Below are 115,343 nucleotides of genomic sequence, written 5' to 3'. Positions count from 1 at the left end.
GTCCATCAGGCGAATTGGTTGAATCAATACAGAAAATTAAATTAGAAAAAACAGAATAATAGATTCTTTTAATGCCTCTTTGCTAAACTACCAACAACTTAAGTCTGTATCCCCATGGACTGTTGCATACAACACCATGGGCTTTTCTACATAACACCATGGACTTTGCGCTAAAACACCACGGGCTTTAAGTTGTAAGTCCACGGACTTAATGAAACTCAATAAATGTATTTAGTTGCATCACTATTGTGCCTTCGTATGAAAACCTGACTTCATAATTTTTAACTGCTTAAATAGAACTACAAAGCTCCTTATTGATATTAAGTCTAAATAGGGATTGGGCTATAAATCTAGATATATGGATATTTTGCTGTATATTTAGTTACAATATCTCAAATATTCTATGCGATGGGGAAAACTAGGAGAGATTTTATAAGAATTACAGCATTAGGATCCGCAGGTGCTTTTGTGGGATCGCGATTTTTAATGGCCAATAAAGCGGTAGTAATAAGTGAGCAACCCAAAGGCCCATGGAAAATGGCGGAAGAGCTAGAGCGAACACCAACTTATTGTGAGGTGTGTTTTTGGAAGTGTGCTGGCTGGACTTATAAAAATGAAGCAGGTAAAATCAAAAAGATATTAGGTAACGATGATGACCCAAATAGCAATGGTCGGTTTTGCCCACGGGGTACCGGAGGTATTGGCATGTACTATGATGAGGATCGATTGAAGGAACCCTTAATTAGAGTGCAGGCTAAAGATGGAACTCAAAGATTTAAAAAGGCTACATGGGATGAGGCACTAGATTATGTAGCCATTAAGCTGAACACAGTAATAAAAGAGCACAGTCCTGAATGTATTGCTTTATTTACGCACGGAAGTGGCGGAACCTATTTCGGAAATTTATTAAAAGCCCTGGGGTCTCAGAATATTACAGCCCCTTCTTATGCACAGTGTCGCGGGCCACGCGAGGTTGGTTTTATAGCCACATTTGGTAATGGTTTGAGTTCGCCTGAGCCTACAGATATTAGAGATACCAGATGTTTGGTTTTAATAGGTTCTCACATTGGTGAGAATATGCACAATGGGCATGTACAAGAAATGTCGGATGCCATTGACAAGGGGGCTACCATTATTACAGTTGACCCTCGATTTTCAACAGCAGCAGGTAAATCTAAATTTTGGTTGCCCATTAAGCCAAGTACCGATTTAGCACTTCTTATGGCTTGGATACATGTGATTATATACGAAGAGCGTTATGATAAAAAGTACGTTGAGCAATATTGCTACGGTTTTGATGAACTTAAGGCACATGTTGCTAATATGACTCCGGAGTGGGCTTACGGAATCACAACTATTAAACCACAAGTAATAAGAGATACTGCCCGTGAAATGGGCAATGCGTCCCCCGCAACAATTATTCATCCCGGAAGGCATGTTACTTGGTATGGCGACGATACACAAAGATTAAGAGCGGTAGCCATACTGAATGCATTGTTAGGCTCATGGGGACGTCGTGGTGGTTTTTATAATCCTGAGAAAGCCAAAGTACCAGGCGTTCCGCACCCGCCATATCCACAACCAAAACGTACTTGGCGTGATGCTATGGGAGGTAAATATGAGTTGGCCGATTTAGCTTTAGCCAATGGTGTTTGCGATGCAACCATACCTAGTGCAACCATGGATTGTAACATAAAGGCATGGATTGTGAACGGAACAAACTTAATAGAAACATTACCCAACCGGCAAAAAACGCTGGATGCCATAAATAACCTTGATTTAATGGTGGTGGTTGATACTATGCCAATGGAAATTACGGGCTATGCCGATGTAATTTTACCTGAGTGTACCTATCTCGAACGTTACGATTCCTTAAGAGTAACGCAACATCGCGAGCCTACTATTTCGCTGCGTATGCCAGCCACTAAACCTTTATACAACTCAAAACCTGCTTGGTGGATGGCCAAAAAATTGGCCATAAAAATGGGTAAAGGAGATTACTTCCCATTTAATTCTATTGAAGAGGAGTTAGATTATCAGTTAAAAGAAGTCGGACTTTCATTGGAAGAAATGCAGCGCATTGGTGTTAAAAAGATGCCGCGAGCTTATGATGATCTTTACTTTCAGGATGGTGAGGAAATTGAGTTTAATACAAATACCGGTAAAATTGAATTGTATTCCACATCTTTTGAGGAGTATGGCTTTGATCCGATGCCTAAGTATACAGCACATCCCGAGCCTCCTCAAGGTTACTACAGGTTGATATATGGTAGAGCACCAATGCATACCTTCTCGCGTACCGCAAATAATCCTAACCTAACGGATTTAATGGATGAAAATACCGTTTGGGTAAACCCTAAAGTAGCCAAAGAGTGGGGGCTTGAAAATGGGAAGGAAGTTTATTTACAGAATCAAGATAATGTGGTTTCTACATTTCCGATAAAAGTAAGAGTAACCGAACGTATCAGATGGGACTCAGTTTATATGGTTCATGGATTTGGTCATTCTAAAAAGCAATTGAGCAGAGCTTTTGGAAAAGGAGCAAGCGATACCCAGTTAATAACAAATGTGATGATGGACCCAATAATGGGTGGTACAGGGATGAGAGGCAATTTTGTGACGTTTAACTTTGATAAAGCATAAGGAGGATAGCTATGAGATATGCAATGGCCGTAGATACTAAAAAATGTGTGGGTTGCAGCGACTGTGTTGTGGCTTGCCAAACAGAGAATGATGTGCCAATTGGCTATTGTAGAGATTGGATTGTTGAAATTACTGATGGTACCTATCCGCAATTAGAATTGGAGCACCGATCAGAGCGTTGTAACCATTGTGAAAATTCTCCTTGTGTTCGATGCTGCCCAACTGGTGCCAGTCATTATAGTGATGGCGGAGTGGTAATGGTTACAAAAAATAAGTGCATTGGTTGTGGTGCTTGTATTGCATCTTGCCCATATGATGCGCGCTATACGCACCCGGATGGATATGTTGATAAATGTACCTTTTGCGAGCATAGAGTAAAAGATGGACAGCAACCAGCATGTGTAGCTGTTTGTCCAACAAAGTGCATGTATTTTGGAGATTTAGATCAAGCGAATTCTGATGTAAGTAAGGTTTTGAGAAAGCGCAAATACAAAACTTTGATTCCAGAGGCAGGTACAAAACCTCAATTATACTTTCTGATTTAATAAGCTTTAAAAACTGAAAAAAATGAGAGAAGAATTAATTGTTAGCGGAAGGATGAATCCTCATATAGATCCACAATTGCAAATTTGGGAGTGGCACATTCCTGCCTACTTATTTTTAGGCGGTTTAGCAGCTGGTATATTGTTTTTCGCGGCTTACTTTTTTCTTAAAGGAAAGGAAGAGGAGTATCCAACAGCAGTAAAATTGGCCCCTATTTTTGTACCAATATTGCTGGTGTTAGGTTTGTTTTTCTTATTCCTCGACCTAAAGCATAAACTATATTTTTGGCGCTTATATACAGCTATAAAGTTAGAGTCACCCATGAGTTGGGGAGCATGGACTTTAATGCTTATTAGTCCCTTATCCATCACTTGGGCAGCCCTTTATATTAAAACCCTTTTCCCTAGTTGGGATTGGAAGTTTGAGATTGTGAAAGACGCTATTCGTAGTATAGAAAAATATAAAGCATATCTAGCTTGGGGTATGATGATATTAGCAGTAATACTCGGTATTTATACAGGAATTTTATTATCGGCATTTAATGCGCGTCCCTTGTGGAATACTTCCATTTTAGGGCCTTTGTTTTTAGTTTCAGGTTTATCAACAGGCGCAGCTGCTATTATCATCTTATCTAAATCAGCAATTGAACGGCATACTTTTGCACGTATTGATTTATTATTGATTGCTATCGAATTATTTTTGATAGTGCACATGTTCATGGGGTTTAGGGCAAGTACTCAGGTACAAATTGATGCATCTGCCATGTTTTTAGGAGGGCAGTTTACCGCACCGTTTTGGGTTTTTGTTGTAGGATTTGGCTTAATTATTCCCGCTGCTTTAGAAATATTAGAACTGAGGAAAAAGAAAATTCCATATATGGTAGCACCTGCTTTGGTTTTGTTTGGAGGTTTGATTTTTCGTTTCATTATGGCTTATGCCGGACAAATGAGCAGATGGCTTTATTAAAAAAATAGAGATTAATAGGATTTGTTACTGACTGTTGGTCGATAATAATCAGTTAAAAAATAGAAATATGAGCGATGATAAAAGTAAAAAATACATGAATCCATACCTGGGTGGTGTTTTGCTTGGCTTTGTTTTATTAACTGCTTTTTTCTTTTCAGGAAGAGGTTTGGGAGCAAGTGGAGCTGTGAAAAGTGTGGTGGTAAAATCGGTTGAAACAGTAAGTCCCACCCACATTGAGAGTGTTGATTTTTATAAGTCGTACAAAGAAACCCATTCTGGTGGCCCCTTAAAAGATTGGTTAGTGTGGGAAATGTTAGGGGTTTTAGTTGGTGGTTTTCTTTCGGGAGCTATAGCAGGGCGCCTAAAGTTTAAAGTAGAGCATAGTCCTAAAATAACCAGTAAAGTACGAATCTTATTTGCCGTAATTGGAGGAATATTCTTTGGTTTTGGCTCTCAATTAGGTCGCGGATGTACAAGTGGATCTGCACTCAGCGGAATGGCAGTACTGTCGTTAGGCGGCTTTATAACCATGGCCTTTATCTTCGGAACTGCCTTTGCTTTAGCTTATGTTGCACGTAAATTATGGATTTAAAATAAATTAGATATGGGACCATTAGTTATATACGAATATATTTCGGCCAACACTAACCTTATGATGGCATTCATAATAGGAATAGGGTTTGGTTTTGTTTTAGAGAGAAGTGGGTTTTCATCATCAAGAAAACTTGCAGGAATGTTTTATGGCTATGATACAACCGTTTTAAAAGTATTTTTTACAGCAGCAATAGTAGCCATGTTGGGGCTTCTGTTTTTTAGTTTATTCGGATGGATCGATTTGAGCTTAGTTTATATCAACCCTACTTTTTTATGGTCGGCCATGGTTGGTGGTGCAATAATGGGTGTAGGTTTTATACTGGGTGGATTTTGTCCAGGAACTGCTTTCTGTGCCCTATCAATTGGCAAAATAGATGCCTTGGCTTTTGTGGGCGGATTAGTAATAGGGGTACTTATTTTTACAGAGGGATTTCCTTTGTGGGAAAGTTTATTTTATGCCGAGAATATGGGTACGCCTACTATTAATGAGTTATTAGGAGTTTCGCGCGGTGTTTTTGGATTATTATTGATACTAGCGGCTTTAGGTATGTTTTTTATTGGTGAGTGGGCAGAGCGTAAGTTTCCGCGCCAAGAGTATTAATATTTAAAATTTGTGATTATGAATATGCGAATAAAGTTAGCCATGGCAATTATTCCTTTAGGTATTATAATTGCTGCTGTGCCCGAAAATACCATGCGTCCCTATAAATTAACAGCCAATCAATTATTAGAGGAAGTAAAAGAGGGGAGTCAATTTGTTTTACCCGACCAGGTTGCTGAAATGTTGATTCAGAAAGACCCATCTTTACGTTTGATTGATGTAAGAGATAAGGATAGCTACGATAAATACCACTTACCAGGAGCAATACATATTTCGTTAGCAGATATTTTGTCTCCACAGAATGAGGTTTATTTAAATCAGGATGTGACCATGAATGTGTTTTATTCAAATGGTTCAACCAAGGCTAATGAAGCATGGATGATCACACGCCAATTGGGATACATAAATAATTATGTGATGCAAGGCGGCTTAAATTATTATGCCGAAACTATAATGAATCCGCAAAAACCAAATGCCACAAGTCCGGATGATGAATTTGCGCGTTACGATTTTAGAAAAGGTGCAAGTGCTGCGCTAGGAGGTGGTACCTTAAATACTATTTCAGAGGATGCGCCTAAAGCGCCTAAACCTCCTATTAAAAAGAGAACCAAGAAAAAGCGTGTTGCTGGCGGATGCTAAAATTGGATTATTGTACCGAGATAAAATAAATAAAAAACTCACATTTTCAGAATTAAGAAAATGTGAGTTTTAAATTAGTAATAATCTGTTTAGTTAGTTGCTTTTTACTAGTTCGTAGGTATGTATCCAATCCACATACATTGTATTTATTGAATCATTTGATAAATCTTTTTTATCAGCAATTCCACCAGTCCAAGAATCTTTACTCGTCCATAAATCCCAAATGATATTCTGTTCGCGCGTAAAGGTCTGTTTCGATTCTACTTTGCCAGCTTTCTCGCCATTAATGTAAAACTGAACATGGTGTTCGTCTATCCACCAACAACCAAGTACTTGATATCCTTCATTCCACTTGCGTCCTTTGGCAGGATTGTCATCCGATAAGTTTCTATTATCAAAATTACCATGATGCCTTTCCGTTTCGTCATCCTTAACAATAAAATATTGCGAATACATGGTATATGGTCGGTCTACCTGATTGGTAAATGAAGGCTTCGAGTTATGCTCACAAATGTCAATTTCATCTCTATTTGCACTATTCCCATTATTAAGCCAGTAAGTAGAAAAGGCAGATAGGTGAGAGGTTCTCATTCTACATTCTGTATACATCGGAAACTTAACTTTCATTTTCGACATCACCCTTGAGGTTTCAAACCAACGCCCATCTTCTTTTTTCGCTTCTTTTTTATCCAAAGATGCTTTAATCCAAAGCTTACCATCACTTACCCCCGAATTTTTAGCCATCATTTTAACGGGTACTCCGTAGTTCCACAATGACTTTGTCCATTTGGTATTGTCCCATTCATCAAACTCATCACATAATTGAGGAATTTCTTTCCATTCCATGCCTTCCGGAGCCTTAGGCTGAGCCTTAATTCCATTGCTGTTGATCAATCCGAATATTACCAATAGTAGTAATAACGAATATTCTTTTCTTTGAAGTAGTAAAATCATAATCATATTGTTTAACCACAAACTAAGTGAGTACTGAGCTAAAGTATGGGTGGTATTTATCACAATAAAGATGTGTAAAAAGTTAATCTAATACAGGTGTTCTTTTAACATCCATGCGCTCCATAGCATTTACCTCGTAAACACGTTTAAGTTGCCAAAGCGGACGCTCTAATTCACCTTCCCACTCCCATAATACTTTAAATAACTCTTTTACTTTTTCAGGATGTTTATAAGCAAGGTTATTACTTTCGGTAACATCTTTGGCTAAATTATAAAGCTCAGCAGGTCTATCTGGGTATCGCAATAATTTCCAATCTCCTTGGCGAACTACACCTCTATTTTCTTTCTTCCAAAATAATACTTCATGCGGACGAGCCTTGTTTTGTTTGGTAACATACGGCATTAAATCAACGCCATCAATATTTGTTATAGCATCGGCATTACCACCTGCTGCATTTACAAACGTTGGTAACATATCGAGCATACTTACAGGATAATCGTAAGTAGAACCTGCTTTAATTACATTAGGGAATTTCATAACCATGGGTACTCTAATTCCTCCTTCAAGGTGATTTGATTTGCATCCACTTAAGGGGTAGTTGCAGGTCATAGATCCATCAGGACCACCATTGTCATTTGAAAAAACAATTAAAGTATTCTCCTCAAGTCCTAATTCTCTAAGCTTATCCATAATTTTACCACAAGCTCTATCCATTGCAATGTTCATGGCAGCTAGCTTTTTGCGTTTTCCACTTAAGCCTTTTACTTTGGCCAAATCTTCAGGCAAAGCTTCAAGAGGAGTATGTACCGCATTAAATGAAGCATACACAAAAAAGGGTTTGTTTTTATGACGCTCAATAAAATCACAAGCTTCATCACCTATAGCATCAGTGGTATATCTGTCGGGCTCTTCAAAGTTGGCATAACCTCTTTCCCAACGGTCTTCTTTTCTATCAAAAGCTAATTTTTGGGTTAATGGGAAGAAGCTTCGCGCCCCACCTCTAAAACCGTAAAACTCATCGAAACCTCGTGCTATCGGATGGTACTTATCGGCATTACCTAAGTGCCATTTGCCTAAAATAATTGATTTGTAACCCAAAGGGCCAAGGTAATCAGCAATTGTTTTTTCATCTAAAGGTAAGCCCATTTCATCGGCTAAAAGCTTAGATGAATGACTCATATATCCAGGTACGTTGTTTTCTTCAATCCCAAAGCGCTGTTGGTATCTTCCGGTTAGTAACCCTGCTCTTGATGGGCCACAAACAGCTGCGGTAGTATAGGCTTGCTTGAATACCATACCTTCTTTAGCCAATTTATCAAGATTAGGGCTTTCGAAAGTTTTGCTACCCTGAAAACCAAAATCATGGTATCCTGCGTCATCCGCAAATAGGAATACAATATTTGTTTTTTTAGCACTAATAGAGTTAACACAAAAGGTAAATAGACAAACCGTTAAAATGCCTAAGAATTTAGTTTGTTTCATAGTGAATTATAATAATGGAATTAATAATATTTAGCTACAAGGTACGGGATAGAGATAAAATTAACGGGTGGTAAAATTACATTTCGCGAAAATGTAGATGAAATCAGCAAATGTTAGTTTTTGTCTATATGGAGAGTTTCATCTACACCCTATTTATTGTTGTTTTTAGGTGTAGTAATAGTATTGTAAAAGTTCAATCGGGATAATTATTGTACTTTTATTGAGGCCTATTGTAATTAATTAGCAAACAATTACACATATTGTTGGTTAAATTAGTACCATATAATAATCTAAATTCTAATGCTATGAAGATCATTTTTATATCCATATTGTTTTTTGCATTTAATATTGTTACTGCTCAAGTAGCCTATCAGTTTGATAGTATTTCTAACTCAAAACCAGCAACTAATACGGTCCAAAAAAAGCCATTTAAGGATAAGTTGTACACAGGGGGTAATATTGGGTTATCTGGTAATTTTAGTGATTATTTATCCATCAGAGTAAGTCCTCTTTTGGGTGCTAAACTCACACCAAAGTTTTACGCAGGTTTGGGTATTGAATATATTTATACAATGGATGATCGCTACGATATGAACGTTAATGCACACGATTATGGGGCTCGTTTATTTGGACAGTATGATCTAATCAAGAAAATATTTGCCCATGCCGAATTGGCAGGTTATAACTACGATAGTTATTATACCATTAGCTCAAGCGATAGAATATTTGTTCCGTATATATGGCTTGGTGGCGGTTATAGAACCATGATTAGTAAGCGTTCGTTTTTTTCGGTTAGAGTTTTATTTGATGTTCTGCAAGATGATAATAGTCCTTATAAGTCAGGCGAACCGCAAATTAGTGTAGGCTTCGGAGTAGGCTTATAATGTTGCTTGTATATGAAAAGAAATATCTTTCACTTTTTACTATTCTTCGCATTCGTAATTAGCCATAACCTAGCAAGCCAACACTCTAAAGGAATACATAGTAGTAATTATTTTCCCTTACAGAACTTGGCAAACAATGTTGCAGATTTGGTTTTGGATTCTAATAAAATGCACATAAATGCGGTATCAGCGCATATTTATTTACAGAATCAAATGTTAGAAAATGAATCAGACGCCGCCCAATTGATAAAAAAGATTGGGTTTTCAACAATGAATTCTTTAATGACAAGTATTGAAAGCGATACCTATGTACATGGGCGAATTTTGTTACCATCGGTATCATATAAACTAAATGAGAAGAATGCCTTTGCTTTGAGTACTTCAATAAGAGCTTTAGGTTACTTTGCAGCTTCACATAAAGATGTAACTAAACTTTTCTCGGAGGCAAACTATGATCAAAAGATGAATGGTTTAGCTGATGAATCGTTAAATGGAGTAGTATTAACCTGGACTGAGCTCAATGTTAGCTATTCACGTTTATTGATAAAAAATGACCAATATTCTATTAGTGGAGGTATAACCTTAAAACTAATACAGAGTGGAGGTAATGGTTATGTTAGTTTAAATGGAATAAACTTAGATTATAACGATGATAAGATTAATAATTTTGATGTAGATGTTAATTATGCATTGAATGATTTAATTTACGAAATAGGTGAAGATGGTAAAATAAAGTTTGACGGTGACTATGCCATGGGAGCTGATATTGCTTTTAGTTTTGTAAAGAAAGACGATAGAAAAACTACCCCTTACCATTATAAGCTGGGTGTTGCAATAAACGACATTGGTGGTTTAGAAAATAGGAGTAGTGCAATGCGATCGCAATATCATGTATCAATTAAAGATATGCCTTATGAGCGTTTTAATGGTATTACAACAGTAGATCAATTGGTGGATAGTTTAAATAAATCAGTAGAGATTTACAAAAATGAAAAAGAGGGCTTTAGTCTTGATATACCTACTAGATTTAACTTTTATGGCGATTACTGTTTTACTTCTAAATTATATATAAATGCAAGTTTGTCACTTAGCAGAAATCCTTACAAAACACTCTTAAATGTAAAGTATAGTAACTTGTTTGATAGTAGTATTACACCGAGGTATGAAACAGATACTTGGGGATTCTTTTTGCCATTAGGTTTTCATAATATAACAGGCTTTACTTCTGGTATTGCATTAAAATGGCGATACTTCTATATCGGATCAACCCGTTTAATTAGTAATTTATTTAACTATGATCCAAATAAAATGGAGGCTTACCTTGGCGTTAATATCCCAATTAACTGAGTTAATAAATTTTAAAAACCACCTAATCCTACCACTATTAGTTAATTGTGGTATGTGGTTTGTATATTCTCATTAATAATTAGTTACAAACAGTATGAGTATGCTAGAACACCAAAAAAAGATCCTTTTAGGATTGCAAAACAACCAAGAGTTATTTCAAAAAGAACTGTTTAAATCTATCAAGTGGTTATCTCCCAAAGAGGTTGGAGAATTGTTAGAATGGGTAAAAGAAAATTTTCAGGTTCTCTATAATTCTACCGTCAAAGATTTTTTAAGTGAAGACCAGTATCCAATTTACTAGTTAATATCACAACAAGTTTACTTATCTATATTTCGAATTTTTATACTTTTACTGAAAATTCGAAATATGGATGAGTCTTCGCAACTAAATAAACTATCTCAATTAAATACCTTATTAAAAGGAGAGGCTTCTTTCTCCAACTCTGATAGAGCCCAGTTCTCAACAGATGCTTCTGCTTACAGAGAAAAACCACTAGGTATTGTTTGGCCCCGCGATTACTCCGATATTAATCTGCTGATTGATTTTGCCCATCAACATAAAATTCCTTTAATACCCCGTGGTGCGGGAACTTCACTGGCCGGACAAGTTGTGGGTAATGGTTTGGTGGTAAACACCAGTAGGTATATGAATTCCATTATTGAGGTTAATCAAGATGAGAATTGGGTTACTGTTGAGCCAGGCGTAGTGCTTGATGAACTGAATATTGAACTCGCAAAATATGGTTTATTCTTTGGCCCAGAAACTTCAACATCAAATAGGTGTACCATTGGAGGTATGGTTGGTAATAACTCTTGTGGCTCGCGCTCTTTAGTATATGGTAGCACCCGCGATCATACTTTAGAGGTAAGTGGCTTTTTAGCAAATGGCGAAGAGGTAACGTTTAAAGAAATTTCTAATTGGGAGTTTGATAAAAAATGCCAGCAGAAGAATCTTGAAGGCGATATTTACAGAGAAATTAATAAATTATTAGCTTCAGAAGACAATAGAGAGGAGATTCACAAGCACTTTCCACATCCTGATATCAAGCGAAGAAATACTGGTTATGCAGTTGATTTGTTAGCCAATATGCAACCTTTTGTTGAGGAGGGAGGTTCCTTTAATATGGCAAAACTAATTGCCGGATCAGAGGGAACTTTAATGTTAATAACAAGCATTAAACTGCATTTAAATAATGTTCCGCCCAAACATAAAGCATTGGTTTGCGCCCATTTTAATTCATTAAACGAAACCTTCGAAGCCAACCTAGTAGCTTTAAAGCATCAGCCCAGAGCTGTTGAATTAATTGATGATAAAATTGTAGAGTTATCCGGACAGAGTAAATCGCAAGAGCACAATCGTTTCTTTTTAGAGGGCGATCCAGCAGGGCTTTTAGTGGTAGAATTTGCTGAGCATTCAGAGAAGGCACTGCAAGAAAGAACGGCTGCATTAATAGCAGACTTTAAAAAGAATAACTTGGGTTACTCATTTCCGGTTATAACCGGAGGCGATATTAAAAAGGTTTGGGATTTTAGAAAAGCCGGTTTGGGTGTTTTATCTAACATGAAAGGCGACCATAAACCTGTTGCTGTAATTGAAGATACCGCCATCCGCCCAATTGATTTGCCAAACTTTGCAGTAGATATACAAACCATGCTTAAGAAATACGATAAAGAATGTGTTTTTTATGCGCACGTAGGAACGGGAGAATTGCACCTTCGTCCTATTTTAAATTTAAAAAGTTCGCAAGATGTTATCATTTTTCGAAAAATAGCAAAGGATACAGCTGATATAGTTAAAAAGTACCGAGGTTCGCTTAGTGGAGAACATGGCGATGGTAGGTTGCGTGGTGAGTTTATTCCATTTATGGTGGGCGATTCAAACTATAAATTACTACTACGCGTTAAAAAGGTATTTGATAAGGACAACATCCTTAATCCGGAAAAGATAATTGATACCCCGCAAATGAATACATCATTGCGTTATAGGGTAGAGAACCAAGAAAAGGTATTTGAAACAACCATGCGTTGGGATAAAACCGACGGTATGATTAGGGCCATTGACAAATGCTCGGGTTCGGGCGATTGTTTAAAATCGGAAATTATTGGGGGTACAATGTGCCCGAGTTACATGGCCACTCGCGACGAAAAAAATAGTACACGCGGAAGAGCTAATATATTGCGTGAATATTTTGCTGGTAAGCTCGATCAGGATAACCTTTACCTTGAAGATGTGAACCAAGTATTACAACTTTGTTTATCGTGTAAAGCTTGTAAATCAGAATGTCCATCGGGGGTTGATATAGCCAAGCTAAAGGCCGAGTTTTTACAATATTACTATCAGCAAACAGGTGTGCCAAGCAAAGCGTGGTTAGTGGGTAATTATCCAAAAATAAACCAACTAATGTCGCTTACTCCATGGTTGTATAATGGGGTATTAAAAGTACCAACCTTGCGTAAACTAATAGCATCCACCATAGGGTTTTCAACAGAAAGAGATTTGCCAAGCATGTCGCCTAAAACCTTAAAGGTGTGGAGTAAGTGGCGAAAGAAAGCTAAGGCAATTCATAAAACAGTTTATTTGTTTGCCGATGAGTTTACCAATTACCTCGAAAGTGATATAGGTATTAAAACCATTCTGTTGTTAGAAACTTTAGGCTATAGGGTAATTGTTCCGCAGCATACCAATAGCGGACGTACATACCTATCAAAAGGATTGGTAAAGAAAGCCAAGAAGCTGGCGAATAAGAATATTGAATATTTGGCTCCTATGGTTTCAGCCCAGAGTCCTTTAATTGGTATTGAACCCAGTGCTATTTTAACTTTTAGAGACGAGTATCCCGATTTGGTAAGCAGTGCCTTACATCAGCAAGCCATTGCGGTTGCTAAAAACACATATACCATTGAGGAGTTTTTGGCTAAGGAAATAGACGGCGGTCGTATTCAGCAAAATTCGTTTACCGAAGCATCAAAAAAGGTAAAGTTTCACGGGCACTGTTATCAAAAGGCACTATCAAATACCAGTTATACGCAAAAAGTCTTATCGTTCCCTAAAAACTACGAAGCCGAGGAAATTAAGTCGGGTTGTTGTGGTATGGCAGGTTCATTCGGATACGAAAAAAGCACCTATAGCTTATCTAAAAAGGTAGGCGAATTGGTATTGTTACCAGCAATTCGTGCTACACAAGAAAGCACCTTAATATCTGCAGCCGGAACATCCTGTCGTCATCAAATTAAAGACGGTACTGAGCGCCAAGCCCAGCATCCGGTTGAAATATTATATGAGGCATTAAGAAAGTAGATTGTTAGATTTTAGATAATAGACATAGTTCTTTTACTGTCACTTTTGACGTTAATCTTTATAAAAAGTGCTGTTGTTTTACTTAGAAACTGTTTAAAATTTATCTTTCGTTTATTTAGGTGTCTTTTCAACATAGTCAAGTTCAAAATACACTCAAAAAACAAAATTTAAACAGTTTCTTAGAGTTTATGAGTAGAAGTTAAACTTTCTACAAATCAGTCTAAAGTCTATTCTCTAAAATCTAATTGTCTATTAATTATTAACATCTTTTAGCGCTCTAAAAGTTTCATCATTTTAATAAAGACTTTACTTTTACGTACATAATAAAAATAAGTAGTTTGTTAAGTTTTAGTATTTGTTAGAGCTAAGTATATTCAACGGTATTTTGTTGTAATACTAGTATTGTAGTTTATAGTTCACTACTGACTTCTAACTGAAAACTAGCGAGCTATTGCAAAAAGTCTACACGACTATATTGTTATTGTTGATAGTAGGAATTGTTTCACACCTTGAAGCCCAAAGTCACCAACTTTGTTCAATCGTTCCATACCAGGAGATACAATATAGGGAAAGGTCTCGTTAGTTTGTTAGCAAGCAAATATTTACACAATGAGATTGATTAAACAAAGCAAGTATTACAAATCCATCCTAACATTAGGACTCCCAGTTGTATTGGCACAATTAGGGCAAATCACCGTTGGTATAGCCGATAATATGATGATTGGCCACATACCAGGCAATAGTACCGATCCCCTTGCTGCGGCCTCCTTTGCCAATACCTTATTTACCCTAACCATCCTTTTCGGAACTGGCTTTTCGTATATAATAACGCCTTTAATTGGCAATGCATTCGGACAAAACAAACCACAAAAAATACCCAACTTATTCGCCAATGGCTTGGCATCAAATGCAATTGTTGGCGTAGCATTAACCATCCTATTATTCATCCTATCTAAATTTATGGGTAGCATGGGGCAGCCGCCACAAATAATTGATATGGCCCGCCAATATATGTTTGTATTAATGGCCTCAATACTACCTATGATGGGCTTTTTCGCCTTTAAGCAATACGCTGAGGGTATCGGAAACACCAAGGTAAGTATGCTAATCACCATTGCAGCCAACCTAATAAATGTTGCAGTTAATTACCTGTTGATATACGGTAAATTAGGTTTCCCCGAACTAGGCCTTCTTGGCGCCGGAATAGGAACCCTCATTTCGCGTATCTTTATGTTATTAGCCGCCATGTGGTGGTTTTATCGCACGCCAAGTTTAAAAAAGCACCTACCAAGCATAGCACAAGTCAACATTACCTTAGAAGGTATGAAACCCTTCTTCAGAATGGGACTCGCCTCAGGCGGACAAATTGTAATGGAATCCTCAGCCTTTGCGCTAAGCACCGTAATGATGGGGTGGTTGGGCGCACAAGGCCTAGCCGCGCACCAAATCGGAATTAGCATATCAACGCTCGGTTTTATGGTATATCAAGGTATAGGCGCCGCAACAACCATTCGCATAAGTCAGTTAAAAGGAGGGCGAAACATCAACGGTATGCGCAATACCATGGCAGCCTCAGTGCACATTTTACTACTAATGGTAATATGCATGGGCAGTTTCTTTTTTCTGAGCCGCCATTGGCTACCATCGTTATTCACCACCAATACCGAAGTAATAAACCTCGCATCGCAATTTCTAATCGTATTGGCCATATATCAGCTACCCGATGCCCTCATGCTCATCTACGGCTTTGCCCTACGCGGCCTTGCCGATGTATTAGTACCCGCCTTAATCACCCTAGTTTCATTATTCGCCATAAGTTTATCGGTAAGTTATCTAAGCGCCTTTGTTTGGGGCTATAACGAAATCGGAATATGGTTTGGTTTCCCACTAGGACTCAGTGCCGGAGCCATTTTACTCATATGGCGATTCACCCGAAAGCTAAAACGATACCAAAAAGCATGGGCTATAAAATAAATTAGGGGCTTCCCTCCAAAAAAAAACTATAAACCATAAACCACTATAATAGTCGGTCGGGCTATGCGCTATATCTTTGTTTCGCCAAAACGAAGGCTCACAAAGGATGCCGCTTCTATCCCTAAGCCAAAATTACAATACAAAAAAAGCAATTTCAAAACACTGATTCTGTTAAATACAAAGCATCATTTTTAATCACAAGCGGCGCATAAATGATTAAGCTCACGAGGTTTTTTATTTTGCAACAGGAGTATTTTCAAAAACCAACAGGAGCATTTTTAAAAATGCACCTGACGAAAAACAAAAATGCACTTGACGAAAATTAAAAAACATCCGACATTTTTTAGTTTTTAATACAATGATTTTGAAAGTATGTGCATTGTGTTAATTAATAATATGTTACAAGGATTGTGTCCTGGGCTGAAATATTTGAAAAAATGAGCCATTAAACCATAGCATTATCTGCAATGCAGCACATTGTTTGGCACCTCACTTGGGTAAATATGCAGAAACCTGTATTTAACAATAAGGCTTGTTTTAGCAACACGTACAAGCACAAGAAAAACAGATTAGCAGAGTAATCTGGTTCTTGTTATTTTCGATGCACTTTCAATAGCATACTTAATGTAATCAGTAAAAACGGCTAACTATTTTTCGCTAATAATCCTCCCAAAAGGCGTTAAAGCCAAGCCTGCCAATTTAAAATGTTGTTTTCCGAATGGAATACCAATAATGGTGATAGAAAAGAGTAAGGCCATTAACAAGTGTGATAGGCATATGCCAAAACCGCCTGTAATAAGCCAAAGAATATTCATAAAAAACGATAAGCATCCACTATTATTAGGACTATCAGTTATGCGTTTGCCAAAGGGCCATAGTGCTACTCCAGCTAATTTTAGTGTTTGCAGACCAAAGGGAATACCAATTATAGATATAAACAATGGGATACTCGCTAAAATGTACTCAATGGCGATGAATATCCCACCAAAAACAAACCAAATAATATTTCCCAATGTTCGCATATCCTAATTTTTAGGCAAATATACAAAATGCCCCTTAAGTACGATGTTCTAAATTAAAACATCTCCCCAAGAGGCATAACAATAATACGGATTCTTATTTATTCACTGGAGCATCATGCTCCTTGTCGTGTAAATCAAAACGAGGTAATATCTCTTCTAATTTCTTACGTTCTGCTCTGTGTACTTCACTTACTTTGCCCCAATCTGTAATTTTAGGGAAACTAATTAAATCATCCGGACTGCCTGATACATCGTACCAATTGTCCTTCCCATCCTTCATCACCTTTTCACCACGTATTAACTGTGCATCTTTGCGATAGGCATAAATCCAATCCCGGTGTTTGGTAGTTTTAGTGGTTAAATAAGGCCACAAGCTTACGCCATTAACTTCGTAATCTTTTGGGAACGTAACGCCACCTAACTCAGCAATCGTAGGTAGCACATCAGCAATATTTACTAATATATCTTGCTCACCATGTTTGGTAAAGTTAAATCCGGGTGCATATATAATCATTGGCACATGTGTTCCTTTTTGCATAACCGGACTGTTTTTTCCATAGCCCGATGTTCCGTTATCGGCACAAATAATAAATACCGTATTATCAGCTACACCCAGTTCTTCAAACTTATTTAAATATTGCCATACCTGATAATCAATGTAATTAATGTGGTTATGAATTCCCACATCTGTAATTGTTCCGTGTGTATTGTACACCCCTTTATCACCAGTAATATTTGGTTTAGTGCGTGTGTATTTGCCATTTTTCCATTCAATTTTAGGAGTACTTGGCCATTTACTCTTTACCTTGGCATCGGTATTAAAAAAGTCCCAACCGTCGTGACCTAAATGTGTGGTATGATAAATTAGGAATGGTTTCTTATCATTCTTTTTTCTATCCATAAAATCGAAGATGAAATCCAATTCAACATCAGGACCATAAGTATTTAAGCCAAATTCTTTTTTAGTTTCAGGTGTATTGGGCCACCACGTTAAACCTCCTTTAGTATCTGGATGATTCATTAATCTTACGTGAGGTTTCCAATACCATCCACTCTGAGCATAATAATCTACTACCTTACCATTATCTTTATTAACCACTACTTTTTTACCATCTCTTTTAGCATTAACCACAGCAAAATCGGTATACGGATTTTCCGGAGCACCTTGCTCGCCCGGGGTAAAGCACCCTTCGTCAAAACTATACTTTAGTAGGTTATTACCTTTCATCTGCGTTTTACCTGCCCAATAACTGTTATAACCTCCTTTGGCTGCTACTGCACCTATTGTATATTCGGTACTCTCGTAAAACGGATAAACCTGTTTCTTTTGCTTACTTCCATCAGGAGCATCTGATTTACCCAGATCGCCATTGTTCCACCACTTATGTAAATGGGCATATCTCCCTGTCATCATCATGGCCCTACTTGGAGAACAAACCGTTGCTGCCCATGCCGTTTTTATCCATACCCCCTCGTTGGCCATTTGATCCATTACGGGTGTGTGTGCTCTATATTTAGGATCGGTGGTATCTCCGCCTGTGGGCTTACTCCATACCTTCGAACCATAAATAGGGAATTCGCGTGCGCTGATATCATCAGCAAATAATATTACAATGTTTGGTTTGCTTTTTTTGCCTTTGGCCATTAGGTTAATATTATAACCAAAAGCGAGTGCCATAATTATAATAATACCTTTAGAAATAAAGTGTTTCATTGTAAGGATGTTTTTTATTAAGAACGTTGTTTTTTAGAAAGTGCAAATTACAACACGCATTGCAAATCAACCGCCCCTAAAAGCCTTAAATAATAGGGTATAGTTGTAACTGAAGTAATAAGTTACGTAATTTACTATGTACACGATAGTAAATAAATAACCCAGCAACAGTAATTATGGTTCTTTTTTTAGGGTGTAGATGTATTATCGACCCCTCTCTTGGTCAGCTACATATCCATGGAGCTATCCTAAGTTAAAAATAGGAATATAGGATATGTTCCGGAATTTACACAAAGCTTAGGTGTAAGTTTGGATAATCCAAAACAAGGAGAAGTTAATTCAGAATCATTTTATTGATTATCATCAATAAAAACCATGTCGAGCTTAAGGTTGGTACGTTGTTTACCACCCACGTAAAATAACGCCACAAACTCTTCCGATTCCTTTAAATATTTTTCAGAAAAACTATTAATAGAATCTTTATTGGCAAAGTACTCACTCATGGCAGAAAGCCCCATACCATGATCTGCAAAGAACATTAAATGATTGGTGTTATTACTGCCTTTAAATTTGGCAGCAAGGGCGTATTCAAAATTTTGAGTATCAGTATTAAGTAAAAATACAGAGTCAGTTTTAGCTTTATCGTAAACCAAACGCTGATTGTTGTTGCTGAATTTCTTCTGCAGTTTTACATTCTTCGATAACTCATTAAATACATCACTAAAAGTCGTCCTATATCGCATAGGACTCAAGTATATAATATTCTGTTCCTTTAAATCACTAAAGGTGAAGTCTGTTGCTTTTCTAACTGAAAAATCAGCATCATTAAAGGCAAATAAACGGGCAAAATGTTTTATGGTTGCCGCGTCTTCATAGGTTGTGTAGTTAGGCCGTGACATTTTATATAGATGTCCATCAGGGATGGTATCCAATATACTTTGCAATTCTTTTTCCGAGTTAATCTGCGCATCTCTGTGAAATACATTGGTTCCCCGAATGGAAGGTCCATTGTATCCAAAAACAGGACTAATAAACAAAGTTGTGGGTTTGTTATTACAAAAAGTACTATGCCATATTAAATCCTGATTCCAATTAATACTCGAAAAGAAGATTCCCATTGTTAGGGCAGTAATTGCTATGACTATTGCAAGAGTATAAGATCGTTTCTTTTTGCGGGTAGGAACATTAGTAAATGTCACACCGTATTGTCCTGTTTCAATACTAATTGTTATATCATTATCAGCTCCTTCTGTATCGTAATATTTTTGAAGCTTTTTTCTTAGGTGATAAATATTAACGCGGGCATTGGCCTCTCCTTTATCACGTGGGTATTGCGAGCCAAATAATTCTAGCCCTATCGCTGAAGCCGATAACTCAACATTATTAACAGATGAATCTACCAAGAACTTAAGCAGAACATTGGCTGTTGTCGATTTTGAGAATAATTTACTATTCAAAATCTCATTTAGGGCTTCGTATTTCTCTTGATCTGTTAGCATATTATTAGGATAGGCGAATGTAATTAAAAAATCTTAATTCTCCTTTCCATAAGGCATGCAGCTCTTGTTTTAACCATTAAAACAAGGGTTAAAACAACGTAAAAACTGCTTATTATTAATGAACTACATTACATTAGGTGAAATTAACATTTGTAAAAGAGTATTTACATTAATTAAATAAATCCGAAATGATGAAAAGAAAACTTATTACAGCTTGCTTTCTTATAATGGCAACGCTGATGAGTGCGCAAAGCGAACCAAAAGCTTTATTTAATGGAAAAAATCTTAAAGGCTGGGAAGCTTTAAATGGGTTTGTTCCTTTTACAGTAGAAGATGGTGTTATTGTTGGGGTTTCTACTAAAGACTCACCTAGTACTTACCTCGCTACAAAAAAGAAATACACCAACTTTATTTTAGAGTATGAAATTAAAATGGATGCAACCTTAAACGGCGGTGTTCAAATCCGTTCTCAATATGATAAATCCAAAGGAAAGAACAGTGTTTATGGTCCGCAAGTTGAGGCCGATGATTCACCTCGTGGATGGACAGGAGGAATATACGATCAATCGAGATATGGTTGGAGATATAATCTAGAATACAATGAGGCCGGTCGCAAGGCCTATAAAAACCTTGAGTGGAATAAAATTAAAGTAATTGCTTCTGGTAATCGTATTGCTACTTGGGTAAATGGTGTTAATTGTGCCAACCTATATGAAGAACAAGTAGAAACTGGATTTATCGCCTTACAGGTTCACTCTGCAGGGGGTGCAAAAATAGGAAGCAAAACTCGTTGGAGAAATATTACTATTCAAGAGGTTCCAGCAGATTATGAATTTGAAACTACTGCTCCTGTTATAAACCACATGCTTAATGTGATGACGGATGAAGAGAAAGCCAATGGTTGGAAATTCCTTTGGGATGGTAAAACCTCTGAAGGTTGGAGAGGTGCCAAGCGGGATGATTTCCCAGCAAAAGGTTGGACTATGAAAGATGGTATACTTACAATTCAAGCCTCAGGGGGTAAGGAAGCTGATAAAATAGGAGATATAGTTACCACCCGTCCTTATAAAAACTTCATACTTGAGGTTGATTTTCAAATTACAAAAGGAGCCAATAGTGGTATTAAGTATTTTGTAGATACTGAGCTTAACAAAGGAAAGGGTTCTGCCATAGGTTGTGAGTTTCAAATATTAGATGATAAGTTTCATCCTGATGCTAAAAAAGGTACTAAGGGTAATAGAACAGTAGGTTCTTTATACGACCTAATGACAGCCAATGCTCAGGAGTATATCCCATCTCTATACACTAAAAAATATTGGAACGGCTACAACTGGAATAGAGCCAGAATTGTGGTTAATGGTAATAAAGTGCAACACTTTTTAAATGGATGTAAGGTTGTTGAATACGAGCGTAATACTCAGATGTGGCGTGCCTTGGTTGCCTATAGTAAATACCATAATTGGCCCAACTTTGGCGAGCAAGAAGAGGGTTTAATCTTATTGCAAGACCATGGTGATGAGGTGAACTTTAAGAACATCAAAATTAAAGAATTGTAAACAACCAAAAGAAGATCTAAACTTTATAACATGAACTCAAGAAGAAACTTTATAAAAACAACAGTTACTGCCGCAGCTGGAGCTGCAATGTTTAGCTCTGCAAAGAGTTATGCACGCGTATTAGGTGCTAATGATATCATTAACTTTGCAATTGTTGGATGCGGTGGTAGAGCCCATGGTCTTGCTAAATCAATAGGTTTTGTTGATAAGGCTAATATTACTTATATCTGCGATGTTGACGGAAAGCGTTTGAATAGCTTTAGCAAGCATTGTAAGGAGCTAAAGTTTAACCCGAAACTAGAGAAAGATTTTCGCGAGGTTTTTCAAAAAACAGATGTGGATGTTGTGGTAATTGCCACACCTGAACATTACCACGCACCAATGGCTATATGGGCTATGCAGGCAGGTAAACATGTTTATGTTGAAAAACCATGTAGTCATAATCCTTATGAAACAGAACTTTTAATTGCCGTTCAGAAAAAGACTGGTAAACTGTGCCAAATGGGAAACCAACAGCGCTCGTCTAAAACATCGGCTATGGCTATTAACGAAATAGGAGAGGGAATCATTGGAGATCCATATATGGCAAAGGCTTTTTATGCCCGCGCTCGTCAACCTATTGGAGTAGGAAAAAAAGTTCCTGCACCTGAGCATCTAGATTGGGATTTATGGCAAGGTCCTGCACCTCGTGAGCCATACAGAGATAATGTTCATCCTTATAACTGGCATTGGTTCAGAACTTGGGGAACAGGTGAAATACATAACAACGGAACGCACGAGATTGATATTGCACGTTGGGCTTTGGGTGTTGATTATCCTACCCGAGTAGTTTCAAATGGTGGGCGTTTAGCACACTCTGGCGATGATTGGGAGTGGTTTGATACGCAAATTGCGAGTTATAACTTTGAAGGAAATAAGCAAATTACCTGGGAAGGTTATAGTGCACAAGCCTTTAATCCTGGTGGTGGCCGAGGAACTGTTATTTACGGTTCAAAGGGTGTTATACAGTTAGATAGAGGCAAGTATGTTTTAATGGATTTAAAGGGTAAAAAACTTAAAACAGAGTGGGAAGGTAAACATAAGGCTGCTACCGATACCAACGATTCAATTGGTTTTGATATGCTAACTGTTAATCACATGCGTAATTTAGCTGCCGCAGTGGTAAAAGGTGAAAAATTAAATGCACCTATTTACGATGGAGGTATATCAACTCAGCTGTGTCATTTAGGAAATATTGCACAAGATGTAAAAGTAAGCATCGATGTAGATCCTAAAACAGGGCGAGTGCTAAAAAATAAGGATGCACAAAAAATGTGGAAACGAGAATACGAAAAAGGTTGGGAGCCAAAACTATAATTTTTAGATAATCAAGGTGCAACTTGCAATAGCTATAGTATTGCTTTTTGCACCTTGTTATCTAATAAACTACCCTTTACATATAAATTTATAATGCGAATCAAGAGTTGAGCATATTAGTAAACACTAAGGGATTTTTTGTTATTAAATTATTCTATTCTTTTGTATAACATAGATTGTTAATTCATCCCTTAAACCCTGACTTACTTTTCTTTGCTTGATCAAAGAAAGTAAGCAAAGAAAATCAAGGCTGCTTTTTAAATAGCCTTTTTATTATGCTAAAACTTAAGTGCGGCTGGGTGATCTTCGAGCAAAGCTCTCGGCTTCCCAGTCTTACTAAAGTTTTAACACAAACAAAAGCTATTTAAAAATGAGGCCAATAAAACTAGGCGCTCTAATTAAAAGCTTTTAACCCTTGATTCACACTTGTATAGCATTAGAATATGAATAAAAACGTATTTCATAATAACTTTTTAGCCATGAATACCCGTATGGATGTGATCCTATGGGGTGATGTGCAGGAAAAGATGGAATCTGTTTTTTGTTCCATAACTGCATGTGCGGAGCAACTTGAGAAAACCTTGAGTCGGTTTAATCCTGATGCAGAAACGTATCTATTAAATCAGGCTTTGCATAAAGGAGGAGCATTTAAACCAAGTGCAGTATTGACTGAGGTAATCGCTAAATGCGAACAGTACTTTCAAATGACCAAAGCTTATTTTGATGTGTGTTACCAAAACAGAACGGCAAGTTCTATTTGGCCTATTCAATTTACTGCGGATGGTACTTGTAAGTCTATACAAGCGGGCATTCAAATTGATTTTGGTGCAATAGGTAAAGGAATTGTGTTGCAAGAGGTGGATACTATATTAAGGGAAAACTGTATTGAAAATGCGCTAATTAGTTTTGGCGAGAGTTCCATATTAACCCGAGGAAAACATCCGCATGGCGAATATTGGCCCTTTGCGTTTCAAAATAATATGGGTATTGACTCGGTTCTTGAGCTAAATAACGATTGTTTATCAATAAGCGGACTGCATAACGATGTGGCACATATTGTAAATCCAATCAATCAACAATTGATAACTGAACCATTAGGTGTTTGTGTGCAAACAGATAATGCAATGGATGCTGAAGTTTTATCAACAACATTAATTGCGGCACCTAAAAACCAACATGAAGAAATACTGGCTGCCTTTAATATTAAGAAGCTATTGTATTCTGATTCGTAAAATTAAACTCAAACAAATGAAAAATAGTAGACGCGATTTTATAAAAACCACAGCCCTATTTGGGGCAGCTGCTGCTTTAAGTGCTACGCCCTTTGGGAGTGCTTTAGCCAGTTCATCTGGTAAAAAAGTAAAGTTGGGAGTAATTGGTACCGGCGGAAGAGGTCGTTATCTTACTACCCATTTATTTAAACAAACACTCACATCAGATTATGAAATTGTTGCATTGTGCGATAATTATCAGCCTTCGCTGGATGCTGCAATAAAGCTTTGTAAAAATAATAAGGTTACCCCAAAAACTTATACCGATTACCGTCAATTAATAAAGCATTCAGGTGTTGATGGTGTTATAATTGCCACGCCACTATTTACGCACGCTCATATAACTATAGATTGCTTAGAAGCAGGAATTCATGTGCTGTGCGAAAAGTCGATGGCACGTACTTTAGATGATACCAAAGCCATGTATGATGCACATATAAAAACGGGTGCAATTCTAATAATAGGGCATCAACGCCTGTTTAATCAGAAGTATCTACATGCGATGGATCAAATTCATAAGGGAGAATTGGGAGCCATTAATCAAATTAAAGCCCAATGGCATAGAAATAACGATTGGCGCCGAAAAGTACCAAAAGACAAACCTGAATTAGAGCGTCAGATTAATTGGCGTTTGTACAAAGAATATTCTGCCGGATTATATACCGAGTTGATGTCGCATCAATTACAAGTATCCAATTGGGCTTTACAAAAGTTACCCACTTCGGTTATGAGTATGGGGAGCATCAGTTATTATAAAGATGGCCGAGAGGTACCGGATAATGTAGCCGCTATTTTCGAATACGATGATGGAACGCATTTCTTATACGATACTATAACTTCAAATAAATTAGAAGGCTGCGAAGAGCGTATTAATGGTGATTTTGGTACTATGTTTCTCGAAACCAATGTTTATAAACCTGAAAAACCACCGAAACCAAAACCGGCGCCTGGTATAATGCAGTTGGTTAACGATATTCAAGAGGGCATATTTAAGGAGGTGCCTATTGGAGGCGCAAGTTGGGCTCCTGAAACGGCATTAAAACACAATGGAGTAGAGATCTATAAAGGACAAGAAGGCGATGGTACCCGCGAGCAATTAGTCAGTTTTATAGGTTTTGTGAAACAGCATAAAGCACCAGAATGGTTATTACGCGAAGGCTATAACGCAAGTATCTGGACATTGTTAACAGAGCAAGCAATGGAAACAGGAACAAAGGTTACTTGTCCTGAAAAGTATATAATTTAATTGTTCACCTTTTAAAATATCTAAAATGAAGGACATCGTCATAACTGCAAATCGTGTTAAAAAAGAATTAGTAATTTATCTTGTATTCTTTGTAGTAGCATATATTGCAAATATTTACTCCATCATAAAGTACGAAACTCCATGGAGTGAGTTAGTCACAACAATTGGGTTTGTAATAACAATAAGTCTAGTTTTGTACATTGTTACAGGCTTAATCCGAACACTAATCTTCTTAATTAAGAGTGCTATTTCTAGATAATTAACAATATGTAAAGTGAAATATCTTTGTTTTGGTAAATCCTTAAATGTTTTAGGATGAATACTTACTGCAAACAAAGATATTTCACGTTTCTACTTTCATAGGTTTCTCTTTCCCTCCCTGCTGCCGTATTATCTCAGATTACTTAATTTATGTTGAACACAGATTTTTAGTTACGTGAGTAGTTATTATCTTCGCGCATTAATTATATTTTAAGAAATAAGCTTGCTATGAGTGATAGTTTAGTTATTATACCAACCTATAACGAAAAAGAGAATATAGAAGCCATTGTTAAAGCTGTTTATAGCTTACCAAAGGAATTTCATATTCTTGTAATTGAGGATGGCTCTCCTGATGGAACTGCTGACATTGTAAAGCGACTTCAAAAAGAATATGAAGGAAAACTTCATATGGTTGAGCGCAAGGGGAAATTAGGTTTAGGAACTGCCTACTTAGCAGGTTTTAAATGGGGAATCGATAAAAAATACGATTATATTTTTGAGATGGATGCCGACTTCTCGCACCCTCCTGAGAAATTATTGGCCTTGTATGAAGCCTGTGCTAACGGCGCTGATTTAGCCATCGGATCACGATATAAATCAGGCGTTAATGTGGTTAATTGGGCAATGAGCAGAGTGTTGATGAGTTATTTTGCATCAGTATATGTCCGATTTATAACTGGCATGAAAATAATGGACACCACAGCAGGTTTTAAATGTTACAAGCGAACAACTTTAGAAACTATTCCTTTAGATAGAATAAAGTTAAAGGGGTATGCATTTCAAATAGAAATGAAATTTACTACCTGGAAATATGGCTTTACAATTGAAGAGGTTCCTATTATCTTTACAGATAGACAAGCAGGAGCTTCTAAAATGAGTGGAGGTATTTTTAATGAGGCCGTTTGGGGTGTTATTAAAATGAAGGTATCAAGTTGGTTCAGAAAATATGATAGAGCAGCTTAGTATTTTGTAAATTAAAGTTGGTGTAATTATTAAAATTAAAGTTATGAGTACTGTTTTAATCAAGAATATAAAGATTATTAATGAGGGTAAATCATTCGTTGGTAGTGTACTAATTGAGAATGATATTATTGCACAAGTAGTTGAGGGTAGCATTGAGGTTTTAAATGCTGATGAGGTAATTGATGGTACAGGTAAACTTTTAGTTCCAGGAGCTATTGATGATCAAGTTCACTTTAGAGAGCCAGGATTAACTCATAAGGCAGAAATTTACACTGAAGCAAGGGCAGCTGTAGCTGGAGGAATTACTTCTTTTATGGAAATGCCAAATACCAAACCACAAGCCACAACACACGAAGTTCTTGAAGAGAAATATAAAATAGGTGCAGATAGATCTATAGCAAACTATTCTTTTTACCTGGGAGCAACAAATGATAATTTAGAGGAAGTTATAAAAACGGATCCTAAAAAGGTTTGTGGTGTAAAGGTATTTATGGGATCATCTACAGGGAATATGTTGGTAGATGATGAGGAAACTTTAGGTGAAATTTTTGCAAAGTGTCCAACCATCATTACTACGCACTGCGAAGATGAAGATACCATCCAAGCCAACATGGCTGCTTACAGAGAAAAATATGGTGAAGATGTTCCAACAGAAATGCACCATTTAATTCGCTCTGAAGAGGCTTGTTACAAATCAAGTAAAAAAGCTTCTGATTTAGCTCGTAAGCATGGAGCGCGTTTGCATATTTTACATTTAACAACAGCAAAAGAGCTTGAACTTTTGGATAAAGATATGCCTTTAGAAGAAAGAAAAATTACTGGTGAAGTTTGTGTGCACCACTTATGGTTCACCAACGACGATTATAAAAAATATGGTGCCAATATAAAGTGGAATCCAGCAATTAAAACTGAAAAGGATAGAGATGGTTTACGTGCCGGATTGAAGAATGGTACACTTGCTGTAGTTGCCACAGATCACGCACCACATACGAAAGAAGAAAAGAAAGGCACTTACTTTAAGGCCCCATCAGGTGGTCCTTTAGTACAACATGCCATGGTAGCCATGCTCGAAATGGTTAATCAAGGTGTATTTACATACGAGGAAGTGGTTGATAAGATGAGCCATGCTCCTGCAAACTTATTTAAGGTAAAGAATAGAGGTTTTATCCGACCAGGATATAAGGCTGATTTGGCTATTATTGAACCGCAAAGTGATTGGATTGTAGCCGAAAGTAATATCTATTCTAAATGTCAATGGAGTCCTTTTGAAGGTCAGAAATTCTCACATTATGTAAGCCACTGTTTTGTTAACGGGCATTTAGCTTTTCATAATGGTGTATTTAATGATGATAAAAAAGGAGAAAGACTAGCCTTTAATTATTAGGTTTTTATGAGGATGAGATATTGCCTGTTAGGTTTACTTTTATTGGTAATTGTTATAAGCTCGTGTAATCAACAGCCTGAGTTGAATAGTGATAAAGTATTACTTCCGGAGCACAATGTTGTTTGGGCTGATACCATTATTTACGAGGTGTTACTTACAAACCCAGACGAATTAAACGAATGGGAAACAACAAAACTTCAGGGAGTTAATAGTAAAAAGATTGTTGATGATTTGTTTAAGATGGTATATGATGGAGAAAAGAAAGCCTATAACTACTATACCAACGAAGAATTGTCGATAAAGCAGGTTGAAGAGATTGAACGACGAGATGACTATAGCAGAGATAAGTTAGGTAAGTTGCAATTTACCGAAACTTGGAATATGGACATAGCTAACAAAAAGATGCACAAAGAAGTACTATCTATATTGTTGGCTTATGAGCTTTATAATGATTCAAATGAATTAAGAGGTTATAAAGCGGCGTTCTATCTAAAAGATTTTTAAGAAGTTTTAATTATAATATGGGGCAGTAATTTTAAAAAGTTACTGCCTTTTTTTATGTCTAGTTTTAGAGCTTTAGTTAAGTTCTTTAATTACAAAGCGTGCAGTTTTTCTACTCAATTGAGAGTCTATTATTTCTTTCCCAAAAGTAAGTTCTTCTATAACCTCGTCATTATATGATCGAATGGTTAATAATTCCACACCAGTGTTATATCTAACAATAAAGTCGGCAGATAGAGCTTTGAGTAATGCAGTTATTGTTCGTCCTTCATTAACACATACCGAGAAATTTAGTGCCGAATTCTGCATTAAGTTTATTTTCACTTTATGCTCACTAAAAATATGAAATATATCGCTTAGGTTATCCTCTAAAATAAAAGAGAAATCTTTGGGAGAAACTGTAATAAATATTTGGTTCTTTTTTAAAATGAATACAGGTAAACTAGTAGTGTTCACCTCTGAATTTTGTATAACGCTTCCCTCTTTATCAGAATCAATAAACGATCGTACATATAAAGGAATTGATTTGTTTTGTAGAGGTTTAAGTGTTTTCGGATGAATTACTTGAGCTCCGTAATAGGATAGTTCAATAGCCTCTGAATAAGATATCTCAGGCAGTAAAACAGCTTTTTCATACCAGCGAGGATCGGCATTTAATACGCCAGGAACATCTTTCCAAATGGTTAATGCATTGGCGTTTAATATGTGTGCGATTACAGCACCTGTATAATCAGAACCTTCCCTGCCAAGGGTAGTTGAAATATTGTTTATTGTTGAACCAATAAAACCTTGTGTAAAATAAACCGACGTAGTATTAAAGCTGAATTGAGCCTTCATAAACTCACTTGTCAGGTTCCAATTAACTCCGGCATCTCTGTAGTTTTCATCTGTTTTTAATACTTCTCTAACATCTACCCAAGTATTTTCAACTGCAATCAAATTGGCATAGGCACTCACTATTTTAGTAGAGAATATCTCTCCGAAGGATACTATTTGATCGTATTCAAAATCATAGTTTAGCGATGGACGTTTCTCGAGGCGTTGACGTAATGTGTTAAAGCACTGATCAAAATCATAATTAAAAGGATGGTTTTTCTCAAACAATTCGCCAATAATGCGGTTATGATTATCATATATTGTTTGTAGAATTTTATTCATTTCCTCTGTGTTTTCAGAGAAAAAAGCATCTAACAAACTTTCAAAGGCATTAGTAGTTTTTCCCATTGCAGAAACTACTACCACAAGTTTTGATTTTGCTTTTCCAATAATGTTGATAACATTCTTAACGCCATTGGCATCTTTTACAGATGCTCCGCCAAACTTATATACTTGAATCATTTGTGATGGATTTTTAACAATAAGCAAATGTAATAAATTGGATGAGTACTATTGAAATTAAATAACAGTTAAAATAAACACAACAGATGGAGAGCCAGATTAAACTATGAAATATTTACCGCTCCATCATAAATAGAAGCCTATGAATCAGTTTGAAGTAACAACACTTAACGAATTTATTTTAGATAACCAGTCTAAATTCCCAAAAGCAGAAGGCGATTTATCTCACTTATTACACCATGTGGGAACAGCAGCAAAAATCATTAATCGCGAGGTTAATAAAGCTGGATTAGTTGATATTTTGGGTGAAATGGGAAGTACAAATGTTCAAGGAGAGGATCAAAAGAAGTTAGATGTTTATGCCAATGATCACTTTATAAGTGCTCTGCATTCATGCGGAGAAGTGTGTGCCATCGCCTCTGAGGAAAACGAAACTTTTATCTTTTTTGATGATGAAAGATCGCGCCAGGGGAAGTATGTATTTTTAATGGATCCTTTGGATGGATCTTCAAATATTGACGTAAATGTTTCTATTGGCACAATCTTCTCTATCTATAAACGTAAAACTAAGGTTGGTGAAAAAGCGACTATGGAAGATTTTCTTCAGCCTGGTGATGAGCAAGTAGCTGCTGGGTATGTATTATATGGATCATCTACAATGCTAGTATATACAACAGGGCAAGGGATTAGTGGTTTTACTTTGGATCCTTCTATTGGAGAATTCTGCTTATCTCATCAAGTAATTAAAAGTCCTGACGACGGATTTATTTATTCAATAAACGAAGGGAACTATTTAAAGTTTCCAGCCGGAGTTAAGCAATATATGAAGTATTGTCAGGAAAAAGATCCTGCTTCAAACAGACCTTATTCAAGTAGATATATTGGTTCTTTGGTTTCTGATATTCATAGAAATTTACTGAAAGGAGGAATCTTCATGTATCCTGTTACGGAGAGTGCTCCTAAAGGAAAGTTAAGGTTATTGTATGAGTGTAATCCTATTGCATTTATTGTGGAACAAGCAGGTGGTAGAGCAACAGATGGGCACCAACGTATTATGGCATTAAAACCAACGTCATTGCACCAAAGAGTGCCATTTTATGCAGGCTCAAAAAATATGGTTACAAAAGTAGAAGAGTTTATAAAAGTATTTGGTGGATAATTTACTCATTTCAATATTTATTAGCCTTGGTTGAATTATTTAACCAAGGCTTTTTTTATGCTGTAAAAGATGGTTTTAATAGCATGTTCTATGGGATGCCTTTAAGTTATCATAACTATAACCCATGTTAATCATATTCTCACAAAGCGTGTATATTATGTTATTGAGTTTAGATAAAAACTAAATGTATAAGAGCTTATGTAGTAGTTACAAAGGGGGTGTGCTGAAAAAAAACGATGAATAGTTGTAACATTTTATGTATTCTAGTCGAATAAGTAAAGCAAAACATGATTTGTTTTTTAAATCCTGAACCTAAGTTTTGAGCTTTTCTTTAACTATTTTGTATAAATACTACAGTCAAAGTTCGTTTCGAGGGTTCGTTTAAACCTAGAAATAATTTTTATGAAGAAAACTTTGATCGTTCTGGTATTGACTATAATGTCGATATCAGTGAATGGCTCTCAATCAATGTTTAAGGCACTATTTATGTTTAATTTTGCCAAATATATTGAATGGCCTAACATGGAACAACAGAGTGAGTTTGTGATTGGTGTGTTAGGGAATGATGAAATTATTCCTGAACTGAACAAATTAGCAGGCGCGCGAAAAATTAACAATAAGAAGATTGTTGTTAAGAGTGTTAAAACCCCCGCAGAAGGTAATGGTGTACATATCTTTTATGTTCCCAATACTAAATCTAATCAAATTCAAAAAGTAGTAGCTAATTTTAAAGGTTCCCCTACGCTTATAGTTACTGATAAACCATCACTTTGTAAAGTTGGATCTCATATCAACTATGTTACGGTAGATGGTAAGATGAAGTTTGAAGTCAACAAGCAAAACATCATTAATCACAATTTAAATGTTGACCCAAAGTTGGTTGCATTAGGTATCTCAGTACAATAAACAAACTAAAGAAATATGCTATTCAGAAAATATATACTACTAGTAATGGTACTTGTTGGTGCAAATATGTTTGCGCAAAATAAAAAGGACATCAATACCATTACAAAAGAAGAAGTTCTTGAATTATCAATTGAAGAACTAGCGAATTACGATCTAGAAGAAGTAATGCAGTTAATGGATATTGTTGGTGCTAGTACAATGGAAGAGTTGTATGAACTTCTTTTAAATAAAGCGGTTACATCAGCCTCTAAATCTGAGGAAAATTTATTCGACTCTCCTTTATCTACAACAGTGCTTAGTTACGAAGAGATACTCGGCTCAGGGGCCACATCAATTGAAGAGGCTTTGCGATTGGTTCCTGGAGTTATTGTAAGAGAAAAAACCAATGGTAGTTACGATGTTCAAATTCGTGGCGGTCAGAATATGCCAATGAATAACATGCTAATTTATGCAGAGAACACTACTACATTAGTTATGGTAGATGGGCGTCCTGCTTTTAATTATGGTATGGGTGGAATTCTATGGGAAAGCCTTCCAATTAGTTTGGGTGAGTTGGATAGAATTGAAGTTGTACGCGGACCATCTAGTGCCTTATACGGTCCTAATGCAGTTAATGGAGTTATTAATCTTATTAGTAAACGAGTAACAGAGGATTCTCCAATTGTTACTGCCAATGCACAAGGAGGTTCTTTAGGAACTTATATTGGTGATGTTAATGTGAAGAAGAGATTTAACGAGAAAATAGGAGTCGGTGTTTCTGCTTATTTCGAGCAAAGAGACCGTAATACTGATGAAATTTATTCATTATATTCAGATGAGTTTATATCACAAGAAGAATATGGAATAAAAAATGACATGTATAAATGGAGTAATGATGATGCTTCTCAATTATTTGAGGATCCTAGTCGTGCCAAGGAGAAATTAGGCGTAAATGCTTATTTAGATTTACTATTGAGTGAAGATTTATCGTTCAATATAAATGCCGGTTATTTAGATGCAATGGCCACTACATCTACCTTAGGTGATAATCCAACGCCTTATAATGTACGAGATGGATATAGCCATTATGCAACTTTAAATAGTAATATCTATGGCTTTAATTTCATCGGAAGTTTAAGCAAAAATACACAAGATTATTGTTTAGGTAGAACAGGTTGGACACAAGGTTTTGAAATTTATAACCTATCTCTTGATTACCTTTTAGACTTTGATAAATTGACCATTCGTCCGGGTATCTCATATCAATCCGTTTATCAGGATGACAGAGAGCATATCGAAGAATTAGGGCAGGGATACTTTAACGAAAGGGTTAACCTGACCAACTATTCAGTTAGTGCGCGCTTTGATTATACACCTACTGAGAAGATTCGTTTGGTAGCTGCGTTAAGAGGTGAAAAATATAGTACGCCAGATAAATGGGCACCTTCTTATCAATTTATTGCATCTTATAAAGTGAATGATAATAACTTGCTTAGAGCCGTATATTCTAGAGCCAATCAAAGTACCTTTATGATTAATGCTCATAGTAATTATACTTGGAATAGAGAAGGTTTAGGTTCGCCTGAATATGTGTATTTTGGAGGGAATGATGATCCTAGTTTAATGACAATGGATATGATTGAGCTAGGTTATAGAACGCGCCCAAGTAAAAAGGTATTACTTGATTTTGAGTTGTTTTATAACAAGGCGAATAATTATAGTGCTTTAATGCCTGATATGATGGAAACTCATTTATCCGATACTCCAGCAGATCCAACAAGCTATAATCCAATTACCACACTATCTACTTCTCATCGAGCCTTGGATGTTAATAGCAAGCAATACGGATTAAGCTTCAGTGCGGATGTTGTGTTTTCTGAAAAGTTAATAATGAAAGCACATGCTACTTACCAGCAAACAAGTGTGGATGATTTTATGGATGCCAGTAGAGATGATGTAGCAGCTTACCAAGCAAGTCAATATCAAGGGCAAATGCAAAATGATGTTGAGCAATATGTAATGTATATTATGTCAGGCGGAGCAGCAGGAAGCCCTACGCCTCCACAATCCACTTATAGTTCGGATGCACAATTAGATAAAAGTACTTATAAGAATGGAGTTGAAAATGAGGCAGTACCTTCATTTTGGGGAAGTTTAGCACTTACCTATAAACCAATTAAGAAATTAGCAATTACTGCTCAAGGGTATTATTACGACCAATACAATTTGTATACTCAGTATGATACAAGTGCGAAAAGACTTTACTTAATAGGTCAGGTTCCTAAAGAGCTTGCCTACCCTGTTTCTGATGCTCCTGAACAAAAAAGTAATTTAGAATATACAGGAAATATAAATAGTAAGTTTTTATTAAATGCTAAGGTCAATTACGAGGTAAATAAAAACCTTAACGTATTTGTTAATGGTAGAAATATCTTAAACAACGAAACACAAGAGTATGCATTTATGGATACAATTGGAGCATTATACCTAGCAGGTGTAAATATTAAGTTTTAAGAAATAATTAAATAAGAGATAAGGGCCATCTTTATACAAAGGTGGCCTTTGTTTTTTACAAGATCTCACAGAATAAAAAACGGTAAAGAATGCTTTAGTCGGATCGTTAAAGCAAAAAAAAGACCTGTAAATTACAAGTCTTGTTATGATGATGGTATTGCGTGTGCTTATTTAAACTTATTGTAATCAACGTTCTTAACAGGAACAGGATAGCAGCTCGGAAAGTCCTTTTTTAGTTTGTTATACATAACCAAAGCTTCGTTCTTACTTCTGAAATCTCCAGCCTGAACACGCCAAAAAGGAGCTTCGTACATTACGTATATCGACTCATCAGGCATTAAGGATAAGAATTCAGTTTTCACTTCTTGAGATTCTTTTTTAGCATTATAATTAGAGCCTAAGAATAATTGAACCCTAAAACCATCCACTCCCGTATTTCTTTTATTCACATCTAAATGGATATTTACGATATCCTCAATCTCAAAATCTTGAGCAATTACAAGAGACCCACTTTCAGAAGGTTGTTGAACCTCAGAAAATAAGTTAAACTCTTCATTAGATTGTCCGTAACACAAAGTGCCACTCATTAAAAATAAACCGAATAATAAACTCTTACCCATTGTAAACTATATAATTTGAACACAAAGATAATATATTTACTTATTGTGAGAATTAAACCATAACGATAATACCTTATAATCTTGTATTAAAATAGAAGAAAGCTCTAAAGTGTCAGCTTTCTAGCTCTCTTAATTATCTATAGAGTGCTTTTATTTTTATTGGATAGTTATTTTTCTTGCTTGATGTTTTATTGAGTTCTGTTTGTACCTCAGTCGTGGCATGTTCGGTGGTTTATTGGGGGTTTATTGGATGTTCATTGGTCCTATAGAACCCAAAGAATAACCAATAAACAACCAACCCAGACCCAATGATGCCCCGAATCAGACCCCTACAAGCTCCATTTTTTGAGATTTAGCCAATATTATTAGAAAGCTCAAATAGGCGCTAATAAGCAATTTGTTGTCTAAAATAGAGGCTTATATCCAAAAATATTTTTGAGTTTAAAATCGACCAATAGTTCCCGAGTGAAAAATGGATCTTAGCTTGCTAAATGAATGACACAAATATCAATTGCATATTGCTGTATGATTTTGTTTTTACAACTTCGTTTACTTATGTTCTATACCAAAGAGAAAATCACCATCTAAAAAAACGGCATAAGATAATTTAACTACTTATTGATTTTATAACTCAATTGATTATAATACTTTTGTGGCAAATTCAATTTACAAAAACATGTCAAAAGACGAATATTTTAGTTCAATACGCCCTTATAATGATGATGAACTTCAGGATATATTTACAGAATTACTAGCGGAGGAATCATTCCGTAAGGTACTTTCTAATATCTTTCCTGGTACTCCACTAGATGGGTTTGAGCAGCACTTGAGAAGTATTACTAATGTTGCTGATTTTCAGAAAAAGGTAGTTTATCCATATGTGAAAAAGATTGCAGATACTACTTCGCAGGGAATCTCGTTTGATGGGCTTGATAAATTGGACCCAAATAAAGGTTATGTGTTTATTTCTAATCACCGTGATATAACGCTTGATTCAACCTTTATGAATAAAGTATTTATTGAAAACGGTCGGGATACTGTTGAAATAGCAATTGGCGACAATCTGTTAATTTACCCTTGGATAAGTAAGGTGGTTAAATTAAACAAATCGTTTATTGTAAAGCGTAATTTACCAGCACGACAAATGCTGGCTAGTTCTAAAGTACTATCTGAATATATTAGATATGCACGTACTGAAAAGAATAGTAGTATCTGGATTGCGCAGCGCGAAGGAAGATCAAAGGATGGTGATGATAGAACGCAATCGAGTCTTTTGAAGATGATTAACATGAGTGGCGAAAATAATTTTGCTGAGAACTTTAAAGAAATTCAAATTGTTCCTGTTGCTATCTCATATGAATTGGATCCATGTGATTATTTAAAAGCTCAAGAGTTTTATTTGAAGAGTCAAGATCCTGAGTATAAAAAGACGCCTGCAGATGATTTAAAGCACATGCAATCAGGTATTAACGGAAGAAAAGGCCGTATTCACTATTCGTTTGGAACACCAATTGCTAATGAGCTTGAAAGTATTGAGAAGCTGGGTAAAAACGAAAGACTTGAAGAATTAGCCTCAACTATTGATGAGCAAATACACAATAATTATAAGCTTTGGCCAGGTAATTTTATTGCAAGTGATTTAATGAATAAAGAAAATAAATTTGCAGATAAGTATACTACTGAGGATTTAAAGTGGTTTGAAAATTATATGGAAGAGCGTATTGCAAGGGTAGAGGGCGATACTGATTTTGTGAAAAATACATTACTAGAAATGTACTCAAATCCGGTTAAGAATTTCTATCAGGAATAGTATTACAATTTATAAAATAGAAAAAGGGTTTTCAAATCATGAAAACCCTTTTGTATTTTATAAAACTTGTTTGAAGTATTTATTAGTTTTTACTAGAAACTAATCTACTATTAATAAGCTCTTGTATTTCTACCTTCAATAAAGTTGATAAATGAGTTGTTTACCACTTTGTTTCCACCCGCAGTAGGATACTTTCCTGTAAAGTACCAATCACCATTGTCATTCGGACATGCTTTATGCAAGTTCTCAACAGTTTGATATACCACTTCAACTTCGGCATCAATATCCTCAGGCGTTAGCATTTCTGCAATTTTATCAGAAACCTCTTCAACCGTAAATGGTTTGTAAATTTCGCGCACATAATTCACAACTTCTTCTTTCGGAAGATTTTGCTGCTCTTTACATCTAGCGTAAACATCATCAATAATATTTTGCATTCCACGCTCTTTTAGCAACTCAATTGCAGCACTAAAGGCACAGAAATCACCTAGTTTAGCCATGTCAATACCATAGCAATCCGGGTAACGAATTTGCGGAGCTGAGGATACTATAATTATCTTTTTAGGATGTAAACGATCTAAAATGCGTAGGATACTTTTCTTAAGCGTAGTTCCTCTTACAATTGAATCATCAATAACAACTAATGTATCTTCTTGATTTTTTACAACACCATAGGTAACATCATAAACGTGTGCTACTAAATCGTCTCTACTGGCATCATCAGCAATAAAGGTTCTCATTTTAGCATCTTTGATGGCAATTTTCTCCATGCGTGGTTGCACTTTCAAAATTTCATCAATATGCTCGCGATCCATTTCATTTTTGAGTTCCATTATTCGATCTAACTTCCATTGTGTAGTTAAATCACGAACTCCATCCATCATACCATAAAACGAGGTTTCAGCGGTATTTGGGATATATGAAAATACGGTATCTTTTAAATTGTAGTCAACCTTTTCTAATAGTGTTTTTGCCAATAAGCGACCCAATTCTTTTCGTTCTTGATAAATATATTTATCACTTCCTCTTGAAAAGTAAATACGCTCAAATGAACAACTTCTGCGCTCTTGCGGAACTCTAATTAATTCTTCAGAAACATCGCCATTCTTTTTTAAGATAAGTGCGTGTCCTGGTTTTAATTCTTTAACCTCACGGATGCCAACATTTAATGCTGTTTGAATTACCGGACGCTCTGAAGCTACAACTATGATTTCATCATCAATGTAATAAGAAGCTGGGCGAATTCCCCATGGATCACGTGCTACAAAAGCATCACCATGTCCCATCATTCCAGAGATTACGTATCCACCATCCCAACGACGGCTCGAACGTTCTAATATTTTTTTAACATCAAGGTTTTCTTCAATTTTAGAAGAAATCTCTTGATTTGATAATCCTTCGTTTTTGTATTGACGGAATAAGAATTGATTCTCTTCATCTAAGAAGTGACCCACATTCTCAAGAATTGTAACTGTATCCGTAAAATCTTTCGGATGTTGTCCTAATTCTTGTAGGTTTCTGAAAATTTCATCAACGTTAGTTAGGTTAAAGTTACCAGCAACCACTAAGTTACGCGATCTCCAATTGTTTTCGCGCATCACTGGGTGAACGTAGTCGATGCTATGACGCCCAAAAGTTCCGTAACGCAAATGACCTAAGTATAACTCACCAGCAAAAGGTACATTATCTTTAGCCCAAATTGGGTCTTTCATTAATTCAGGAGTAATGCCTTCTACCTTTTCTATCTGATCGTTAAGACCAGCAAATACATCTGCTATTGGATTGGCCTTGTTAGAACGACGTCGATTTAAGTAGCGAGAACCCGAAGGTTGATCGATCTTTAAACTAGCAACACCAGCACCATCTTGTCCGCGATTATGCTGTTTTTCCATTAATAAGTACAGTTTGTTTAAACCGTACATCCAAGTACCATATTTTTCTTTATAATACTCTAAAGGCTTGCGTAAACGTATTAAAACAAACCCGCATTCATGTTTAATTTGATCGCTCATATCCTCAAGTAACTACTTGTTTTTATTGAAAGCGCAAATTTATTTTAAATTTTCGGCTTCGCCAATTTAATAGCAACATTAAGACTTAAGAAATGTAAATAAAACTAGATATGAATAACAAACCCTATAAAACACGTGGTAGTTCTGTGATTTTTGTACTACACAGCTTCTTTTTGTTCTTTCTTTAGTATGTAGAAAATATAAATACTTAATACCGCAGCAAACATGCACCAAGTAGAAATCATATACTTTAAATAAAATATTTTCGATACTATAAAAAGCAGCAACATGGCTATGCCCAAGTAGTTAATGTGCTTATTGCTTGAGAATATAAAAGGAAAAACAGCAGGTAGTAAATACAATATGCCACTCCACCAGTTGGTACTTTTAAAATGGCCTACCGTATAAAAAATATGATGCGCATCTATTTGTGCAGTAACCTCATAAATACTCATGCGGTAAGCTAGTATTGCTGTTAAAATAACACCAACGGCCAAAGAAAAACCAATTAGTTTTTTTCTACGCTTATTTTTTTCTAAAGTAAATGCCGATAAAGGTACCCATATGGGCCATATTAGCTGTGCGAATATTAAAAAACCATAAGTTGCAATTAGTTCTGTAATAACGAAGCCTTCGTTTTGTAGTGCTACCCAAAGCCAGCCCTCACAAAATTGCTGAATGCCAAATAAAATAGGAATCATGGCAAATAGCTTCTGTTCTTTAGAGGTGCTCTTTTTAATGGCGAGCACTCCAACCGATGATATTACAGCACTAGCGCCAAAACTTACTTCTGCAGAAAAACACATGATTTTTTAGTTTAGGGAATTTGAATTAATAGCCTTAAAAGTAACACTTTCAATTTAATGCCCTAAATTATTAATTGCCATTTTACAATATCGCTTTTAAATAGTTTTTCATTTTATTATTCACCTCCCACTGACTAATAATGGGCATATTAGTATACGGAATTGCAGGCATATAGGGTTCTGGGCCAAATTCAGGACAAATATAAAATGTTTCCTTACCACCAATTTTTGCTTGCTGAATAATAGCCTCCCACCAATGTGTAAAAGTATCTAAGTATAATTTGTTCTCTGGAGCAAACGGGTCGTTTACTTGAGGTGATTGTGTATGTCCTACCCTGGCATGAAAATATGCACTGTGGCTAATTGCAGCAGCAAGTTGTTCCGACTGTTCATTTAAAAAACTCTCAGATACCACCACCCAATGCGAAAAATCGGCATTAAGTTTTAAGTCGCCAAACTCTCTTAAAAATGCAGCTGTTGCCATAGCACTATATGGAAATCTACCACGATGTGTTTCATGTACTATTGGAATATCATGCTGCTGTTCAAATTTATAACTAGCCTCAATTATTCTAGCATTATCCTTAAATGAATAATAATCCCTGCCCGTATGCGAGTTTATCATTATAGGGGCAATCTCAGCTTTATAATCCAATGCCTTTTGCATTCTTTTCAAATAACTATCGGCACTTTCATCTTGCGGTTCTAACCACTGTTGAGCGATACAATCTAATTTATGCGTATCCAATAGTTTTCCTACCTTACTTATAAATAGGCTATCCTCTGGCAAATTTATCTCAATGCCATCATATCCATAAGCGGCTACTTTCTCAACAAAAGCTTCTATAGGCATTTCCTCGCTTCCCCAATAAGGGCACATGTATTTTATTTTCATATACTCAACTTTAACATAAACAAAGACTTGCGCTAAAATAATTAAATTTTTGGCAAGTCTTTATGTTAATAAAATTATTTTGGGCTTCCCTAAAGGGCGGGCTATCCGCTATATCTTTGTTTCGCCATAATGGGCTCACAAAGGATGCCGCTGCTATCCCTAAGCCACCCGTGTTCAAGCCTCGAAACTCTATTTTATAGGGTAGAGCTTTGGAAAGAAATTACCTTCCATTTTATTCCCTTTCGCAATTGGCGGAACTCCCGTTAAAATCTCATCGTTTGAATCACTTAATGTGCCATCAGCAAATACATTCATCACAAATGCCCTACGCGGTTTATCTGATGAGTTCTCAAAAGAACCGTGTACTAACAGAGGATGATGAAAAGCACCATATCCTTTTTTCATTTCAATTGGTACAGGCTTAAACTGAGCTTTTTGCTCATCCGTTAAAAATTCCATCAAACCATCCATTTCTCCGGTTAAGATTGGCTTATCCAATAATCCCCATTTATGACTGCCAGGAACGTATTGTAAACACCCATTTTCTTTAGTTGAATCATCCAATCCAACCCAGCAAGTAAGATGTTGCATTGGCGATGTTCTTGTCCAATACGAGTAATCTTGATGCCAGGCCACAACACCTCCATGGTTCGCGGGTTTGCAAAAAAGTTGATCATGCCAAAAACGTACTCCTTGCTTACCTAATAATTGATGCGCTGCCATAACAAAAGCAGGGTTCCAATTTACATCATGAAATCCTGGAGTTAAACGCCAATGACCTAAACAATGGAAAATTATCTTATCAGGATCAGTTGATTCATTGGTATGAAACTCATAGAGTAAGTCATGCTTTTCATACTTTGTATCCATTATTTTCAACAATTCTTCGTTGAGCTGATTCACATGATGTTCATCTAATAATTTTATATTATCTACATAACCGTGCTCATTAAAAAAAGCAATTTGTTCATCGCTCAATTTATATTGTTCCCATTCTTCTTCAGTTTTGGGCCATGAGAACATATTCGATACTAAATTCGAATATTTCGCTAAATCGCGGTGAAGTGTGATTGTATTTTCCATTAGAGATTAATTTAATTAACTATTCAACTTTAAGAGTGCTAAATATTTAATGTGTATTGTAACATTGCAATACGTTAGCAAGAGTAAATCTAATGGGTATATAAAAGACAAACTTGTCTTTTATTGTTTAAAACATAACCTATTTTAATGTGTTGTACATTTAGTTTGGGTAGTTATTAAATAATAGTGTATAAATGAAGGCTATTTACGAAGACGTTTCACATGATAAGAATAATACCATAAAGGTTTATGAATACCTTAAGCCAAGCTTTGAAACACCATTGCACTTTCATCCAGAGTTTGAACTAGTATATATTATTAAAGGGAGAGGTATTCGTTATGTTGGTGATAACTTATCAAATTTTAAAGAAGGAGATTTAGTATTATTGGCACCTAATATTAGCCACTGTTGGATGGATGCAGCAGATTATTCAGGCGAATGCCATTCAATAGTCATGCAGTGGGTGCCCGATGTTTTGCATGATTTAGCCGAGTTTTCTGAATTCGAAAACTTATTTGAACAAGCCCGTAGGGGTATTTCTTACACGGGAACTTTCTCAAATAGAGTATTTCCATTACTAGAAAGTGTATTGCAAAGTAATGGAATTGCTCGATTACAAAAGTTTATAGACTTGTTGAGTCAATTACAGGCAGAGGAGAAGTATACTTTGCTAAAATCAGGTTTGTTGGCAAATAAAACGAATTTAAAGAGTTTAAACCGGCTCAACATTGTTTATGAGTTTGTGAAGCGAAATTATGCTAGCAAAATTTATTTACAAGATGTTGCTGATGCAATTCATTTGAGTAAAGAAGCATTTGCTGTTTTTTTTAAAAGGCACACTCAAAAAACTTTTTTCGTTTACTTAAACGAATTTCGAATTGCACGGGCATGTAGCTTACTCAAAGATAGTGATACATCAATTACTCAAGTTTGTTTTAATTGTGGCTTTGAAAGTTTACCCTATTTTCACAGACAATTTAAACGCTTAAAAGGTAGATCTCCTTTGCAGTATAAGAAACAATTTCAATAAAAAAAGGCTGTCTTAACTAAGACAACCTCCTTGATTTTATTTCTTTTTTATTGTTTTTTCGTCCCAATGGGCATTATCCTTCAGTTTATCAAAATTATACGTTCTGAACATTAGCATCAGATAAGATATCACTCCGGTCCATCCAGTTTGATGGCTAGCTCCGATACCTGCTCCATTATCGCCATGGAAATACTCATAGAATAGAATATTATTTTCCCAGTTAGGATCTTCCTGAAAGTGTTTATACCATCCGTATACAGGACGATAGTTCTTTTCATCTTTTAAGAATATTTTCTCTAAACGGTTCACTATTTCAATGGCGACTTCCAATAGGGTCATCATATTTCCCGATCCTGTTGGGCACTCCACTTTATAATCATCGCCATAAAATGCATATTGCTGAAATAAAGCACGAATAATCATCGTATTGGTCGGCATCCATATTGGGCCACGCCAGTTTGAGTTACCTCCAAACATGCTACTGTCCGATTCTCCAGGTACGTATTTCACAGTAAACTCTTCATCATTCCAAGAAAATACGTATGGGTTTTCTTCGTGATATTTTGATAAAGACCGAATACCATAATCACTTAAAAACTCATCTTCATTGAGCATAGTTTTTAAAATAGCCGTTAATTTCTCTTGGCTAAGTACTCCTAATAAACGTCGATCATTTTCGCCTTGATTAAAAGGGCTAGCTATGTTTTTAGATAAGCGTTTTGTTCGCGTTATCATGTATTTATATTTCTCCATTATTGGAGGCAGTAAATCTAAATGTTCTTTTTCAATTACAGTAGAAGCACATAGAGGTAACAAACCTACCATCGATCTCACTTTTAATCGTGTAGCAGAGCCATCAGGGAAACGTAAAACATCATAGAAAAATTGATCTTCTTCGTCCCACATTTCATCTTGGTTCTCACCCACTTTATCCATTGCTGATGCAATTTCTAAAAAGTGGTTGTAGTAATCTACTACAGCCTCTTCGTACTCCTCGTAGCCAAGTCTTACTAATTCAAGACATATTTCTAGCATATTTTGAGCATACAAAGCCATCCAGCCATTTCCATCAGATTGCTCAATATGTCCTCCAGTTGGCAATTCGTGGCTTCTATCAAATACTCCAATATTATCTAAACCTAAAAAACCTCCCTGAAAGGTATTATTCTTCATGGGGTCTTTATGATTGATCCACCAATAAAAGTTTTTATTAAGCCCTTCAAAACAGGTTTTTAGAAATTCGCCATCTCCCTTACCATGGTTTTGTTTGTTGTTTTTATACAATGTAACAACAGCAAAGGCATGTACGGGAGGGTTTACATCGTTAAAACTCCACTCATACGCAGGTATTTGTCCATTTGGGTGCAGGTAATTATCTTGTAAAAATAATTCGAGCTGATTTTTAGCAAAGTATGGGTCAACAACAGAAAGAGGAAGTGTGTGAAACGCAGAATCCCAAACGGCATACCAGGGGTATTCCCATTTATCTGGCATACTAATAATATCGTGGTTTTTAAGGTGCTCCCAATCGTTATTTCGTAGTTTTTTTCTGGGACCACCTTTATAATTATCTAACCATTCACTTATGTCAAATTCAAAATACTGTTTGGTCCATAGCATACCTGCTAAGCCTTGTCTAATGATACGCTGTTCGTCTTCACTTGAATCTGGAGGATAAATATCATTATAAAATTCATCTGCTTCTTTCTTTCGAAGACTGAGCGTTTTTTCAAAACTTTTGAAGCTGTACTTAGCCCTGTTTGTTGACTTAAGAGTTAGACTAATTTCAATGCTCTCACCAGCTGGAATTTCTAAATCGTACATTGCTGCAGCCTTTGTTCCTTGGTTATCAGGATTAACAGAGTCGAATTTCTGTTCAACAATGAATTCATTAAAAGCATCTTTAACGTATTTTGTGCTATTATTGCCCGTCCCAAGTTTTTCATGGTTGGTTTCGTTATTAGTAAATAACCATAGTGGTGTTTCTTTAGCACTCAGTACATAATCTCCTAGGAAGTCATGTTTTGCAATAATGCAATTATCATCGAGTAATTCTATTTTTGGCTCAATTGTTTTATAGTTCCACCAAGTATTACGAAACCAGAGTGTGGGTAGTAATACAACATTTGCATCCTTACTGCCTCTATTGTGTGCAGTTATCTTAATTAGGATGTTATTAATATCTTTTTTTGCATACTCTATAAAAACATCTAGATAGTTGTTTTCTTTAAAGGCATTGGTATCTAAAAGCTCATATTCAAAATCCTTTTTAGAGCGTGCAGCGTTTACATCAACCAAATCCTGATAAGGAAATTCATTTAATGGATATTTATATAAATATCTCATATATGAATGTGTTGGTGTCGAATCTTGATAAAAGTAATACTCTTTCACATCTTCACCATGGTTTCCTTTTGGGCCTGATAATCCAAAAAGTCGTTCTTTTAGAATAGGATCCTTCTTGTTCCAAAGGCTTAGTGCAAAACAAAGGTGCTGATTATCATCACTGATACCAGCAATGCCATCTTCGCCATATTTATATGTTCTTGCTCTTGATTGGTCATGAGAAAATGAAATCCAAGGATTATCCGTACTGCCATCATCTTCGCGCACAGTGCCCCATTGGCGTTCGCTTAGGTAGGGTCCCCATTTTTTCCACTCAATCCCCTCATGAGCACATGCTTCTAAACGTTGTCTTTCATTCTTAGTCATTGGTCAACCCTGTTTTGTTGAAATCGTAAATTAATACAAAAATAGAAATTCAATACACTTACTTATGCATCTTAACATTTTTTATGCGGTAATGGTTTACTAAGGTACATTGATAAAAAACTTTTTAGAGTGCTTATGGTTATTGTGTTACGAATATATTGTATATTCGATATGATATTATTTTAACCTAAAGATAGACTCTAATTAGAATCGTCTATTGTAATACAACGTAATTTATGAAAAAAGTAGTATTTTTTTTAAGTATGGTGATGTTAACCTCTACCTTTATTACGGCTGAGGCCGGAGATAACAAATGGGGTGTAAGAGCAGGTTATCAGAATACAAATATTTATTCTGATGGTGATGCCATAGGAGATAATTTAGGTGGGTTTTATATTGGAGCATTTAGAGAGCATCAATTAATACCTCTCTTAAGCCTAAGTGCAGGTTTAGAATATACTCAAATGGGTATGAAGGCTTTTGACGAAAATATGAATCTTAATTATTTGGGCGTACCTGTTGGATTGAAGGCTAAATTAGGACCTATTTCTGCAATTGGAGGAACAGGTATCAATTTCAAAGTTGGTGAACATGATATGTATGATGATGTAAAAGGTTTTGATATTCCTGTTTATTTGGGTGCCGGTTTTAATGTACTTATGATTGGTATAGAGGCCCGTTATCAATGGGGTTTAACCGATATTAATGGAGATAGTGCTGGCAAGTTTGCTAATAGAGGTTTTCAGATAGGGATATCTGTAGGGTTTTAAAAGAAGTTTTTTATAAAAGTAAAGCCAGTAACTTAATTGCTACTGGCTTTCTTTATATTATTTTCTTTTGCCTCTAGGTTTTTGACCTCGAGTTTTTGGCTTTTTGTATTTGGCTGCTATAGTTCGTCTGTATGAACCTCCTTGGTTCTCTTTCTTATTTTTGTCTTTCTTCTCATGAAAAGCAGCTCCCTTAGAGGTATCCACTTTAGGAGTTTTTACCAATAGTTTGCCGGCAATTACCGGAGCTTCTAAATCGATTATTTGTTCTGATACTTCAACATCAATTGGTAATTCTTCTAGCTCAATTTTAATATTCATTAAAGCTTGAATTTCTTTCCAAATATTTTGGTCTTCCTCAGACACAAAAGCCACAGCTTGACCTTCTGCATCAGCCCTTCCCGTTCTTCCTATACGATGCATATAGGCTTCAGGTTCATCAGGCATATCAAAGTTAATTACATGGCTTACGTTCTCAATATCAAGACCTCTTGAAATTAAATCAGTTGCAATTAATATTCTTAAGGTACCATCAGCAAACTCATTTACCATTCTGAAACGGTAGTTTTGCGATTTGTTTGAATGAATCACTCCCAACTCTTCCTCAAATATCTCTTCTAGATTTGAGAATAATAAATCTGCCATTTGTCTACTCTTAACAAATACCAATACTTTATCAGCATTTGGCATAGTATCTAGCGCATACAGTAATAGATTTATTTTGGTATAAAAATTAGGGACTTTATATCCGCTTTGGAAAATTTTATCAACCGGGGTACCACTTGATGCAACCTCTACTTTTATTGGGTCGTAAAAGTATTTTTTAATAAGCACCTCAACATCATAAGTTAAGGTTGCCGAAAACATTAAATTCTGACGTTTTTCAGGAAGAAGGTCTATTATACGTTCTAATTGAACTTTAAACCCAAGGTTAAGCATTTCATCAACCTCGTCAATTACTAACTTCTGAACAGCTTTTAACCTTAAGGTTCCTGTTAAGCAAAGATCCAATAGTCTACCAGGTGTAGCAACTAATACATCAATGCCGTCATAAACCATTTGTTTTTGAGTATTGATGTTAGTTCCACCATAAACACCGCTGATGCGGCAATTCATATATTCTGTAAGCTTAACAAATTCACCTACAACTTGCTCTACTAATTCTCGGGTAGGAACTAATACTAAAATGCGAGGATGTTTTTGCTTACTGAATTTGAGGTTTCGTAGCAATGGTAATATGTATGAAATTGTTTTACCAGTACCTGTTTGAGCTACTCCAACGACATCTCTTCCAGACATTGCAATGGGGAAAATTTGTTCTTGAATGGGTGTAGCCTCAGTTAAACCCATATCATCGATAGCGTTTAATATTGGGCCGTTTAAATTTAATTCAGTAAACTTCAAAATATTCTTGTTTTTATTTTGTTGCAAAGATAAGAGTCTAAAGTAAAAAATAGAATTAAGTTTCTATTTTATCTTTTTATGCAGATTTCTCTCTTAATGAAGTACTAAACTTGATACAGAATGTTTAGTCAATTAATATTGCTCGTTAATCAATACATAATATCACTTTCCCATAAAGTGAGGTGTTTCATAGTTCTTCCCCGTTGGGAATGAATAACTTTGTGAACCTCTTAACGTATTTAATGTTACTAAGAACAAAAGAATTGGGGAATTCTAAATTTATGGAGATAACACTATGAAGAATATAAAACTTATATTATTAGTTAAGTGTGTGCTAGTACTAACCCTGGGCGTATCGGCACAAAGTGGTCCTGGAGGTATTGGTAATAGTAATGGGGATAGTGACCAGCCTGAAAATATTATCTGGCTCGACGCCTCAGATTTAACATCATTTGGTGATGCTGATACTTGGTTTGATAAATCAGGAAATAATAATAATGCAGTTCATATAGGCGGTACACCGCCAACCTGGAACTCTAGTGTTATTGGAGGGCAACCAGCCCTTAAATTTACTGGTGTAGCAAATGAATACCTAAGAATATTAGATGATCAATCAGGTGCAAATAAGCTTGATAATAGTGATGAGTTATCTATTTTTGCAGTATTAAATTCAGGATCAAATGATCAGCGTGCAATAATATCTAAAAGATTAAATTCATCAAACAGGTCATGGGCTCTTTTCTTTAATAATGGTCATGAGTTGAATGGATATGTAAGTAATAAAGAGACTGGAGGAGGAGTAGGTATTAGTGGAACTCCTTCAATAGCTAGTTATGTATATGATGGGTCGGTACTTACACTTTATCATAATGGTGTTTCTCAATCTCAAATAACAACTTCAGTACCGATTCCTGACCGTACGGAAAATGTTACTATAGGATTGTTTGAAGAAGGAGATACGCGATATTTTAATGGTGATATAGCCGAGATTATTGTATTTAGAAATGGTTTAAATACGGCACAACGTATTATACTTGAATCTTATTTATCTCAGAAATATGGAATTTCTGTAACAAAGGATATTTTTTCGGGTGGTGATATAAGTTATAATAAAGACTTTGCAGCTGTAGGAGTTGAATCTGACGGAGAGAACAATGAGGCAAACTCAAGTGGTTTATATTTATCACTAAGTAATTCCTCTAATGGAGATTATCTAGCGGCAGCACATAATGGTGTGTCTAATACCTCAGCAGACTTTGTTAATTCAGCACAAGTTACTACTTCCGGCGCCGCTAGTGCATGGAATAGATCATGGTATGTAAAAAGAACTGAAACTACGGGTACTCCTACAGTCCGATTAAGTTTTGATTTATCTGAAGCCCTTGGTGGAAAGTTTCCTCAGGACATCACTAATTATGTACTATTAACTAAAAGTAGTGATGGAGGAAATTATTCACAGGTAACTGTTGCCAATAAGGGAGTTGAAGTCGCAGATAGAATCTATTTTGATGTTGACTTTGCTAACTTTTCGAATGGGTATTTTACTTTAGGTACATTGGATGAAACCCAAAGCCCATTAGAAGGAGGGGATAGAAGAATATGGTATACATTGCGATCTACTTCAGAATGGAATAATCCTGAGGCATGGACTCTTGAACCTTGCGGTTGTTTGCCGAATAATCCAGAAGGTTACACTCCCATAACATCCCCAACAGCAATATCAGATAAGGTAGTTATCTTAAGTGGTAAAAAAATTATTGTTCCTGCAGGAGTTAATGATTTAGCAAATGCTGAATTAATAATAAACGGGGAATTGGATTTAGGCGCTACATCAAACCATAGTTTTGCGACTATTGAAGGTGGCGGATTAGTTACTATGGCAGCAGATAATTTTCCGGAAGGAGATGCCTCTAAGTTTATTACTACAGGTGAAGATGAAGGGAAAGTTGAGTTTTATGGTAGTGGTTATACTATTAATGATTCTCATGAGTTTTTTGATGTAGATGTGAAATTAGATGCCTCAGGTTCAGAAATTACACTATTGAGAGATTTAACCATTAATGGAGACTTTAGAGTTGAACGTGGTAAATTTACTATAAACGATAATTCATCTTCACAAGCAATTGATATCAGAGTTAATGGGGATGCGATTGTATTATCAGATGCACAAATACTACTTGGAACAGGAAATGCAAGGCATCAGTTTAGCTTGTTAGGAGATTTTGAAAATCAGGGTGGTATTGTTCACTTTACAAATAGAACTGCAGCAATTTATAATAGTGATGCAACGGATGGAATTATAGATTTTAATTTATTAAATGATGCAAAAAATCAAGTTATTACCTGTAATGGTATTACTAATTTTTATAGAATAGAAATAGATAAGGGGATTGATAAAACTTATATTGCTTCAATTAATGCTTCTGATGTTGCAAACTTTAACTTGTATGGTTCTGCTAATCATAATCATGGGTCAATAGCTCAATTGGCAACGAATGATAATGCCTTAGGGTTATTGCGAGGTACAGTTAGGATAGGTCAGAACGTAATTATTTCGGAGCTTAATACAAGTTCTAACTATAATATATCCACTGCATCACGTTTATGGATTGACGGTGGAGCCGTATCTAAAACTATAGGTACTGCTATTGTACCTTATGGTGAAATTAAGATTAGTTCAGGTATTGCCAATATTGATGTTAATAGTGGAATAACACTTAGAGAGAATGGGTATGTTAACGTTGAAGGGGGAGAGCTTAATGTTCGTCAAATTAGAACTTCGGTTTTGGGGGCTGAGCATAAAGGAGGTTACAAGCAATCAGGAGGTGTTGTAAATATTACAGGAGCTAATACAAATAGTGATTATTATCCATTTAACTTAACGTTTGAAGGTAATTCTTTTCAAATGTCAGGTGGGGTTTTAAATATTGATAAAGCGAATTCAAAAGGAGGTATCTTTATTAATTCTTCCACTGCAAATCAGAATGTAACAGGGGGTACTGTAAATCTAAATATTGGAGATTCTAATACTTTCAAAATTTCATCAAAAGCACCATTTTATAATTTAAACCTGACTAAAACTGTTGCAAATACGAGCGAATTTGTTTTGGATGATGCCATTGATGTAGGTTCTACAGATGTGTATTTAGAGGCGCAACCTTTAGTGGTATTAAATGATTTTAGAATTAGAGGTGAAGAAACAAATGCTAATTATCCAGATATTACTTTATCAGTTTTTTCAACCAATAGTGTAGTAAGTGATTTGTATATTGGCGGTTCTTTCTTTATAGAAGAAGGCGGAGTTTATAATTGTTTATTTGGCGGAACATCGCCATATGATGGAACTAATAAACAACCAACACAGGTTAATACTACTTATTTTAACCAAACTATAGCAACCTCTTCAATAGATACGCTTTATTGGGGTCATTCAGGGGGTATAGACGATGATATTGATAAGGATCAGCGTTTCGAATTAGGTAATTTTATTTTAGACAGAACAAGTGGGAACGAATTACGAACAGTAGCTCAATCAAACATAAAGAACAATCAAATTTTGATTGATGTTAATGGTGATGCAAGTGTTTTATCAGGAACTCTAGATCAAGGAAGGATGACCTTTAGAACCTGGGGTAAAATTGTGAATAATGATAGGATGGGTACTTATTATTCTTCTGGAAGTTACCCCGTTTCAGGTGGAACGCCAAGTACGGCTCAAATTCGTTTCAGAGAAGAGCCACCTGTTATAATTGAAACATCTGATGATGCAGTTTTTGGAAACTTGAGGTTTAATGTAAATCCAACCACTACACATGTTACTTTAACTAGTGATATGAAAATTGAAAGAATGGAATTTACAAAAGGAGCTATATATCTTAAAAACCACAATTTGACCATTGATGAGATATGGAATCTTAATAGTAGTGGTAATTTATTTGGCGATATTGATAATTCAGATGAGTTAAGTTTAACTGATGATGGAGTTGTAGGAAATAAACTTATTTATACCGATGGCAAAGCCTCTGACGGTGGCTTATCTTTATTGATCGATCAAAATACACCAAATGAATCCAAAGGAAATAGGGATAAGAATAGAAGTCCGATCACCTTCCCAATTGGTTTTACAAACGATGGAGGTGCAACTGTTTATTATCGACCTGCTCAAATTAAAGTTAAAGACTTTGTTGATGATGGTTATGTAACTGTCAGAACAGTATCTGGTGAATTGCAAACTTCTAATCCAACCGGTTCGAGTGAAATACTTCAGCATTACTGGAGAGTTACACATGATGGATTTAGTACATTACCAACAGTAGCATTTCAGTTTTATTATCAAGATAAAGATGATGTTACAGGAATTGACAAAATTACAGGTGCTTCTCAAGAAGCAAATTATGTGCCTGGATATGTTTTAGGAGAATCTCCATATACAAGATATTATGAGTCGGAACCAATATCTGATGTTAGTGATGTAGTTAATACAGAAACGTCAGGCACAACTAGGAGAATTGTATTTAATGGTTCTTCAACAGGTGGTGAGTTTACTCAAGCAGGATTCGTAGGTTTTACTTTAGCGAATGCTAATTTCACAGCTGGTGAGGTAGCACGTTTTTCGGGTGTGCCTAAGGTTTACTACAATAAAAGAAATAATCAAGGTAGTTGGAATTCTACATCATCCTGGTTTATGGACGAGGATCAAACAGAGGTAGCAACAGATTATCCCAAGGCTGGTGATATAGCTATAATAAGGGGTAATAATTATAATGATAATATTACTGTGAATGGGAACCATGAATGTGCAGAAATTATTTTTGTGCGTGAAGGTGTTTATGAGGATATTGAAGATCTACCCAGATTAAGGTTAGAAAGTACTGATGTATTAAATGTAGGTCGAATAAGTGGTGTTGGAGATATTTATTTACGACAAGTAAATTCATCTTCAGCAATATTAAATGCTGATATTGGAGACTTTGCACGAAACGACACTTGTGTAGTTGAGTTTTATATGAACCAAGATGGTACTTATACTGTAGAATTAGATGATTTCTTTGCTGAGCTACCAACCCTAAGAATATATGGAAATACAAGTACAAACAGATACGTTACATTTAATTATGATTTAGTTTGTAAAAACTTAATTATAGATGGTTACGCAAGGCTAAATATCGGGGGTAATTATACAGTAGAGAATCTTACGCGTTTAGGATTCACTAATTATGGGCGTATTCAGTTTCCTAATGGAGCTGATGCGTATACTTTCAGAACAAAAGACTTCTTAACTTTAACCGGTAAAAACGGTAATACCGAACATTATTCTGTTAATGTAGCAGCTGGTAATACAAATGCTGTTGAGCATAAATTCATAATTGAAAGAAATATAGACTTAAATTACAGAGAAAGCGATGGTGGCAATTCATTAGAGTTTGATTTGTATAATTCAGCCACTGAGAATAAGGTAATTTTAGAATTTGAAGGTGATGAGTCAGCTTATTTTACAAATTCTTTCGAAGGGGTTTATAGTTCTAATGTTGAATTATATAGATTAATACTTAATAAAGGAATAAGTAATGATTCATCTTTAACTTTAGGGGCTGATTTTAATCTAAGGGGTCCTACTTCAGGTGTTGGTATAGCAAAGGCATTAGAAATAAAAAATGGACTCTTGGTCATGGATAATTCAGAGCTTCAAATTGATTTATCTACAGGAGATGATGATTTTAGCATTAATAGTACCTCAGGATTGGAAATAACTCAAGGTTCTGCATTTATTAATGGAGGTTCTAATTTATCACTAGATGGATTATTGAAGCTGTCTGGCGGAACACTTGATATGTCTGGCGGAGAAAATGCAATTATTTATACAGTTTCAGGTAATTCAAGTATCGAAATTAGTGATGGAACTTTACTTGTGGGTTCCCAAATACGAAGATCAGTTTCTGACGAGCTTGGCGTATTGAAATATACTCAATCAGGAGGTAGTGTTGAGATAGGAGTATCATCTGGCGGAGATGGAACAAGAGGAATGTTAGAAATACTGAATACAGGAAGTAGCTTCCATCATACTGGAGGTAACTTGAGTTTTATTCAGCAAAATTCAAATACTCCAACTGCGGCTGCCTTGCATCTAGAGCCTTCAAGTTATAGTACTAATGGTAGTGTAATCAATATTTTTAATGCGGATACACCTTCTAATCAAAATGCGTTTAAAATTAATTCCAAAATTATTTTAAACGATATTAATATAGGGGGAACGAATAATCCTGAGGTTCAATTAACTGTGCGTCCCTTAAATGTTGAGGGAGAATTAAATATTAATTCTGGAGCTACTCTAGATGCAGCAAGTTTGGATATGAATTTAACAGGAGATTTTGTTAATAATGGGACCTTTATTCATTCAAATAATGAAGTGAATTTTGTAGGAGGCTCTGCTCAACAAATATCTGGTAATACTACATTTTATAAATTAACAAAAGATGTTGGTAGTGATGAGTTATTATTAACTACAAATACTGAACTAACTGTAGAATATGAGCTTACCTTGAATTCAGGAACTATAAATGATGGAGGTAATGCAATTTATGTATTGCGTGATATAATTAATAATGGAAGTTTTACTTCAGGTGGAGGAGACGGAGTTGTATTGAATGGTTCTGTATCTCAACGTATATATGGTAATGGTTCTTATGATAGAATTTACCTTGATAATAGTGCTGGTTTTACTCAAGAAGATGGAAATATTATCGAGATAAATCAACTACTACAGATGGAATCTGGGATTTTGGATATTGGAAAAAATTTAATCGTATTTAACGAAGGAGCTACCGTAAATTCAATCGCAGGTTTTGGTGCAACTAATATGATACAAACTAATATATCATTTGTAGATGCTGGACTTAAGAAATTATTAAATCCAGGTGCGCAGTCCTTTATATTTCCTTTGGGGTCGGGAGGAATTTATACTCCTGTAAATTTAAATATTACCAATAACACCTCTTCAAGTTCATATATTAGAGTTAAAGGAGCTAAGGAGGTTCACCCTAGTGTAGTTGATTTAAGTGCAACTGCTTGGGATGAAAAAGAGAATGTACTTAAGTATTATTGGATTATTGATGCCAATGGGTTTAACGATTTTACAGGTACTATAACTATGAATTATCCTAATTCATTGGTTAGTGTTACTGCAACAGGTAAAACTTATGACGACTATATAACAGCTAGATTGTTATCAAGAGGTACCGGAGATTGGAATAAGGATATTGGTACAATTGATACTACTAACGATATATTAACATTCGATTTTACAACAGCTACAGACGATGATGGTATTATAGGTGACTATACGGCAGGACTAGATGAAGCCATTCCTAATCAGGTACCAACATATACTTCGGTAAAAGATGGTGATTGGAATGACACCTCTGTTTGGACTCCAACACCACCTGTTGGTGGGCCGAGAGGTGCTATGGTTGTAATTAATGATCAAGTAGCAGTCCCTATCGATTATATATCATCATATAGAACTACCATAAGTGGTGCAACAGATGGACGTATTTTAATTGAAGGTACAGAAGGGCATAGATTAGGGAATGTATTAGGAACTGGATCTATTTATCTTGAAACAGGATCATTACCGGCAGGTGATTATACCGAGTTTTTTAAGGCAGATGGAGGAACTTTAGAGTTCGGAGGAGACATGATTACTTATCCTGTTTTATCAGGAGTATCAGAAGTGAATAACTTAAAGTTTCAAGGTACAGGGGAACGTGACTTACCAAATGTTGATTTAAATATTCTTGGTGATCTTACTATAGAGTCAACAGGAGTTTTATTAGTTGATAATAAGTCTGACAGATCAATTAGTTTAAAGGGTGATTTTATATTTAATTCAGGAAGTTTAGATAGTGGACAAGGAAACAATGCAACCATGATATTTGATGGTACTTCGCGTCAATATATAAAAGGAGCTTCATTGCTTACGGGATCAAATGCACTTTATAACTTAACAATTGCAAATGCAGCCGGAGTTGATTTACAAACAGGTGTTGAGGTAGATAGAGTTTTAACACTTACCAATGGAATTTTAAATACAGAGGCAGGGAGTTTAACACTAACTTACTCTGAAGTTGAAGCTTTACAAGGAGGTACTTCTTCGGCATTTGTAGAAGGGCCAATGGCAAAAATGATCAATCATAATGAGTATTTTGACTTTCCTATTGGACGTTCAGGAAGATATGGTACTATTAAAGTATTTAGTACAAATACTTCAGGTAGTGGTTTGTGGGAAGCTCAATATTTTAATACCAATCCAGCAACAGGGGGTTATGACCCAACTAGTGTGGTTGCTCCTTTGGAGTTTGTGAATAAAAATGAATATTGGAAAGTTAAAGGTCCATCGGGATCAAGTGCGAGATTAACTTTGACTTGGGATACGGAGAGTGGAGTCAATCCAGATGCTAATTTTAGAATAACGCAATGGCAGGATTTAGCAACAGATGCTTGGTCACAACTTGCAGTATCTAATACAACTGGAGATTCTAATGGTGGAAATATTTCGTCTCAATTGCAAATTGACTTTAATGAGTTTACTGAAGGTAGTGTGTTTACTTTTGGGTCAATTCTTACCCCAGCTTATACTTGGTTAGGAAATAATGCAGATTGGTTTGATGCTTATAATTGGACTAATTCAATTATTCCATCGGCATCATCGCATGTAACTATTAATGCAGTAACAGCCCCTCAATTAGATCCAGTAATTGACCCAGCAATGAATTCAAATATAGTACAAGTTAATGACCTTACTATTAATTCTGGAGCTAGCCTAACATTAAAGCCTGGCACAAGAATGACAGTAAATGGTAACTTATTAACTAATGATGGTTTGGTTATTGAAAATTCTAATGAAAAACCTACTTCTTTTATAACTCTTGGAAGTGTGAGTGATAGTACCAATTTAATATGGTCGTATTCAGAACTTAGATATTGGTATATTGGGCATGCAACTGAAAATCCTTCTATTGATTCATATGATGCTATATTAGGAGGGAATGATTATTTTCTTCTCGATTACCACTCAGGAGCATGGGCTAATGTAAGTAAAGGGTTTTACCCTGCTTCGCGGGATCCTTTGAGTGATCCATTAATAGGCACATCTGTTATTTTCGAGAATCCTGCAACTATTTCGCATGTTGGTATATTGAATAATAATAACTCATATACTATAAACTATACTGCAAATGGGTGGTATCTTATTTCAAATCCTTACCCAAGTTATTTGAATCTAAGTAATACTTCGGAATGGGAATTTGGAACTGCAGATAAGACGGTCTATACACGAACTGATTTAAGCCCAAGTTCACGAGGATTTACTACTTATAATATCGAAACAGGTATTGGTGCTAATGGGGGATCAGAATTTATTACTCCTGGACAGGCCTTTTGGGTACTTAATAATGGAAATAATAATTTTACCATAAAGAAAGGTGCTCGTGCGCATACAGAAACAATAGAATTAAAATCAGCAAGTACAAAGGAGCATGATATTGTACGCCTACTTTTGGTTTCAGAAAATAGTGTAGATGAAAGTGTAATTGCTTTTAGGGGAATTGGCACACTGCGAAGTACTAATATCGACTCGAAAAAAAGGATGTCAACTGATGATAATGCATTGAATTTTTATTCAAAAAAGGAAGATGTTAAATTAACAATTAACGTGATGCCTGATTTCTCAGATGAGTTTATTATTCCTTTAGGATATTCCTCTAAAACAGATGTTTTATCTACTATTAAATTTACTAATAGTGATTTGTTTGATACTGAGGCTCAAGTGTATTTGAGAGATAATGTATTAGACACAGAAACGGATTTACGTACTTCTCAATATCAATTTATGGCATTAGCCGGTGGTGAAGAAGATCGATTTGAGTTAGCTTTTGTTTCTAGAGTTACAGAGCCACAGATACCAACTGATATTGATGATAGTGACGATTCTAAAGTAAAGGTGTTTGCTTATTTTGCTAATGAAAGAATAACTGTTGTTGAAAACCTTCTCGAACAAAGTAAGAGTGATAAGGTGTTTATTTCGGTTACCGATATTCGAGGTGCTAAGGTTTATGAAGTCGATTCACATAATAGCGGAACACATTTGTTAGAAGAAAACTTTAAGCCAGGAGTATATATCATATCGGTTTATACAGACTTAAGTAATAGAAAAACATGTAAGGTTGTAGTTAATTAATAACTGTAATTATATAAGAACAAAAAAGGCGGCCATTGGCCGCCTTTTTTGTTCTTATATAAAATTTAGACATCTAAATTTTTACTTTTTTCGTTCCCACATTTTATCTAAATATTCTTTTATAATAAATGTTTTACAAGATGTATCACCATGGTCTATTTCAATTTCTCCAAGCGATTCGGCTACATCTATCACCTTTTCTCTAAGGTTTTGAGTTCTTCCTCCTATAGCTATTAAGCAATTATTCATAGCTTCTTTAGCCCTGTTGGGAGATAAATGTAATTCTTGCTTAATTTTCATTAAAAACCCATGAAAGAAGAGTTCGCTTTTGTCGTCATCATTGCGGGCAATGAAGTTTAATATGGCAAAACCAACGCGTTTGATATATTCATCGGGAGATTGGATCCAAAGATACATGATATCCAAACCAAATTTAGTTTGTGCAATTAACTCTGCAAAATAATCTGCTAGTACATAATATTGTATATCTGCAACCCAATGGTTGGCTTCATTTCTAGTAATTTCAATAGGGTCGGCTACCATGCATGCTAAAATGCGTGCGTCTATATTTCGGGTTTGCCACAGTTGTTGCGCAACTCGATGATTAATGCCTTTTTTATTGGAGGAAGGCGTTATTGAAGCTTTAAGTTTCTTTAAGTTGGCAAAGCTAACTCCAAATAAATCACCTTTGGCGCCATGTTTTCTGTAAACCTTTATATTTTGTTCGGTTCCACAATTCTTTAACTCTTCAAAAATGCTTTTAAAATTCATAGCACTAAATATACAAAAAATGATAATTAGATAAAACTTATCTTTTTGATTGGAAGAAAGATTGTATTAAATCAGAGCATTGGTTTTCCATAATATTACCTTTTATAGTGCATCTTGGGTGTTTTATTATGGGGGTGTATTTTGAAAAACCTCTTTTTTTATCTTCTGCACCAAAATAAATGTTCGCAACCTGGGACCACTTTAAAGCACCTGCGCACATTACACATGGCTCAAGTGTAACGTATAGAGTGCATTCATTTAGGTATTTGCCTCCTAAATATTCTGTAGCAGCTGTAATTGCAAGCATTTCTGCATGGGCAGTTACGTCATTAAGTTGTTCGGTTTGGTTATGTGCCCGAGCTATAATTTGGTTATTACATACTACAACAGCACCAACTGGTATTTCATCTAAATCAAAAGCTTTTTGTGCTTCAATTAATGCTTGTTTCATGAAGTAATCATCCGAGAACTTGATTTTGCTCATATTTATCTTTATTATCTGCTTTGAAACAACAATGTTATTCAAAATCTTTATATTTTCGCATGATTTTATTTGATCAATTTATTTTGATTAAATAAGTTGAATAGGAACAGCAATAATAAACTAGAAATAAAATGTATAGATCACATACTTGTGGAGAGCTACGTATGGCTCATGTAAATCAAAATGTTACTCTAAGTGGATGGGTGCAAAAAGTTAGAAATCTTGGAGGAATGACTTTTATTGATTTGCGAGATCGTTATGGAATTACACAATTGGTTCTTGACGTAGAATCAAATAAAGCCTTAAGCGATGAAGCTAACAAGTTAGGTCGTGAGTTTGTAATTCAGGTTACAGGTAATGTGGCAGAAAGAAGTAGCAAAAATGCTAAAATGCCAACTGGAGATGTTGAAATACTTATAGACTCATTAAAGTTATTGAATGCATCAGAGTTACCACCATTTACTATAGAGGATGAAACTGATGGTGGCGATGAGTTAAGAATGAAATACCGTTATCTCGACTTACGTCGTAACCCGGTTCGTAGTAACTTAGAGTTACGTCATAAATTAGGTTTCGAGGTTAGAAATTTTCTTAATAACCAAAATTTTATTGAAACTGAAACGCCTGTTTTAATAAAGTCTACTCCTGAGGGAGCGCGTGATTTTATAGTGCCATCGCGTATGAATTCAGGAGAGTTTTATGCACTACCTCAATCTCCTCAGGTATTTAAGCAATTATTGATGGTAGCTGGGTTCGACCGTTATTTTCAAATTGTGAAATGTTTCAGAGATGAGGATTTAAGAGCCGATCGTCAGCCAGAGTTTACACAAATTGACTGTGAAATGGCCTTTGTTGATCAACAAGATGTATTAAGTACATTTGAAGGAATGACAAAGCATCTTTTTAAAGTAATTAAGGATGTTGAATTTGATTTTGAGTTTCCTCAAATGCCATTTTCAGATGCTATAAAATATTATGGTTCTGATAAGCCAGATATTCGTTTCGATATGAAATTTGTTGAAATGAAAGAAATGTTAGCTGATTGTGGATTTAAAGTGTTTGAAGATGCCGAATATATTGGTGGTATTTGCGCGCAAGGATGTGCAAATTATACACGTAAACAATTAGATAAATTAACCGATTTTGTGCGTAAGCCGCAAATAGGTGCTAATGGATTGGTTTACGTTAAATGTAACGAAGATGGAACCTTTAAATCATCGGTAGATAAATTCTTTGATGCTGATGCACTGCAAAAGTGGGCGGATGCATTTGGAGCAAAACCAGGTGATTTAATTTTAGTATTAGCTGGCGATAAGTCAAAAACTCAAAATGCCTTATGCGAACTTCGTTTAGAAATGGGAGAGCGTTTAGGCTTAAGAGATAAGAATACGTTTTCGCCATTATGGGTAGTGGATTTTCCGTTATTAGAGTGGGATGAGGATTCAGAACGTTTTCATGCGATGCATCATCCATTTACCTCTCCAAAAGAAGAGGATTTGCACTTAATAGATTCTGATCCTGGTAAGGTAAGAGCTAATGCTTATGACTTGGTGATTAACGGAGTTGAAATAGGTGGTGGATCAATTCGTATTCATAACGATCAACTACAAAATAAAATGTTTAAGTTGTTAGGCTTTACACAAGAAGAGGCTGAAGCTCAGTTCGGGTTCTTAATGAATGCCTTTAAATATGGTGCACCTCCTCATGGTGGTGTCGCTTTTGGTTTTGATAGATTAGCGTCGTTATTTGCAGGGTTAGATACTATTAGGGATGTTATCGCATTTCCTAAGAATAACTCAGGTAGAGATGTGATGATTGATTCTCCTTCTCCAGTTGCCACTGAGCAATTGAATGAGTTAAGTATTAAATTGTCAGAAGTTAAAAAAGACTAAGGTCAGAACTTTAGATATGATATTTAAGGGTTGCAGTTTTTGCAACCCTTTTTTGTTATTTATTAAGCAAGCGTTTGGCAGTAGTTAAATATTCATAGCAATCGCTAGGATGGTGATCAATCAGGTTTTTGCTTCTTTTATGCCCAAGGCGTACCACAATTGCATTTTCTTTTTTTAGTACAAAAATATATTGGCCTAATATTCCACGAGCATAAGGTATTTTATCTCCCTCGTGATTAATAATCCACCATTGATAACCATAATGATTCACCGGTTTGTTGTCGTCAGAATCAATGAGGTAGTTTGCAGGGCTAGTTGCTGATTGAATGAAATCTTTAGAAATTATTTGCTTGTTGTTAATAAGTCCATCTTTTAATACTAATTCCCCAATCTTAGCAAAATCTCGTGCATTACTATTGAGGCAGCAATATGCTTTTTCTGTTCCGTTATTTTTATCCAACGACCATAATGCCTCTCTTTCGCAACCTAGTGGTTTCCATAGTTTCTCAGATGCATAGTCGGAAAGCGATTTTTCTGTAGCATTTTTTAAGACTAGAGATAGCAATTGAGTATCTCCACTTTTATAACTAAAATATTTTCCGGGGACGTCGGTTATTTTTAAATCACTAACAAGACCGGTTATGTTATTGCCGTAATAAGCTTGTGTGGTTAGTGAGGTGGGGCTTGTGTAACTTTCGTCCCAATTACTACCGCTGCTCATTGTGAGTAGGTGTTTTATTTTAAGTTTGTCGTTTGGAGGGTTATTGAATTCAGGGATAAATTCACCTACTTTTTGGTCGATACTTTCTATATAGCCATCATCAATTGCAGCGCCAATTAACAAACCAACAACACTCTTTGCTGCCGAAAATGAATTCGATAGTGAGCTGTTAGAATAATTATCCCAGTATTCTTCGTATAGAATACTGTCATTTTTTATAATTAGATATGCGATTGATTTGTAGTTTTCTAATGTTTCTCTCTCTTTCTTTTTGAGTTTTAGTTTGTTGTAATTGCCAGCTGTTTTCCAGGGTCTTACTTTATCTCCAATCTCTATCTTTCTATTTGAAAAAATGGTATAATCGTCAATTCCAGGGAATAAATATATAACAGCATTCTTCAAATAAGAAGGCGTTACTAAATAGAATAAAGCACTGCTAGCAATAGCTAGTGTAATGATTAATTTCTTTTTAGATAGTTTCATATTATATTCCTTGATTGATGATTGATTTTTCTACGCTTTATTTTCCGGGTACCACTCTTTTAATTTAATAAGCTCAGGAAAAGCTGCTGGTTTGTAAATTGATTTATTACTGACAGTACGTAAGCATTCTTGTATTCCCTCAGCAACACTGGGGTGTGGATAGAATATTTTGAGAACCTCTTGTAAGCTATTTCCTTGGTTAATCAGGTGCGCTACGGATACAATATATGCTGATGCTTGCGGTCCGGCAGCTCGCATGCCTAAAATTTTAGGTTGTTCATCAGTGCTGACCATAACCTTAACAAAGCCTGTTGTATTTCGCATGGCAATGGCACGGTTAATAAGTTGGTTTGAGTAAAAGGCTACTTTGTGAGGGATATTTCTTTCTTGTAGTTGTTTTTCATTTAAACCTACGGATGCTAGTTCTGGTTTAAAGAACATTAATGTAGACATATTGCTATAGTCAAGAGCATAGCATGGTATATCAGCTAATTTTTCGGCAGCTAGTCTTCCTTGAAATTCGGCAACACTATATAACTGCGTATGACCTGTAATATCACCAGCAGCATAAATGTTACAGTGGTTATTTTCATCATGAAGTAAACATTCGTCAGAGATCTCTATATTTCCTCTTTCGTTGGTTTCTATGCCAATATTTTCAAGACCTAGTTTATTGGTGTTCGGAACTCTACCAATTGCAACTAAAGCAACATCAACTTCAATTACTTTACTGTTTCCAGCATCGTAATCTAGTATTATTTCTAGGTGGTCTTTGTGTTTGTTTATTGTTCTTAAATGTGCAGTATGATGAACTTTTACTCCGTTATTCTCGAGGTTTTTGGCAACAAAATCACTCACATCATCATCTTCATTTGGCAATACCCTGTTCGCTCTATCTAAGAGGTGTACTTCTGTTTGTTTGAAGTTGCTGAATATGGTCGCGAATTCACAACCAATTATCCCTGATCCAATAATGAGCATTCGCTCAGGAAACTTCTTGAGTTTAAGGATATCCTCAGAATCAATAATTCTTTCATGGTCTATTTCAAGTCCAGGAGCTTTCCGAGGTTTAGCTCCGGTGGCAATAATAAAATACTTTCCATGGAGCAATTCTGTTTTCTCTTCTTTGGTAACTTCAACGGTATTTTTATCTTTAAATTTTGCCCAGCCTTTTACCAACTCAAGTGAGCCATTTTTACTTTTGTTTTCAGAGAATGTTTCAATCTGACTTAACATCTGGTACTGCTTTTCTTTTGCGGCGTCAATTACGGTTTTTATAACTTGTCTGAAATCAACGCTGAGACTGCCGGATCGATATCCTCTATCAGTACGAGCAGCAACGGAATAGTCCATGCTTAGTTCGTACATGGTTTTAGAGGTTAATGCTCCGTTCATTATACCTGCACCTCCTATATGTGACCCTTCAATGATGCAAATCTTTAATCCGTAATCTAAAGCTCTGATAGCTGCAGAATATCCAGCTGGTCCTGATCCAATAATTATTAAGTCGTATTGTTTCATGTATGATGTATATCTATATGCATTAGGAATAATGAATTGCAAAAGAGAATGTTCATTATTGTTTTGTGAAAATAGGAGTTTTATGTATTAAATTCAATTCCAATATCAAAATAAAAAAAAGCACCACTGAAAAACAGAAGTGCTTTGTTATATAGATTATTTGTAATCTTTAATGTAAGTCATTTGGGTTGTAGCTTTCAACATGTCTTTGTGTTTTTGCTTTGTTGAATTCTTTTATGGTTATAATAATTCCAGTTTCTTCAACATCTCCAAACCTATCATTAATGGCGGTGCCAAACGAACGCATTGAAGGAGACAAGTTCATATAGGCATTCACTAAAGGAGGGATGGTTTCTCCCAATTCTCTAACTCTTTTATTTAATGATTTGTAATCATCAACAAATGAGTCGCCTTTTACAATTTTCTTTATCTCTTCATCACTCAATTCTACTTTGAGTTTAAAGCTATCGAGTGGATAAACTAACTTATCAGGATCGCCAAAATATTTAGCCATAAAGCTTAATATTAAGTCTCTAGCTTCTTGGTTAAAGTGGTCGTACATGGTTACTTTACCAAAAAAGTATTTCATCTCAGGATGATTTACTATTAAGGAACCTAATCCATCCCAAAGGTTGTCAAGCGCGAATAAGCTCTTTGCTCCTTGTTTGCTCGATTGGTATTGAGGTTGCACAAAAGATCTACCTAGTTCAATTGTATAAGGTAACCAGTTGTCGAGAAAGTTATCTGAAAAATGAAACATTCTTGATGTGGCAAGTCTAACATTTCCGTCAGCATCTCTCGGTATTTTATTACCCATTATGTAACGGTAACCACCTAATATTTCTTTTTCGTCAGGATCCCAAACTATTAATTGGTGATACGGTACTTCAGCCATATCATAATCATCAATATCTGCTCCCTTACCAGTTCCGCCGCCAGCTTCTCTAAAAGAAATTTCTCTTAGTCGGCCAACTTCCTTCATAAGTTTGGGAGCTTCGGTACCAACAAAATCATAAATTTTATTCCCACCTTTATTGGTGTTTCGTACAAATCTATCTTTGGTTAATTCAGCTTCCAATAATTCTTTGGCTATTGGAGCTATTATATCTTGTGTTGAATCCATGTGTTACAGATTTAAAATGCAAAATTAATTTAATTTCGGTAACCTATATGTTGTTTCTTTTATTTTTTCTGCCCATTTCTTTGCGCTATCTCCATTTTCTAACTCTTGCCATTTAATTGGTTTGCCGAAACTGAAGTTTATTTTTTTTCCTTCTTGTTTAAACATTTCATCTACCAAGTATAGCATTTCTATATTAGCTTTTATGCCGAGTTTGCCTCTTAGGCGTGCAAGGTTATAAAAGAATTTGGAGTTTTGGGCATCAATGTAGACGGGAACGATATCTCTTTTGTATTTAATCGACTTTTTTACAAATGCTGCTTTCCATTCAAGGTCTTTAATTACGCCATTGTTTTTTCTACTCACTAAGCCGGCAGGAAAAAATAATACCTGAGACTCAGAGGCAAAAGTGCTTTCAATTTGTTGGGCCGCACTTCTTGCTTGGCTGCCGTGTTTATTTATAGGTATGAAAATGTCATTGAACCTACCAATATGTAGAAGGATATCATTTACTGGGAATTTTATATTTTTAAAAAAACGTCCCATAATGTTCATGAATATGATTCCATCAAGCCCTCCCAAAGGGTGGTTTGCAACAAATAAGTACCGTCCTGATTTGTCTATTTTATCTAAGTTTATTGAGTCGTAGCTAACGTTGAACTTTTTTGTGCAAGCTTCGCCAAAGTCTACTCCATATAAACCTGGATTGTCATTTAGCAGGTCATTCAGTTCATCCTGATGTGTTATTCTTTTTACGTATGATAACACGAATTTGGGTATCCATTTATATAAGCCTGGATTCTTTTCTTTAAAAATCCTATCTATATCTAATATTTTTGTTTTAATAGTACTTCCTTGTTTCATTTGTAAATATTCTATCAAATAAATTAAGAGATAGTAAGGTCGTGTTTTAACACGACCTTACTACGTCAAAATTACCATAAGGTTATCGGCAAAGATAATGTATTGAGCGTATCTGTGGTTATTTTTTCGAGATATTGCTTTGTGCTGCATTAATTAATTTGTTGATTATGTATGATGTTGGCGTATTGAGTAGATATCAGTATTGGTATAACTCAGAATCTAAATATGTATTTATAGGGAAAACTTATCAACAAGTGGAATAAAGTGGGTGAAAGTGGTTGATAATGGTTGGTAATTTTTTTATTTTTACAAAAAAAATACCTAAAACGTAATGTCCACATTTATAGGTGATTTTGTTTCAAAAATTGACACCAAAGGTAGGGTGGTGTTGCCTTCTGTATTTAAAAAAGCTATGGTGGCTTTAAATGTGGAGCGTTTTGTGGTGCGTAAAGATTTGTTTGAACCTTGCTTGGTTTTAATGCCTTATTCAGAGTGGGAGTTAGAAATGGAGGATATTCGGTCTCGTATAAATCTTTATAATAGAACTGAGAATAAATTCTACCGTCAGTATTTTAGGGGTGCGGCAGAAATTAATTTGGATGCAAATGGACGAATGCTTATTCCAAAACGTTTGTTAGAGAAAATTGAATGTCCTAAAGAACTTGTTATGGTTGGGGTGGATATGAAGATTGAGTTATGGAGTAAGGAGACTTATGAGAAGGATGAGATGAGTGAGGAGGATTTAGCTAAAATGGCTGAAACAATTTTAGGAAGTAAATCAAATTTTGAAGGGTAAGTTATGGAAGACGTATATCATATACCAGTATTATTGAATGAGTGTTTGGATGGATTAAATATTGATCCGAATGGGTATTATGTAGATGTAACCTTTGGTGGAGGCGGACACAGTAAAGAGGTGTTAAAGCGTTTAGAAAATGGTAAGCTAATTGTCTTTGATCAAGATGAGGATGCTTATGCCAATCGGCCAGATGATCCTAACTTAATATTTGTACAGCATAACTTCAGATATTTAAAACACTTTTTAAAATATTTAAAGATAGATAAGGTAAATGGAATTTTAGCTGATCTAGGTGTTTCGTCGCATCATTTTGATACGCCAGAACGTGGTTTTTCATTTCGCTTTGAAGGTGCTTTGGATATGCGAATGAATCAAAATGCTAAAATCAAAGCATCGGATATACTTAATGAGTATGAGGAGAATGATCTCTTCCGAATTTTTAAGCAGTATGGCGAAATTAAACATGCTGGTAAATTGGTGCGAGGTATTCTATCAAAAAGAGCAGAATCGCAATTCGTTATGATATCTGATTTGCTTGAGGTTGTAGAACCATGTGTACCAGCTAGAGATAAAAATAAGTTTTTGGCTAAAGTGTTTCAGGCATTAAGGATAGAGGTTAATGAAGAGATGGATGCCTTAAAGGAAATGTTACGTCATACTAATGATGTGCTAGCTGAATCTGGACGTTTGGTTGTGATATCTTATCATTCATTAGAGGATAGGTTGGTTAAGAATCATTTAAAAACCGGAGATCCGGATAAAACACAGCCTGATAAAGATTTCTATGGTAAAAGTGAAGTTCCATTTAAACTAGTGAATCGTAAACCAATTCTACCAACAGAAGAAGAGTTGGAGCGTAATACAAGATCAAGAAGTGCCAAGTTAAGAGTTGCTGAAAGAATATGAATAGTGCAAAAAGTAAAGATCAAGAATTTGTAGGTAGTGGTGATGAGCGATTAAGACGGTTCTCATTACGCGACCTAATTTCAGGGAGGTTCTTTACGCGTCAAATTGTAGTAAAGCAATTGCCATTTCTTGGTTTTTTGAGCCTATTGGCATTCTATTATATATCTAATCAGTTTAAGGTTGAGAAATTATTGAAAGAAAATGCCAATCTAAATAAAGAGATACAAGAGTTAAGAATTGAAGCAATAACTACTTCTTCAGATTTAATGTATATCAGTAAGCAATCTGTTATTCTAGATAAAGTTAAAGAAGCAGGGGTTGAACTTGAGGAACTAACAGAGCCTCCACGACGTATTAAAATTAATAATTAGTTAGATTAATGACTATTAAAAGAGACATAACTTGGCGTGTAGGGGTAGTTTATTTACTCCTAGTTGCTGCGGCTATATTTGTTTTTGGTAAGGTTGTTTATCTGCAGGTAGTTGAAGGCGAGGAGTGGAGAGAGATGCAATCGCATTTAACCAATCGCGAAAAAAGTATTGAAGCCAACCGAGGAAATATATTAGCATGCGATGGTCGTAAATTGGCTTGCTCTGTTCCAAGTTATCGTTTGCATATGGATATGAAAGCAAATGGCTTAACGGATGAAATATTTAATGCAAATATCGATAGTTTAGCATATTGTCTTTCTTCATTTTTTAAAGATCAATCAAAAACTTACTATAAACGTAAACTAATTGCAGCTCGTCAAAAGGGGTCTAGATATTACCGAATACACAGACGAAGAGTTTCTTATACCGAGTTAAAAGAGATAAAGCAATTTCCGATATTCCGCTTAGGGAAAAATAGGGGAGGGTTTATAACAGAACAAATTGATAGAAGAAAATTGCCTTTTGGCATGTTGGCTTCCAGAACTATTGGGAAGTTATACGAAGAAAAAGAAAAAGGTGGAATGATTGGCCTTGAGCGTGCGTTTGATAATGAGCTTAAAGGTAGGGAGGGATTAAGTGCTTATACTAGAATTTCCGGCAGGTGGGTTCCTGAAGAAATCATTGCGCCGAAAAACGGATTAGATATTCAAACTTCATTAGATATCGATATTCAGGATGTTGCTGAAAAATCGTTAATGAAGCAGCTGAATAAGTACGAAGGCGGTCACGGTTCAGCCATTGTTATGGAAGTGGAAACCGGTAAAATTAAGGCCATTGTAAACTTGCACAAAACGAGCAAAGGTAAATACATTGAAGATCATTTTAATTATGCAATTGGAGAAGCTACAGAACCTGGGTCAACATTTAAGTTGGCTAGTTTTATAGCAGTATTAGAAGATGGCTATATCAATTTAGAAGATTCAATAGATACTGGCAATGGTAAAATGAAATTCTACGATAGGTGGATGCGCGATAGTCATAGAGGCGGATTTGGGAAAATTTCTTATCAGCAAGTATTTGAAAAGTCTTCAAATGTGGGTACTTCAAAAATGATCGTAGATCACTATAAGAGTGATCCGAAACGTTTTGTGGAACGTTTGTATTCAATGGGTTTAAATAGGCAGAATGGCATTGAAATTAAAGGAGAAGGTGAGCCAATGATTAAGTACCCTGGATCTAAGTCGTGGTCGGGAGTTTCTCTTCCTTGGATGTCGATTGGTTACGAAGTGAAAATGACACCTCTGCAAACATTAACCTTTTATAATGCAGTGGCCAATAACGGTAAGATGGTAAAGCCTTATTTTGTTACGGGTATTTACGAGCATGGTTCTTTGAAGAAGGAATACAAACCAGAAATAATAAATCCATCTATTTGCTCTTTACCAACTATTGAAAAGGTGCATGAGATGCTCGTTGGAGTTGTTGAAAATGGAACAGCAAAAAATATTAGAAATAGTAATTATAAGATTGCTGGGAAGACAGGTACCGCTCAAGTTGCAAAAGGTTCAGGAGGTTATAAGGGTGGTTCTGGAGTAGAATATCAAGCAAGTTTTTGTGGTTATTTTCCTGCTGAAAGACCTAAGTATTCTTGCATTGTTGTGGTTAAAGGCTTATCGAGCAAGGGATATTATGGCAATATTGTTGCCGGATCCGTTTTTAAGGATATTGCTGATCGAGTGCATGCTTCTGGTTTCGATATGGCAGAAGAAGTAGTTGAAGCAATGCCGACATCCGGAGTTTTACCTTACTCCAAGGGAGGCACTAAAAATGATTTACTAACTGTGTTTACAACCATAAAAGCACCAATAGATGGCAAGGAGGTTGAAGCAGACTGGATTTCAACCCTAGCCCAGGAGCATAAAATTAATTTTAGTCGAAAATCCTTTTCAAATGGTTTAGTACCTAATGTAAAAGGTATGGGCGCTAAAGATGCAGTTTCTTTATTAGAGAATGTTGGTTTAAAGGTAATCGTATCTGGCAGGGGTAAAGTAACTCAGCAGTCTGTAAGTGCAGGATCAAGAGTAGTAAAGGGTAAACAAGTTTTTTTAAAGTTAAGTTAATGAAGGTTTCATCTATATATAACTGTACCGAGGTTATCAACATAGTTGGTGATGATTCTGTGGTATTTAATAATATAATTTTCGATTCGCGTAAAGTGGCCGAGAATGATTTGTTTGTGGCTGTAAAAGGTTATTCAGTTGATGGTCATCAATACATCAGTAAAGCCATCGCTTTAGGATGTTCTGTTGTGATTTGTGAACAAATGCCTGATGAAGAGTATAAGAATATAACCTTTGTTTTAGTGAAGGATAGTTCGATTGCTTTAGGCCAAATAGCCTCAGCTTACTACGGAAACCCTTCTTCAGAATTAAAAATAATTGGGGTTACAGGAACTAATGGTAAAACTACTATTGCTACTTTGTTGTATCAATTGTTCGCACACCTAGGATATGAAAGTGGTCTGTTGGGAACGGTAGCAAATTATATAGGTTCAAAGAAATTAAGTTCTACGCATACTACTCCCGATCCGGTAACATTAAATGCGTTGTTACGCGATATGGTTGATGCTGGTTGTGAGTTCTGCTTTATGGAGGTGAGTTCTCATGCTATCCATCAAAATAGAATTGCAGGAGTCAATTTTAAGGGTGGAGTATTTACCAATATAACACATGATCATTTAGATTATCACAAAACTTTTTCTGCTTACATAGCGGCTAAAAAGGCCTTCTTCGATAGCTTGCCAAAAAATGCATTTGCCATTACTAACGCCGATGATAAGAATGGGATGATAATGATGCAAAATTGCAAAGCTCAAGTTAAAACATATTCTATTCGTGCCATGGCCGATTTCAAGGCTAAGATTATTGAGAGTATGATTGAAGGAATGCAACTGCAGATTAATAATAAGGAGTTATGGACTCCATTCGTGGGTAAGTTTAATGCGCAAAATTTACTAGCAGTATATGGCGTAGCATTGAGTCTAAATCAGGAAGAGGATGAAGTATTACTGGCCATAAGTAAATTAAATGCTGTTGATGGCCGATTTCAAACTATCCGATCAAATAATGGAATCACTGCTGTAGTTGATTATGCGCATACACCAGATGCATTAATTAACGTAGTAGAAACCATTAATCAGATTAGGAATACTGAACAATACTTAATTACAGTAGTAGGAGCAGGCGGAGACAGAGATGCTACCAAACGACCAGAAATGGCAAAAGCAGCTGTTTCGGGGAGTGATAAAGTAGTGCTTACTTCGGATAATCCACGATCAGAGGATCCTCAGGCAATCATTAATGATATGATGAAAGGTGTTGATGGTGCAGATGGATTAAGAGTATTATCGATTGCCGATAGAAAGGAAGCCATAAAAACGGCATGTATACTCGCTAAGCCGGGTGATATAATTTTAGTGGCAGGTAAAGGTCACGAGGATTATCAAGAAATCAATGGGGTAAAGTACCCTTTTGATGATAGAGAAATTATTAAAGAAATATTTGAACTGATATAATTACAACAATATGTTATACTACTTATTTGAGTTTTTCAATGAACTTGACGTACCTGGAGCAGGTATATTTAAATATATTTCTTTCCGTTCAGGATTGGCTGTAATTACATCATTGTTAATAAGTACTTTCTTTGGCAAGTATATTATTCAATTATTGCAAAAAAAGCAAATTGGCGAAATAGTAAGAGATCTTAATTTGGAAGGTCAGTTTGCAAAAAAAGGAACTCCAACAATGGGTGGCCTAATTATAATTGCCTCTATTTTGGTTCCAACTTTATTGTTTTGTAAACTCGATAATGTATATGTAATACTAATGATAGTATCTACACTATGGTTAGGTACAATTGGCTTTTTAGATGATTACATTAAAGTATTTAAAAAAGATAAAGAAGGATTAGCTGGTAGATATAAAATTGTGGGACAAGTAGGTTTAGGCTTAATTGTTGGCTTAACACTATCTTTTAGCGATTCGGTTGTGGTACGCGAAAATGTGGTTGGCGAAACTATTCAAGTTCAGTTAGAAGATGGAACAAGTATTGAAAAGCAAGTTACCAGAGATGTGAAATCAACTGCAACAAGCATTCCTTTCTTAAAGAATAATAGATTTGATTATGCTTGGTTCGTTTCTTTTTTAGGCGATAAGGCAGCCTCATGGGCATGGATTGTTTTTGTAATTGCGGTAATCTTCATTACTACAGCAGTATCTAATGGGGCCAATATGACGGATGGTTTGGATGGCCTGGCAACAGGGACATCGGCAATTATTGGTACTACTCTTGGTATATTAGCTTATGTATCCTCAAGTGCTTTATGGTCCGATTATTTAAATATCATGTTTATACCACACTCTGAAGAATTAGTGGTTTTTATGAGTGCATTTATAGGAGCAACCATTGGCTTTTTGTGGTATAATTCATTTCCGGCCCAAGTTTTTATGGGAGATACTGGTAGCTTAACTCTTGGTGGATTAATTGCAGTATTTGCTATTACAATTCGTACAGAGTTACTAATACCAATTCTTTGCGGAATTTTTATGGTGGAGAATTTGTCAGTTATGATACAAGTGTTTTGGTTTAAATACACCAAAAAGAAATATGGCGAAGGCAGAAGAGTTTTCTTAATGGCGCCTTTGCATCATCATTATCAGAAGAAAGGATATACGGAATCTAAAATTGTTACTAGATTTTGGATTGTGGGTATTATGTTGGCAGTATTAACCATTGTTACGCTTAAAGTTCGATAAACAATATGGGAGTTGATGTTGTAATATTAGGTGCTGGAGAAAGTGGAGTTGGGGCTGCATTGTTAGCTCAAAAACTGCAGTTGTCAGTTTTTGTTTCTGATTTGTCTGAAATCAAAAGCAACTACAAAGCTGAGCTAGATGAGGCATCAATTGCTTACGAGGAAAAAAAGCACTCTCAGGATATTATATTATCAGCCAAAACTGTAGTTAAGAGTCCTGGTATTCCTGATACTGCACCATTAATAGTGGAGTTAGCAAAAATAGGAATTCCTGTAATTTCAGAAATTGAATTTGCTGCAAAGTACACATCATCAAAGTTTATATGTATTACCGGAAGTAATGGTAAAACCACTACGACTTTATTAATTCATCATTTGTTAAAGAATGCCGGGATTAATGTTGGGCTAGCCGGAAATATTGGACAAAGTTTAGCCCGCCAGGTGGCATTCGGAAATGAGGTGGATTGGTACGTGCTTGAGTTAAGCAGTTTTCAATTAGATGGTATGTATCAGTTTAAAGCTGAGGTTGCTGTGTTATTAAATATTACTCCAGATCATTTAGATAGATATAATTATGAGATGAAGAATTATGTGGATTCTAAATTTCGAATTATACAAAATCAAACCGATAAAGATTATTTTATCTATTGTTCAGATGATGAAACCATAACTCAAAAATTGGAGGAGATTGAATGTAAACCTCAAAAGTTAGCCTTCTCGGCTAATCAATTAGAGGGTGATGGTGGCATTTATAAAAATGGGACCCTTATAGCTCAGTTAAATGGTAAAGCTTTAGAAATACCATTCGAGGGATTACAAATTAAGGGGGTGCACAATGCATACAATGCACTTGCAGCTAGTTTAGTATCATTAATATTAGAATTAAAGAATCAGGATATACAAGAAGGATTATGCAGTTTTTCTGCAGTAGAACATCGATTAGAGGAAGTGAGAATTGTTAATAAGGTTGTTTTTATCAATGATTCAAAAGCAACTAATGTGGATAGTGCATGGTATGCCTTGGAAAGTATAAATACCCCAATTGTTTGGATAGCAGGTGGTATTGATAAGGGCAACGATTATTCACAATTGAAACATTTGGCTTCGGAAAAAATAAAAGCTTTGGTTTGTTTAGGAACCAATAATGAAAAGTTAACCTCAGGTTTTAAGGATTGTATTGACACGATAGTAGAAACCGACAATATTGAGGAAGCAGTTAAACTTGCATCTGATTTAGCTGTTGAAAACGAGACTGTTTTGTTGTCGCCGGCTTGTGCTAGCTTCGATTTATTCACGAGTTACGAGCAGAGAGGAAATCTTTTTAAAGAGTATGTGCGAAAGTTATAAGTTGTAGTAATGGGAATAAAAGCAAATTTACAAAAGTACTTTAAGGGCGATCCTATTTTGTGGGGCGTTATTGCTATTCTTGCGGCCTTTTCATTGTTAGCAGTTTATAGTGCTACAGGCTCACTTGCTTATAAGTATCAAGAAGGTAACACCTACCACTACATGTTCAAGCATTTGGCATTTTTAGTTGGAGGTGGGGTTATTATATATACAATTCACCTTATGGATTACCGAATATTTGCAAAGTTTGCAACGGTATTTCTTTGGGTATCTATTACACTTCTGTTTATTACATTATTGGTTGGTTCTAATTTAAACCAAGCATCACGATGGTTAACCGTTCCTGGAATAGGAATCTCCTTTCAGCCTTCAGAGTTAGCAAAGCTTGCGTTAATTACATTTATAGCGCGCACCCTTGCTAGATATCAAGATGAAGATGGCGCTATAGATGCATTTAAGCCCATTATGGTTTATGTGATGATAGTTTGTGGTTTAATTGTAAAAGAGAATTTGTCCACAGCAATGTTGATTTTTCTAATCAGTTTTATTATGATGTTTATTGGTCGCGTACCAATTAAAAAATTATCATACGTGATGTTGGCGGGTTTCGGAATTGTGGCTTTTATGTTGTTTTTAGCACCTAAATTGCCCTTCTTTCATCGTGCTAAAACATGGAGTGCAAGGGTTGAAAGGTTTATGAGCGATGATGATACGCAATCCGAAGGTAATTATCAATCGCAACAAGCACAAATGGCTGTTGCCACAGGAGGATTGTTTGGTAAAGGGCCGGGTAATAGTCAACAACGAAACTTCTTACCACACCCTTATAGCGATTTTATTTTTGCCATTATAGTTGAAGAGTTTGGTTCTTTCGGGGCCTTAATTATTATAATGTGTTACATGGTATTCTTGTATCGGGCAGGAGTAATTGTTAGGGCAAGTTCCAGAACTTTTCCTGCATTTTTAGCTATTGGACTGTCATACTTGCTGGTATTTCAGGGCTTTATAAATATGGGAGTGGCAGTTGGTATATTGCCAGTAACAGGACAAACGCTACCGTTGGTAAGTATGGGGGGAACCTCGATTTTGTTTACATGTGTGGCTTTGGGAGCCATATTAAGTGTGAGCAGAAATAATATTGAAGAAGCTGAAGAATTAAAAGCAGAAAGCGTAAAGCAAACCGTATAGTTACTTTTTTATGACAAAAGATAATTCGAAAATACGAGCAATTATAAGTGGAGGTGGAACAGGGGGACATATTTTTCCGGCTATTTCTATTGCCAATGAACTAAAGAAACAAATCTCAAATATTGAGATTCTGTTCGTTGGTGCTGAAGGTAAAATGGAAATGGAGAAAGTACCTGCGGCTGGTTATAAAATAGTAGGGCTTCCAGTGGCTGGTTTTCAACGCAGATTAACGCTTAAAAATGTAAGCTTTTTTTATAAGCTTTTTGCAAGTATGCTAAAGGCCAAAAAGGTTACAAGAGAATTTAAACCCAATGTGGTAATTGGAGTTGGAGGTTATGCAAGTGGCCCTGTATTAAGGGTAGCCACAAATAAAAATATTCCTACTTTAATTCAAGAACAGAATTCTTTTCCAGGAGTTACCAATCGTATTTTATCAAAAAAAGTTAGTAAGATTTGTGTGGCTTATCCTAGCATGGAGAAATTTTTCCCTCAAGAAAAGATTGTTTATACAGGTAACCCTATTCGCCAGAGTTTGCTCGAAGGAATTACTCGCGAACGTGCGGCTCGTTATTTTAATTTAGATCCAAATAAGAAAGTTGTTTTTGTTACAGGCGGTAGTCTTGGGGCGCGAACAATTAATGAAGGAATAAAAAAGTATATAGATCAGTTTACACAGAATGATATTCAGTTAATATGGCAAACGGGTAAATATTATTACAAAAGTATCATGGAGGAAGTATCAGAAACTGAATCCATTAAAATTATGGCATTTGTTGATAATATGGAAGCTGCATTTGCTTTGGCAGATATTGTGGTTTCAAGAGCAGGCGCTTCTTCAATTTCAGAAATGTCAGTGCTGCAAAAGGCTGTAGTTTTTGTTCCATCACCCAATGTGTCGGAAGATCATCAAACAAAAAATGCGAAAGCCTTGGTGGATAAGAATGCAGCATTGATGATTGCGGATAAAGATGCGGTTGAAGTTTTAGTTCCAGATGTGATAAAGTTAGTTGAGGATACAAAAAAGCTATCCGAATTAAAAAACAATATAGCTCAATTTGCAATGCGTAACGCGTCAAGTTTAATTGTAGATGAAGTGTTAGCCCTAGTAAAAAAGAAGTAATGAATTTAGAAAAAGTAAAAAGTGTTTTCTTTATTGGTATTGGTGGTATTGGCATGAGTGCCTTAGCACGCTATTTCCATGCCAATGGTTTTATTGTATCAGGTTATGATAAAACAGAAACAGTTTTAACTTCAGAACTAATCACTGAGGGAATTGCGATTCAGTTTAATGATGCAATTGAGGAAATTGCTCCTGAATTTTTAAACTCGGCTACAACACTAGTGGTATATACTCCAGCTATTCCCAAAGAACATAAGCAGCTAAATTATTTTGTTGATAATGGTTTCGAAGTAAAGAAGCGTTCGCAAGTATTAGGGATGCTTACCGCTGCGCATAAAGGCATTTGTGTTGCCGGAACGCATGGTAAAACCACGGTATCAACCATGATAGCGCATCTATTAAAACAATCAAAAGTAGATTGTAGTGCTTTTCTAGGAGGTGTATCTCAAAACTATAAAACCAATTTGTTGCTATCAGATACATCCGACTATGTTGTTTTAGAAGCAGATGAATACGATAGATCATTTTTGCAATTACAGCCGTATTTTGCATTGGTAACTTCCATGGATGCTGATCATTTAGATATTTATGGAACCGATTTAGAGATTAAAAAATCATTTCAAGATTTCGCATCTTTAGTTAGAGATGGTGGTGTTTTATTAGTTAGTCATAAGCTAAATAAATCAATAAATTCAAATAAAGGAGTTCAAAAATTAACCTACTCTTTAGATGATGAAGAAGCCAATTTTTATGCTTCGAATATTGAACTCAAGAATGGTAAATACTGTTTTGATTTAAATACGCCAGAGGGATTATTCAAGCAGTTAACTCTTGGGATTCCAGGATTGCTTAATGTTGAAAATGCAATAGGCGCTTTGGCATTAGCTGTTTTATCAGGAGCACAGCATCAAGAATTGCAGGATGCCTTACTGAATTTTAAAGGAATAAGAAGACGGTTTGATTACCAAATTAATACCGATGATTTAGTGTTGATTGATGATTATGCGCATCATCCTGAAGAAATTAATTCAACATTAAGTTCGGTTAGAGCACTTTATCCAAATAAAAAGATAACGGGTGTATTTCAGCCGCACTTGTATAGTAGGACAAAAGATTTTTATAAAGAGTTTGCTAAAAGTCTTAGTCAGCTTGATGAATTAGTGATGCTTGATATATATCCAGCACGTGAATTACCTATAGAAGGTGTCAATTCAGAAATGATTTTAGATTTGGTTCAGCTCGATAAAAAAATGGTGAGTACAAAAGACGATTTATTTGATCATATCAAGGCTTTAAAGCCGCAAGTTATATTAGCTATGGGGGCTGGCGACATTGATAAGGAAATACAAAAGTTAGTAAGTAAGTTTAAGGAAAACTGAAATAGCAGTAATTAAAAAATAACATATAGAATAGTACCTTAATTATAAGGGCGATAAGAAGTTAATTTTTATATTTAAAATGTCTAAAGGAATTGGTTATTAATGGTTGCAAAAATTAAAAATATTATTTTGTGGGTGGTGGTAATTGCTTACTTCCCAATTTTATTTGCATTTATTTCGGTAACAAAATCTAAACAAGTTTGTACGGGAGTAAGTGTGGCTGTTGTTGATAGTACTAATGCCGCATTTGTAAACTCTAACCAAATTAGTGAAGTAATTCTTAAAAAATACCCCAATTTATTGGGAGGCAACACTAAGTCGATAAATTGTGAAGATATTGAATCCTTTTTAATCAAACATGAAGCCATTAAAAGCTGTGAAACATACAGGACTATTGAAGGTAGGTTAAATGTATTTATTGAACAACGAAAGCCTTTGTTAAGAGTATTTTCGGGTTATAAGTCGTATTATATTGATGAATTTGGTAAATCAATGCCACTGTTTGACCAATATACGGCTAGAGTTTTGGTTTTAAGTGGTCATGTGAATAATTTAGACAGCTTAACAGAAGTAATAGAATTTGCTCAATTTATTTCAAATGATACGTTTTGGAATGCACAAATTGAACAAATATATGTTGAAAAGAATGGAGAGTTTTCTCTTGCTCCAAGAGTAGGAGATCAAAATATATATTTAGGATCGTTAGAAAACTATCCTATCAAAATGAGAAATTTATACGCTTTATATACCAAAGGTTTACACCCTAGAGAATGGAATAATTATAAGAGTATAAATTTACAATACGAAGGTCAAATCATTTGTACAAAACGCTAATATTATGAGTAATTCGTCCAATTTAATTGCAGCAGTAGATATAGGTACCACAAAGATTGTAGTTGTAGTTGGAAACGCTGAACCCAATGGTAAGATAAATATTATTGGAGTTGAAAAGGTGCCATCAACAGGTGTGAAACGTGGGGTTGTATTAAATATAGATCAAACAGTTAGTGCGATCAAAGATGTTATTTCCATAATCGAAAATAAATACGAACTTACCCTAAGTGATATTTATGTTGGGATTGCGGGTCAGCATATCCGAAGTTGTCAGAATAAGGGGTATAAGTACATCGATAACAATCATGAGATTACACAACTAGATGTTGATTCTTTATTTCATGAAAATTATAAGATTCCGTTAAATCCAGGTGAAAATATACTTCATGTAATAGCCCAGGATTATGTTGTGGATAATGAACCAGGTGTTCGTAATCCAATCGGAATGTCGTGTCGAAAGCTAGAGGCAAATTATCATATTGTAATTGGACGAAAGGCATCTGTTAATAACATTGAAAAGTGTATTAACAGAGTTGGCTTAAAAATTAACGATATCATTTTAGAACCTATAGCATCTGCTACAGCAGTATTAACTGAAGAGGAAAAAGAAGCTGGCGTTGTGCTTGTTGACATTGGTGGTGGTACCACGGATGTTGCTGTTTATGTTGATGGTTTAATTCGTCATACTGCAGTAATTCCATTAGGTGGACAGGTGGTTACTTCTGATATAAAAGAGGGTTGCGCTGTGCTTCTGAAGCAAGCGGAAGCTTTAAAGGTACAATATGGTAGTGCACTGGGTGATCAGGAGCGTGAAGATATGGTGGTTACTATCCCTGGAATTGAAGGATGGGAATCGAAGGAAATATCTTTCAAATCTCTGGCTTATATTATTCAAGCACGTATGGAAGAAATTATTGATTATGTGATTCAGCAAATCGAAATTTCTGGAATGTATGATAAATTGGGTGCTGGTATTGTAATTACCGGAGGAGGTTCTCTTTTAAAGAATCTATCTCATTTGGTTAAATATCGAACCGGTTTAGAAGTGAGAGTTGGCTTACCTAATAAGTTTATTCAAAATCAGACTGACGATTTTGCAAAAATACCAATGTATTCAACTAGTATAGGGATATTATTGTCAGCGGTAGAAAACCCTGTAAAACAGGTGGTAGAGCAGGAATTATTTCCGGATATTGAGGTTGAACAGAAACCTATTACAACTGCCCCTCGTAGGGAGAAAAAGAAAAGAGAGAAGATTGAAACAACAGGAAGTCTTTTCGGAACACTTAAGAATCAAATAGCAGGTATATTTGATGAGAAAGACATGGAAATGTAAGTTTATTTGATAAGTGTGATTTTGTATTATTTGTGAAATAGAGAGTTTGAAAATTAAGCGATATGAGTGAGGACATAATGAACTTTGAGTTAGCTCAAAATGAAGACTGTATCATTAAGGTTATCGGAGTTGGAGGTGGAGGAAGTAATGCTGTAAACCACATGTTTAGTCAGGGGATTAAAGATGTGAGCTTTGTGGTTTGTAACACTGATTATCAAGCATTGGTAAATAGTCCTGTGCCTATTAAGATACAACTTGGAGAGTCGCTTACAGAAGGAAGAGGTGCTGGAAATAAACCGGATAAAGGTAGAGAGTCAGCCATCGAAAATATTGGTGATATTGAAAAGGTATTAAAGGATAATACCCGAATGGTATTTATCACCGCAGGTATGGGTGGAGGAACAGGAACTGGAGCTGCACCTATTATTGCAAAAACAGCACGAGAACTGGGAATACTTACAGTAGGAATTGTAACTATTCCTTTTCGTTTTGAAGGAAAATTAAGAATAACACAAGCTCTGGATGGTATTGCTGAAATGGAGCGCAATGTGGATTCATTATTAGTAATTAATAATGAGAAATTGCGAGGTATGTATGGCGATTTAAAATTATCGAATGCCTTTGCTAAAGCCGATGATGTGTTATCAACAGCAGCAAAAGGAATTGCTGAAATTATTACCGTTCATGGGTATATAAACGTGGATTTTGCAGATGTTGAAACTGTAATGCGCGAAAGTGGTGTTGCCATTATGGGTAGTGCCAATGCTGATGGTCCTAATAGAGCCATTGATGCCATAACTAAGGCCTTAGAATCGCCGCTGTTGAATAGTAACGATATTAGAGGAGCTAAAAATATACTATTAAATATTACTTCTGGCGAAGAGGAAATTACCATGGATGAGGTTGGTGAAATTACCGATTTTGTTCAAGAAACCGTGGGAGCTTCAGCTTCAATTATATGGGGTACTGGAACTGATGCTGATTTAGACCATCAGGTAAATGTAACCATTATAGCCACTGGTTTTGATACAAGAAGTATTGCTGAATTTTCGCAGCGTAATGAACCTAAAATAAAGAAGTTTACTTTGGAAGGTAGTGGGGAGGAAACCCGAGTTGAAAACAATACCGAGGAAGTAATTGATTTAAATGTAGGAGAGGTTCCTGAGGAGAATGAGGAATTGGATGCCGATAAGCGAATCAATCTTTTTTATAATACAGCCACACGCAAGCCAGCTAAAGAAACAAAGGGAGAACAAGAGTTAGCCTTTGAGGCAGATGCTATAAAAACTGGAGTTAGTGAGCGATTTGAGCTTTCGCAAGAAGATATGGAAGATGATAGGTATATTGAGCGAATAGAAAATATACCAGCATATAAACGTAAGCGTGTAAAACTACAAAGTACCGAAGCAGAAGAGGAAGACTTTAAAGTTTCAAGGTTTACGATTTCTGAAGATAAAAGTGGCAAGACAAAAATAGTAAGAGATAACCCTTACTTACATGATAACGTAGATTAGACTTAAGAAAAAATATAATAATGGCAATAGTAGAAGAAGTAAATAGCGGTATCAAAGAAGCCATGAAGGCTAAGGATAAAGTAAGGCTTGGTGCTTTACGAGGCGTAAAAAAGGAATTAATTGAAGCTAAAGCGGCGAAAGGCGTAGATGCTGAGATTACGGATGATGAGGCGATTAAAATTATCACTAAGATGGTAAAACAGCGCAAGGATTCTATTTCTATTTATAATGAACAAGGCAGAGCAGATCTTGCAGAGACTGAGGTTGCTGAGGTTGAAGTGTTATCGGTATTTTTACCAGAGCAGTTAACAGGAGAAAAGCTTGAAGAAGCAGTAAAAGCAGTTATCGAAAAAGTTGGTGCTTCATCTATGAAGGAAATGGGTAAAGTAATGGGTGTTGCTAGCAAAGAATTAGCTGGTAAGGCCGATGGTAAAGAAATATCGGAATTAGTAAAAAAGTTATTGGCTTAAGATTCAGTTAATAATCTAGATATTATGAGGGAGTCCTGTTCGGACTCCCTTTTTTTGTATTATAATTTCTTTCCTTGCATTACTTCTTCATCTCGCTTAAGCGAATATTTGAGTAAGAAGAAACCACAAAGTCCGGCTATTATTGATCCAATAAAAATACCAATCTTAGCTTGGTTAAGTAGGTCGCCACTATAGGCCAAACTCGCGATAAAAATACTCATGGTAAAACCAATACCGCCAAGTAAAGCCAAGCCTGCAAATGATAACCACGAAGATCCTTTGGGTTTAATAGCAATGCCTAATCGTACGGCTAACCACGAGAATAAAGTAATCCCTATCAGCTTACCAAATATTAAACTAACCGCAATAGCTATTGATACTGAAGTGAGGATAGGAGCACCCTCGTGTCCGCCGCTAAGCATAACACCTGCATTGGCTAATGCAAAAATAGGAAGCACAAAAATACTGATGAAACCGTGGAATTGGTGTTCGATATATTGTAATGGACTACGTACTTTAGATACTGCATATTCCATTTCATCAACCGCTTCTAACTGTTCATCACTTAGCACAATCTCATGCGCGTTTTTAGGGATGTTTAAAAAGGTTGAAATACCCCTTTGCATGCGCGGTACAAATTTGTCGATATGAACTTTTGGGCGTGCTGGAATTGTGAAGGCAATAAGTACTCCTGCTATGGTGGCATGTAAACCGCTACCAGGTCCTTCAGTACCCGACATAAGCACCAAATACCAAATAATGAAACCAAGGAATGTGTAAATTTTTAAATCTTGAACATTTCGTAAGTTTGCTACGGTTAAAATAAGTAATAGAACACCGGCAATCATAAGGTATGTCCAGTTTAAATCGCCACCATAGAATAAGGCAATTACTAAAACAGCACCTAAGTCATCAACAATGGCCAATGCCGTTAAAAATACCTTTAAACTTAGTGGTACTCTTTTTCCTAGCATACCTAAAATACCTAACGAGAAGGCAATATCAGTAGCCATTGGTATTCCCCAACCATCAGCAGCATCTCCAGAGATGCCAAAGCTTACAAAAAATAAGATAGGAACAATCATACCTCCAATAGCTCCAAAAATTGGTAAAGCAGCTTGTTTAAACGAACTTAATTCACCGGCTAAAAATTCGCGTTTAATCTCTAAACCAACTACAAAAAAGAAGATGGCCATTAAACCATCGTTGATCCAATGGTGCCAGGTCATGTTAATTGCAAACATCTCCACTTCAATTGCAAACATATCATGCCAAAGGTGCTCGTAGCCATGGTGTGCAACGTTAGCCCAAACTACCGCGGCAAAGGTAGCAAGCATCAATAGCACACTTCCATTGCTTATAGCTTTAAAGAAGTTCCGGAATATATTCTCATCCTTAGTATTAGTTACACTTGTCATTTTTTTTCAGTTATTGATTATGAGTTTATTGTTTTTTCATAAAATCATTGGCTTTTTCCCACTTTTCAGGTGTTCCAATATCAAACCAATAATTATTTAAGCATTTCCATGCAAAAATAGAATGTTCTTTTGATAAATCAAGATATCCATTTGTAATTGAGAATTTTCTGACATCGCCAAGCAAATTTAATATCGAATAATCTACAATATGAACACCCGAGAAAGCAAGTGACTCATAACTTTCAGCTTTTCGAGTATATATAAATTCGTTGGTATTGATGTTTTTCCATCCCGAAAGCTTCATATCCTTATTAAATAAGAAGTAGCGCGATGTTTCTCTATCCTTAACCATTAATGTGGCAATGCCTTTTTTCTGCTTATGATACGCAATCATCTCAGCAAGGTTTGCAGAAGTAATAATATCTGCATTATATAATATAATGGCTTTGTTAGGAATAAATAAATTCTTAGCAAATAAGAGGCCTCCACCTGTTTCTAAGAGTTCTTCCGACTCATCGGAAATACAAATATCTACACCCGTAAAATGAAGCGTAGCAATGTAGTCTTTAATCATCTCGGCATGGTGGTGAACATTTACAACAATATTGGTTGCACCTGCTGCAGATAGCTTTTCGATGGCATGCAGCAGCATAGGTTTACCAGCCATTTTGACCAATGCTTTGGGTTTATTTTTTGAGATACTTCCGAGTCGCGTGCCCAATCCGGCGGCAAAAATTAGTGCATTCATAGAAAATTATTTAGAACCGCAGGCAATAATAAATAATTTTAGCACCATTTGCCAATTCAGTATCGCCTAATCACTATAATAGGGGCTTTATGGCGAATTAAAAGTTTACAAAATTACCAGAATCTTCAAAATGTTTCTGATCCACATTATAGTTACCTGTGAATGTCCCTTTTTCCTGGGTTTTATTGCCTAGCACATCCACTAGTTTGCAGTTAAAATCGGCAATCACTTCAATAAAGCCATTTACTTCATCTTTATAGTACACATTACTGCCGTAGATGCGATTGAGTGATGTGCCTATTAATTCGCAATTGAGCTCAACACTATGTGTTACAATTCTATCATGAAGTATTTCTTCAATTTTTTGCTTTATATCGTACTCAATATATTCCATGTGTGGTATTTCTTTAGCTTGGGTATTTAATTAGATGTTTAGTTTGAAGATAGAAGACTGTAGAGTTTTTGATAAGACTAGATGTTAATTCCTTATATCAATACATCACAGGGTTTTATCGAACTGTTGCGTATTGATTGCTTGTCCTACTTTAAGATTATATAGTCAGTACATTGTATTTTCACAACTGTCTACAGTTTAAAAACTAACTCACTATGCTTATTAGTCCTCCTCGATAATTTCTTGCACTCTGCCCACATCACCATCTTCAAGTCTAACTTTAATTCCATGGGGATGAAAAGCGCTTTTAGTCAGAATATCTTTTACAAAACCATGGGTTAATTCGCCCGTACGTTGGTGTTGCTTTAATACAATGTTAACCTCGGTACCAATACTTATATCTTTTCTGTTTTTTCCGTTCATGAGTGCAAAATTAAGCTTTAGAATACGTATAAAAAAGGATTCGGCCAATAGCGTCCTAAATGATTCGTAACTTTAATTCTAAGTTGTTATTATTTAGTTTGTTATTAGATTGTTCTTTTTCACAGCTTTGTATTTAAGCGCCTCGTTATGGCGAGGCACGTGGCCATCTCAAGGCGAGAAACAAAAGGTAAAATGCCTTAAGATTGCTTCGTTCCTCGCAACGACGTAATACCGTTGAAAGCTACAAAGCCTTTTGTAACTTAGCATTAATCTTTCCTGCGGATAGCAGAAAATCATACTGAATAGTTCCGTTTTTTACTACTGGCTACTGCACAAAAACTACGGAGCTATTCATATAATACTCTTCAATTAATTGAGCTGCCCAGCCACGTATCCGGTAGTCCAAGCAGCCTGTAAATTATATCCGCCAGTAATGGCATCAATATCTAAAACCTCGCCAGCAAAATATAAGTTATCAACAACCTTACTTTGCATGGTTTTGGTATCAATACTTTTGATGCTCACACCACCGCAGGTTACAAACTCATCTCTAAATTTCGAAACCCCTTCTACCTGATAATCATCATTGGTGAGTATATTGCTCAGTTTATTAATGCCTTTTTTGCCCAACTCACTCCATTTCTTAGTTTGCGGAATGTCGCATTTATCTAGTAAGAACAACCACAAACGTTCTGATAAACCATAGGGTTTTACATTCTGAACAATTTTGTTTTTATTCTCATTGGCCAATTCTTTAAGGTGCGCATTTACGGCTTCGGTGTTGATGGTATTGCACCAGTTAACGGCAACCTTAAAATTGTAATTGCTCTCGTTGGCCAGGCGAGCTCCAAAGGCCGAAAGCTTTAATATGGCTGGTCCGCTCATGCCCCAATGGGTGATTAATAAAGGACCGTTGGCTTTCAATTTGGTGCCTTGTATGCTCACCAAAGCATCTTCAACCACCACGCCCATTAGTTTTTTTACTTTTTCGTTGGGCATGTTAAAGGTGAATAGCGATGGCACTGGTGCTTCAATTTCATGACCTATATTTTTGAGCCAATCTAAACCTTTTTCTTGTGGCGATCCGCCAGTGGTAACAATCACCTTATCGAATAAGCGCGGAGGCATTTTATCATCTAAAAAACAAAGCTGCAAGCCTTGCTTTGTTTCGTTAATAGCACTAACGGCAAGTCCGGTTTTAATGCTTACGCCCAATTGCTTGCACTGCTTTAAAAAGCAATCGATAATACTTTGCGAATCCTGCGAAACAGGAAATACACAATTATCGTCTTGTATGGTTAAGGGAACACTGCGTTCCTCGAACCATTGCATGGCATGTTTGGTGTTAAAAGTATGGAATAACTTTTTTAGTGTTTTGGCACCGCGAGGATAGGCCTTGCAAAGCTCGCTTATTGAAGTGCAGCCATTGGTAACATTACAGCGTCCGCCGCCCGATATTTTAACCTTGGCCAATACCTTGCTCGATTTCTCGAGAATGGTCACTTCTGCTTCGGGGTATTTTTCTTTGGCAGTAATTGCCGAAAAAAAACCTGCTGCTCCACCTCCTATAATTCCAACTTTCATAGCTGCAAAAGTAAGGCTTTTTATACCTTACTCATATAACAAAAGGCAAAAGTATTGCTAGTTTGTAGCATTGATATTTAGTGATAATAGGTGAAAAGCTTAAAGCTAGCGATAGTATGATTATTAGAGATCAGATGTATACTTTGCTAAAAAGATATGTAGACGAAATACGTAGCTGTGGCAAGTATTTATTTTGGCGCAACAGCGATCGCTTACGCGGATACAGTAGCGAATACAAACGCAAACAATACTTACGCAATAAAAAGAAGGAAACCGTAAGTTAGTTAAGGATTATGCCTTGTAGGTATAAGTACGAAGAAGGTTGCCAACTACGGCAGCCTTTTTTTATTTAAAATAAGCGCTGTATCCCGCTAGGGGACTATGCAAACCTCTAGGGGGCGACAAGAAAATATGGGGGAGTGCCATATCCTCTAGGTGAGCATGTTATTAGTCTAGGGGGCGCTGTAAATTGCTAGTAGCTTGGCACCATTTGCCTAGGGGACGCCATAAATATTTAGTAGTTTATTGCCAATCCCTCGGGGGGATGCCCATAAGTGTAGGGGATACTGTAAAAGTATTAGTGGGCGTATCATATTGTATCGTTATCATTAAATACCTCTCAATTTTAATAACAAATGGTTGTTACCTTATTTAATTTGAGTAAAAATTGAGCCTATAAAACAAAATAGACTAGAATTTTCGCTAGTTTCATGAGCAAAATAAGCACTAGCGATAGACTTATATTGAAACCATAGGTGAGTATGTAGAATATATGGAAGTATGGTGGGGTGTATTTGGTGGGAGATTTGATAAGTTCTCCCCTAGTTAGAGGAATTTAGTAAATAAAGATAATTCTATGAATAAAAACCAAAATAAGATACAACACTTTGTTCCTCAGTGTTATTTAAGGAATTTTTCTCCAAATGGCATTTATGTTTTCATATATGACAAAATAGCAAAGAAGCAATATCGAAATTCAGTTGACAAAATTGCATATGAGGACTTTTTTTATGAATTACCAGAATCTTTTATTACCAATCTTAGCGAGATTCCTTTTGGAACAAAGTTTTATGAAAAAGAATTTTTTGCGAATAATGTAGAAAGTTTGTTTACAAAACTTCTTGAAAAAATAGTTGAAAAGCAACAGAAGTGGATTAATAATAGGAAATCCTTCGAGGTTTTTAACAATGAGGAAAAATATTTATTTGCTCAATTAATAGCTATTCAATACTTAAGAATGCCAAATATTAGAGAGAAGTATTCTGATGCAAGTAAAAAACACATTAATGCAGAGCAGAAAATTATAAAAGCTTTTCTAAGCAAATCGAAACCTGAATTAAAAGATTCATTTGATAAAATAAATGTTCAATATAATAAAGCTTATGACCCAATATTGCATTCCGAAATATTCGCAAATATTGACTTATTTGTCGGCATGGCAGAACAATTAATAAATAAGCATTGGATATTTTATTATAATGACAATAATGATTTCTTTACTTCTGATAATCCGATTATTGTAAAACCGCACATTCAGAAACAGAAACCATATTACGAAGGATTTGGGATGAGAGGTGTAGAGATCATATTTCCAATTAGCAGTACCATTCTGTTATCGATATTAGATGAAGACTATTTTAAAATATCAGAAAATTTGACTGCTCCATTTAATAAAATAAGTGATAAGAAAAAAAGAGAATACAATTTTTACCAGTATATGTTTTCAAATAGACAGACATACTCCTATAATAATGATTTTAGTATAATAGAAATGCTTATTTCATTAAATAAAGGGGAGGAGTTTTTTGGACCTAAATCAAAGATTCTTGTAAATGGTAAATAAGCCTAGCGCAATAAATATAGACAATGCACAGCATAAGTAAACTATGAGACTCAGGTGGCAATACACTGCATATAAAACACAATAACCTACAATGAGATATATTCAATTGACACTGATTTTAGTCTTAATGATTAGTTGCTCAAACCAAAAGCAGATAAACAAAGGTATCACTTCGATATATTGGAATTTACATGTTAATTACAATGATAGCAACTTGCTAAAGTTTAAAGACCAGGCACTTTACTTTAAGAAAGGGGTTTCTTATTTTTTTGATAACAAGATTGCGAATTATTCTATTTCGAATGACACAATTATTATTTGTGATACATCATATTATAAAAAATGGATAGTCGACAAAGGAATTAGCTCCGTTGCAAAAGTTGAGACTAAATTTCACGAGGTTATTAATGATGATAGCTTATATAGAGTGACTTATAAATATTTAGTAGGGAAAATTAAAAAAGTAGACTCAGACAGTTTGGTAATTGAGAAAATAGAAGGATTTGGATTTCCATTTAAATATCAAGACGTATTTAGATTTTATAACGATACATACCTTTATGATAAAGACTTGAGAGTTGATACAATTGAGTTTTCAAACAGTTTGTGTTATGGGAATTGTCCTGCAATAGCCATGAAAATAGATAAGGGACTGAACTTTGATTTTTGGGGTGGTAAATATTCAGACAAGAAAGGGTTCCGTAAAGGTGTAATTACTAATTCTCAATTTAATCAATTAGAAAGCTTAATAAGAATTGCAAATATTGAAAACAATATTACAGATTTTTACCCACCTGTTGACGCACCATACGTGGAGATTATTATTGACTACAACAACAATAAAACAAAACGATTTTGGGGATATGTAGGAGATTTTCCCGTGAGGCTTAAAAACGTAGCTCTCGAAATGTTTGAATTATATAAAACTTCATCATTAGACTCATGCGGATGTAAATTGACTTTCGAGGTTGAGCTAGACATTCCTGAAAAAAGAGTGCCTCCACCTCCACCTCCAGAAGAAATACTAAAAGTGTTTGAAGATGTTTTAAAAGAAGAAGTTGAAATTGATGATAATTAATAAAATAATGCTATCGCTGCCGCACGTGTCCCCGCGTGTGGTTATACATAGCATAAGTAAACTATGAGACTCGTGCGATCAGCGGGGATAGCCAATATTCCCCTAATCTTTAATTTCGGTTAGGTCAAAACAAATAATTGTAAAGCTAAATAAAACCATATTTATATGATAGATACCTTATTAACATCGTTTATTACTTTTTTTACCGTAATTGATCCAATTGGTACTATACCTGTTTTTATAGCAGTAACAGCATCTGTCAATAATAATGATAAAAAGAAGATTGCAATTAAAGCTGCAGCAACTGCCGCAGGAGTATTGTTGTTTTTTATTGTATTAGGGGAGATAATTATTAATGCAATTGATATTCCCTTGCCCACGTTTCAGATTGCTGGTGGCATTGTACTATTTCTTTTTGCCCTTACCATGATTTTTGGAGAAAGTAAACCTGAAGAAGAACTATCTCATCTTGATAAAAAAGAAGATAAAGCCATATTCCCTTTGGCCATGCCATCTTTGGCCAGTCCAGGGGCAATACTTGCAGCCATTCTACTAACCGAAAATAGCAAGTACAGTATTGCCGATCAATCGTTAACTGCATTAATGATGTTGGCTGTAATTTTTATCGCATTGATATTTATGCTTCTTTCAGCAAAAATATTTAAATACATAGGCAATAGTGGTGCTGCAATAATCAGCAGGGTTATGGGCCTTATTCTTTCATCAGTGGCTGTGGCTAATGTACTACAAGGTATTAAGATATACTTTGACCTTTAATAATTAAATAAACAACTTACTCTAAGCTATAAAAAGTACCAGTATGAAATCCCATTTAGAATTAAGAACAGAGCGTTTACTTCTTAGGCCCATAAAAGCAAGTGATGCAGCAGGAATATTTACCTATCGATCAGACGCTGAAACGAATAAATATCAAGGCTGGATTCCTGAAACTATTGAAGATGTAAGCTCCTTTTTAGCTAAAGTTTCTACTGAGATTAACATTGCAGATACCTGGTTTCAGTTTGTAATTATCGATATAAAAACATCTACAATAATTGGTGATGTAGGCATTCATTTTATTGATGCGGCGCAGGCAGAAATTGGCTGTACCTTGGCAAAGAATCAGCATGGTAAAGGTTATGCAAGCGAAGCACTAAAAGCTGTGATTGACTATTTGTTTCACACGCTAAATAAGCATCGAATCATTGCCTCAATAGACCCACTTAATGTGAGTTCCATTAGCTTAGTTGAAAGATTAAACTTTAGGAAAGAAGCCCACTTTAAAGAAAGCTTGTTTATCAATGGCGAATGGGTAGATGATATTGTATATGCCATCATGAAAAAGGAATGGTAGAATATTTTGCTATGAAAAACATTGAAGATTATACTCCCAAAAACAAAAGCGATTGGAGAAAATGGCTCGAATTAAACCACAATAAAAAGGAGGCGGTTTGGCTTGTTTTCTACAAAAAGAATTCACCCCAGTATAATTTAAGTTGGAGTGAGTCTGTTAATGAAGCGCTTTGCTTTGGATGGATTGATAGTACAAAAAGAACCATCGATAATAATAGCTACAAGCAGTATTTTACCAAGCGTAAGGCTAAAAGTAATTGGTCGAGAATTAATAAAGATAAGGTAGAAAACTTAATTGCCCAAGGCCTTATGCAAGCAAGCGGTTATAAAAGTATTGCGCTTGCCAAAGAAAATGGATCTTGGATACTCTTGGATTCGGTGGAGGCACTAATAGTTCCGCAGGATTTAGAAGAAGCATTGGAAAAGTATAATGGCTCAAAAATATACTTTGATAAGCTAAGCAAGTCTGAAAAAAAGATTTTGCTGTATTGGATAGTCTCGGCTAAACGCGATGAAACCCGAAAGAAAAGGATTTTAGAAATAGCGGTGAATGCAAGCCAAAATCAGAAACCCAAACCGTTTAGGTAGAGTATAGCTTACTCCGTTTAAGTATTATTGGGTGGTAAAATACTTATAATTATTCATCGAAACTCAACTACCATTCGTCGATACTTAAATGCATTTTAACGATAGTTAGAAACGTAATCCCTCAAATATTTGAATATTTGTTACACTATAAACTATATAATGTAAGCCGTATGAATATTTTATTTATAGAAGACGATGCCATTGAGACCATGAAGCTTCACAGAGCTGTGAAGAAGTTAAATTGTAACCATAATATTGCTGAGGCTAAAAATGGCGAAGAGGCCTTAGAGTACCTAAACTCTTATCAGGTTAAACCTGATATTATACTGCTTGATTTAAACATGCCGCGTATGAGTGGTATTGATTTTCTTAAAATTCTGAAGGCAGATGAGGTATTGAAATATTTGCCCACAATAGTTTTAACAACCTCAGAGAATAGAATAGATTTACTCGAGTGTTACAAAATTGGTATTGCAGGCTATGTAGTAAAACCTCTACGCTATGCAGATTATGAAGAAAATTTGGATAAGATCTTTAAGTATTGGGAAATTAATTCATTAGTTAAGCCATAAAAATAGCAAAGTCTCTTCATGTTGCCGATGTTAATAATTATATTTAGGTGTAGTTAAGGGTCTTAAGGAAAGTTTTGAGATTGGTAATTTGATTTATATTGGCAAAGTTTATTTTTTATCAGATAGTAACTGATAAAGAATAAAAATATGCTGAAGCCAATGAAATCAAGGTTCTAATTTAGATATTCAATCCACTTTGAGCTACATTTTATAATAATTACAAGCTTAATCTTAAACATTCAAATTATGAAGGGTATTGTATTTACAGAATTCCTCGAAATGGTGGAGGAAACTTTTGGTCTTGAAGTAGTTGATCAGATTATTGAAGAAGCAAATTTAGAATCAGAAGGAATATACACTTCTGTGGGCACTTATGAATTTTCTGAAATGCTCACTCTAATATCAAACTTAAGCGATAAAGTAAAAATATCAATTAATGATTTATTGTATGAGTTTGGTAAGTTTCTGTTTAATAGTTTAGGGCAAGCACATCCTGAAGTGATAAAAAGTTATACAGATCCTATTAATATGATACAATCCATCGAAGATCATATTCATGTGCACGTAAAAAAACTATATCCCGATGCCGAATTGCCAACGTTTAATGTATTGGAGAAAACAGATACTTCTATTATTACAATATATGAATCCAGTAGAGGTTTATATGCACTAGCTCATGGTTTGATGGAACAAGCTTTTCGTCACTTTGGTAAAGATGTATCAATCACTTATACATTATTGCAAGAAGATGGAACTAAGGTGAAATTTGAAGCGAAACAGAATGCCTAATAATGAGATAGATATATTAAAGCGAAGCATAGAGCGCCAAAAGAAAGCTAGAAAGCAGGCTGAACGAATCTTAGAAGAGAAGTCGAAAGATTTATACGACCTTACATTGCAGTTGAGAGAAACCAATGAGCGACTTGAAAATCTATTATCTGAAAAAACATCTGAATTAGAAGGGGTCTTTATCAATATTATCGATCCATACATTGTTATGGATCCTGGTGGCAAGGTGATAAAGATGAACCAGGCTGCCATATCGTTATTAGGATATAATTTTAAAGATGAGGATTTTAATTTAAAGAGTATTATACACCCAGATTATCTCGAACAATCCAAAAAATCATTTGAACAGTTATATGAAGTTGGGACTATAAAAAACTTCAAAACAAAGATTATTGCCAATGATAAATCAGAGATACTTGTTCAGCTTAATGCTAGCGTTATTTACGATAAGCACAAAAAAGCCATTGCAGCACAAGGCATATTACGAGATATTACTAGAGAAGAAGAAGTAAAACAATTACTTGCAGTACAAAAACGACAATTGGATATTATTGTTGAAAACTCACCACTTGGAATTGTTTTAACAGATAAAGGTGAGATAATAAAATCAAACCACGCTTTTCAAAATTACCTAGGTTATTCGAAGTCTGAAATTGAAGGAATGATTGTGAAAGAAATTTCTTCACCTGAAGACATAGATGAATCCCTTCGTTTAATGGAAAAAATGGAAGAAGGTGACATTGATAAGTTTACTCTCATAAAGCGTTATACTAAGAAAGATGGATCTCAATTTTTAGCACGTACCTCGGTTAGTGCGGTAAGAGATAGTAGTGGTACTATGGAGTATCAAGTAGCCATAGTGGAGGATATTACCAAAGAACGAGAAGCAGCAGATTTACTAAAGGAATCGGAAAGTAGGTTATCATCGCTTATTTCTAATTTACATTTGGGGGTATTACTTGAGGATAAGAAGCAAAATATTGTTCTTAGTAATCAAATGTTCTGTAAGTTATTCAGTACAGGAAAATCACCTGACGAGCTCTTAGGTAAACACGTGTCTTCTGTTTCAGATCTAGTGGATTCGTGGATTGTAGATTTACCTTCATTTAAAAAACTTACTCAAACTTTACTTAAGGAGAAAAAAACAGTACTTGGTAAAATTATAGAATTGCATGGGGGCCAGATTATTGAAATAGATTATATACCTATTTATAGTAATGGATTATATACTGGGCATTTATGGATTTTTAATGATGTAACGGTAAGAAATAATTACCGACGTAATCTCGAAATTCAAAAAGAGAAATACAGTAGTATTATAGCCAATATGAATTTGGGCCTTATTGAGGTTAATAATGATGATATTATACTTTTGGTCAATCAAAGTTTTTGCCAAATGAGTGGCTATTCAGAGGCAGAACTACTAGGCGAAAAAGGAGCGGATATATTATCGGTAAAAAATAAAGAACTTCTCTTAAGTAAAAGCAAAGAACGACTGAAACATCATTCTGATTCATACGAAGTACAGGTGAAAAATAAAGATGGGGAATGGCGTTATTGGCTCATTAGTGGTGCTCCGAGATATGATGAGACAGGAAAAGTTGTAGGAACCATAGGTATTCATTTAGATGTAACAGAACAAAAACAACTTGAGCTTCAAAAGGAACAATTACTCAATCAACTAGAATCCAGTAATGTTGCTTTAAAAGAGTATGCTCATATTGTATCACATGATTTAAAATCTCCTTTACGTAGTTTAAATGCCCTTTTAACTTGGATGAAGGAAGATTACGGAGATGTGCTTGATGATGCTGGAATCCAAAACCTAAACCTTATGGAAGATAAGTTAGAGGCTATGGATAACCTCATAAATGGGATCTTACAATATTCAAGTATTCAGGATGATGTCTCAAAAAATACTAGTGTTGATGTTAACGAGGTAGTTAAGGAGATTGAAGAAATTATATATATACCACCGCATGTTAAAATTAATATAGTTAATACTTTACCAACAATTATTGCTGATAAAACAAAAATTCATCAGTTGCTACAAAATATATTAACTAATGCAGTAGCTCATATTGAATGTGAAGAAGGTCTTGTAGAAATTGGGAGTAGGGATAGTGGAGATTGTTGGACCTTTAGGATTAAAGATAACGGTACTGGTATCCCACCAGAATATCATGAAAAGATTTTTGATATATTTCAGACTATTGGAAATAAAGAAGGATCAACAGGTATTGGTTTATCAATTGTTAAAAAGATTATTGAAATTTATAACGGTGAAATTTGCCTAGACTCGGCTAAAGGCAAGGGAACTGAGTTTTATTTTACATTAGCCAAAAATAAATAAGCCATGGAACAACCTAATTTATTGTACTTAGAAGAATTAGCTGATGGAGATAAGGAATTTGAAAAACATTTTATAAGTGTTTTAAAATCTGAGTTTCCACAAGAAAGAGATGAATATCTAGCGCATCTAAAAAAAGAAGAACTCTTAGAGGCAGGTTTAGTAGTTCATAAACTAAAAAATAAGATTAATATTTTAGGCTTATTAGAAGGATATAATGTAGCCATTACACACGAAGAATATTTGAAAGTAGGTAACGTTTCGTTAGTACAAGATTTTTTTATTACTTTAGATACTATTGAAACCTATCTTAAAGACATATAAATGAATTGTATAATTATTGATGACGAATCATTAGCTCGATTGGTTATAACTAAGCATTGTAGCAAGTTTCCTAATTTAGATGTTATAGAAGAATTTTCAAACGCTATTGATGCAATTAAATTCTTAAATAAGGAAACTGTTGATATTATTTTCTTAGATATTCACATGCCTGGTTTTACAGGATTTGATTTTTTACAAACCTTAAGGTACGATCCTTATATAGTTTTAACAACATCGGATAAATCTTTTGCTTCAGATGCTTATGAGTACGAAATTGTAATTGATTACCTTGTTAAGCCAGTTACAATTGATCGCTTTGAAAAAACTATAAAAAAGATTGAAAAAGCCAAAAGTTCTTTGACAACGACAGTTACTTCTCCAGTAAATAATAGTGAAGAGTCTGAAGTAGGAGACGAGTTATTTATAAATATTGACAGACGCTTAATCAAAATAAAATATCGTGATATATTATTTGTTGAAGCTAAAGGGGATTATATTGAAGTTAAAACAAATACAGAGCTTTATCGCGTTCACTCTACCTTAAAGAAAATAAAAGAAAAATTACCTGAACAGTTATTTCAACAAGTGCATAGATCGTATATTATCAATTTTTCTAAAATTGTAGATATTGAAGATAATAGTATACTAATTGAAAAATCTGTGATCCCAATAAGTAGGGCAAACAGACCAGAAATTATGCGTAGGTTAAATCTTCTGTAATATTATTGTTTATCTAATTTTTTATAAAATAATGGCAGCTTAGTAAGTTGCCATTTTATTTTTAAACCAAACTCAACATATTCAAATCCAGCTGCAGTTGCCGACGCAACATTACTATAAAGCCCATATATATTTACTGATAATCGCGAGCTTATTTCTTGAGTTAAGCCTACCTCAGCTCTAAATAAGGTGCTCAGGTCATCATCTTCAACTTTTTGTTGCCCTAGGGCAAAATTACTTATATAGCTGGTGTTTTTAAATAATTTTCCTCGAGAATCAACAAACCACTCTAAGGCATGGTATTGTTCCGGACTAAAATATACGGCTGGTAGCTGGTCTTTAAAACTCATATACTGATAATTAATACCTGTTTTAAGTAATGGTTTTCTCAGAAGGTTATAATAAACCGAGGTGAATAATAGATTTCTACTATTTTGATCAGTTTGTATAGTATACATCATTTGCGTATACCAACCTAGGTTTATATTTGTACCTAGATTATAGGTCATACTGAGGTGTTGCATTACAATTTCTTGAGCAATTAGTTCAGCATTGAAATTTTGCATTTCCCTTTTATACCCAATCGATAAATCATGCAAGGGAAAAGGTTTAATAGCCATTGTTAATTCAATGGTTGGTTGCATGTAATCTAACGAATCAGCATTTGCTTTATTTATACCAATTTGACCATTAAGTTTTATTTTACTGTTTATTACATACGAAGCTCCTGCCCCAATAGTATTAGATTCTGCATTATAAAGGGTACTTCTATTTTGAGTTTTACGGTATTTATACCATGCAAAAGTTGTTAGTTTCTCATTAATTGGAATGTAAAGGCTAGTGTTGCTCCATAATGCACTATTATCTCCATTATCAAAAGTAAATGCTAACTGCTCGTGTATATAAGGACTATACTGTTTGTTTAACTTATCTATAAATGCTAAAGCATCCTTTTGTTGATTGTAATACTCTAAGGTGGTAAAAGCCGATTGATAGGCTTTGTTTATTTGACTTGAAGCATAGAGAGCGTTCGCCTTTCCTAGGTTGCCATCAAATGATGCACTATCAATAACTAATATTTTATTATAAGCATCAATGCTTTTATCATACTCACTTTTGTACATGCCCAAAGTGGCCACAAGTGCTAAGTACCATTTCTCATTTTTGTGATAATTAGATAGACTATCAAGTTGGTTTTCCGCTAGTTTAAATTTTCTATTCCAAATTAAGGCTTGTGTAAATCTTTCATTAGCTAGTATATTTGATACAGAATCATTAGTGTTTAAACTTTCTGTTTTAGCTTTGGTAGCATAGCTCAATGCTATTTTATCTTTTTCGGCAATGTGGTACACTAAGCTGATACCGGCAAGTGATTTAATAGAATCCTCTTTTGTTATTGCCATCTTACTATATACATCAATTGCTTTCTCTTTATTGGAAGAAACCAAATACAGGTTAGCTAAATTTAGAAGTACATCTTTATCGTTTGGGAAATCATTAAATATTGATAGTAACATTTCTTCAGCCTTTGCATATTGTTTTTGTGTGCTATACGCATTGGCATATCCTAACTTAATATACTTGCGTGATACCTTTGCATTCGCATTTTGAGGTTTTAATTCTAATGCCTTATTAATCCACAAAAGTGCGGCTTCATATTCTTTTAAATTACTCAGTGTATTTGCGTAGCCTAGATTCGCAGTGAAGTTGCTTGGGTAGTCACTTACTAATTTTTTATACAGAGGTAAGGCCTCTTCAAATTTTTTTGCCCATAAGTAGGATTCGTAATAATTTAGAGTTATTTCTAAATCTTTTGGGTAGATCAATAATAAATCTTGAAATAGACTAATTGCTTTTTCAGGATCTCCATTTAAACCAACAGCTCTTCCGTAACAGAGTTGGGCTGTTTTATTGTTAGGGTAATTATTGAGAACCTCGGCAAAATATGACTCCGCTTTTGCAAAAGACCCTTTTTCTAGATAATCAAATCCTTCTTTCATGTTAAGCTGAGCTCTGCTTAGAACTGAAATGCAACAAAGAAAACTTAAGGCTAGAATTTTGACTATCATATTCATGTTCTTCTAAATTATGATGATTAAAGAATAATTGGCTCAATTAAAGTTACATTAAGCTAGTTAACAACCAAATACATATGGCAATATTTTTTTTACATATCAGCATATTTATTTTTTTATGTTCGTGTTTTTGTGTAATTTAAAATAAGTTTAACGCCTAATGCCCAATATGATACAGCTAAGTTTAAAAAGGATTAGTGAGGAACAAATATTTATGGCAAGTGTAATACTTGTTAATGGAGGTAATTATCTCTATAATCTATTGCTAGGTAGGATATTAGGTCCTGCTGAATTTGCGAACGCTGCCTTACAGATTACCTTGTTATTAATTCTTTCCTTTTTAGGTATGACCTTTCAGTTAACAACTGCTCGATTTGCCGTAGAACAGGAAAATAAGAATTGGATTGCACAACGTCATTTTTTAATTGTAGTATCTTCAATAGCTGGTATTATTATTGGTGTTTTGTTAATTATATTCTCTTCCCTGCTTCAAACAACATTTCATACCCAAACCAAATTAGTATTTATATTGCTTGGAATTGGTGTGCCATTGTATTTTATAATGAGTGTAATAAGGGGTACCTACCAAGGAAAACAGGCATTTAAGAAACTATCTATTTCGTATCAATCAGAAATGCTGAGTAGGCTTGTTATCACTCTTTCTTTACTTTATTTAACGGGTATTGAATCATCAGTAATAGTTGCTATAGGTATCCTTTTATCATTTGTATTTGGTTTGTACCCATCAAAGCTAAAAAATTATAAAAGTGTTACTAAGTCAGAGGTTAGGAATATAAATACTAGACCTATATATAGGTTTATGATGGTAACTGCGGGGTATGAACTTAGCCAGATCATTATTAATAATAGTGATGTGTTACTTGTTAAGCATTATTTTAATGACACGGATGCTGGACTTTATTCTGCTTTAGCCTTAATAGGGAGGGTTGTATATTTCGTGGCTTGGATGTTTGTAATGTTACTACTCCCTAAAGTTGTTCAAAAGAATAAAAATAATGAAAAAACAAAACCATTACTTTTTAAGTACATGTCAATGATAGCAGTACTATCTTTTGTTATTGTATGTACTTGTTATTTTGCCCCAAACCTTATTATTACTCTTATGTTTGGTTCTGCATATCTAAGCATGGCTCCGCTACTTTGGCAATATGCAGTAGCTACTTCCTTATTTGCTTTGGCTAATATTTTTGCCTATTACTTTTTATCACTCGATCAATATTTACCAGTTGTTCTGTCTGGTTTGTTTGGTTTGTTACAAGTTTTTTTAGTGGTGTTTTTTCATAATACTTTATATGAAGTTGTACATGTGCAAATTATAGCCATGGCTATTCTTTTATTTGCACAATTGGCTTTTTTTTTATTGACTATAAATGGATCAAAATCTAAAGGTTTAAGATAAACCAAATAGAAAGGAAGAATATAATCTTATAACGAGTAGCCATTTAGGTACTCATAGTATTTAATAATAAAAGATTAAGTATCAACGTAAAACTGACAGCTATGAAATTAGGAATTGTTACAGCTTATCCACCAAGTAAGGTTACTTTAAATGAATATGGGTATCATTTGTTACAGCACTTTAAAATGCAAAAAGGTATTACCGAGATTATCTTATTATGTGATAAAACTCAAGACGAAAAAGTTAATGTGCATTCTTCTGATGGGTGTAAAATAACCATTAAGGAATGTTGGGAATTTAATAGTTATAATAATCTTTTTAGTATTTCTAAGGCAATAAAAGAATCTAAGGCTGATTGTGTTTTTATTAACCTACAGTTTTTAAAATTTGGTGATAAAAAAATACCTGCAGCCTTGGGCTTAATGTTGCCTCTTGTTAATAAAATTAAAGGAATACCAACTATTTCTCTGTTGCATAATATTCTTGAACAGGTGGATTTAGAAAGTGCTGGATTTACTAAAAATCCAATACTTAAGAGACTTTATAGAGGGGTAGGGAATATGCTTACGCGATTTATTTTAAGTTCAGATATTGTAGCTGTAACCATTAGTAAATACGTAACTGTATTGAGTGAGAAATATAAAACAAAAAAAGTAAAGTTAGTACCACATGGCTCCTTCGAAACGCCTCCCGAACCTAGTTATGACCTTCCAAACGGGCCTAAACAAGTAATGTCATTTGGTAAATTTGGAACTTATAAGAAAGTAGAAGCTATGATAGAGGCTGTTGAGAAAGTACGCCAACGTACCTCCGAGGATATTGAAATTGTTATTGCCGGAACTGATAGTCCAAATACTCCTGGTTATTTAGATGGTGTTGCTAAAAAATATAGTGATATTGAAAAAATTCGTTTTACTGGCTATGTTGCTGAAGAAGATGTACCTGTCATTTTTAGTGAAGCCGCGATAGCCGTTTTTCCTTATACCTCTACCACCGGAAGTTCTGGTGTTTTGCATCAAGCAGGGAGTTATGGAAAGGCTGTTGCTATGCCAGATTTAGGCGATTTGAGTATTTTGGTTAAAGAAGAAGGGTATCAGGGTGAGTTTTTTATTCCTGAGGATGTTGATTCAATGTCGGAGGCAATTGAAAAGGTACTTGTAAATGATCAATATAGAATAGACCTTGGCGTAGCCAATTATGAAGCTGCCTGTTCCATACCAATGTCTAGAATTGCAGAAATATATGTAGAAGAATTTAATAAACTTATTGTATTAAAAGATAAAGGTAATCGTGTAGGGAAAGTTAAATCACAAACTGCATAGATTTAACTAATTGTTATTTTATTGGCCCTTTGTTTGATGGGTAAGGTTTTTATTGACCATCAAATAAAGGGAACGCTTCTTTTCTATTACCATTCTTATCAATAATACCAAAACTGCTTTGTTTGCTTTTGTGCCATGGTTTATAACCAACTACACTATTGGGTATGTGATTAAAATCGTAAAGAGTCCAAAAAACAAAACCAAGGTTTAATTTATCAATTTGTTTTTGCATTAGATTGTAATATTCTCTTTGTTTTTGTTGAGAACTAGAAAAGGCATTCCAAATGCCTGAATACGAACTATACCCATACTCTTGTAGCATGATAGCTTTGTTGTTTATACTATTACTTAGTTTAGCTACTCTTTCGTTAAAAGTTTGTGGGTTGAGATAATCATGAAAAGACACAAAGTGTAGATGTGAAGCTAATAATTCAGCAGATTCTGCATTTGACCATCCTATTGTAATAGGATGGTTTGTATCCCAAATTTGCATATTTCTAATCATTTCGTTTAGCCACAAAATAACATTAGCTCTTCCTCTTGTTTCGAAGTCTAAATCAGGTTCATTTTTTATATCCCATGCAAATAGGGCAGGCTCTTCTTTTATACTATTAATTACAGATTGTGCATGTTTTAATGTTGGAGCTATATCTGTCACATCATAATTTCCGTAAAAATCGAATAACGTAACTATCACCTTTAGGTCATTATTATGCGCTAAAGTGAGGGTTTTTTTTAACTTTTTAATTTTTTCTTGATCAACATATTCTTTACCAAACTCTTCGTATTGAACAAATATTCTTATTGTATTTAGTCCCATAATTTTGAGTAATGCAAAATCTTTATCTATAATTTTAGGATTAAATTCTTCTCCGAACATTTTCCAGGGTGAAGATTGTGGATAATAGTTAAGACCTTTAGTTTTCGATATTTTTCTTGATAGTTCGCTATCATTGGGTAGTATAGGTAATTCTTCAAGGTCATTGATTTTTTCAAGTTTTAAATGTCTTATTCTCCAATAACCATCCTCAAAAAGTAGCATTGCTCTATAATCACAAATATTTTGTGTTGTAGCAATGGTGTTGCCATTATTAATATAATGAGAGGCTAACTCAATATTTTTATCTTCTAATATTACTATATGTCCATCTGCACTATAAAACTTCACATCGATATTATGAGTTAAAGCAGCTGATTGAACTTCAACTTTCTTTTTTTTATTAGAAAGTATAGTCCTTTTAATATTTTGGTATGCACTATCTGTATAGTAGTTTTTCATGCCGTATAAGTTATTGTCTCTGAGTGCATTGTGTTTTAGTTGCCAAGCTTGAAGATAATCCTTTTCAATATTTAAGATAGTTTGTTTTTCTATTGTCCGCCCTATACAGTTGGCCGTTTCCCAATTGATCTTTATTGAATTGCTTAATTGTTGCGGCGTTGCTATATTTAATATTTTAGAGCGATCAGCTCCTGTATTCATATATGCTATTGCAGAACTAATCCCAAAAATTATGATTCCATTGACTAGTAAAAAAGAAATAATAACAAGTACTCTGTAAAGGTTTTTATTAATAGACATCATCATAAATTTCTATTTGAATAGTTTTTTTAATTCCCATTAGAATTATTTCAGCAACATAAACATCAGCATCAAAGAAATGAGTAGAAAGATCAATAAAAGCTGTGCCACCTTGGGTATCAACTTCTGTTTCGTAGGTTACATTACCTTGTTTATTTATTATTCTGCATTCCACTATGTTACCATCAGGTAGTTTCTGACCCATATAACTTAAGATAGAGTGTATTTTTAGAATTCTCTGAGTAGTATCATAAGATAATTGGTAATTCAAGGTAGATTGTTTAAAATTTACCTTAATAGTGTTACTGCTTGAAGCTCCATCTACATAAGCTTTTATTTTCCAATATTGAGCTTCGGATGGATGCAAGAATTTAACATTTGCTTTCCCATTAATAGTGGTTCCACTGGCAGAAAAGAATTGATCTTTATTTGAATGAATAGTAAAGTTTATAATGGTTCCATCGCTAATTGTATTGTTATAAATGTCTTTAATCTGACTAGTGTATATTTCCATTAACTGATTGCCATCTGCATAATTATGATTACACTTACTGTAGATATTAAAGTTGTCTGGTATGGCAGGTGTAACGCTGCTTTCCATTTCCTTACTCTCACCATTTGTTGTTGCTGCAGCTATATAAAAAGGACCAGTCTGTTTTGTAGAAAAAATATTATGATGGACCAAGAAATCATTTGTTTTGAGTGCTATCTTATTTCTTCTGTTTTTAAATTGTTCACTTACAATTATTGAACTGCCATTTATTAATGGGTTATCATAGATATCAGTTGGCACAACAACTAACATCGAAAAATCATGACCTCCAGCTACAATACTGCGAGGTCCAAGGTAACTTTCTAGATTGTTATGTGATTGGTTTATAGGCAATATGTTAATTATGCCAGATTCTAAACTAATACCATTATGTACAAGTTGCCATTCGCATAATCCTGCTTTTTTGATTATACGATCATCTACGTTGAAAATTAGTGTGTCCTCTTTTATTAAAGGTTTTTGAATAGTTTGCACATAGGAATTTTTTATAATTAAATGTACTGCACTATCTCCTTTATAGATAAAACGAAGGTCAACAGGCTTGCCCGCATAAATATCTGTAATTGTATCTAGGTAGCTTACATATGAGATTGCACTACTCTCAACCTTGTTAGCTTTGGTACAAGCTATTAATATTATTAAGCACGCAAAATATATAATTTTAGTATTCCATTTTATCATAAAAACACATGTTTTTATTTTACCTAGGATTCCCTATGTAACTATTAGTCTCAAATTTTAAATATGCCGATTTATCATTTTTATAAGATAATAACTGATTCTCTTTATTGTCGTTATTTCTGTAGGGAAATAATATCTTACCAATTGTTTTGTTAGATAAACCATTCACAAAACAATTACTAATATCGCTACTAATTATCTGTAAATTAGATAAGTCTACTGGTTTGTATTTAAAAGTTTGTGGACGATGAATTCGTGCACTTTCAGTAATGAATATATTGTCAATCCAAATTAGTTCTTTCCCTGTATTATAGTAAGATACGATTACTTGGGGAACAGTTGTTTCCTGAAGTCCGCTGTTAAAAACAGAGCCATAGTATACGCTATCAATAAATTGGATCCCTTGTAAATTTAAACTTTTATATAAATCGGTTATGGCAATATTTCCTTCGCATTGGATGTTAAATTTTTGTGGTTTATCCAGCCAGTCGACACTGGTAAACTCGTCGGGATTAAAAACTGTGGGTTTAGTATCTGAATTTCCCGACCAAGCTATGCCCTCAAAATCTACTCTAAATACGCTTGTTTCTTTGGGCATTAGTTTATGCTTAATCATATATTTTGAATTGTACGAAGCTAGTTTTTGATCGTTTTGATTATAAAGGGAAACCTTAATGTTTACATCGGCAGGAACATTATCTACATTTTGAATTTCACCAACAATTGCATAAATACTATCTAACTGGACTAATTTTGCTGAAAGAATTTCTATAACTGGTTGTTTTAGAGCATCCTCGTGATTGGTTTGTTGGGTTGTAATGCGTCTGCGGCCATGGTTATAATATTCGTTTTTATTGCCGGAGTAAAATTGGTTTGGAGGTATGTAGTTTCCATATTTTAAAGGCTTTATGTACCACTTTGCATTGTGCTTTACAACTTCTCTCCGGTAAGTTCTTTGAATAACTTCTAAAGGAGTAACCCATTTTGCAACAACCTTAATAATTGCCTTATTATCTTTTTCATCAATTATAGTTGTTCCTATTGAGTCTAACTTAGCGTATGAGCTTAATAATCCATCAGTAACAGCAATTTTTTGCATATACATATCCATTTCCTCTCCAGAGTCGGGGTCTAAATAACTAAAGGCTCGTTCAAACTCTTTAAAATCAAGGGCATCGTAATATGCGTTTACAATATTCTCAGGACTAACGTGAGAAGTATTTCTCATGTAGTAATAGTGAATACCAAAAGCCAAACATACGATAACCATAAAAGCCCAAACATGATTAAAATAGGCAAGTTTGCCTGGGAACCTTTCATACTTTGTTGTAAATTTTAAATAATCAGGACACCCTTTCTTCATAGGATTTATTTGTAAATACCAACGTCTTAGTATACTTATTATAAAAGCAAGAATTAGTGTAAGTATGGGATTAATTCCCCACATCAGGTTTATATACTTTGATGATTCATCTTTTGGTAGAATTTTGGATAATGGGGGTACCCCCAACTTCTCCCATACTTGAATGCCATTTTCTAATCTACTTAATCGCTGCCAACCACAGAAGTAAAGTAATGGATCGTAAAACTTATCGTTAGAAAAAATATATTTCAGATTATACTTTTCAGGTACAACTAAAAACTGTTGCAAAGAACCGATTCCTTCAATACCTCTAAATTTTGAATTCTCAAGTCGTTCCACTGCCCTTGTTGTCAATTCTGGTAATCGTCGTGCAGAATGGTAGTTTCCATCAACAGTTAATGCTGATGTTTGTGCAGACAACCAGGCCATTTGATCTCCAAATCCTAAAGTTAGGTAGCGCCAATGGTAGTGTTGATCTTGATGCAGAAAGTTTATAATGGGAAGCATATTAATCTTCTCGGGTTGCGATGGTCTAAAGTAACTTAGACTTACTGTAAATACCACCATAAACAATAAACCTACCGCCATAAATCCACCAATAAGCCTGTGGTAAATTGAGCTAAAGTATTTTGTGAAAAATGCTTTTAAATCACCTTCTGCTAATCGGTAAACAAGCTCTCCAAAGATGGGTAAGGCCAAAATGGTAGCCCATAATGTAAATCTGTCTAATGTAAGTATATTGAAAGCAGTTTCTCCTAACATCATTCTTGGCAAAGGTGTTGTACCTCCAGTACCTAATAAACTTAATAGGGCTAAAGACAAACCGAAGAAAACATAGCGCTTACTAAAGAAACGGTAAAAAAGATAGGGCATAATAAAAAGCATTACTCCCCATGGAATTAGAAAAAATACTAAGCCAGAAGATCCTACTTCAATAAAATTATCGCGCGACCCATGTGGAATAGCAACTTGCGTTATGGGGTTCTTTTTTGAATTAATCCAATAAGGAAGAATGCAAAATACAATTAAAAATAAAGAACAACCACCAAATACTACAATGCGCCAAAATGCTTGTTTAAAAGCGATCCAAAAGTGGAGAAGGCGTATTGCTTTAAAGGAGTCTACTTGCTCTCTAGCCAAGTCCATAACAGCCATACCTATAAGTGGAAAAATGAAGAATACCATACCAAATATTGGTGTAACATGATGTGATGTAACTGTTAAGGCAATTAAAGATAACCCTTTAACGAGTTCTACCCTTTTCCCTGTTTTAATCCATAAATATATTTTAGGTAGCGAATGTAATAATACAGAAACACCCACGATGCTAGGTAATTGCCCAAAAAGGTGAAGCGTTTCTATAAAGGTTGTTGAAAAACAAGCTAATATAGCTGTGTAACCAGCAACACTGTAGTTGCCAGTTAACATTAAAGCAAATCGATATATGCCTGTAATGAATAAGATAATACCACAAAAAGCAACGGTAAATAATCCAAATTTTAGTCCGGCAATATAAGAAAGTAGAGCAATACTCTGATGAACTAGTGGTGGGTAGGATTGCACAGTAAATCCTGTATACCATCTGTATTCCCAAGGATCAAACCAACTATTTGCATAATGGTCGGCAAAGAACAAATGAATTAGCGCATCATATGTACTTTCTAATGTGAAAAATAAAGTAGACCCATGAAATGCCAATGCTGTTATAAGTGCAATATATAATAAAGAGTTTTTTGTATTCATTGACTAGTAACTTTTTTTAAGTAGGTATTCAATAAAGTTTTATAAGCATCCGAATTACACTTTCATATATAAATATAGAGTATTTAATATAATTATTTGCATTAATCTTAGTATTCATAAGGGAATTAATGATTTATATGCTGTTTATTAAAATATAAGGAACTACAAATATGTTTAGAAAAGTTGTTTGCTTAATTGATTTATTATAAATTAGATAGCGAAAGGCACGTTAGATAAACTCACATATACATGGAACACTTACTTATCATATAACAAAACGTATAATCCATTAATCAAAATTTTAACTTATGAAAATATTAGCAATTGATGACCAGAATCTCATTCTAATGTCAATCCAAAAAAGATTTTCACAATTGGGGTATGAAGTATTTACAGCACAATCAGGATCAGAGGGAATAAAACTATTCGAAAAGGAAGATCCAAATTTGGTTATTGTAGATATTAACATGGAGGGTATGTCAGGTTTAGAGGTGGTAAAATACCTTAGAAATGAAAAAGAGTCTAACGTGCCAATACTTGTTCTCTCAGGAAACCAAGAGGAAGAGATTATTATGGATGGTTTTGAATTAGGGATTAATGACTATATGAAGAAACCCGTTAGCTTAAGAGAGGTAACAGCTAGGGTAAAGCGAATATTTAATAATCAACCCCATCCAGCATCTCTCAATTTGGAGGTTGATGAAGTAACTATGTTACAAAAAAACTGTATAGGTGTTGTGGTGCCTTGTTATAATGAAGCAGAACGGTTATTAGGAGGGGAATTTGCTGACTTTGGCAAGTATAATACTGGATATCATATTTGTTTTGTAAATGATGGTAGTACAGATAATACTTTGGAACTTCTTGAAGATTTACAAAGAAAGAATAAGGATATTATAAGTGTTCTAAACTTAAAGAAAAATGGAGGGAAAGCTGAAGCAGTTAGACAGGGTATACTTCATTTAGCTAAAGATCTTGAATTAGATTATCTTGGTTTTTTAGATGCTGATCTATCAACTAATTTTGAGGATTTTAAAGATTTAGTAGATACCATACAGCACTCTAATTATAAAATTGTGAGTGGCTCCAGAATTGATAGAATGGGAGCAAACATATCTAAAGAGTCTTCTCGGGCTTTAATCAGTTTAACAATCAATGCAATTATTCAAGCTATTTTAGGTATGAAATTTAAGGATACCCAATGTGGAGCAAAAGTAATGGATAGAGAGGTAGCTACAAATATGTTTAAAACAGTTTTTATTACTCGTTGGCTATTTGATGTTGAGATATTTATGAGGATGAAATTATTTTATGGTGCAGATAGAGCCAAAAAAATGATATGCGAGCAGCCTCTAAAAAGATGGGAGCATATGGATGGTTCAAAATTATCAATGAAAGACTCCATAAAAATTGTTGGGCAACTAGCAAAAATTGCTACGCATTATAGATCCTAATAAATTCAAGTAGGCGCATTTTGAATTCGCAAGTTTAAATCAAAAATAATAAAGCATCCCTAAAACAGGGGTGCTTTATTATTTTGCCTTGGAAACTAAATTTCCTTATAAATGGATACCATTCTGTTTTAACTCCTTTAAAAAAGAAATTTTCATATTTAAATATATTACCAAGATGAATTAACTGCTAATATATTATATCTATCGATACAATAGTACCATTCGTCTATGCAGCTCTTATAGGGCTAGCTCAAAGTGCTAGTTTTGACATGTAAACAAAAACTTTGAGTCATGAAAATTTTAGCCATAGATGATCAGAATTTGATTCTAATGTCAATTAGTAAGAGGTTTAGACAATTAGGTTACGAAGTAATAAGGGCTATATCAGGTATGCATGGTATAGCAAATTTTGATAAGTATAATCCTGATTTGGTAATAGTGGATATTAACATGGAAGGTCTTTCAGGACTAGAAGTGGTAAAGTACATTCGTAATAAAAAGAAGTCTGACACGCCAATTTTAGTTTTATCGGGTAATATGGATGAAAAAACCATTACGGAAGCATTTAACCTTGGTATTAATGATTACATGAAGAAACCTGTAAGTTTAAAAGAAATAGGAGCGCGAGTTAAAAGAATTTTCAACAACGAGGGACACCCAAATTCTGTGAATATTAAAACAAAGCAGTCTACTATAATTCATAAACATTGTGTGGGTGTAATTGTACCCTGCTACAATGAGGCAGATCGCCTAGATAGTGAAGCTTTTGAAAACTTTGTTCGCCGTAATCCGGGTTATCATTTATGTTTTGTAAATGATGGTAGTACTGACCATACATTAGGGGTTATTGAGGAATTAAGAGACAATAATTTAAATACAATTAGTGTATTAGATCTAGAAGAAAATGGAGGCAAAGCAGAGGCTGTTCGTCAAGGTGTATTGCACTTGAGTAAAAACTCGCAGCTCGACTTTATTGGATTTTTAGATGCGGATTTATCTACCAACTTTGAAGATTTTAAAGATTTAGCATATACCATTGAGCATTCTAATTATCAAATAGTAAGTGGGTCTAGGATTGATAGAATGGGCGCTACTATTGCCAAAGAATCATCACGTAAAATTATCAGTTTAAGCATAAATATGATCATTCAATACATATTAGGAATGGGGTTTAAGGATACTCAATGTGGCGCTAAAATTATGACCAAAGAGGTAGCGCAAAACATGTTTAATAAAAAGTTTATTACCAGATGGTTATTTGATGTTGAAATTTTTATGCGCATGAAAAAATTCTATGGCAAAGAGAGGGTGAAAGAATTAATTTGCGAGCAACCGCTTAAGAGATGGGTTCATATGGATGGTTCAAAATTATCGATGAAAGACTCGCTAAAAATTGTTGGACAGCTAACCAAAATAGCAACTCACTATAGCGCCTAAAATTAGGATACGTTATATGAATTAAAATAGTTGATTATTAAATATTACTCAATTTAGTTTTTGTTTTTACGTTAGCATCAGGATTTATTTCTGGTGCTTTTTTTGTAATATTTAGCGCATAAAAAAAGGGATTTCAACCGTTGTTGAATCCCTTTCTTTTAACCTAAACCCTAATCTATGAAAAAAAACTTCTTATGTCTGTTTAATGTGGGTACTTCTAAAAAATTGGAAGGCTTTGCAACCTTCCAATTTATAACCTAAACCCTAACCTAATCTATGAAAAACTCTCTTGCTCTTCGTTTTTAGTTTAATCAAACACTATGCCAAAAGTTGCCAGAGAACTATTTTTTGGCTGTTAAAGTGTTGTTATTTCTACGTTTTAATTCTCTCTGTAAAAAACGATGCTTTATATTTGTGTTTAAGCGATTGATATTACGAAGCGTAATGTGTTATGACAGAGTATAATTCGAGTAGGAATAGATAAAATAATATTAAAATTGATTATATGATTAAATATAAAATTATACTAACCATTCTTGTGGGAGCTTTATGGCTTTGTTCGTGCAGCGAGCAAACTTTTCAGAAAGACGAGGTAGAACACCCAAATCTCACAAAGCTTAAAAATCAAACTGCTGAATTTAGACCTGAGATTATTAAAATGAATGAGCAGGTGTATGTTGCTGTGGGGTACGACGGTTCAAATTCTGCCATGATTATAGGAGATGACGGTGTTATAATTATTGATGCTTTAAGATCGTTAGGGGCTGCAGAGAAAGTTGCGGAAGCATTTAGGCAAATATGTGATAAGCCCGTTGTAGCTTTAATTTACACCCACGGTCATCAAGATCATACCGGAGGTACATCTGCTTTTGTGGGTGCAAATGAAGCTGTACAAATTATCGCTCGCGAGGGTTTTAAAGAGGAATTGCAAGAGCACTCCCCTGTGGAAAAGATTTTAGCAAAAAGAAATGCACGTCAGTTCGGTCGTAACTTACCAGATAGTGAGATTATTAATAGGGGAGTAACAGCGGGTAGAACACCAACAGATAGAGTAGGGAAGGGTTACATAGCTCCGAATAGAACTTTTAGCGATTCACTATTTATTACTATTGCAGGAATTGACCTAGAGTTATATGCTGTAAATGCTGAAACAAACGATCATTTATTTGTTTGGACACCAAGTTTAAAGGCATTATTTACTGGTGATAATTATTACAAAGCTTTTCCAAACTTATATGCCATTAGAGGTTCGCGCTATAGAGATGTTAAATCTTGGGGTGAAGTTGTAAAAATCATGAGTACCTTCCCAGTTGAACACCTAGTTCCAGGACATACCCGCCCATTAACTGGAGCTGCGAATGTTCATCAGAATCTTACAAACTATGCATCTGCTATTTTAAGTGTTTACGAGCAAACTATTGCCTGCATGAATAAAGGTTATACCGTACAAAAAGCCGTAGAGAGTGTAAAACTACCGGCTGATTTGCGCGAGCAAGATAATTTACAAGAGTTTTATGGTTCAGTAGCTTGGGGAGTTCGGTCTATTTTTGCGTTTTATGTGGGATGGTTCGATGGTAATCCTACCCACCTTTATCCATTAGAATTAGTTAATGAGGCAGCGCACATTGTAAAAATGGCCGGAGGAGAAGAAAAAGTATTGGGGCATTTAAATAGTGCCTTTGAAGATGGCGATTATCAGTGGGGACTGCAATTGTCTGATTATTTGTTGCAGCTTAATTACAAAACAAGTGAGGTTACCGGATTAAAGATTGCCTTGTTACGAAAGTTGGCTGCTCAACAAATTAATGCGCCTGCTCGTAATTACTACTTGTCGTTTGCCAACGAATTAGAAGCCGAATTGTAATAATTTACAGGGATTCTAAAAAAAAGGTTCGGTGAATTTCACCGAACCTAAATAAGAACTAGTCCCGAATTCTTATTTGCTCACCATAAATCTGCCCCTCTCACTCTCACTACCCTCTTCTTTAATTACATAAACATATAACCCATTCTGAAGTGTTGAATTGGTATATAGTATTCTATTACTTGCTGAAACAACACTTAATTTTTGTTGATCCACTAATTTACCAGCTACATTGTACACACTAATAATTGGAGCACTCATGTTAAATGAAATTTTAATGGTAGTTTGGTCAGTAAATGGGTTTGGGAAAACTGTGTTGTTCGATGTATCATCAGCCTCTTCCTCAATACTACTAGTGCTTATTGCTGATTTAGTAGTGAAGTTTACATCATCAATACTTAACTCAAAATCTTCGAAACTCTCTCCATTACCGTTTAACGAGAATACAATTCGTTTTACATCTTCAATATTCGCACTATTGCCGTTGTTATCCACAAAATCATTAAAATTAATACTGTACGTTTCTGCATTCGTATTTGCCGGAAGTATGTAGCGGAATCGGTTTTCCCAATTATTAAGGCTTTCGTGCATCAATACCAATTCGATAGAATGTGTACTTTGGCTAGTAAATTCAATAGTATTAAAATTGGTTACATTTAGTGTTTGATCACCGGGTAATACTTGTCGGAATACATTAAAAGTGTTTTTAATCTTGCCCGAAGTATATAAATTACGTTCTACAAAATGTCTGTCTTCAGCAGCTTCTGTTGTACTTCTCGAAATATCATAGAAACTTACTTCAGCGCTTGATTTTAAATAATCAACTCCCCAAGGGCCATCGGCCAAGTATAGCGCATCCATTTGTTCAGTAGCATCTGATTTAAGTGAGATACCAGCATCAAATAAACTTCCAGTTTCTACAATAACAGTTTCATATCTATTACCCGATAATGCCACGGCTTTACTCATATTTTGGTTTGAAGAATGTTCGGTTTCTTTATAATTGGCATTGAAGTTTACACTTTTACTGGCATCGTTATTTATCAGCTCTAAATGTATTTTCCCGTTTTGATAGAATCCTGATTTAACAAAGACACTAGGTATTTTCTCAACATTAACATCGCTGATTACATTCTTTTCTGATTTAAATTGGTCGATAATTTGATTGGCAATGGCAAATACCTGAGCATTGTTACCACCCCATATCTGAAAATTATAATAGCTTCCTTCAGGGTATTGGTCGATATTCCAATAGCTAAAAAGCTCGTAATTGTTACCATTTTCTTTAATAGAGAAACTTAAGGTATTTTCTACTTGGCCAGTGGCGCGTAGTAGTTTAGAATGAATAATTTGATGTCCGCGTACCTGAACTAAACGCACATCTTGTAAGCTTGAGTTATTTAAGCGGTCGCAGATGGCTTTTGAATGATCGTATACCGCATTGGGAGTATAGGTTGCTAAAGTTACTGCAATACGTTTATCATTTTTGTAATAATCAACAGAGAATACTTCAGTGGCATTGGTAATCTCCACCAAGTCCTCAGGGCTCGATACATAAGCCGTTTCTGTGCCAAACATACCTGTTGAAGGAATATAAGTTTGTAGTTTAGATGTCGATGAGGATTTTAAACTTTGATGCGCTGCCATACTGATCTGAGCAGATTTAGTATTCGTAAAATTTTGCTTTACACCTCGTGAGAAATTACGTTTTGCAATTTTTTCAGCTAGGGTACCGTTGCTTTCTAATCCCCCGTTATTACCCGATGTAACATCAGTTGCTGTTGAAACATCTGTAATGTTTTCGGTTGTAATTGCGTCGTAAGGATTTGCAGTTACGTAAAAAATGGCATCGTTAAAATCTTGATCACACGAGGCATAATCTCTTCTGATATCTTCAAAACCTAATATGATTCTTTCGTTTTCGGGGTCTGCTAATAGTACGTTGTGTTGACGTAAGTTGCTATCTGCTTCAGGATTGTAGTTTGTGTTTGAATAAACCTGCCACTGTCCGTCAGTAACGGCACCATTTTTCCAGCCGTTGGCTAATAGTACCCAACCAATGCTGGTTCCTGCTTTAAAGTTCCCAATTTTTACTTTATTCCCGGTAAGAAGTCCGCCACCACTATAAAGCGCGGATACATTAGGAAAAATTATAGTTATATCTTCTTTACTTGGTGCATCTTCAGGTGCTTGTCCGCTTGGGTAAGTGTAAAAACCCAATACATTTCTGTATCCCGCTCCTTCTCCCACAAAGGTTACATAAACTTCAGCGCTATCGCGCAGGTGAATATCTGTATCGTAACCTGAACTAATATAATGCGGATTATAGTCAGGCACTGGATACCCTTCGGGTAAAGCGTTGGCAATCATATCTAAAGTTTCCTGACTTACATTGTCAGAAGGGTCTAGTAAATACTCAGGTGTTCCGTTACTGGTGTAGGTGCCTAGGTAATTATAGTTTTGAGCTTGTATATTTAAGGCAATTAAGGTGATTGATAAAAGTAAAATATGTTTCATGGCTCTCTGTTTTTTCTTCAAATATATTTCATGAGAATCAACAGAATGCTGGTAAATCGGTGAGTGGTAAATATGTTTAGGCGAATGGAATGTATTGTAGTTGTGATGTTTTAAAGGTCTTATTTTGGTTATGTGGTAATCTTATGAGTAGGGGATACATCACAATGGCATGTATTGTTTTATTACATGCCATTGTATTTAATTTATAAATATTCGCCAGGTTTATTTAAGCTCTATTGCCTTGTTCATCAACAGTAAATACCTCAATTGATGAGGCTTCTGTTAAATCAGTTTTAAAACTAAATGGTTTGTTTTTGCTGACTTGAGGTTGGTGCTTTACTTGGCCAATGCTTTTGCCATTTTGCATTATCTCATAATAAGCAATGGGTACTTCGGCAGCAAAGGCGGTTTGCCATGTAATACGAGTTTTGTTATCCAAATTTGTAAATGTAATATCTCGCGGAGCCGAAAGGTTAACCTTGGGTAATTGAAAATAATTGGTTTGTCCATTGCGTACCTTGCTTGTTTTTTCTTCAATCTGCTTTTGTTCTTGTTCCGATAGGGTATTGGGTTTAATTTGCGCCGCGTAAAAATTCTGCGTAAGCTGACAATTAAGCGGGTCGTCGTCGATATTACCAATGCCAATAATTAGGGTATCTACATAGGGCGAGTTTAATACATAAGCAATCAATTCGTTACTTGGTAGAGTTGGCGAGCCTACTTTACGATATACATCGGCAGGTGTGAGTGAAAAACGCGGTTCTTTATGGTACATAACTGCATCGGCAAAAACTTTCATGCCAATAACACCTAGGCCTTTGGCTTTGGCCAATGGCAGTACATTATTAAGCATATTAAAATACAATTTATCGTTGGCATTTACTGAAACCAACATGGCATCTAATATATCATATTCGTCGCGCTGTATCATATCTATCATGGCAGCGGGGTTATGATGGCCCGAGAAACCAATGTGCTTAATTAACTTTTCGTGTTTAGGATTTGTGCCCGTATGGTTTGTGCCATCTCTATAATCGCGCAGAGCCACAAGTGCTCCAAAGTTGTCATTGGTATTTAAAGGGGTATCCAAACCCTTATACAGCACATCAACTTCCTCAATGCCTGTTATACTATGCACTAGCATAATATCTAGGTAAGCTCCATCGGGGTAAAACCCCTCTCCATCGCCAAAAATTTGGGATAAGGAACGCTTCAAGTCGCCAATGGCACAGGCCACATTTTCACC

Annotated in this window: 88 protein-coding genes (2 of these 88 cut by a window edge); 58 read left to right on the top strand and 30 right to left on the bottom strand. The window is 35.1% G+C overall.

The genetic code is table 11. The features are described from left to right. The 7 genes from QMO11_RS13175 to QMO11_RS13145 all read left to right on the top strand — a co-directional run. Positions 1-59 carry the end of an HU family DNA-binding protein gene (locus QMO11_RS13175; RefSeq protein ID WP_282037708.1) on the top strand. The gene continues 322 nt to the left of window position 1, outside the view, so only the last 59 of its 381 coding nucleotides appear in the window; its start codon lies beyond the left edge, outside the window; the stop codon is at positions 57-59. A gap of 349 nt (positions 60-408) precedes the next feature. Further along, a complete protein-coding gene (locus QMO11_RS13170; RefSeq protein WP_282037707.1) occupies positions 409-2,643 on the top strand; it encodes a molybdopterin-containing oxidoreductase family protein in 2,235 nt (744 codons plus the stop codon). An 11-nt stretch (positions 2,644-2,654) separates the two neighbouring features. After that, positions 2,655-3,188, top strand: coding sequence for a 4Fe-4S dicluster domain-containing protein (locus tag QMO11_RS13165; protein WP_282037706.1), 534 nt, complete (start codon positions 2,655-2,657; stop codon positions 3,186-3,188). 22 nt (positions 3,189-3,210) lie between these two features. After that, on the top strand, positions 3,211-4,152 hold the full coding sequence (nrfD, locus tag QMO11_RS13160; protein WP_282037705.1) for an NrfD/PsrC family molybdoenzyme membrane anchor subunit: 942 nt from the start codon (positions 3,211-3,213) through the stop codon (positions 4,150-4,152). 34 nt (positions 4,153-4,186) lie between these two features. Beyond that, entirely contained in the window at positions 4,187-4,744 is a 558-nt protein-coding gene (locus QMO11_RS13155; protein WP_282037704.1) for a YeeE/YedE thiosulfate transporter family protein, read from the top strand. Between the two features lie 12 nt (positions 4,745-4,756). Then, the gene (locus QMO11_RS13150; protein WP_282037703.1) at positions 4,757-5,347 is read left to right on the top strand and encodes a YeeE/YedE thiosulfate transporter family protein; all 591 of its coding nucleotides are present in this window, start codon (positions 4,757-4,759) and stop codon (positions 5,345-5,347) included. Positions 5,348-5,365: 18 nt separating this feature from the next. Further along, positions 5,366-5,986 (top strand): rhodanese-like domain-containing protein, encoded by a 621-nt coding sequence (locus QMO11_RS13145; protein WP_282037702.1) that lies wholly within the window; start codon positions 5,366-5,368, stop codon positions 5,984-5,986. Between the two features lie 93 nt (positions 5,987-6,079). On the opposite strand, the gene QMO11_RS13140 is transcribed toward QMO11_RS13145, so the two are convergent. Both QMO11_RS13140 and QMO11_RS13135 read right to left on the bottom strand, forming a co-directional pair. Next, positions 6,080-6,940 carry a LamG domain-containing protein gene (locus QMO11_RS13140; protein ID WP_282037701.1) on the bottom strand — a complete coding sequence of 287 codons (861 nt, stop codon included), beginning with the start codon at positions 6,938-6,940 and terminating at the stop codon, positions 6,080-6,082. Between the two features lie 82 nt (positions 6,941-7,022). Beyond that, positions 7,023-8,423, bottom strand: coding sequence for a sulfatase (locus tag QMO11_RS13135; protein ID WP_282037700.1), 1,401 nt, complete (start codon positions 8,421-8,423; stop codon positions 7,023-7,025). Positions 8,424-8,728: 305 nt separating this feature from the next. Between QMO11_RS13135 and QMO11_RS13130 the strand changes: the two genes are divergently transcribed. From QMO11_RS13130 to QMO11_RS13110, 5 genes are all read left to right on the top strand, one after another. Continuing rightward, entirely contained in the window at positions 8,729-9,307 is a 579-nt protein-coding gene (locus tag QMO11_RS13130; protein WP_282037699.1) for a hypothetical protein, read from the top strand. A 12-nt stretch (positions 9,308-9,319) separates the two neighbouring features. Then, positions 9,320-10,654 carry a DUF5723 family protein gene (locus QMO11_RS13125; RefSeq protein WP_282037698.1) on the top strand — a complete coding sequence of 445 codons (1,335 nt, stop codon included), beginning with the start codon at positions 9,320-9,322 and terminating at the stop codon, positions 10,652-10,654. A 100-nt stretch (positions 10,655-10,754) separates the two neighbouring features. Then, positions 10,755-10,955: a hypothetical protein gene (locus tag QMO11_RS13120; protein ID WP_282037697.1), complete on the top strand. Its 201-nt coding sequence runs from the start codon at positions 10,755-10,757 to the stop codon at positions 10,953-10,955. 66 nt (positions 10,956-11,021) lie between these two features. Then, positions 11,022-13,952: an FAD-binding and (Fe-S)-binding domain-containing protein gene (locus QMO11_RS13115; protein ID WP_282037696.1), complete on the top strand. Its 2,931-nt coding sequence runs from the start codon at positions 11,022-11,024 to the stop codon at positions 13,950-13,952. A 609-nt stretch (positions 13,953-14,561) separates the two neighbouring features. Beyond that, the gene (locus QMO11_RS13110) at positions 14,562-15,926 is read left to right on the top strand and encodes an MATE family efflux transporter (protein WP_282037695.1); all 1,365 of its coding nucleotides are present in this window, start codon (positions 14,562-14,564) and stop codon (positions 15,924-15,926) included. A gap of 647 nt (positions 15,927-16,573) precedes the next feature. Here the strand turns inward: QMO11_RS13110 and QMO11_RS13105 are convergent. The 3 genes from QMO11_RS13105 to QMO11_RS13095 all read right to left on the bottom strand — a co-directional run bounded on the left by QMO11_RS13105 (position 16,574) and on the right by QMO11_RS13095 (position 20,161). Beyond that, positions 16,574-16,948 carry a YccF domain-containing protein gene (locus QMO11_RS13105; protein ID WP_282037694.1) on the bottom strand — a complete coding sequence of 125 codons (375 nt, stop codon included), beginning with the start codon at positions 16,946-16,948 and terminating at the stop codon, positions 16,574-16,576. A 94-nt stretch (positions 16,949-17,042) separates the two neighbouring features. Then, positions 17,043-18,662, bottom strand: a complete 1,620-nt coding sequence (locus tag QMO11_RS13100) for a sulfatase-like hydrolase/transferase (RefSeq protein WP_282037693.1) — start codon at positions 18,660-18,662, stop codon at positions 17,043-17,045. 350 nt (positions 18,663-19,012) lie between these two features. After that, complete coding sequence (locus QMO11_RS13095) at positions 19,013-20,161, bottom strand: hypothetical protein (RefSeq protein ID WP_282037692.1); 1,149 nt, start codon at positions 20,159-20,161, stop codon at positions 19,013-19,015. A 188-nt stretch (positions 20,162-20,349) separates the two neighbouring features. Here QMO11_RS13095 and QMO11_RS13090 point away from each other — a divergent pair, with 188 nt between their 5' ends. The 8 genes from QMO11_RS13090 (at position 20,350) to QMO11_RS13055 (ending at position 28,702) form a co-directional block, all read left to right on the top strand. Next, positions 20,350-21,717 (top strand): 3-keto-disaccharide hydrolase, encoded by a 1,368-nt coding sequence (locus tag QMO11_RS13090; RefSeq protein WP_282037691.1) that lies wholly within the window; start codon positions 20,350-20,352, stop codon positions 21,715-21,717. 30 nt (positions 21,718-21,747) lie between these two features. After that, positions 21,748-23,073 (top strand): Gfo/Idh/MocA family protein, encoded by a 1,326-nt coding sequence (locus QMO11_RS13085; protein ID WP_282037690.1) that lies wholly within the window; start codon positions 21,748-21,750, stop codon positions 23,071-23,073. Between the two features lie 443 nt (positions 23,074-23,516). Further along, positions 23,517-24,305 (top strand): FAD:protein FMN transferase, encoded by a 789-nt coding sequence (locus tag QMO11_RS13080; RefSeq protein ID WP_282037689.1) that lies wholly within the window; start codon positions 23,517-23,519, stop codon positions 24,303-24,305. Positions 24,306-24,321: 16 nt separating this feature from the next. Further along, entirely contained in the window at positions 24,322-25,590 is a 1,269-nt protein-coding gene (locus QMO11_RS13075; RefSeq protein ID WP_282037688.1) for a Gfo/Idh/MocA family oxidoreductase, read from the top strand. A gap of 25 nt (positions 25,591-25,615) precedes the next feature. Next, entirely contained in the window at positions 25,616-25,849 is a 234-nt protein-coding gene (locus QMO11_RS13070; protein WP_075602031.1) for a hypothetical protein, read from the top strand. Positions 25,850-26,079: 230 nt separating this feature from the next. After that, the gene (locus QMO11_RS13065) at positions 26,080-26,814 is read left to right on the top strand and encodes a polyprenol monophosphomannose synthase (protein WP_075602032.1); all 735 of its coding nucleotides are present in this window, start codon (positions 26,080-26,082) and stop codon (positions 26,812-26,814) included. A gap of 43 nt (positions 26,815-26,857) precedes the next feature. Further along, the gene (locus tag QMO11_RS13060) at positions 26,858-28,198 is read left to right on the top strand and encodes a dihydroorotase (RefSeq protein ID WP_075602033.1); all 1,341 of its coding nucleotides are present in this window, start codon (positions 26,858-26,860) and stop codon (positions 28,196-28,198) included. 6 nt (positions 28,199-28,204) lie between these two features. Beyond that, positions 28,205-28,702: a hypothetical protein gene (locus QMO11_RS13055; RefSeq protein ID WP_282037687.1), complete on the top strand. Its 498-nt coding sequence runs from the start codon at positions 28,205-28,207 to the stop codon at positions 28,700-28,702. Positions 28,703-28,774: 72 nt separating this feature from the next. Here QMO11_RS13055 and QMO11_RS13050 read toward each other — a convergent pair whose 3' ends face one another. Next, the gene (locus QMO11_RS13050; RefSeq protein ID WP_282037686.1) at positions 28,775-30,037 is read right to left on the bottom strand and encodes an aspartate kinase; all 1,263 of its coding nucleotides are present in this window, start codon (positions 30,035-30,037) and stop codon (positions 28,775-28,777) included. 142 nt (positions 30,038-30,179) lie between these two features. On the opposite strand from QMO11_RS13050, the gene fbp reads away from it, so the two are divergent. The 3 genes from fbp (at position 30,180) to QMO11_RS13035 (ending at position 34,595) form a co-directional block, all read left to right on the top strand. Continuing rightward, entirely contained in the window at positions 30,180-31,196 is a 1,017-nt protein-coding gene (gene fbp, locus QMO11_RS13045; RefSeq protein ID WP_282037685.1) for a class 1 fructose-bisphosphatase, read from the top strand. 402 nt (positions 31,197-31,598) lie between these two features. After that, complete coding sequence (locus tag QMO11_RS13040; RefSeq protein ID WP_282037684.1) at positions 31,599-32,102, top strand: YfiR family protein; 504 nt, start codon at positions 31,599-31,601, stop codon at positions 32,100-32,102. 15 nt (positions 32,103-32,117) lie between these two features. Then, positions 32,118-34,595: a TonB-dependent receptor plug domain-containing protein gene (locus QMO11_RS13035; protein ID WP_282037683.1), complete on the top strand. Its 2,478-nt coding sequence runs from the start codon at positions 32,118-32,120 to the stop codon at positions 34,593-34,595. A gap of 167 nt (positions 34,596-34,762) precedes the next feature. Here QMO11_RS13035 and QMO11_RS13030 read toward each other — a convergent pair whose 3' ends face one another. Next, a complete protein-coding gene (locus QMO11_RS13030) occupies positions 34,763-35,215 on the bottom strand; it encodes an SPOR domain-containing protein (RefSeq protein ID WP_282037682.1) in 453 nt (150 codons plus the stop codon). Positions 35,216-35,891: 676 nt separating this feature from the next. Here QMO11_RS13030 and QMO11_RS13025 point away from each other — a divergent pair. Next, on the top strand, positions 35,892-37,025 hold the full coding sequence (locus tag QMO11_RS13025) for a 1-acyl-sn-glycerol-3-phosphate acyltransferase (protein WP_282037681.1): 1,134 nt from the start codon (positions 35,892-35,894) through the stop codon (positions 37,023-37,025). 110 nt (positions 37,026-37,135) lie between these two features. On the opposite strand, the gene QMO11_RS13020 is transcribed toward QMO11_RS13025, so the two are convergent. The 4 genes from QMO11_RS13020 to QMO11_RS13005 all read right to left on the bottom strand — a co-directional run bounded on the left by QMO11_RS13020 (position 37,136) and on the right by QMO11_RS13005 (position 41,821). Then, positions 37,136-39,037, bottom strand: coding sequence for an amidophosphoribosyltransferase (locus tag QMO11_RS13020; RefSeq protein ID WP_282037680.1), 1,902 nt, complete (start codon positions 39,035-39,037; stop codon positions 37,136-37,138). Positions 39,038-39,195: 158 nt separating this feature from the next. Beyond that, a complete protein-coding gene (locus tag QMO11_RS13015) occupies positions 39,196-39,843 on the bottom strand; it encodes a DUF6629 family protein (protein WP_282037679.1) in 648 nt (215 codons plus the stop codon). Between the two features lie 82 nt (positions 39,844-39,925). Then, complete coding sequence (locus tag QMO11_RS13010) at positions 39,926-40,738, bottom strand: sugar phosphate isomerase/epimerase family protein (RefSeq protein WP_282037678.1); 813 nt, start codon at positions 40,736-40,738, stop codon at positions 39,926-39,928. A gap of 189 nt (positions 40,739-40,927) precedes the next feature. Continuing rightward, positions 40,928-41,821 (bottom strand): phytanoyl-CoA dioxygenase family protein, encoded by an 894-nt coding sequence (locus QMO11_RS13005; protein ID WP_282037677.1) that lies wholly within the window; start codon positions 41,819-41,821, stop codon positions 40,928-40,930. Positions 41,822-42,015: 194 nt separating this feature from the next. Here QMO11_RS13005 and QMO11_RS13000 point away from each other — a divergent pair, with 194 nt between their 5' ends. Then, positions 42,016-42,852, top strand: coding sequence for an AraC family transcriptional regulator (locus QMO11_RS13000; protein WP_282037676.1), 837 nt, complete (start codon positions 42,016-42,018; stop codon positions 42,850-42,852). A 36-nt stretch (positions 42,853-42,888) separates the two neighbouring features. On the opposite strand, the gene QMO11_RS12995 is transcribed toward QMO11_RS13000, so the two are convergent. After that, positions 42,889-45,564 carry an MGH1-like glycoside hydrolase domain-containing protein gene (locus QMO11_RS12995; protein ID WP_282037675.1) on the bottom strand — a complete coding sequence of 892 codons (2,676 nt, stop codon included), beginning with the start codon at positions 45,562-45,564 and terminating at the stop codon, positions 42,889-42,891. 236 nt (positions 45,565-45,800) lie between these two features. Here QMO11_RS12995 and QMO11_RS12990 point away from each other — a divergent pair, with 236 nt between their 5' ends. Next, positions 45,801-46,334: an outer membrane beta-barrel protein gene (locus QMO11_RS12990; protein WP_282037674.1), complete on the top strand. Its 534-nt coding sequence runs from the start codon at positions 45,801-45,803 to the stop codon at positions 46,332-46,334. A 57-nt stretch (positions 46,335-46,391) separates the two neighbouring features. Here the strand turns inward: QMO11_RS12990 and QMO11_RS12985 are convergent, their stop codons facing one another. Beyond that, positions 46,392-47,735 (bottom strand): DEAD/DEAH box helicase, encoded by a 1,344-nt coding sequence (locus QMO11_RS12985; RefSeq protein WP_282037673.1) that lies wholly within the window; start codon positions 47,733-47,735, stop codon positions 46,392-46,394. 295 nt (positions 47,736-48,030) lie between these two features. Between QMO11_RS12985 and QMO11_RS12980 the strand changes: the two genes are divergently transcribed. After that, positions 48,031-57,969: a LamG domain-containing protein gene (locus tag QMO11_RS12980; RefSeq protein ID WP_282037672.1), complete on the top strand. Its 9,939-nt coding sequence runs from the start codon at positions 48,031-48,033 to the stop codon at positions 57,967-57,969. Between the two features lie 81 nt (positions 57,970-58,050). On the opposite strand, the gene QMO11_RS12975 is transcribed toward QMO11_RS12980, so the two are convergent. Further along, positions 58,051-58,740, bottom strand: coding sequence for a DNA alkylation repair protein (locus QMO11_RS12975; RefSeq protein WP_282037671.1), 690 nt, complete (start codon positions 58,738-58,740; stop codon positions 58,051-58,053). A 37-nt stretch (positions 58,741-58,777) separates the two neighbouring features. Then, positions 58,778-59,266 (bottom strand): nucleoside deaminase, encoded by a 489-nt coding sequence (locus tag QMO11_RS12970; RefSeq protein WP_282037670.1) that lies wholly within the window; start codon positions 59,264-59,266, stop codon positions 58,778-58,780. 89 nt (positions 59,267-59,355) lie between these two features. Here QMO11_RS12970 and aspS point away from each other — a divergent pair, with 89 nt between their 5' ends. Then, positions 59,356-61,116, top strand: coding sequence for an aspartate--tRNA ligase (gene aspS / locus QMO11_RS12965; protein WP_282037669.1), 1,761 nt, complete (start codon positions 59,356-59,358; stop codon positions 61,114-61,116). 55 nt (positions 61,117-61,171) lie between these two features. Here aspS and QMO11_RS12960 read toward each other — a convergent pair whose 3' ends face one another. From QMO11_RS12960 to glsA, 4 genes are all read right to left on the bottom strand, one after another. Then, positions 61,172-62,320, bottom strand: a complete 1,149-nt coding sequence (locus QMO11_RS12960; RefSeq protein ID WP_282037668.1) for a serine hydrolase domain-containing protein — start codon at positions 62,318-62,320, stop codon at positions 61,172-61,174. A gap of 30 nt (positions 62,321-62,350) precedes the next feature. Then, positions 62,351-63,841: a dihydrolipoyl dehydrogenase family protein gene (locus QMO11_RS12955; RefSeq protein ID WP_282037667.1), complete on the bottom strand. Its 1,491-nt coding sequence runs from the start codon at positions 63,839-63,841 to the stop codon at positions 62,351-62,353. A 169-nt stretch (positions 63,842-64,010) separates the two neighbouring features. Continuing rightward, positions 64,011-64,964 (bottom strand): glycine N(alpha)-acyltransferase GlsB, encoded by a 954-nt coding sequence (gene glsB, locus QMO11_RS12950; RefSeq protein WP_282037666.1) that lies wholly within the window; start codon positions 64,962-64,964, stop codon positions 64,011-64,013. 24 nt (positions 64,965-64,988) lie between these two features. Continuing rightward, the gene (glsA, locus tag QMO11_RS12945; protein ID WP_282037665.1) at positions 64,989-65,825 is read right to left on the bottom strand and encodes a lyso-glycine lipid O-acyltransferase GlsA; all 837 of its coding nucleotides are present in this window, start codon (positions 65,823-65,825) and stop codon (positions 64,989-64,991) included. 331 nt (positions 65,826-66,156) lie between these two features. Here glsA and QMO11_RS12940 point away from each other — a divergent pair, with 331 nt between their 5' ends. The 14 genes from QMO11_RS12940 (at position 66,157) to QMO11_RS12875 (ending at position 81,905) form a co-directional block, all read left to right on the top strand. Next, entirely contained in the window at positions 66,157-66,621 is a 465-nt protein-coding gene (locus QMO11_RS12940; protein ID WP_075602052.1) for a division/cell wall cluster transcriptional repressor MraZ, read from the top strand. 3 nt (positions 66,622-66,624) lie between these two features. Next, positions 66,625-67,530, top strand: a complete 906-nt coding sequence (gene rsmH / locus QMO11_RS12935; RefSeq protein ID WP_075602053.1) for a 16S rRNA (cytosine(1402)-N(4))-methyltransferase RsmH — start codon at positions 66,625-66,627, stop codon at positions 67,528-67,530. Continuing rightward, on the top strand, positions 67,527-67,901 hold the full coding sequence (locus tag QMO11_RS12930; protein ID WP_075602054.1) for an FtsL-like putative cell division protein: 375 nt from the start codon (positions 67,527-67,529) through the stop codon (positions 67,899-67,901). The genes rsmH and QMO11_RS12930 overlap by 4 nt, the downstream gene beginning before the upstream one ends. Positions 67,902-67,909: 8 nt before the next feature. Further along, positions 67,910-70,021, top strand: coding sequence for a penicillin-binding protein (locus QMO11_RS12925; protein ID WP_282037664.1), 2,112 nt, complete (start codon positions 67,910-67,912; stop codon positions 70,019-70,021). Further along, on the top strand, positions 70,021-71,475 hold the full coding sequence (locus tag QMO11_RS12920; protein WP_282037663.1) for a UDP-N-acetylmuramoyl-L-alanyl-D-glutamate--2,6-diaminopimelate ligase: 1,455 nt from the start codon (positions 70,021-70,023) through the stop codon (positions 71,473-71,475). Before QMO11_RS12925 ends, QMO11_RS12920 begins: the two co-directional genes overlap by 1 nt. A gap of 10 nt (positions 71,476-71,485) precedes the next feature. Beyond that, positions 71,486-72,718 carry a phospho-N-acetylmuramoyl-pentapeptide-transferase gene (gene mraY / locus QMO11_RS12915; RefSeq protein WP_282037662.1) on the top strand — a complete coding sequence of 411 codons (1,233 nt, stop codon included), beginning with the start codon at positions 71,486-71,488 and terminating at the stop codon, positions 72,716-72,718. A gap of 5 nt (positions 72,719-72,723) precedes the next feature. Continuing rightward, a complete protein-coding gene (gene murD / locus QMO11_RS12910) occupies positions 72,724-74,064 on the top strand; it encodes a UDP-N-acetylmuramoyl-L-alanine--D-glutamate ligase (protein WP_282037661.1) in 1,341 nt (446 codons plus the stop codon). A 9-nt stretch (positions 74,065-74,073) separates the two neighbouring features. Next, complete coding sequence (locus QMO11_RS12905) at positions 74,074-75,252, top strand: FtsW/RodA/SpoVE family cell cycle protein (RefSeq protein WP_075602059.1); 1,179 nt, start codon at positions 74,074-74,076, stop codon at positions 75,250-75,252. Between the two features lie 10 nt (positions 75,253-75,262). Further along, positions 75,263-76,372 carry an undecaprenyldiphospho-muramoylpentapeptide beta-N-acetylglucosaminyltransferase gene (murG, locus tag QMO11_RS12900; RefSeq protein ID WP_282037660.1) on the top strand — a complete coding sequence of 370 codons (1,110 nt, stop codon included), beginning with the start codon at positions 75,263-75,265 and terminating at the stop codon, positions 76,370-76,372. After that, positions 76,372-77,751, top strand: coding sequence for a UDP-N-acetylmuramate--L-alanine ligase (murC, locus tag QMO11_RS12895; protein ID WP_282037659.1), 1,380 nt, complete (start codon positions 76,372-76,374; stop codon positions 77,749-77,751). Before murG ends, murC begins: the two co-directional genes overlap by 1 nt. Positions 77,752-77,853: 102 nt before the next feature. Then, entirely contained in the window at positions 77,854-78,585 is a 732-nt protein-coding gene (locus QMO11_RS12890; protein ID WP_075602062.1) for a cell division protein FtsQ/DivIB, read from the top strand. Between the two features lie 4 nt (positions 78,586-78,589). After that, complete coding sequence (gene ftsA / locus QMO11_RS12885) at positions 78,590-79,921, top strand: cell division protein FtsA (protein ID WP_075602063.1); 1,332 nt, start codon at positions 78,590-78,592, stop codon at positions 79,919-79,921. A 62-nt stretch (positions 79,922-79,983) separates the two neighbouring features. After that, positions 79,984-81,435, top strand: coding sequence for a cell division protein FtsZ (gene ftsZ, locus QMO11_RS12880; RefSeq protein WP_282037658.1), 1,452 nt, complete (start codon positions 79,984-79,986; stop codon positions 81,433-81,435). Between the two features lie 20 nt (positions 81,436-81,455). Continuing rightward, positions 81,456-81,905 carry a GatB/YqeY domain-containing protein gene (locus QMO11_RS12875; protein ID WP_075602065.1) on the top strand — a complete coding sequence of 150 codons (450 nt, stop codon included), beginning with the start codon at positions 81,456-81,458 and terminating at the stop codon, positions 81,903-81,905. Positions 81,906-81,964: 59 nt separating this feature from the next. On the opposite strand, the gene nhaA is transcribed toward QMO11_RS12875, so the two are convergent. The 5 genes from nhaA to QMO11_RS12850 all read right to left on the bottom strand — a co-directional run bounded on the left by nhaA (position 81,965) and on the right by QMO11_RS12850 (position 86,472). Continuing rightward, positions 81,965-83,323 carry a Na+/H+ antiporter NhaA gene (nhaA, locus tag QMO11_RS12870; RefSeq protein ID WP_075602066.1) on the bottom strand — a complete coding sequence of 453 codons (1,359 nt, stop codon included), beginning with the start codon at positions 83,321-83,323 and terminating at the stop codon, positions 81,965-81,967. 25 nt (positions 83,324-83,348) lie between these two features. Then, a complete protein-coding gene (locus QMO11_RS12865; protein WP_282037657.1) occupies positions 83,349-84,071 on the bottom strand; it encodes a nucleotidyltransferase family protein in 723 nt (240 codons plus the stop codon). A gap of 97 nt (positions 84,072-84,168) precedes the next feature. Further along, positions 84,169-84,465, bottom strand: coding sequence for a hypothetical protein (locus QMO11_RS12860; protein WP_282037656.1), 297 nt, complete (start codon positions 84,463-84,465; stop codon positions 84,169-84,171). A gap of 222 nt (positions 84,466-84,687) precedes the next feature. Next, positions 84,688-84,888, bottom strand: coding sequence for a YwbE family protein (locus QMO11_RS12855; RefSeq protein ID WP_075602069.1), 201 nt, complete (start codon positions 84,886-84,888; stop codon positions 84,688-84,690). Positions 84,889-85,257: 369 nt separating this feature from the next. Further along, positions 85,258-86,472 (bottom strand): BaiN/RdsA family NAD(P)/FAD-dependent oxidoreductase, encoded by a 1,215-nt coding sequence (locus QMO11_RS12850; protein ID WP_282037655.1) that lies wholly within the window; start codon positions 86,470-86,472, stop codon positions 85,258-85,260. Positions 86,473-86,588: 116 nt separating this feature from the next. Here QMO11_RS12850 and QMO11_RS12845 point away from each other — a divergent pair, with 116 nt between their 5' ends. The 11 genes from QMO11_RS12845 to QMO11_RS12795 all read left to right on the top strand — a co-directional run bounded on the left by QMO11_RS12845 (position 86,589) and on the right by QMO11_RS12795 (position 96,089). After that, positions 86,589-86,756 carry a hypothetical protein gene (locus tag QMO11_RS12845; RefSeq protein ID WP_171973151.1) on the top strand — a complete coding sequence of 56 codons (168 nt, stop codon included), beginning with the start codon at positions 86,589-86,591 and terminating at the stop codon, positions 86,754-86,756. Positions 86,757-87,328: 572 nt separating this feature from the next. After that, the gene (locus tag QMO11_RS12840) at positions 87,329-88,315 is read left to right on the top strand and encodes a DUF4238 domain-containing protein (RefSeq protein WP_282037654.1); all 987 of its coding nucleotides are present in this window, start codon (positions 87,329-87,331) and stop codon (positions 88,313-88,315) included. A 91-nt stretch (positions 88,316-88,406) separates the two neighbouring features. Further along, entirely contained in the window at positions 88,407-89,393 is a 987-nt protein-coding gene (locus tag QMO11_RS12835; RefSeq protein ID WP_282037653.1) for a DUF6438 domain-containing protein, read from the top strand. Between the two features lie 165 nt (positions 89,394-89,558). After that, positions 89,559-90,170: a MarC family protein gene (locus QMO11_RS12830; RefSeq protein ID WP_282037652.1), complete on the top strand. Its 612-nt coding sequence runs from the start codon at positions 89,559-89,561 to the stop codon at positions 90,168-90,170. Positions 90,171-90,213: 43 nt separating this feature from the next. Further along, on the top strand, positions 90,214-90,747 hold the full coding sequence (locus QMO11_RS12825; protein WP_282037651.1) for a GNAT family N-acetyltransferase: 534 nt from the start codon (positions 90,214-90,216) through the stop codon (positions 90,745-90,747). An 11-nt stretch (positions 90,748-90,758) separates the two neighbouring features. Further along, the gene (locus QMO11_RS12820) at positions 90,759-91,334 is read left to right on the top strand and encodes a YdeI/OmpD-associated family protein (protein WP_282037650.1); all 576 of its coding nucleotides are present in this window, start codon (positions 90,759-90,761) and stop codon (positions 91,332-91,334) included. Between the two features lie 170 nt (positions 91,335-91,504). After that, positions 91,505-91,906 (top strand): response regulator, encoded by a 402-nt coding sequence (locus QMO11_RS12815; protein WP_075602076.1) that lies wholly within the window; start codon positions 91,505-91,507, stop codon positions 91,904-91,906. Between the two features lie 246 nt (positions 91,907-92,152). Then, positions 92,153-92,695 carry a heme NO-binding domain-containing protein gene (locus QMO11_RS12810; RefSeq protein ID WP_282037649.1) on the top strand — a complete coding sequence of 181 codons (543 nt, stop codon included), beginning with the start codon at positions 92,153-92,155 and terminating at the stop codon, positions 92,693-92,695. Beyond that, entirely contained in the window at positions 92,688-95,048 is a 2,361-nt protein-coding gene (locus QMO11_RS12805) for a PAS domain S-box protein (RefSeq protein ID WP_282037648.1), read from the top strand. Before QMO11_RS12810 ends, QMO11_RS12805 begins: the two co-directional genes overlap by 8 nt. Before the next feature lie 3 nt (positions 95,049-95,051). Next, positions 95,052-95,369 carry a hypothetical protein gene (locus tag QMO11_RS12800; protein ID WP_075602079.1) on the top strand — a complete coding sequence of 106 codons (318 nt, stop codon included), beginning with the start codon at positions 95,052-95,054 and terminating at the stop codon, positions 95,367-95,369. Then, positions 95,370-96,089: a LytR/AlgR family response regulator transcription factor gene (locus QMO11_RS12795; RefSeq protein ID WP_282037647.1), complete on the top strand. Its 720-nt coding sequence runs from the start codon at positions 95,370-95,372 to the stop codon at positions 96,087-96,089. Positions 96,090-96,091: 2 nt separating this feature from the next. Here QMO11_RS12795 and QMO11_RS12790 read toward each other — a convergent pair whose 3' ends face one another. Further along, complete coding sequence (locus tag QMO11_RS12790) at positions 96,092-98,089, bottom strand: tetratricopeptide repeat protein (RefSeq protein ID WP_282037646.1); 1,998 nt, start codon at positions 98,087-98,089, stop codon at positions 96,092-96,094. A gap of 235 nt (positions 98,090-98,324) precedes the next feature. Between QMO11_RS12790 and QMO11_RS12785 the strand changes: the two genes are divergently transcribed. Both QMO11_RS12785 and QMO11_RS12780 read left to right on the top strand, forming a co-directional pair. Then, entirely contained in the window at positions 98,325-99,584 is a 1,260-nt protein-coding gene (locus tag QMO11_RS12785; protein ID WP_345741862.1) for an oligosaccharide flippase family protein, read from the top strand. A 101-nt stretch (positions 99,585-99,685) separates the two neighbouring features. Then, complete coding sequence (locus tag QMO11_RS12780) at positions 99,686-100,906, top strand: glycosyltransferase (protein ID WP_282037645.1); 1,221 nt, start codon at positions 99,686-99,688, stop codon at positions 100,904-100,906. A 49-nt stretch (positions 100,907-100,955) separates the two neighbouring features. Here QMO11_RS12780 and QMO11_RS12775 read toward each other — a convergent pair whose 3' ends face one another. The 3 genes from QMO11_RS12775 to QMO11_RS12765 are packed head-to-tail and all read right to left on the bottom strand — an operon-like array spanning position 100,956 to position 106,825. Further along, complete coding sequence (locus QMO11_RS12775; RefSeq protein ID WP_282037644.1) at positions 100,956-102,485, bottom strand: glycoside hydrolase 5 family protein; 1,530 nt, start codon at positions 102,483-102,485, stop codon at positions 100,956-100,958. After that, positions 102,475-103,719 carry a hypothetical protein gene (locus QMO11_RS12770; protein ID WP_282037643.1) on the bottom strand — a complete coding sequence of 415 codons (1,245 nt, stop codon included), beginning with the start codon at positions 103,717-103,719 and terminating at the stop codon, positions 102,475-102,477. Before QMO11_RS12770 ends, QMO11_RS12775 begins: the two co-directional genes overlap by 11 nt. A 19-nt stretch (positions 103,720-103,738) precedes the next feature. Next, a complete protein-coding gene (locus tag QMO11_RS12765; protein ID WP_282037642.1) occupies positions 103,739-106,825 on the bottom strand; it encodes a hypothetical protein in 3,087 nt (1,028 codons plus the stop codon). Positions 106,826-107,133: 308 nt separating this feature from the next. On the opposite strand from QMO11_RS12765, the gene QMO11_RS12760 reads away from it, so the two are divergent. From QMO11_RS12760 to QMO11_RS12750, 3 genes are all read left to right on the top strand, one after another. After that, on the top strand, positions 107,134-108,279 hold the full coding sequence (locus QMO11_RS12760) for a response regulator (RefSeq protein ID WP_282037641.1): 1,146 nt from the start codon (positions 107,134-107,136) through the stop codon (positions 108,277-108,279). 291 nt (positions 108,280-108,570) lie between these two features. Continuing rightward, positions 108,571-109,716, top strand: coding sequence for a response regulator (locus tag QMO11_RS12755; protein WP_282037640.1), 1,146 nt, complete (start codon positions 108,571-108,573; stop codon positions 109,714-109,716). Positions 109,717-110,221: 505 nt separating this feature from the next. Next, positions 110,222-111,580, top strand: a complete 1,359-nt coding sequence (locus tag QMO11_RS12750; protein WP_282037639.1) for an alkyl sulfatase dimerization domain-containing protein — start codon at positions 110,222-110,224, stop codon at positions 111,578-111,580. 72 nt (positions 111,581-111,652) lie between these two features. Here the strand turns inward: QMO11_RS12750 and QMO11_RS12745 are convergent, their stop codons facing one another. Then, positions 111,653-114,097, bottom strand: a complete 2,445-nt coding sequence (locus QMO11_RS12745; protein WP_282037638.1) for a DUF4114 domain-containing protein — start codon at positions 114,095-114,097, stop codon at positions 111,653-111,655. Between the two features lie 226 nt (positions 114,098-114,323). Next, positions 114,324-115,343: the 3' portion of an aldo/keto reductase gene (locus QMO11_RS12740; RefSeq protein WP_282037637.1), read on the bottom strand. The gene runs 447 nt beyond the window's last position; only the last 1,020 of its 1,467 coding nucleotides appear in the window; its start codon lies beyond the right edge, outside the window; its stop codon occupies positions 114,324-114,326.

The sequence above is a fragment of the Saccharicrinis aurantiacus genome (assembly GCF_947489045.1).
GTDB classification, from domain to species: domain Bacteria; phylum Bacteroidota; class Bacteroidia; order Bacteroidales; family Marinilabiliaceae; genus Saccharicrinis; species Saccharicrinis aurantiacus.
The sequence above is the reverse complement of the archived record's forward strand: the minus strand, read 5'-3'. Positions and strand labels throughout refer to the sequence as shown.

Coding starts and splice junctions, on each gene's coding strand:
- QMO11_RS13170 (WP_282037707.1), top strand. CDS start 409: ATGGGGAAAACTAGGAGAGATTTTATAAGAATTACAGCATTAGGATCC.
- QMO11_RS13165 (WP_282037706.1), top strand. CDS start 2,655: ATGAGATATGCAATGGCCGTAGATACTAAAAAATGTGTGGGTTGCAGC.
- nrfD (WP_282037705.1), top strand. CDS start 3,211: ATGAGAGAAGAATTAATTGTTAGCGGAAGGATGAATCCTCATATAGAT.
- QMO11_RS13150 (WP_282037703.1), top strand. CDS start 4,757: ATGGGACCATTAGTTATATACGAATATATTTCGGCCAACACTAACCTT.
- QMO11_RS13145 (WP_282037702.1), top strand. CDS start 5,366: ATGAATATGCGAATAAAGTTAGCCATGGCAATTATTCCTTTAGGTATT.
- QMO11_RS13140 (WP_282037701.1), bottom strand. CDS start 6,940: ATGATTTTACTACTTCAAAGAAAAGAATATTCGTTATTACTACTATTG.
- QMO11_RS13135 (WP_282037700.1), bottom strand. CDS start 8,423: ATGAAACAAACTAAATTCTTAGGCATTTTAACGGTTTGTCTATTTACC.
- QMO11_RS13130 (WP_282037699.1), top strand. CDS start 8,729: ATGAAGATCATTTTTATATCCATATTGTTTTTTGCATTTAATATTGTT.
- QMO11_RS13125 (WP_282037698.1), top strand. CDS start 9,320: ATGAAAAGAAATATCTTTCACTTTTTACTATTCTTCGCATTCGTAATT.
- QMO11_RS13120 (WP_282037697.1), top strand. CDS start 10,755: ATGCTAGAACACCAAAAAAAGATCCTTTTAGGATTGCAAAACAACCAA.
- QMO11_RS13115 (WP_282037696.1), top strand. CDS start 11,022: ATGGATGAGTCTTCGCAACTAAATAAACTATCTCAATTAAATACCTTA.
- QMO11_RS13110 (WP_282037695.1), top strand. CDS start 14,562: ATGAGATTGATTAAACAAAGCAAGTATTACAAATCCATCCTAACATTA.
- QMO11_RS13105 (WP_282037694.1), bottom strand. CDS start 16,948: ATGCGAACATTGGGAAATATTATTTGGTTTGTTTTTGGTGGGATATTC.
- QMO11_RS13100 (WP_282037693.1), bottom strand. CDS start 18,662: ATGAAACACTTTATTTCTAAAGGTATTATTATAATTATGGCACTCGCT.
- QMO11_RS13095 (WP_282037692.1), bottom strand. CDS start 20,161: ATGCTAACAGATCAAGAGAAATACGAAGCCCTAAATGAGATTTTGAAT.
- QMO11_RS13090 (WP_282037691.1), top strand. CDS start 20,350: ATGATGAAAAGAAAACTTATTACAGCTTGCTTTCTTATAATGGCAACG.
- QMO11_RS13085 (WP_282037690.1), top strand. CDS start 21,748: ATGAACTCAAGAAGAAACTTTATAAAAACAACAGTTACTGCCGCAGCT.
- QMO11_RS13080 (WP_282037689.1), top strand. CDS start 23,517: ATGAATAAAAACGTATTTCATAATAACTTTTTAGCCATGAATACCCGT.
- QMO11_RS13075 (WP_282037688.1), top strand. CDS start 24,322: ATGAAAAATAGTAGACGCGATTTTATAAAAACCACAGCCCTATTTGGG.
- QMO11_RS13070 (WP_075602031.1), top strand. CDS start 25,616: ATGAAGGACATCGTCATAACTGCAAATCGTGTTAAAAAAGAATTAGTA.
- QMO11_RS13065 (WP_075602032.1), top strand. CDS start 26,080: ATGAGTGATAGTTTAGTTATTATACCAACCTATAACGAAAAAGAGAAT.
- QMO11_RS13060 (WP_075602033.1), top strand. CDS start 26,858: ATGAGTACTGTTTTAATCAAGAATATAAAGATTATTAATGAGGGTAAA.
- QMO11_RS13055 (WP_282037687.1), top strand. CDS start 28,205: ATGAGGATGAGATATTGCCTGTTAGGTTTACTTTTATTGGTAATTGTT.
- QMO11_RS13050 (WP_282037686.1), bottom strand. CDS start 30,037: ATGATTCAAGTATATAAGTTTGGCGGAGCATCTGTAAAAGATGCCAAT.
- fbp (WP_282037685.1), top strand. CDS start 30,180: ATGAATCAGTTTGAAGTAACAACACTTAACGAATTTATTTTAGATAAC.
- QMO11_RS13040 (WP_282037684.1), top strand. CDS start 31,599: ATGAAGAAAACTTTGATCGTTCTGGTATTGACTATAATGTCGATATCA.
- QMO11_RS13035 (WP_282037683.1), top strand. CDS start 32,118: ATGCTATTCAGAAAATATATACTACTAGTAATGGTACTTGTTGGTGCA.
- QMO11_RS13030 (WP_282037682.1), bottom strand. CDS start 35,215: ATGGGTAAGAGTTTATTATTCGGTTTATTTTTAATGAGTGGCACTTTG.
- QMO11_RS13025 (WP_282037681.1), top strand. CDS start 35,892: ATGTCAAAAGACGAATATTTTAGTTCAATACGCCCTTATAATGATGAT.
- QMO11_RS13020 (WP_282037680.1), bottom strand. CDS start 39,037: ATGAGCGATCAAATTAAACATGAATGCGGGTTTGTTTTAATACGTTTA.
- QMO11_RS13015 (WP_282037679.1), bottom strand. CDS start 39,843: ATGTGTTTTTCTGCAGAAGTAAGTTTTGGCGCTAGTGCTGTAATATCA.
- QMO11_RS13010 (WP_282037678.1), bottom strand. CDS start 40,738: ATGAAAATAAAATACATGTGCCCTTATTGGGGAAGCGAGGAAATGCCT.
- QMO11_RS13005 (WP_282037677.1), bottom strand. CDS start 41,821: ATGGAAAATACAATCACACTTCACCGCGATTTAGCGAAATATTCGAAT.
- QMO11_RS13000 (WP_282037676.1), top strand. CDS start 42,016: ATGAAGGCTATTTACGAAGACGTTTCACATGATAAGAATAATACCATA.
- QMO11_RS12995 (WP_282037675.1), bottom strand. CDS start 45,564: ATGACTAAGAATGAAAGACAACGTTTAGAAGCATGTGCTCATGAGGGG.
- QMO11_RS12990 (WP_282037674.1), top strand. CDS start 45,801: ATGAAAAAAGTAGTATTTTTTTTAAGTATGGTGATGTTAACCTCTACC.
- QMO11_RS12980 (WP_282037672.1), top strand. CDS start 48,031: ATGAAGAATATAAAACTTATATTATTAGTTAAGTGTGTGCTAGTACTA.
- QMO11_RS12975 (WP_282037671.1), bottom strand. CDS start 58,740: ATGAATTTTAAAAGCATTTTTGAAGAGTTAAAGAATTGTGGAACCGAA.
- aspS (WP_282037669.1), top strand. CDS start 59,356: ATGTATAGATCACATACTTGTGGAGAGCTACGTATGGCTCATGTAAAT.
- QMO11_RS12960 (WP_282037668.1), bottom strand. CDS start 62,320: ATGAAACTATCTAAAAAGAAATTAATCATTACACTAGCTATTGCTAGC.
- QMO11_RS12955 (WP_282037667.1), bottom strand. CDS start 63,841: ATGAAACAATACGACTTAATAATTATTGGATCAGGACCAGCTGGATAT.
- glsB (WP_282037666.1), bottom strand. CDS start 64,964: ATGGATTCAACACAAGATATAATAGCTCCAATAGCCAAAGAATTATTG.
- glsA (WP_282037665.1), bottom strand. CDS start 65,825: ATGAAACAAGGAAGTACTATTAAAACAAAAATATTAGATATAGATAGG.
- QMO11_RS12940 (WP_075602052.1), top strand. CDS start 66,157: ATGTCCACATTTATAGGTGATTTTGTTTCAAAAATTGACACCAAAGGT.
- rsmH (WP_075602053.1), top strand. CDS start 66,625: ATGGAAGACGTATATCATATACCAGTATTATTGAATGAGTGTTTGGAT.
- QMO11_RS12930 (WP_075602054.1), top strand. CDS start 67,527: ATGAATAGTGCAAAAAGTAAAGATCAAGAATTTGTAGGTAGTGGTGAT.
- QMO11_RS12925 (WP_282037664.1), top strand. CDS start 67,910: ATGACTATTAAAAGAGACATAACTTGGCGTGTAGGGGTAGTTTATTTA.
- QMO11_RS12920 (WP_282037663.1), top strand. CDS start 70,021: ATGAAGGTTTCATCTATATATAACTGTACCGAGGTTATCAACATAGTT.
- mraY (WP_282037662.1), top strand. CDS start 71,486: ATGTTATACTACTTATTTGAGTTTTTCAATGAACTTGACGTACCTGGA.
- murD (WP_282037661.1), top strand. CDS start 72,724: ATGGGAGTTGATGTTGTAATATTAGGTGCTGGAGAAAGTGGAGTTGGG.
- QMO11_RS12905 (WP_075602059.1), top strand. CDS start 74,074: ATGGGAATAAAAGCAAATTTACAAAAGTACTTTAAGGGCGATCCTATT.
- murG (WP_282037660.1), top strand. CDS start 75,263: ATGACAAAAGATAATTCGAAAATACGAGCAATTATAAGTGGAGGTGGA.
- murC (WP_282037659.1), top strand. CDS start 76,372: ATGAATTTAGAAAAAGTAAAAAGTGTTTTCTTTATTGGTATTGGTGGT.
- QMO11_RS12890 (WP_075602062.1), top strand. CDS start 77,854: ATGGTTGCAAAAATTAAAAATATTATTTTGTGGGTGGTGGTAATTGCT.
- ftsA (WP_075602063.1), top strand. CDS start 78,590: ATGAGTAATTCGTCCAATTTAATTGCAGCAGTAGATATAGGTACCACA.
- ftsZ (WP_282037658.1), top strand. CDS start 79,984: ATGAGTGAGGACATAATGAACTTTGAGTTAGCTCAAAATGAAGACTGT.
- QMO11_RS12875 (WP_075602065.1), top strand. CDS start 81,456: ATGGCAATAGTAGAAGAAGTAAATAGCGGTATCAAAGAAGCCATGAAG.
- nhaA (WP_075602066.1), bottom strand. CDS start 83,323: ATGACAAGTGTAACTAATACTAAGGATGAGAATATATTCCGGAACTTC.
- QMO11_RS12865 (WP_282037657.1), bottom strand. CDS start 84,071: ATGAATGCACTAATTTTTGCCGCCGGATTGGGCACGCGACTCGGAAGT.
- QMO11_RS12860 (WP_282037656.1), bottom strand. CDS start 84,465: ATGGAATATATTGAGTACGATATAAAGCAAAAAATTGAAGAAATACTT.
- QMO11_RS12855 (WP_075602069.1), bottom strand. CDS start 84,888: ATGAACGGAAAAAACAGAAAAGATATAAGTATTGGTACCGAGGTTAAC.
- QMO11_RS12850 (WP_282037655.1), bottom strand. CDS start 86,472: ATGAAAGTTGGAATTATAGGAGGTGGAGCAGCAGGTTTTTTTTCGGCA.
- QMO11_RS12845 (WP_171973151.1), top strand. CDS start 86,589: ATGATTATTAGAGATCAGATGTATACTTTGCTAAAAAGATATGTAGAC.
- QMO11_RS12840 (WP_282037654.1), top strand. CDS start 87,329: ATGAATAAAAACCAAAATAAGATACAACACTTTGTTCCTCAGTGTTAT.
- QMO11_RS12835 (WP_282037653.1), top strand. CDS start 88,407: ATGAGATATATTCAATTGACACTGATTTTAGTCTTAATGATTAGTTGC.
- QMO11_RS12830 (WP_282037652.1), top strand. CDS start 89,559: ATGATAGATACCTTATTAACATCGTTTATTACTTTTTTTACCGTAATT.
- QMO11_RS12825 (WP_282037651.1), top strand. CDS start 90,214: ATGAAATCCCATTTAGAATTAAGAACAGAGCGTTTACTTCTTAGGCCC.
- QMO11_RS12820 (WP_282037650.1), top strand. CDS start 90,759: ATGAAAAACATTGAAGATTATACTCCCAAAAACAAAAGCGATTGGAGA.
- QMO11_RS12815 (WP_075602076.1), top strand. CDS start 91,505: ATGAATATTTTATTTATAGAAGACGATGCCATTGAGACCATGAAGCTT.
- QMO11_RS12810 (WP_282037649.1), top strand. CDS start 92,153: ATGAAGGGTATTGTATTTACAGAATTCCTCGAAATGGTGGAGGAAACT.
- QMO11_RS12805 (WP_282037648.1), top strand. CDS start 92,688: ATGCCTAATAATGAGATAGATATATTAAAGCGAAGCATAGAGCGCCAA.
- QMO11_RS12800 (WP_075602079.1), top strand. CDS start 95,052: ATGGAACAACCTAATTTATTGTACTTAGAAGAATTAGCTGATGGAGAT.
- QMO11_RS12795 (WP_282037647.1), top strand. CDS start 95,370: ATGAATTGTATAATTATTGATGACGAATCATTAGCTCGATTGGTTATA.
- QMO11_RS12790 (WP_282037646.1), bottom strand. CDS start 98,089: ATGAAAGAAGGATTTGATTATCTAGAAAAAGGGTCTTTTGCAAAAGCG.
- QMO11_RS12785 (WP_345741862.1), top strand. CDS start 98,325: ATGCCCAATATGATACAGCTAAGTTTAAAAAGGATTAGTGAGGAACAA.
- QMO11_RS12780 (WP_282037645.1), top strand. CDS start 99,686: ATGAAATTAGGAATTGTTACAGCTTATCCACCAAGTAAGGTTACTTTA.
- QMO11_RS12775 (WP_282037644.1), bottom strand. CDS start 102,485: ATGTCTATTAATAAAAACCTTTACAGAGTACTTGTTATTATTTCTTTT.
- QMO11_RS12770 (WP_282037643.1), bottom strand. CDS start 103,719: ATGATAAAATGGAATACTAAAATTATATATTTTGCGTGCTTAATAATA.
- QMO11_RS12765 (WP_282037642.1), bottom strand. CDS start 106,825: ATGAATACAAAAAACTCTTTATTATATATTGCACTTATAACAGCATTG.
- QMO11_RS12760 (WP_282037641.1), top strand. CDS start 107,134: ATGAAAATATTAGCAATTGATGACCAGAATCTCATTCTAATGTCAATC.
- QMO11_RS12755 (WP_282037640.1), top strand. CDS start 108,571: ATGAAAATTTTAGCCATAGATGATCAGAATTTGATTCTAATGTCAATT.
- QMO11_RS12750 (WP_282037639.1), top strand. CDS start 110,222: ATGATTAAATATAAAATTATACTAACCATTCTTGTGGGAGCTTTATGG.
- QMO11_RS12745 (WP_282037638.1), bottom strand. CDS start 114,097: ATGAAACATATTTTACTTTTATCAATCACCTTAATTGCCTTAAATATA.